This is a genomic window from Polaromonas sp. P1_H6 (assembly GCF_056405195.1).
Window position 1 is genome coordinate 1 of record NZ_JBFUCN010000018.1, and the last position, 82371, is coordinate 82371.

The 82371-nt window shown below is 65.4% G+C and carries 89 protein-coding genes; 32 read left to right on the top strand and 57 right to left on the bottom strand.

Features of this window, described 5'->3' with window-relative positions; translation table 11 throughout:
• The 10 genes from AC1D1F_RS16415 to AC1D1F_RS16460 form a co-directional block, all read right to left on the bottom strand.
• Positions 1–144 (bottom strand): GTP-binding protein (locus AC1D1F_RS16415; protein ID WP_477664961.1); only part of this gene is annotated, 144 nt, incomplete at its 3' end.
• Positions 145–290: 146 nt separating this feature from the next.
• Positions 291–2393, bottom strand: coding sequence for an elongation factor G (gene fusA, locus AC1D1F_RS16420; RefSeq protein WP_411880788.1), 2103 nt, complete (start codon positions 2391–2393; stop codon positions 291–293).
• Positions 2394–2615: 222 nt separating this feature from the next.
• Positions 2616–3089: a 30S ribosomal protein S7 gene (gene rpsG / locus AC1D1F_RS16425; protein ID WP_011481226.1), complete on the bottom strand. Its 474-nt coding sequence runs from the start codon at positions 3087–3089 to the stop codon at positions 2616–2618.
• Positions 3090–3313: 224 nt separating this feature from the next.
• Entirely contained in the window at positions 3314–3691 is a 378-nt protein-coding gene (gene rpsL / locus AC1D1F_RS16430) for a 30S ribosomal protein S12 (RefSeq protein ID WP_092130055.1), read from the bottom strand.
• Positions 3692–3941: 250 nt separating this feature from the next.
• Positions 3942–5159, bottom strand: a complete 1218-nt coding sequence (locus AC1D1F_RS16435; protein ID WP_477674937.1) for a D-alanyl-D-alanine carboxypeptidase family protein — start codon at positions 5157–5159, stop codon at positions 3942–3944.
• A gap of 51 nt (positions 5160–5210) precedes the next feature.
• Positions 5211–5852 (bottom strand): alpha/beta hydrolase, encoded by a 642-nt coding sequence (locus AC1D1F_RS16440; RefSeq protein ID WP_477674938.1) that lies wholly within the window; start codon positions 5850–5852, stop codon positions 5211–5213.
• Positions 5853–5875: 23 nt separating this feature from the next.
• Complete coding sequence (locus AC1D1F_RS16445) at positions 5876–6214, bottom strand: (2Fe-2S) ferredoxin domain-containing protein (RefSeq protein ID WP_477654288.1); 339 nt, start codon at positions 6212–6214, stop codon at positions 5876–5878.
• Between the two features lie 43 nt (positions 6215–6257).
• Entirely contained in the window at positions 6258–6530 is a 273-nt protein-coding gene (locus tag AC1D1F_RS16450; protein WP_477674939.1) for a DUF2798 domain-containing protein, read from the bottom strand.
• Positions 6531–6704: 174 nt separating this feature from the next.
• Positions 6705–7817 (bottom strand): VanZ family protein, encoded by a 1113-nt coding sequence (locus tag AC1D1F_RS16455; protein ID WP_477674940.1) that lies wholly within the window; start codon positions 7815–7817, stop codon positions 6705–6707.
• A gap of 143 nt (positions 7818–7960) precedes the next feature.
• Positions 7961–8389 (bottom strand): CopD family protein, encoded by a 429-nt coding sequence (locus tag AC1D1F_RS16460; protein ID WP_477674941.1) that lies wholly within the window; start codon positions 8387–8389, stop codon positions 7961–7963.
• 526 nt (positions 8390–8915) lie between these two features.
• Between AC1D1F_RS16460 and hemB the strand changes: the two genes are divergently transcribed.
• Genes hemB through AC1D1F_RS16485 form a run of 5 tightly spaced genes read left to right on the top strand, consistent with a single transcriptional unit; the run spans position 8916 to position 13055 of the window.
• Positions 8916–9932 carry a porphobilinogen synthase gene (hemB, locus tag AC1D1F_RS16465; RefSeq protein ID WP_477674942.1) on the top strand — a complete coding sequence of 339 codons (1017 nt, stop codon included), beginning with the start codon at positions 8916–8918 and terminating at the stop codon, positions 9930–9932.
• Between the two features lie 3 nt (positions 9933–9935).
• Positions 9936–11054 carry a magnesium transporter CorA family protein gene (locus AC1D1F_RS16470; protein ID WP_477674943.1) on the top strand — a complete coding sequence of 373 codons (1119 nt, stop codon included), beginning with the start codon at positions 9936–9938 and terminating at the stop codon, positions 11052–11054.
• 40 nt (positions 11055–11094) lie between these two features.
• Positions 11095–11703 carry a DUF2799 domain-containing protein gene (locus tag AC1D1F_RS16475; RefSeq protein ID WP_477674944.1) on the top strand — a complete coding sequence of 203 codons (609 nt, stop codon included), beginning with the start codon at positions 11095–11097 and terminating at the stop codon, positions 11701–11703.
• 14 nt (positions 11704–11717) lie between these two features.
• A complete protein-coding gene (locus AC1D1F_RS16480) occupies positions 11718–12476 on the top strand; it encodes a DUF72 domain-containing protein (RefSeq protein ID WP_477700778.1) in 759 nt (252 codons plus the stop codon).
• Positions 12477–12512: 36 nt separating this feature from the next.
• Positions 12513–13055 carry a DUF1003 domain-containing protein gene (locus AC1D1F_RS16485; protein WP_477674946.1) on the top strand — a complete coding sequence of 181 codons (543 nt, stop codon included), beginning with the start codon at positions 12513–12515 and terminating at the stop codon, positions 13053–13055.
• 130 nt (positions 13056–13185) lie between these two features.
• Here the strand turns inward: AC1D1F_RS16485 and AC1D1F_RS16490 are convergent, their stop codons facing one another.
• The 4 genes from AC1D1F_RS16490 to AC1D1F_RS16505 form a co-directional block, all read right to left on the bottom strand.
• Positions 13186–13848 (bottom strand): glutathione S-transferase family protein, encoded by a 663-nt coding sequence (locus AC1D1F_RS16490; RefSeq protein WP_477675008.1) that lies wholly within the window; start codon positions 13846–13848, stop codon positions 13186–13188.
• 105 nt (positions 13849–13953) lie between these two features.
• Positions 13954–14655, bottom strand: a complete 702-nt coding sequence (locus AC1D1F_RS16495; protein WP_477674947.1) for an SDR family oxidoreductase — start codon at positions 14653–14655, stop codon at positions 13954–13956.
• A gap of 93 nt (positions 14656–14748) precedes the next feature.
• On the bottom strand, positions 14749–15438 hold the full coding sequence (locus AC1D1F_RS16500) for a dienelactone hydrolase family protein (RefSeq protein WP_477674948.1): 690 nt from the start codon (positions 15436–15438) through the stop codon (positions 14749–14751).
• Between the two features lie 64 nt (positions 15439–15502).
• Entirely contained in the window at positions 15503–16111 is a 609-nt protein-coding gene (locus AC1D1F_RS16505; RefSeq protein WP_477674949.1) for a DsbA family protein, read from the bottom strand.
• 147 nt (positions 16112–16258) lie between these two features.
• Here AC1D1F_RS16505 and AC1D1F_RS16510 point away from each other — a divergent pair, with 147 nt between their 5' ends.
• From AC1D1F_RS16510 to creC, 4 genes are read left to right on the top strand one after another with little or no spacing between them, the layout of a single operon-like run.
• The gene (locus AC1D1F_RS16510) at positions 16259–17005 is read left to right on the top strand and encodes an SDR family oxidoreductase (RefSeq protein ID WP_477674950.1); all 747 of its coding nucleotides are present in this window, start codon (positions 16259–16261) and stop codon (positions 17003–17005) included.
• A 47-nt stretch (positions 17006–17052) separates the two neighbouring features.
• Positions 17053–17685: a MarC family protein gene (locus AC1D1F_RS16515; protein ID WP_436155785.1), complete on the top strand. Its 633-nt coding sequence runs from the start codon at positions 17053–17055 to the stop codon at positions 17683–17685.
• A 14-nt stretch (positions 17686–17699) separates the two neighbouring features.
• The gene (gene creB, locus AC1D1F_RS16520; RefSeq protein WP_477696989.1) at positions 17700–18398 is read left to right on the top strand and encodes a two-component system response regulator CreB; all 699 of its coding nucleotides are present in this window, start codon (positions 17700–17702) and stop codon (positions 18396–18398) included.
• A 1-nt stretch (position 18399) separates the two neighbouring features.
• Complete coding sequence (gene creC, locus AC1D1F_RS16525) at positions 18400–19791, top strand: two-component system sensor histidine kinase CreC (protein WP_477696984.1); 1392 nt, start codon at positions 18400–18402, stop codon at positions 19789–19791.
• Positions 19792–19805: 14 nt separating this feature from the next.
• On the opposite strand, the gene creD is transcribed toward creC, so the two are convergent.
• From creD to AC1D1F_RS16555, 6 genes are all read right to left on the bottom strand, one after another.
• Positions 19806–21182 (bottom strand): cell envelope integrity protein CreD, encoded by a 1377-nt coding sequence (gene creD, locus AC1D1F_RS16530; RefSeq protein WP_477674953.1) that lies wholly within the window; start codon positions 21180–21182, stop codon positions 19806–19808.
• Positions 21183–21290: 108 nt separating this feature from the next.
• Positions 21291–21893, bottom strand: coding sequence for a Crp/Fnr family transcriptional regulator (locus tag AC1D1F_RS16535; RefSeq protein ID WP_477674954.1), 603 nt, complete (start codon positions 21891–21893; stop codon positions 21291–21293).
• Between the two features lie 13 nt (positions 21894–21906).
• Entirely contained in the window at positions 21907–22590 is a 684-nt protein-coding gene (locus tag AC1D1F_RS16540; RefSeq protein WP_477675010.1) for an ABC-type transport auxiliary lipoprotein family protein, read from the bottom strand.
• Positions 22590–23522, bottom strand: a complete 933-nt coding sequence (locus tag AC1D1F_RS16545; protein WP_477696983.1) for an MlaD family protein — start codon at positions 23520–23522, stop codon at positions 22590–22592. The genes AC1D1F_RS16540 and AC1D1F_RS16545 overlap by 1 nt, the downstream gene beginning before the upstream one ends.
• A 34-nt stretch (positions 23523–23556) precedes the next feature.
• A complete protein-coding gene (locus AC1D1F_RS16550; protein WP_477674956.1) occupies positions 23557–24345 on the bottom strand; it encodes an ABC transporter ATP-binding protein in 789 nt (262 codons plus the stop codon).
• Entirely contained in the window at positions 24342–25478 is a 1137-nt protein-coding gene (locus tag AC1D1F_RS16555; RefSeq protein ID WP_477674957.1) for an MlaE family ABC transporter permease, read from the bottom strand. The genes AC1D1F_RS16550 and AC1D1F_RS16555 overlap by 4 nt, the downstream gene beginning before the upstream one ends.
• Positions 25479–25937: 459 nt before the next feature.
• Here AC1D1F_RS16555 and AC1D1F_RS16560 point away from each other — a divergent pair, with 459 nt between their 5' ends.
• On the top strand, positions 25938–27671 hold the full coding sequence (locus AC1D1F_RS16560; protein ID WP_477674958.1) for a GMC family oxidoreductase: 1734 nt from the start codon (positions 25938–25940) through the stop codon (positions 27669–27671).
• Between the two features lie 28 nt (positions 27672–27699).
• Here AC1D1F_RS16560 and AC1D1F_RS16565 read toward each other — a convergent pair whose 3' ends face one another.
• The 8 genes from AC1D1F_RS16565 to AC1D1F_RS16600 all read right to left on the bottom strand — a co-directional run bounded on the left by AC1D1F_RS16565 (position 27700) and on the right by AC1D1F_RS16600 (position 35680).
• On the bottom strand, positions 27700–28158 hold the full coding sequence (locus AC1D1F_RS16565; protein WP_477696724.1) for a MarR family winged helix-turn-helix transcriptional regulator: 459 nt from the start codon (positions 28156–28158) through the stop codon (positions 27700–27702).
• 109 nt (positions 28159–28267) lie between these two features.
• The gene (locus AC1D1F_RS16570; RefSeq protein WP_477674960.1) at positions 28268–29254 is read right to left on the bottom strand and encodes a Bug family tripartite tricarboxylate transporter substrate binding protein; all 987 of its coding nucleotides are present in this window, start codon (positions 29252–29254) and stop codon (positions 28268–28270) included.
• 96 nt (positions 29255–29350) lie between these two features.
• Entirely contained in the window at positions 29351–29770 is a 420-nt protein-coding gene (locus AC1D1F_RS16575) for an acyl-CoA thioesterase (RefSeq protein WP_477674961.1), read from the bottom strand.
• Positions 29771–29775: 5 nt separating this feature from the next.
• Positions 29776–30561 (bottom strand): SDR family NAD(P)-dependent oxidoreductase, encoded by a 786-nt coding sequence (locus tag AC1D1F_RS16580; protein WP_477674962.1) that lies wholly within the window; start codon positions 30559–30561, stop codon positions 29776–29778.
• Positions 30562–30591: 30 nt separating this feature from the next.
• Positions 30592–31842 (bottom strand): thiolase family protein, encoded by a 1251-nt coding sequence (locus AC1D1F_RS16585; protein ID WP_477674963.1) that lies wholly within the window; start codon positions 31840–31842, stop codon positions 30592–30594.
• Positions 31843–31876: 34 nt separating this feature from the next.
• Positions 31877–33736, bottom strand: a complete 1860-nt coding sequence (locus AC1D1F_RS16590; RefSeq protein ID WP_477674964.1) for a feruloyl-CoA synthase — start codon at positions 33734–33736, stop codon at positions 31877–31879.
• A 93-nt stretch (positions 33737–33829) separates the two neighbouring features.
• Positions 33830–34603 carry a crotonase/enoyl-CoA hydratase family protein gene (locus AC1D1F_RS16595; RefSeq protein WP_477674965.1) on the bottom strand — a complete coding sequence of 258 codons (774 nt, stop codon included), beginning with the start codon at positions 34601–34603 and terminating at the stop codon, positions 33830–33832.
• Between the two features lie 228 nt (positions 34604–34831).
• Positions 34832–35680 carry a phosphate/phosphite/phosphonate ABC transporter substrate-binding protein gene (locus tag AC1D1F_RS16600; RefSeq protein WP_477700779.1) on the bottom strand — a complete coding sequence of 283 codons (849 nt, stop codon included), beginning with the start codon at positions 35678–35680 and terminating at the stop codon, positions 34832–34834.
• Positions 35681–35824: 144 nt separating this feature from the next.
• Here AC1D1F_RS16600 and AC1D1F_RS16605 point away from each other — a divergent pair, with 144 nt between their 5' ends.
• The gene (locus AC1D1F_RS16605; RefSeq protein WP_477674967.1) at positions 35825–36217 is read left to right on the top strand and encodes a hypothetical protein; all 393 of its coding nucleotides are present in this window, start codon (positions 35825–35827) and stop codon (positions 36215–36217) included.
• 10 nt (positions 36218–36227) lie between these two features.
• Here AC1D1F_RS16605 and AC1D1F_RS16610 read toward each other — a convergent pair whose 3' ends face one another.
• The 6 genes from AC1D1F_RS16610 to AC1D1F_RS16635 all read right to left on the bottom strand — a co-directional run bounded on the left by AC1D1F_RS16610 (position 36228) and on the right by AC1D1F_RS16635 (position 43430).
• The gene (locus AC1D1F_RS16610) at positions 36228–36686 is read right to left on the bottom strand and encodes a hypothetical protein (protein WP_477674968.1); all 459 of its coding nucleotides are present in this window, start codon (positions 36684–36686) and stop codon (positions 36228–36230) included.
• Positions 36687–36718: 32 nt separating this feature from the next.
• A complete protein-coding gene (locus AC1D1F_RS16615; protein ID WP_477674969.1) occupies positions 36719–38212 on the bottom strand; it encodes an ammonium transporter in 1494 nt (497 codons plus the stop codon).
• Between the two features lie 417 nt (positions 38213–38629).
• Positions 38630–40696 (bottom strand): penicillin-binding protein 2, encoded by a 2067-nt coding sequence (gene mrdA / locus AC1D1F_RS16620; RefSeq protein WP_477696719.1) that lies wholly within the window; start codon positions 40694–40696, stop codon positions 38630–38632.
• Positions 40697–40886: 190 nt separating this feature from the next.
• Positions 40887–41405 carry a rod shape-determining protein MreD gene (mreD, locus tag AC1D1F_RS16625; protein WP_436155764.1) on the bottom strand — a complete coding sequence of 173 codons (519 nt, stop codon included), beginning with the start codon at positions 41403–41405 and terminating at the stop codon, positions 40887–40889.
• Entirely contained in the window at positions 41402–42325 is a 924-nt protein-coding gene (gene mreC, locus AC1D1F_RS16630; protein WP_477654324.1) for a rod shape-determining protein MreC, read from the bottom strand. The genes mreD and mreC overlap by 4 nt, the downstream gene beginning before the upstream one ends.
• Before the next feature lie 61 nt (positions 42326–42386).
• Complete coding sequence (locus tag AC1D1F_RS16635; RefSeq protein WP_007872262.1) at positions 42387–43430, bottom strand: rod shape-determining protein; 1044 nt, start codon at positions 43428–43430, stop codon at positions 42387–42389.
• Positions 43431–43713: 283 nt separating this feature from the next.
• Here AC1D1F_RS16635 and gatC point away from each other — a divergent pair, with 283 nt between their 5' ends.
• The 3 genes from gatC to gatB are packed head-to-tail and all read left to right on the top strand — an operon-like array spanning position 43714 to position 47031.
• A complete protein-coding gene (gene gatC / locus AC1D1F_RS16640; protein WP_477674971.1) occupies positions 43714–44013 on the top strand; it encodes an Asp-tRNA(Asn)/Glu-tRNA(Gln) amidotransferase subunit GatC in 300 nt (99 codons plus the stop codon).
• Complete coding sequence (gene gatA, locus AC1D1F_RS16645; RefSeq protein WP_477696718.1) at positions 44010–45521, top strand: Asp-tRNA(Asn)/Glu-tRNA(Gln) amidotransferase subunit GatA; 1512 nt, start codon at positions 44010–44012, stop codon at positions 45519–45521. The genes gatC and gatA overlap by 4 nt, the downstream gene beginning before the upstream one ends.
• A 49-nt stretch (positions 45522–45570) precedes the next feature.
• Complete coding sequence (gene gatB, locus AC1D1F_RS16650) at positions 45571–47031, top strand: Asp-tRNA(Asn)/Glu-tRNA(Gln) amidotransferase subunit GatB (protein WP_477696726.1); 1461 nt, start codon at positions 45571–45573, stop codon at positions 47029–47031.
• Positions 47032–47067: 36 nt separating this feature from the next.
• Here gatB and AC1D1F_RS16655 read toward each other — a convergent pair whose 3' ends face one another.
• Both AC1D1F_RS16655 and pyrE read right to left on the bottom strand, forming a co-directional pair.
• Positions 47068–47691, bottom strand: a complete 624-nt coding sequence (locus AC1D1F_RS16655; protein WP_477675012.1) for a DUF4124 domain-containing protein — start codon at positions 47689–47691, stop codon at positions 47068–47070.
• A gap of 42 nt (positions 47692–47733) precedes the next feature.
• Positions 47734–48486: an orotate phosphoribosyltransferase gene (pyrE, locus tag AC1D1F_RS16660; RefSeq protein WP_477696717.1), complete on the bottom strand. Its 753-nt coding sequence runs from the start codon at positions 48484–48486 to the stop codon at positions 47734–47736.
• 10 nt (positions 48487–48496) lie between these two features.
• On the opposite strand from pyrE, the gene AC1D1F_RS16665 reads away from it, so the two are divergent.
• Positions 48497–49363: an exodeoxyribonuclease III gene (locus AC1D1F_RS16665; protein ID WP_477696716.1), complete on the top strand. Its 867-nt coding sequence runs from the start codon at positions 48497–48499 to the stop codon at positions 49361–49363.
• A 247-nt stretch (positions 49364–49610) separates the two neighbouring features.
• On the opposite strand, the gene AC1D1F_RS16670 is transcribed toward AC1D1F_RS16665, so the two are convergent.
• The 5 genes from AC1D1F_RS16670 to AC1D1F_RS16690 form a co-directional block, all read right to left on the bottom strand.
• Entirely contained in the window at positions 49611–49994 is a 384-nt protein-coding gene (locus AC1D1F_RS16670; protein WP_477654330.1) for a response regulator, read from the bottom strand.
• Positions 49995–50000: 6 nt separating this feature from the next.
• On the bottom strand, positions 50001–52898 hold the full coding sequence (locus AC1D1F_RS16675; RefSeq protein WP_477696715.1) for a PAS domain S-box protein: 2898 nt from the start codon (positions 52896–52898) through the stop codon (positions 50001–50003).
• A gap of 21 nt (positions 52899–52919) precedes the next feature.
• Positions 52920–53261 carry an Hpt domain-containing protein gene (locus AC1D1F_RS16680; protein ID WP_477696714.1) on the bottom strand — a complete coding sequence of 114 codons (342 nt, stop codon included), beginning with the start codon at positions 53259–53261 and terminating at the stop codon, positions 52920–52922.
• A 302-nt stretch (positions 53262–53563) separates the two neighbouring features.
• Positions 53564–54721 carry an HPP family protein gene (locus tag AC1D1F_RS16685; protein ID WP_477675013.1) on the bottom strand — a complete coding sequence of 386 codons (1158 nt, stop codon included), beginning with the start codon at positions 54719–54721 and terminating at the stop codon, positions 53564–53566.
• 27 nt (positions 54722–54748) lie between these two features.
• Entirely contained in the window at positions 54749–55591 is an 843-nt protein-coding gene (locus AC1D1F_RS16690) for a M48 family metallopeptidase (protein ID WP_477696713.1), read from the bottom strand.
• A 25-nt stretch (positions 55592–55616) separates the two neighbouring features.
• Between AC1D1F_RS16690 and AC1D1F_RS16695 the strand changes: the two genes are divergently transcribed.
• The 4 genes from AC1D1F_RS16695 to AC1D1F_RS16710 all read left to right on the top strand — a co-directional run bounded on the left by AC1D1F_RS16695 (position 55617) and on the right by AC1D1F_RS16710 (position 60315).
• Entirely contained in the window at positions 55617–57236 is a 1620-nt protein-coding gene (locus AC1D1F_RS16695; RefSeq protein ID WP_477674978.1) for an AmpG family muropeptide MFS transporter, read from the top strand.
• 196 nt (positions 57237–57432) lie between these two features.
• Positions 57433–58149, top strand: a complete 717-nt coding sequence (locus tag AC1D1F_RS16700; protein ID WP_436155751.1) for a response regulator — start codon at positions 57433–57435, stop codon at positions 58147–58149.
• Between the two features lie 6 nt (positions 58150–58155).
• Complete coding sequence (locus AC1D1F_RS16705; protein WP_477674979.1) at positions 58156–59397, top strand: ATP-binding protein; 1242 nt, start codon at positions 58156–58158, stop codon at positions 59395–59397.
• Between the two features lie 300 nt (positions 59398–59697).
• Positions 59698–60315 carry a carboxymuconolactone decarboxylase family protein gene (locus tag AC1D1F_RS16710; protein WP_477674980.1) on the top strand — a complete coding sequence of 206 codons (618 nt, stop codon included), beginning with the start codon at positions 59698–59700 and terminating at the stop codon, positions 60313–60315.
• On the opposite strand, the gene waaF is transcribed toward AC1D1F_RS16710, so the two are convergent.
• The 6 genes from waaF to radA all read right to left on the bottom strand — a co-directional run bounded on the left by waaF (position 60312) and on the right by radA (position 65245).
• The gene (waaF, locus tag AC1D1F_RS16715; RefSeq protein WP_477674981.1) at positions 60312–61328 is read right to left on the bottom strand and encodes a lipopolysaccharide heptosyltransferase II; all 1017 of its coding nucleotides are present in this window, start codon (positions 61326–61328) and stop codon (positions 60312–60314) included. The two genes, AC1D1F_RS16710 and waaF, sit on opposite strands and share 4 nt — an antisense overlap.
• The gene (locus AC1D1F_RS16720; protein ID WP_477674982.1) at positions 61315–61530 is read right to left on the bottom strand and encodes a zinc-finger domain-containing protein; all 216 of its coding nucleotides are present in this window, start codon (positions 61528–61530) and stop codon (positions 61315–61317) included. The genes waaF and AC1D1F_RS16720 overlap by 14 nt, the downstream gene beginning before the upstream one ends.
• A 9-nt stretch (positions 61531–61539) precedes the next feature.
• Positions 61540–62478: a branched-chain amino acid transaminase gene (locus AC1D1F_RS16725; RefSeq protein ID WP_436155747.1), complete on the bottom strand. Its 939-nt coding sequence runs from the start codon at positions 62476–62478 to the stop codon at positions 61540–61542.
• Positions 62479–62561: 83 nt separating this feature from the next.
• The gene (locus AC1D1F_RS16730) at positions 62562–62975 is read right to left on the bottom strand and encodes a glycerate kinase (protein WP_477696712.1); all 414 of its coding nucleotides are present in this window, start codon (positions 62973–62975) and stop codon (positions 62562–62564) included.
• A 69-nt stretch (positions 62976–63044) separates the two neighbouring features.
• Positions 63045–63842 (bottom strand): metallophosphoesterase family protein, encoded by a 798-nt coding sequence (locus AC1D1F_RS16735; protein ID WP_477674984.1) that lies wholly within the window; start codon positions 63840–63842, stop codon positions 63045–63047.
• Between the two features lie 23 nt (positions 63843–63865).
• A complete protein-coding gene (gene radA / locus AC1D1F_RS16740) occupies positions 63866–65245 on the bottom strand; it encodes a DNA repair protein RadA (RefSeq protein WP_477696711.1) in 1380 nt (459 codons plus the stop codon).
• 87 nt (positions 65246–65332) lie between these two features.
• Between radA and AC1D1F_RS16745 the strand changes: the two genes are divergently transcribed.
• The 4 genes from AC1D1F_RS16745 to AC1D1F_RS16760 all read left to right on the top strand — a co-directional run bounded on the left by AC1D1F_RS16745 (position 65333) and on the right by AC1D1F_RS16760 (position 68823).
• A complete protein-coding gene (locus tag AC1D1F_RS16745) occupies positions 65333–65734 on the top strand; it encodes a 5-carboxymethyl-2-hydroxymuconate isomerase (RefSeq protein WP_477674986.1) in 402 nt (133 codons plus the stop codon).
• Between the two features lie 90 nt (positions 65735–65824).
• Positions 65825–66811: a Bug family tripartite tricarboxylate transporter substrate binding protein gene (locus AC1D1F_RS16750; RefSeq protein ID WP_477674987.1), complete on the top strand. Its 987-nt coding sequence runs from the start codon at positions 65825–65827 to the stop codon at positions 66809–66811.
• An 82-nt stretch (positions 66812–66893) separates the two neighbouring features.
• Complete coding sequence (locus tag AC1D1F_RS16755; protein WP_477675014.1) at positions 66894–67868, top strand: 2-dehydropantoate 2-reductase; 975 nt, start codon at positions 66894–66896, stop codon at positions 67866–67868.
• 61 nt (positions 67869–67929) lie between these two features.
• A complete protein-coding gene (locus AC1D1F_RS16760) occupies positions 67930–68823 on the top strand; it encodes an NAD(P)-dependent oxidoreductase (RefSeq protein ID WP_477674988.1) in 894 nt (297 codons plus the stop codon).
• Between the two features lie 6 nt (positions 68824–68829).
• Here the strand turns inward: AC1D1F_RS16760 and AC1D1F_RS16765 are convergent, their stop codons facing one another.
• From AC1D1F_RS16765 to alr, 3 genes are all read right to left on the bottom strand, one after another.
• On the bottom strand, positions 68830–69243 hold the full coding sequence (locus AC1D1F_RS16765; protein WP_477674989.1) for a Cif family virulence factor: 414 nt from the start codon (positions 69241–69243) through the stop codon (positions 68830–68832).
• Between the two features lie 179 nt (positions 69244–69422).
• Positions 69423–69890, bottom strand: a complete 468-nt coding sequence (locus tag AC1D1F_RS16770; protein ID WP_477674990.1) for an N-acetyltransferase family protein — start codon at positions 69888–69890, stop codon at positions 69423–69425.
• 70 nt (positions 69891–69960) lie between these two features.
• Positions 69961–71055, bottom strand: a complete 1095-nt coding sequence (gene alr, locus AC1D1F_RS16775) for an alanine racemase (RefSeq protein WP_477674991.1) — start codon at positions 71053–71055, stop codon at positions 69961–69963.
• Between the two features lie 177 nt (positions 71056–71232).
• Here alr and lplT point away from each other — a divergent pair, with 177 nt between their 5' ends.
• The 3 genes from lplT to AC1D1F_RS16790 all read left to right on the top strand — a co-directional run bounded on the left by lplT (position 71233) and on the right by AC1D1F_RS16790 (position 74066).
• Entirely contained in the window at positions 71233–72513 is a 1281-nt protein-coding gene (gene lplT, locus AC1D1F_RS16780; protein ID WP_477696710.1) for a lysophospholipid transporter LplT, read from the top strand.
• The gene (locus AC1D1F_RS16785) at positions 72513–73448 is read left to right on the top strand and encodes a DMT family transporter (RefSeq protein WP_477696709.1); all 936 of its coding nucleotides are present in this window, start codon (positions 72513–72515) and stop codon (positions 73446–73448) included. The genes lplT and AC1D1F_RS16785 overlap by 1 nt, the downstream gene beginning before the upstream one ends.
• Positions 73449–73571: 123 nt before the next feature.
• Positions 73572–74066 carry a glutathione peroxidase gene (locus AC1D1F_RS16790; protein ID WP_477674994.1) on the top strand — a complete coding sequence of 165 codons (495 nt, stop codon included), beginning with the start codon at positions 73572–73574 and terminating at the stop codon, positions 74064–74066.
• A 3-nt stretch (positions 74067–74069) separates the two neighbouring features.
• Here AC1D1F_RS16790 and AC1D1F_RS16795 read toward each other — a convergent pair whose 3' ends face one another.
• Positions 74070–74765, bottom strand: coding sequence for a helix-turn-helix transcriptional regulator (locus AC1D1F_RS16795; RefSeq protein ID WP_477696707.1), 696 nt, complete (start codon positions 74763–74765; stop codon positions 74070–74072).
• A gap of 133 nt (positions 74766–74898) precedes the next feature.
• Here AC1D1F_RS16795 and AC1D1F_RS16800 point away from each other — a divergent pair, with 133 nt between their 5' ends.
• From AC1D1F_RS16800 to AC1D1F_RS16820, 5 genes are all read left to right on the top strand, one after another.
• Positions 74899–75192 (top strand): hypothetical protein, encoded by a 294-nt coding sequence (locus AC1D1F_RS16800; protein WP_477674996.1) that lies wholly within the window; start codon positions 74899–74901, stop codon positions 75190–75192.
• Between the two features lie 9 nt (positions 75193–75201).
• Positions 75202–75534, top strand: coding sequence for a hypothetical protein (locus AC1D1F_RS16805; protein WP_477674997.1), 333 nt, complete (start codon positions 75202–75204; stop codon positions 75532–75534).
• Between the two features lie 122 nt (positions 75535–75656).
• Positions 75657–75872, top strand: coding sequence for a hypothetical protein (locus AC1D1F_RS16810; protein ID WP_477674998.1), 216 nt, complete (start codon positions 75657–75659; stop codon positions 75870–75872).
• A gap of 49 nt (positions 75873–75921) precedes the next feature.
• A complete protein-coding gene (locus AC1D1F_RS16815; RefSeq protein ID WP_477674999.1) occupies positions 75922–76506 on the top strand; it encodes a helix-turn-helix domain-containing protein in 585 nt (194 codons plus the stop codon).
• A gap of 8 nt (positions 76507–76514) precedes the next feature.
• Entirely contained in the window at positions 76515–77051 is a 537-nt protein-coding gene (locus tag AC1D1F_RS16820; RefSeq protein WP_477675000.1) for an N-acetyltransferase family protein, read from the top strand.
• Here AC1D1F_RS16820 and AC1D1F_RS16825 read toward each other — a convergent pair.
• Positions 77048–77740, bottom strand: a complete 693-nt coding sequence (locus AC1D1F_RS16825) for a winged helix-turn-helix transcriptional regulator (RefSeq protein ID WP_477675001.1) — start codon at positions 77738–77740, stop codon at positions 77048–77050. The two genes, AC1D1F_RS16820 and AC1D1F_RS16825, sit on opposite strands and share 4 nt — an antisense overlap.
• Positions 77741–77931: 191 nt before the next feature.
• On the opposite strand from AC1D1F_RS16825, the gene AC1D1F_RS16830 reads away from it, so the two are divergent.
• The gene (locus AC1D1F_RS16830; protein ID WP_477675002.1) at positions 77932–78258 is read left to right on the top strand and encodes a DUF1330 domain-containing protein; all 327 of its coding nucleotides are present in this window, start codon (positions 77932–77934) and stop codon (positions 78256–78258) included.
• Positions 78259–78308: 50 nt separating this feature from the next.
• Here the strand turns inward: AC1D1F_RS16830 and AC1D1F_RS16835 are convergent, their stop codons facing one another.
• From AC1D1F_RS16835 to glcE, 5 genes are all read right to left on the bottom strand, one after another.
• The gene (locus tag AC1D1F_RS16835) at positions 78309–78818 is read right to left on the bottom strand and encodes an EVE domain-containing protein (RefSeq protein WP_477675003.1); all 510 of its coding nucleotides are present in this window, start codon (positions 78816–78818) and stop codon (positions 78309–78311) included.
• A 6-nt stretch (positions 78819–78824) separates the two neighbouring features.
• Complete coding sequence (locus AC1D1F_RS16840; protein WP_477675004.1) at positions 78825–79199, bottom strand: VOC family protein; 375 nt, start codon at positions 79197–79199, stop codon at positions 78825–78827.
• Between the two features lie 82 nt (positions 79200–79281).
• Positions 79282–80508: a glycolate oxidase subunit GlcF gene (glcF, locus tag AC1D1F_RS16845; protein ID WP_477675005.1), complete on the bottom strand. Its 1227-nt coding sequence runs from the start codon at positions 80506–80508 to the stop codon at positions 79282–79284.
• 4 nt (positions 80509–80512) lie between these two features.
• Positions 80513–81286: a YoaK family protein gene (locus AC1D1F_RS16850; protein ID WP_477675006.1), complete on the bottom strand. Its 774-nt coding sequence runs from the start codon at positions 81284–81286 to the stop codon at positions 80513–80515.
• Positions 81287–81294: 8 nt separating this feature from the next.
• On the bottom strand, positions 81295–82371 hold a 1077-nt coding region (gene glcE, locus AC1D1F_RS16855), incomplete at its 5' end, for a glycolate oxidase subunit GlcE (RefSeq protein WP_477700780.1).

An 82371-nucleotide genomic window follows, 5' to 3' on the forward strand; every position in this document is an offset into this window, starting at 1 on the left:
GTCATAGCCCTTGGCTTCGCCGCCGAACTTGGACGCCAGAACGGTCGTGATCGCCGCCGTCAGCGTCGTCTTGCCATGGTCCACGTGGCCAATCGTGCCTACGTTGACGTGCGGCTTGGTCCGCTCAAATTTGCCTTTTGCCATTTTTCTCTCCAGATAAAGAACATGCCCGTGTACGGTTTAACGTCTGCACTGTGTTGCTGATTCACTTCGCACGGGTACAAAGTGGCACACAATCGCAGACAAGGAAAAAAGCTGCCAGCCCCACAAGGGACCGGCAGCTGACGTTTTTACTTGGCGCGCGAAGCCATGATGGCTTCCGACACGTTGCGCGGGGCTTCAGAGTAGTGCTTGAACTCCATGGAGTACGTTGCACGGCCCTGCGACATCGAACGCAGCGTCGTCGAATAACCGAACATTTCGGACAGGGGCACTTCTGCCTTGATGGCCTTGCCGCCACCGACCATGTCTTCCATGCCCTGCACCATGCCGCGGCGTGAGGACAGATCGCCCATCACGTTGCCGGCGTAGTCTTCAGGCGTTTCCACCTCAACGGCCATCATGGGCTCCAGGATCACGGGGCTGGCCTTGCGGCAGCCTTCCTTGAAACCGAAGATGGCCGCCATCTTGAACGCGAGTTCGTTCGAGTCCACATCGTGGTACGAACCGAAGTGCAGCGTGACCTTGACGTCGACCACCGGGTAGCCGGCCAGCACGCCGGACGTGACGGCTTCGTTGATGCCCTTTTCCACCGCGGGGATGTATTCACGAGGAACCACACCGCCCTTGATGGCGTCGACAAATTCAATACCCTTGCCGGCTTCGTTGGGTTCAATCTTCAGCACGACGTGGCCGTACTGGCCCTTGCCGCCGGACTGGCGCACAAACTTGCCCTCGGCGTCTTCCACAGTCTTGCGGATGGTTTCGCGGTAAGCCACTTGCGGCTTGCCCACGTTGGCTTCCACGCCGAATTCGCGCTTCATGCGGTCGACAATAATTTCCAGATGCAGCTCGCCCATACCGGCGATCAGGGTCTGGCCGGACTCTTCGTCGGTCTTGACGCGGAAAGAAGGATCTTCCTGTGCCAGACGTTGCAGCGCAATGCCCATTTTTTCCTGGTCGGCCTTGGTCTTGGGTTCCACGGCCTGGGTAATCACAGGCTCAGGGAACACCATGCGCTCGAGCATGACGATGGCATCGGGATCGCACAGGGTTTCGCCGGTGGTCACATCTTTGAGGCCCACGCAGGCCGCAATGTCGCCGGCGCGGATTTCGCTGACTTCTTCACGGTTGTTGGCGTGCATCTGCACGATACGGCCGATACGCTCTTTCTTGCCCTTGATCGGGTTGTAGACGCTGTCGCCCTTTTTCAGGACGCCGGAGTAAACGCGCACGAAGGTCAACTGACCGACAAACGGGTCGGTCATCAGCTTGAAAGCGAGCGCAGAGAACTTCTCTTCGTCGTCAGCCTTGCGGGTAACGGGCGCTTCGTCTTCGTCCATGCCCTTGACGGGTGGAATGTCGATCGGCGACGGCATAAATTCAATCACGGCGTCCAGCATGCGCTGCACGCCCTTGTTCTTGAACGCAGAACCACAGTACATCGGCTGGATTTCGCTGGCGATGGTACGCGTACGGATGCCCAGCTTGATTTCAGCTTCGGTCAGGTCGCCTTCTTCAAGGTACTTGTTCATGAGCTCTTCGGACGACTCGGCGGCGGCTTCGACCATCTTCTCGCGCCACTCCTTGGCCAGCTCGACGAGCTCGGCGGGGATGTCGCTGTAGGTGAACTTCATGCCTTGCGAAGCTTCGTCCCAGATGATGGCCTTCATTTTCAGCAGGTCGACCACGCCGGTGAAGTTTTCTTCGGCGCCGATGGGGATGACCATGGGCACGGGGCTGGCCTTCAGGCGCAGCTTCATCTGTTCGACGACCTTGAAGAAGTTCGCACCGGTGCGGTCCATCTTGTTGACGAACGCGAGGCGGGGAACCTTGTACTTGTTGGCCTGGCGCCAGACGGTTTCAGACTGGGGCTGAACGCCGCCCACGGCGCAGTACACCATGCAGGCGCCGTCGAGCACGCGCATGGAACGCTCCACCTCGATGGTGAAGTCCACGTGGCCCGGGGTGTCGATGATGTTGATGCGGTGCTCGGGCAGGGACGTGTCCATGCCTTTCCAGAAGCAGGTCGTGGCGGCGGAGGTAATCGTGATGCCGCGCTCCTGCTCTTGCTCCATCCAGTCCATGGTGGCCGCGCCGTCGTGAACTTCACCAATCTTGTGGTTCACGCCGGTGTAAAAAAGGATCCGCTCGGTGGTGGTGGTCTTGCCGGCATCAATGTGCGCGGAAATGCCGATGTTGCGGTATTGTGAAATGGGGGTAGCGCGGGACATAAATTACTTTCAGTTCGGGGTTACGAACAAAGACTCGTTGAAAGACTGCCCGGCACCCGGGCAGTCTTTCATTTTTTCTACGCGTCTGCCGGCCGGAAGTGATGTTGTGCACGACACCCGGCTGGCAGAAATTGGGGTTGAACCGCCGGCAATCAAGGTGACATCACCTTGAAACCGCCCGGCAACCCGTCAATTCAGCGCAGCAAATACTGCAATCGAAAATTAGAAGCGGAAGTGGCTGAATGCCTTGTTGGCTTCTGCCATGCGGTGAACTTCGTCACGCTTTTTCATGGCACCGCCGCGGCCTTCGGTCGCTTCCATCAGCTCGTTGGCCAGGCGCAGGGACATGGACTTCTCGCCACGCTTCTTGGCGGCTTCCTTCAACCAGCGCATGGCCAGGGCCATACGGCGGACGGGACGCACTTCAACCGGCACCTGGTAGTTGGCGCCGCCGACGCGGCGGGACTTCACTTCAACCATGGGCTTGATGTTGCCGATGGCCATATGGAAGGCCTCGAGCGGATCTTTGCCGGGGTTCTTTTTCTCGATAAAGTCGAGCGCGCCATAAATGATGCGCTCTGCGACGGCCTTTTTGCCGCCTTGCATGATCACGTTCATGAACTTGGCGAGATCAACATCACCAAATTTCGGATCAGGAAGAATTTCACGTTTAGGGACTTCGCGACGACGTGGCATTTTTTCACCTCTTTGCTTCAGTTGGCATTGCCTTTGGCAACACCGCGAGAGTTATCAAAACCCTCACTTACTCGACCGGCACAACTATTTGCGCTTGGGTCACTTCGTTTCAAACACCTGCCAGGGCGAGTGAAACACCTGTTTTTGAAGAACTATCACAGACTTCCGTGACAACTTCTTCTGGCGCGAGCTCTCAGTGAAGAGAAAACCCGAGCCGGTTTGGCTTATTTGGCCTTTGGCTTCTTCGCACCGTACTTGGAGCGCGACTGCTTGCGGTCTTTCACGCCTTGCAAGTCGAGCGAACCACGGACGATGTGGTAACGCACACCGGGCAAGTCCTTGACACGACCGCCGCGAACCAGCACCACGCTGTGTTCCTGCAGGTTGTGGCCTTCGCCGCCGATGTAGGAAATGATTTCAAAACCGTTGGTCAGGCGCACTTTGGCGACCTTACGCAGAGCGGAATTGGGCTTTTTAGGCGTCGTGGTGTACACACGGGTGCACACACCGCGGCGCTGTGGAGAATTCTCCATCGCAGGGCTCTTGGACTTGATCTTTTCGACCTCGCGCCCCTGACGGACTAACTGATTAATGGTTGGCATTGATAACGTCCCTAAACGTCTGAAAACTGATTTACCGTGTTGATACGGCCACAAATATTTCCCGCCGTGAAAGCGGAAAAGCCTTCTAGTATAAACCGGTTAGGGAAAACGCTCAAGCAAAAGGCGACGGGCGCCAAGCCTGTTCGCAGGCAGGCCCTCGCAAACCCAACGCTTTTCCCGGGTTTTGCAGCCCTTACGAGCTCAATCCAGAAGAATGTTAGCGCCCACTCCGATCAAGTTGCCGCAGAAGCTATTTAATCCAGAGCCGGATAGCATCCCAGGCGCGGCCCAGAATGCCGGCCTCTTCCACCGTTTCCAGCGCGACCAGCGGCACTTCGGCCACCGGCGCCGGGTTGTCGCCCAGCATCACCTTGAGTGTGCCGAGTGCCTGCCCTTTGGTGAAAGGCGCCACCAGTGGGTCGGGCCGGGCCACCTGGGTTTTGACCTTGGGCGCGCTGCCGGCGGCGACCGCTACCACGATGGCTTGGGGGCGGCCCAGCTTCACGGTGGACGACTTGCCCTTCCAGACGGACGGCGTAACTACGGCCTGGCCAGCGTCAAACAGCTTCACGGCTTCGTAGGCGGTGTAGCCCCAGTTCAGCAGTTTCTGCGACTCATTGGCGCGGGCGCTGTCGCTGGATGTGCCCAGCACGATGGCCAGCAGGCGCCGCCCGCCCGGCGCGCCGGCAGCGCCCAGGTTGGGAAAGTCGCGCTTGGCCGTGGCGATCATGCAGTAGCCGGCGGCGTCGGTATGGCCGGTTTTGAGGCCGTCCACGGTCGGGTCGCGGAACAGCAGGGTATTGCGGTTGGTGTCATTGGCCACCGGCGTGCCGGGATAGCGGTATTTCTTGATAGCCGAATAGCCGATGTAATCGGGGAAATCCGTCATCAGGCGCGTGGCCAGGATGCTCAAGTCGCGCGCCGTGGTGGTGTGGCCGGGTTCTGTCAGGCCTTCGGGGTTCTTGTAGGAAGTCGATTTCATGCCCAGGGCCTTGGCCTGCTCGTTCATGAGCTGCACGAAATGCTCGGCTGTGCCGCCCACGCCTTCAGCCAGCGCCATGGTGGCGTCATTGCCCGACTGCACCACCATGCCCTTGATGAGGTCCTCGACGGGCACCTGCATTTTCGGGTCGATGAACATGCGCGAGCCCGGCATTTTCCAGGCGCGTTCGCTGACACCGAAGGTCTGCTTGAGGTTGATCTTCTTGGACTTGAGCGCGTCGAACACCAGGTATTCGGTCATCAGCTTGGTCAGCGAAGCCGGTTCGACCGGGGAGTCGATGTCCTTTGCGGCCAGGATCTGGTTGGCCGTGACATCCAGCAGCAAATAGGAGCGCGCGGCGATTTCCGGCGCTTGCGGCACCTGGGCGTGCGCCAGCGGCAGCACCGCGGAGAGAACCAGGAAAACGGCGGTGGTGAAGGCGCGCGGGCCCTGGATGGGTCGGGGAGCCTTGAGGGAAGCTTGCATTGGGGGTATCGCTGAAAAGTAGGAATTGAACGAAAGGACTGGCGGCGCGGGTCAGGCTGGGGGCGAAGACAGGTGGCGAACCACGAGATTTTTCAACAGGGGCAATTGTCCATGAAAGAAATGGCCGCCCCCGGGGACAACCGTAACAGGCAGCGCCTGCGGGCGCGCCCAGTCGAGCACGGCGGAGAGCAGAACGGTGTCGTCCTGCTCTCCATGCACGACCAAGGTCTTGAGGTGCGCAGCCTCGTCGATCGGCGCGGCCGGCGCACGGGTCACGCTGGTACCGACCAGCACCAGCTTTTCGATGTCGCGGCTGGCGGCCAGGCGCTGGAATGCATGGGTGGTGACGAAAGCGCCGAAGGAAAATCCGGCAAGCGCCAGCGGCTGCGCGGCGCTTGCCGGCGCGGCGTGCTCCACCACCGCCAGCAGATCCTCGAGCTCGCCCCGCCCTTCGTCGTGGTTGCCGGCGCTGCCGCCCACACCTCGAAAGTTAAAGCGCACCGCCGTCCATCCGCAGTGCACAAAGGCTCGCGCCAGCGTCTGCACCACCTTGTTGTCCATGGTGCCGGCAAACAGCGGATGCGGATGCGCGATGACCGCCACGCCACGCGAAGCGCCGGCGGGAAGGTCCAGCGCGACTTCAAGCGCGCCCGCCGGGCCTTCGATGAAGGATTTTTGGGTTTGGGAGTTCACGGAAACACTTTCAATCGAGGGGCCTAGCGCCCCAGGTGCGCGGGTGTGAGCAGGCGCTCAACCACCTTGCCGTTCTTGAGATGCGACTCGACGATTTCGTCGATGTCGCTGGCGTCCACATAGGTGTACCAGACTGCTTCCGGGTAGACGACGGCCACCGGGCCGGCGGCGCAGCGGTCCAGGCAGCCGGCCTTGTTGACCCGCACCTTGCCCGGCCCGGCCAGCCCGGCGGCCTTGACCTGCGACTTGCAGCGATCAAAGCCTTCCTGCGCGCGGTGGTCGGCGCAGCAGTCTTCGCCGTTGGCACGCTGGTTCAGGCAAAAGAAGATATGGCGTTCGTAATAGGAATTTTGTTCAGGCATGCAGTGACTTTAGAGGATGTTGTGTTCGATATGTTCCGCAGGCTCAGGCGGCCTCGACGACGAAGGCCGTCGCCTTCCTCACCAGCGGGAGAAGCAGCAGCAAAGTCGGGAAGGCAATGACCCAGGAAATGGCCCAGGCGCCCAGCCAGGTGCGCAGGACGCCGGGCGTGATCCCCACGCCCTTGAGCGTGCTGATGAGGGAGACGATGCAAGTCATGAAAAGCGACAGCAGCAAGGGTGTGACCCAGCGCGCGCTGCGTGCGGGGAGTTTGGAAAAACCGAAAAGGGTACGCGATGAAGATTTCGAAGAGTTCATACATGTTTCCATAAGCCGTCCAGTCAAGGCGCCTTTCCCGCGGCCGGAAGGCCAAAGGGAAAACACACGCCCGGCATGGCCGGCGGTGGTAGGCGCATTGATTGACGTAAACGCTTACGGCAACTCTTGAGGGAGATCGCGCTGCGATAGTAGCAGAAGACGGCGATTGCGGCATCAGGCCCGCGGTTCGCGGCCCGACAGCCGCACCAGCACGTAAAGCAAAGCCGCATACGGCCAGAGCCAGCCCAGCCATTGCACCACCCCGTGAAAACGGATGAAGCGGCCCTGCTCCCAGGTCTGCAGCGTCTGCGCGAAGTAGGGGTCCGCGGGCGCCTGGTTGAGCAGCCCCAGATGGATGGCCAGCGCCAGCAACGTAAGTGCCGCAGCGGCGCGGCGCGGCACTGCCAGCAGCAGCAACGCCAACACGGCCGCCAGGCCAATGCCCGCCTGCACCGGGATGTCCAGCCAGGCCCAGGCGTGGTCAGGCCCGTAACTCAGGGCGGCGGACAGCGCCGACGCGCCAATACCCGCCGCGATCGCCGCCGCCGAGAACGCCGTCCGTTGCCAGAGCGTGCGAATCACGCAATAGCCGAGCAGGCAGGGAATCAGCGCACCCAGCGCCACGCAGATCAGCTCCGCGATGGGCACCAGGGGCTGCAGCTCCACATCGCGCACCGGCATCCACTGCAGGAAAGGCGTGTCCGTCAGAACATCGGCCAGGGCCGCCTCCAGCCGCTCGAACACCTGCCCCAGGCCCATAGGCACGGACGCCGGAAACAGCAGGGCCATCGGCCAGAGCAGCAGCAGCACCAGCGCACCCCGCGCGTCCTGGGCAAACCAGCGCGCCCGAAAGCGGCCCCAGCGGTCCACCACGCCGGTCTTTTCCAGGGCCCAGGCAAAGCACGCGCCCAGCCACGCACCCAGCGTATTGAGCAGCAGGTCGACATTGGAGGGGATACGCGACGGCAGGTAGCTTTGCAGTGTCTCCATCGCCAGCGACAGCAGGCCGCAGGCCAGCACCGCCACCGTCACAGCCCAGGAGACACGCCGGCTGCGCAAGGCCGACAGCGCCAGTAAAAAACCCAGCGGCGCGTAACCCAGCAGGTTGGCGCCCACGTCAAAACCCGTCCAGTACTGCGGCAGCGGCGCCGTCAGGAAGCGAAAGGGAGAAATGCCCTGGTCGCGCCAGTCCGCGAAGGGATAAAGGCTGGCGTAAACAATCAGGCAGATGGCGGCCAGCGCGAGCGGCCAGGCAGTGGTCTTGTGAACACCCCCTGGATGTGGCACACCCCTATCGTTCTCACTGCGCTTCGCTTCGTGTAGTGCCTTTTCCCCTTGCAGGTGACGACGCGAGGCGCCCGGCGAAGCCGGTTCGCCCGCGTCTGCTGGTTTGGGAGGGGCCTTCTTCACTGTTTTGCCCGGTTGTGATCCTAGAAAGGCTTGACCACCACCAGAATGACCGCCGCTAATAACAACAGCACCGGCACTTCATTGAACCAGCGAAACCACTTGTGGCTGCGTGTATTGCGGTTGGCGACGAGCTTTGCCAGCAGGCGGCCGCAGGCGTGGTGGTAGCCGATCACCAGCGCCACCACGGCCAGCTTGGCATGCATCCAGCCGTTGCCCGGCCCGCGGCCTATGCCGTAACCCAGGTACAGCCATAGGCCAAAAGCCAGCGCCGGCACGGCCAGGATGGTCGTGAACCGCATCAGCTTGCGCGCCATCAGGACCAGGCGCTCACGCTCCGCCACACTTTCCGGCGGCACCATCGCCAGGTTCACAAAAATGCGCGGCAAATAAAACAGCCCGGCAAACCAGCTGGCGATAAAAACGATGTGGAGTGATTTGACCCAGAGCATGAGGTAGTTTAGTCCGCAGCTCGTCATCCTCAGTTCCGACGCATCGGAAGTTGAAGCGCAATGTCCGCGCGTTCAGAAATCCGTTTACCGGGATGAAGCGCAAGGCGCCCGGAGCGCAGGACACCGGAATGCACTCCAGTGCATGAGGATTCCGAGCACCGCGCAACGCAGCGATTCGCCCGGCAAACGGATTTATGAATGCGCGGGGGCAAAAAAATGCCCGGGGCGCTGGGCCACCGGGCTGGCAAGCCTTTTTGCTGTCACACGCAAAGGCCCCGCTCAGGGAGGAAAAGCGGGATGTAGCTGCCAAATTGGTAACCACACGTATTAATTCTAACCACCGCCGTCGGCCCTTGGCAATGATTTAATAAGCAACCTAAGAAACTTTCATGTAAAGCTGGGCAAGCGCAACCAAGCAGGGACCGCGCGCCAGGTACTTCATGGCGTTCGTGAAAGCCCTTCCCGGTTTTCACCGGGCCGCGTTTAAACAGTGAACAGCTTGCTAAAGCTTTGGCACAATTTGCCCATGACTTTCCACGCCTCCAACTTCGCCCCCTTTCCGGCGGGCCGCCCCCGTCGCCTGCGTCGCGATGCCTTCACCCGCAATCTGGTGCGCGAGCACACACTTACTCCAAGCGACCTGATTTATCCGGTATTTGTGGTGGACGGCAAACAGCAGCGCCAGCCGGTTGCCTCCATGCCCGGAGTTGAACGCTTGAGCCTGGACTTGCTGCTGCCGGTGGCCGAAGAGTGCGTGAAGCTGGGCATTCCGGTCATGGCGCTGTTTCCGGTGGTGGATGCCTCGCTCAAGACCTATGACGGCAAGGAAGCCACCAACCCGGACGGCTTGATTCCACGCGTGGTGCGCGAACTCAAGAAGAATTTCCCCGGCCTGGGCGTGATGACCGATGTCGCACTGGACCCTTTCACCACGCACGGCCAGGACGGCCTGCCGGACGAAAACGGTTACATCCTGAATGAAGAGACGGTGGCGATGCTGGTCAGGCAGGCGATGTGCCAGGCCGAGGCCGGCGTCGACATGGTCGCGCCCAGCGACATGATGGACGGCCGCATAGGCGCCATTCGCCAGGCACTGGAAGCGAAAAAGCTGATCCACACCCGCATCATGGCCTACAGCGCCAAATACGCGAGCGCCTTCTACGGCCCCTTTCGCGATGCGGTCGGCTCGGCCGGCAACCTCGGCAAGGCCGACAAAAAGGTCTACCAGATGGACCCGGGCAACAGCGACGAAGCCTTGCGCGAGGTGGCCATGGACATCGCCGAAGGCGCCGACATGGTGATGGTCAAGCCCGGCATGCCCTACCTGGACATCGTGCGCCGCGTGAAGGACGAGTTCAAGGTGCCCACCTTCGCCTACCAGGTCAGCGGCGAATACGCCATGATGAAAGCCGCCGCGCAGAACGGCTGGCTGGACCACGACGCCGTCATGATGGAAAGCCTGCTGGCTTTCAAGCGCGCCGGCGCCGACGGCGTGCTGACCTATTTCGCCATCGACGCCGCCCGCAAGCTGCGGCAAGGCTGAGCGGTGCGCGTTTTCACCATCAGCGCCGGCGGCAGCTCGGGGGTCACCGAAACCGACGCCCTGCCGGCCCAGCTGCCCGCCCAGGGCTTTGTCTGGATCGCATGCGCCCGCCGCGAGTTCGAGGTGCTGCAGGCCCAGATCCAGGCCAGCCTGCAACTGCTGTGCGGCACCCAACTGGTGGACCTGCATGTCTCCGACCTGCTGAACAACCAGTTGCCCTCGCACTACGACTACACCTCGCAGTACGACATCCTGGTGTTCCGCCGCCTGGCGGCCGGCCAGACCGAGACCGACCCCAGCCGGCCCGGTGAACCGCTGCAGGAGCGCATGAAACGCGGCGGGCCACCGGTGCTCAAGCGCATAGACACCAGTCCGGTCGGCTTCGCCGTGTTCGACAAGTTGCTGCTGACCGTGCATCCCGCCGATTGCGCGGTGCGCGATGCCTACGCGTCACGGCTGCTGAACGCCACCACGGCCGAGTCCCGCTCCAGCGGCGTCAAGCTGCCCGCCAGCCCCGCCGACATGATGCTGCGCATCGTCAACCAGATCGTGGACGGCTACCTGGAACTCAGGCGCGAACTCACGCGCCAGCTCGACCACTGGCAGTCCGAACTGCTCCGGCCCGGCACGCGCTTTACCAACTGGAGCTCGGTGCTCGACGCGCGGCTGGCCATGCACCAGCTGGACGAAATCTGCGAGGACCAGCGCTCGGCCGTGCAAGACTGGATCGACTCCGTGGAAACCTGGCCCGAGGGTGTGACGCCCGCCGCGGTGCGCGAACGCGAACTGCTCAAGGTGCGCTCGCGCGACGTTCTGGAGCATATCGAGCGCGTGGTCCACCACGTGCGCCGCATGGAGCAGAGCGCCGAGACCGCCGTGCAGATGCATTTTTCGGCGCAAAGCAACCGCACCAACGACATCATGCGCACGCTCACGGCGCTGACCGCCATCTTCCTGCCGCTGAACCTGATCACCGGCTTCTTCGGCATGAATTTCGAATTCATGCCCTTTCTCCACACCAGCAAGGGCTTCTGGTGGACCTTCGGCTTCATGGTCCTGATCGTCGCCGTGGTCGGGACGGTGTTCTGGCGCAAGCAATACATAGCCCGCACCCGCGGCTAGCCGCGCCGCAATCCCCAGTCCATTCGCAGGAGACACCGCCATGCCCGCTGCCTTCATCCGCCTCGTCTTCGCTGGCGCTTCCCTGCCGCGAGCGACCTGGCCGGTCATGCTGGCGGTCTCGGCCCTGCTGGCCGGCTGCGAAAGCCTGAGCCCCGCCGAATGCGCCACCGCCGACTGGCGCCAGCTCGGCGTGCAGGACGGCAGCCGCGGCCGCACCGATCGCGCCGCCGACTACTACGAATCCTGCAGCAAGGCCGGCGTGCCCGTGAATGTGGCGGTCTACCGCGCGGGCCGCACCCAGGGCCTGCAAAGCTACTGCCAGCTGGCCAACGCCCTCAACGAAGGCCTGGCCGGCAACAGTTACGAGGGCGTGTGCCCCGCGCCCATGGACCAGAACTTCCGCAACATCCACGGCATCGCCTGGCGCGACCAGGAGGCCCGGAAAAACCTGGCGCGGCTGCAGCGCGAACAGGACCAGATGGAGGCGGAGCTGCGCGACAGCAAAACCGCCGATGACCGCAAGCGCACGCTGCGCGAGCAGCTCTCACGCTCGGACCGCCGCATTGAAGAAGCCCGCTACGCGGTGCGCGACGCCGGCTACCAACTCGACCGCCTGCGCAGCGACATGCGCCAGCGCGGCCAGTACTGACGCAAGAGTCCCCCATGCAGCCCGGCACCCGGCCCAGCGCAATCGCGGGCGTGCGGGTGGGCTGCGCGGGCTGGAGCCTGCCGCGCGAAACCTGGCCGGAATTTCCCGAACACGGCAGCCACCTGGAGCGCTATGCCGCGCGCTTTAACGCGGTGGAGATCAACTCCTCCTTTTACCGCCCGCACCAGCCGGCCACCTACGCGCGCTGGGCCGGCAGCGTTCCCGCGGATTTCCGCTTTTCCGTCAAGTTGCCCAAGACCCTCACCCATGAAAAACGCCTGCACGGCGGCGAAAGCCTGCTGGATGCCTTCCTCGAGCAGGCCAATTGCCTTGGCGAAAAGCTCGGCTGCCTGCTGGTGCAACTGCCGCCCAGCCTGGCTTTCGACGCAGCCTCGGCCGGCGATTTTCTGGCCGGGCTGCGCCGGCGCCACGCTGGCAACGTCGCGCTGGAGCCGCGCCACGAGAGCTGGTTCACGGCGCCGGTCGACGGTTTGCTGAAAGAACTGAAAATCGCCCGCGTACTGGCCGACCCGGTGCTGTTCGACGCGGGCCGCGCGCCCGGCGGCGACCCGGCCCTGGTCTATGTGCGCTTGCACGGCTCACCGCGCATGTATTACTCGGCCTATGCGCCGGACGTGCTCGATGCGCTGCTTGTCCGGCTCAAACGCGCGGCGGCGTCTGACGCCTCGGCCTGGTGCGTCTTCGACAATACAGCCAGCGGCGCCGCGGTGCCTGACGCCCTGTACCTCGCACGGGGACTGGCGCGGCGCTGATTCCGCCGGCCCGCGCCGCCTGCGAAAGGAGGACACATGAAAAACCGCTTCAGCGGGAAGACCCCGCCCAAGGTCTGCGCGGACGACCTCACCCGCGAAAACGTTCAGTCCATGCGGCGCGTGGAAGAAATGGCGATGGCCAACCGCAGCCGCGCCGACCGCATGGCCGCCTTCATCGCCGGCTTCTGCGGCTCCATGCCTTTTGTCTGGCTGCATGTGGCCGCCTTCGCATGCTGGATTGCCTTCAACACGTGGCCGGGGCTGGGACATTGGGACCCCTACCCCTTCACCTTCCTCACGCTGGTGGTGTCGCTCGAAGCGATTTTCCTGTCGTCCTTCATCCTGATCAGCCAGAACTACGAACTGCGCGTCAGCGACAGGCGCAACCAGCTCGATTTGCAGATCAACTTGCTGACCGAGCAGGAAAACACCAAGATGATCCAGATGCTGGAGCGCATCGCCAAAAAAGTGGGCGCCGACGCCCCCGATCCGGACGTTCGCATCCTCAAGGAAGACACCGACCCGGAAAAGCTGGTGGCCCAGATCGAGCAGGCGCAGAACGAGAACCCGCCGAAGTAGACTCCCCACTCCTAAGAGCCGCTTACAAAATCCAGCGAAGCGGTCCTGGCTAGGCGCGTCGCCGCAGACAGTACACCAGTACGGCAAGGCGGCGCAACAACGCCAGGAGGGTTTTGTGAGTGGCTCCGCCTCAGACCCAGGGCTGGGCCAGCCCTTCGGCCTCGAAGGCCTTGATCACCGCGGGGCGTGCCAGCGCACGCTTCAAATAGGCACCCAGGTGCGTGCGGTCACGCGCCGGCTTGGATGCGAAGTTGCGCGTCCAGCGGCACAAGGTCAGCGTATAGATGTCCACCGCCGAATAGTTCGCGCCTAGCAGCCAGGGCTGGTCCTGCATTTTTTCCAGCCGGGCGAGCTCCGCGTCCAGCTGGTCCAGCATCAGGCCGACCTTGGCCTCGGCATGAGACTTCAGTTCGGCCACGCCCGCGCTGTTGCCCGCATCCATCCAGCGGTCGGTGTAGAAATAAATGATCAAGGTGGATTGCACGGTGTTGGTCAGCCAGACCAGCCACTTGTAGAAATGCGCGCGCTCCGCCGTGCCCAGCGCCGGGGCCAGGCCGGCCTCGGGATGCCTGTCGCACAGGTGCAGGCAGATCGCCGCGGTTTCGTAGAGCACCAGATCGCCATCGACCAGCGTCGGGATCAGGCCATTGGGATTGAGTTTGCGGTAGGCCTCCGAGCGGTGGGCGCCCGTGCTGGTGTCGACCAGGACTTTTTCAAACGGAACGCCCAGTTCCTGAAGCAGGATGTGGGGCGCCATGGCCGCGGAACTTGGAGAGAAGTGGAGTTGGTACATAAACATATTGTGCCCCTAGGGTCGCTCACTTCGTGCAGCGCCCCACCCCCGAGGGGTCGCCCGCCCGCGGCCCGGCCGCCCCCCGGCCCCGCTTGGCTGGAGCCCTCAGGAGCTCTTTAATTTCCAGCCGCCGTCGCAGTCGAGGATGGTGCCGGTGATGAAAGTGTTGGTGGTCAACAGCATTAGCGCTGCCGCCAGGTCTTCGGGCTTGCCGACTCGGCCGGCGGGCACCTTGCTGGCCAGCTCTTCAAACAGTTTGGCTCGTGCGGCCTCCGGCACCCGCGACCACCAGGGGGTATCGACTACGCCAGGCACCAGGGCATTGACACGCAAGGGCCTGAGCTCGGAGGCGAGCACCGGCACCATTGCTTCCAACGCCGCATTGATCGCTGCCAGGCCCGAAGTGCCAGGCTGCAAGGCGCGCGAAGAAATGGCGCCAACGAAGGTGATGGATCCATCCGCTTTCAGGGTCGGCAGGGCAGCCTGGGCGCACTGCAGCTGCGGCCAGAATTTGCCTTCAAAGCCCTTGCGCAACTCGGACAGGTTCAACTCACGGAACAAGCCCGCGCCTGAGGAGCCGGAGACGCTCAGCACCAGATGGTCAAAACCGCCTTCTGCCTTGAAGAACACAGCGCAGGCTGCCGCATCACCGGCATCAAGTTGCCGCGCCTGGACACCCAAGGCCTGCGCGGCGGAAAATTTGGCCGGGTCGCGCCCAGCCACCACCACCTCATGACCGGCGTCCAGCGCCAGCTTCGCGGTCGCCAGGCCGATGCCCGAAGTACCGCCTACAACGATGTATTTCATTCCACTCTCCCTGCGGGCTAGCGCAGCAGTTCGTTGCCGCGCATATTTCCATGAAATTTACAGGCAGCCCAACCACGCCGATAAACCGCCTCTTCAGCCCAGCTTCGCGGCGAAAAAGGCCAGCGAACGCTCACGCGCCAGCTTGGCCGCCGCCTCGTTGTAGGAGCCGCGCTGGTCGCAGTTAAAGCCGTGGTTGGCCGGGTAAACATGCACCTCGACCTCCGGATGCGCCTTGGTGAAAGCCTCAATGCCTTCCATGGGAATCCAGTGGTCCTGGTCACCGAAGTGGGCCATGACGGGGCACTTGGGCTGACGCTCGATTTCTTCCTCGGCCGTGATGCCGCCACCGTAATAGGGGATCGCTGCGGAGAGCCCGTCCAGCAGGCAGGCCGCGCGCCAGGTCAGCAGGCCGCCCCAGCAAAAGCCGATGATGCCGACCTTGCCGCCGCTGGCCTTGGCCGCATGGTCTATCGCCGCCTGCAGGTCTTGCAGCACGCCGGCGCCGGGCAAGGCGCTGACGGCGGTTTTGAGTTCAAAGCCGGCTTTCATGTCTTCTTCGCTGTAGCCCATGTCGACGCCGGGCTTGACGCGTTCAAAGGTGGCGGGCGCCACCGCCAGGTAACCCTGTTCCGCGAAACGGTCGGTGACGGCGCGGATGTGCGAATTGACGCCGAAGATTTCCTGCACCACCACAACACCGCCGCGCGGCTTGCCTTCGGGTTTGGCGACATAGGCCGGCACGGAAAAACCGTCGGCCGCGGTGAGTTGGATGAATTGGCCCATGGCGTGATGCTCCTTCAAGAATGGATGTGCGATAGATGGATGAATCAATCAGCCGGCGAAGCGCCTACGCGCCCGCCATCAGTTTGCGTTCGACGAAATCAAGCCGGTCCTGGCCCCAGAACAGCTCCCCGTCCACGACATAGCTGGGCGCGCCGAACACGCCGGCGTCAATCGCCTGCTGGGTGTTGGCCTCATAGCGCTCCTGTACCGCCTGGCTGAAGGACTGCTCCAGCCGCTCGGCGGGCATGCCGCATTCGGCGAGCAGCTCGGCCAGCACCTTTTCGTCGGCGATGTGGCGTTCACGCACCCAGACGGCGCTGAAGATCGCGCCGCCAATTTTCATCGCGGCCTCGCTGCCGTCATGCATGTCCACCGCGATGATGAGGCGTGAGGCATCGTCGCCGGAGACCGGGAAGTACTTGGGCTTGAGGTTCAGCGGCGCATGCAGGTAGTCCGAATAGCGCTGCAGCTCCAGCAGCCGGTAGGCCTGGCGCTGCGGCGCGCGCTGGCCCAGCGGCAACCCGCCGGAGATCGGGAACACCTTGCCGCCCAGGTCTATGGGCAACACCCGCACGGTGGCGCCCGCCGCGCGGGCAATTTGCGCAAAGCGCTCGTGGCCCAGGTAGGTCCAGGGGCTTTGCGGGGTGAAATAGTAATCAATAGTGGTGCTCAAGTTTGTCTCCGTCAGGGTCTCTGGATGGGGCTCCGCGCCGCCGGGCGGCCGGGCGGCCGGGCGTTGCACAAGGTACGGCTTAGGGTACATTGATCCGCCAAGCCCCTGTTTTTAACCGGGATTGCCATTTTTTGCTGGAGGTGTGGTTTGTCAAAAGTTGTTCTGATCACGGGCGGCTCGCGCGGCATAGGCGCGGCGTCGGCCCTGCTGGCGGCGCGCCAGGGCTGGGCGGTGGCTGTCAACTACGCCAGCAATTCGCTGGCGGCCGATGAAGTGGTGCGGCAGATCCGCCAGGCCGGCGGCCAGGCCATCACGGTCCAGGCCGACGTCGCCGATGAGGCGCAGGTGCTGGCCATGTTCGAGAAAGTGGATGCCAAGCTCGGCCGGCTGGACGGCCTGGTCAACAACGCCGGCGTGGTGGACCGCACCACCCGCGTCGACGCCATGACCCTGGCGCGGCTGCGGCGCATGTTCGAGATCAATGTGTTTGGCTCTTTCCTCTGCGCGCGCGAGGCCGTCAAGCGCATGAGCACCCGCCACGGCGGCGCGGGCGGCTCCATCGTCAACGTCTCCAGCGCGGCGGCGCGGCTGGGCGCCCCGGGCCAGTATGTGGACTACGCGTCCGCCAAGGGGGCCATCGACACCTTCACCGTTGGACTGGCCAAGGAAGTCGCCACCGAGGGCATACGCGTGAACGCCGTGCGCCCCGGCATCATTGACACCGACATCCACGCCTCGGGCGGCCTGCCCGACCGCGCCCGCGAGCTGGCGCCCCAGGTGCCCATGCAGCGGCCGGGTACCGCCGACGAGGTAGCGGAGTCCATTGTCTGGTTGCTCGGCGACAATGCAAGCTATACAACAGGCGCCCTGCTAGACGTAGCAGGGGGCAGGTAGGGATGGCCCCACCGCGCTTGCCACTGAGTTGTCATTAAGGAAGAACGATGGATTTCAAACCGCTTGTCACGCTGCTGGCCATCGTCAACCCGCTGGCCATCGTGCCCTTTTTCATCCACTACACGCAGGATTTTTCCGACGAGCAGCGCCGCCGCACCGTGTTGGTGGCCTCTTTCACGGCCTTTGTCGTGATTGCGATCAGCGCGCTGCTGGGCTTGCAGATCCTCGACTTCTTCAGCATCTCGCTGGCGAGTTTCCAGGTGGGCGGCGGCATGCTGCTGCTGATCAGCTCCATGAACATGCTGAACGCCCAGCCGGCCGAAGCCAAGCCCCAGACCAACGAAATGGAAGACGGCGCGGCCAAGGCGGCGCGCGGTGCCAGCATCGCCGTGGTGCCGCTGACGATCCCGCTGCTGACCGGTCCAGCCACCATGTCCACGGTCGTGATCTATGCCGAAAAAGCCAAGACCGCCCTGCAGCTATCCATGCTGGTCGGCTACGGCATCGTGATCGCCCTGGCCACCGCGATCTGCTTTTCGCTGGCAGAGCCGATTGCCCGCGTGCTGGGCAAGACTGGTATCAACGTGATGACGCGTTTGATGGGCCTGATCCTGGCCGCGCTGTCCGTCGAGGTGATGGCCGACGGCCTCGGGAAGCTGTTCCCAATCCTGCGCTCTTGAACGGCCTCACGCAGATGGCTGGCGCGCGCATCCTGCTGGTCGAAGACGACCCGGCGATTGCCCGCTCCATCATCTACACGCTGGAGCGCGACGGCCTCAGCGTCACCCACAGCCTGCTGCTTAGCGATGCCCGCGCTCAAATCAGCCGGCAGCCGCCCGACGCCGTGATCCTCGACGTGGGCCTGCCCGACGGCAGCGGCCTGGATTTTTGCCGCGAGCTGCGCGCCGCCGGCAGCCTGCCGGTGCTGATGCTCAGCGCCCAGGGCGAAGAGATTGACCGCGTCCTGGGGCTGGAGCTGGGCGCCGACGACTACGTGAGCAAGCCCTTCAGCCCGCGCGAATTGCTGGCGCGCGTGCGTAGCCTGCTGCGGCGCACGCGCATGCCGGCCCCCGCGCCGGCGCTTGCGGGCAACCCTTTCGAAATCGACCTCGCGGGCCAGCGCGTGAGCCTGCACGGCCGCCCGCTCAACCTGACGCGCCGCGAGTTCGGCCTGCTGGCCGACCTGCTGCGGCATCGTGGCCGCATCCGCTCACGCGATGACTTGCTGGGCGCGGTCTGGGGAACGGACTCGGACAGCACGGACCGCACAGTGGACACCCACATCAAGACCCTGCGGGCCAAACTGCAGGAAATAGCGCCGGGGCATGACTGCATCACAACGCATCGCGGTATGGGCTATTCCTTGGACATAGACCGCGCCAAAGGGAATTGAGATGCGCCTGGGCATACGCCTGCTGTTCGGTTTTTTCCTGGTCACCGGGCTGGCGGCGGTTTTCACGCTGCGCGTCTTTGTGGCTGAAGTGAAACCCAGCGTCCGCGAAGTCATGGAAGACATGATGGTGGACACCGCCAACATCCTGGCCGAGCTGGCCGGCGACGACCTGGCGGCCGGCGCCATTGCCGAAGGCCGCTTTGCCGGCCATGTGCGCAACTACGCCAGGCGGCCGATCGACGCGCAGATCTGGGGCCTGGCCAAGCAGTCGCTGGATTTCCGTGTTTACATCACCGACGCGGGCGGCAAGGTGGTGTTCGATTCCGAGAACGTGGCGACCGGCCAGGATTATTCGCGCTGGCGCGACGTGGCCCTGACCCTGCGCGGCGAATACGGCGCGCGCGCCACCCGCGAGGTGCAGCAGGACGACCGCACCTCGGTGATGTACGTGGCCGCACCGGTGCAGCGGGACGGAAAGATCATCGGCGTGCTGACCGTCGCCAAGCCGATGTCCACCATCCAGGCCTTCATAGACCGGGCCGAGCGGAAAATCCTGCTAAGCGGCGCGCTGCTGCTGGTGCTGTCGCTGGCCATCGGCGTGGCCGTGACGCTGTGGGTGGTGTGGAGCATTCGCAAGCTGCGCCGCTATGCCAACGCCGTCGGCCAGGGCGGCAAACCCGCGGTTCCGCAGATATCGGGCGAGCTTGGCGAGCTGGCCATGGCAGTCGATGCCATGCGCCTGAAGCTCGAGGGCCACGAGTACATAGAAGATTACGTGCGCGCGCTGACGCACGAGCTCAAGAGCCCGATCGCCGCGATCCGCGGCGCGGGCGAGCTGCTGCAGGACGAGCTTCCCGAAGACGCGCGCCGCGAGTTTTCGGGGCAGGTACTGGCCCAGTCCGCCCGCATGCAGGCGCTGGTGGACCGCATGCTCGAGTTGACGAAGCTGGAGCAGCGCCATGCACAGGTAGAGCGCGAGCGCCTTTTGTGGGCCGGCGTCCTCAAGCCCTTTGAGGCGGCGGGCGGCCGGGCCCAGCATGTCGTCAAAATCGTAATCAGCCCGGAACATGCCGGCGTGCATGCGGAGCCCGGCCTGCTGGGCCTGGCGCTGAGCAACCTGCTCGAAAACGCGCGCTCGTTCGCGCCCCAGGGCTCGACCATCACGCTGGAGGCCGGGCCGGATCGCATCGCCGTACAGGACAGCGGCCCCGGCGTGGCCGACTACGCCCTGCCCCGGCTGGGCGAACGCTTCTTTTCGACGGTACGCCCCGACGGCCACACCAAGGGCTCGGGCCTGGGGCTGGCCATCGTGCGGCAGATCATGCAGCTGCATGGCGGCCGCATGGTAGTGCGCAACACCCGGCCCGGCCTGCGGGTCGAGCTGTACTTCTAGCCTGGCCGCGCCCATCACCCTGCCACCTTCGCAGGCCCAGGTTTGGCCGGTTCGGCCTGCTTGAAGCGTGCATACCAGTCCACGCGGCGCGTCAGCATCATGATGGCGGCGAGCACGGCGAACAAGGCCACGGCGCCCAGCAGCAAGGCGGTTTGCTCCATCCGCAGCAAGACAAACAGCATGCCGTACAGCGTGGCGATGCCCAGGCCGAAGGGCAGGCCGCGCGACCAGCGGCCTAGCATGTGGCTGGCGTAAAAGGTGAGCAGCAGCACGCAGGCCGTCGAAGCAATGGCGTAGGCGGTTTCAAAAGGCATGTGCTCCGAGAGGCTCACCAGCAGCAGGAAAAACATGCTCATCGCGGCGCCGACCAGCAGGTACTGGATCGGATGCACGCGCAGCGATTTCATGAACTCGAACAGCCCCACCGCTAAAAAGGTGAGGCCGATGAACAACAGGCCGTACTTGGTGGCCCGGTCACTGAGCGCATAGGTGTTGGAAGGATCGACAAAGGTCACGTTGAAAGCCTCGACGCAACCGCTGGGGACCGAGCCGTCGCTGTAGGACGGGCAAACGGCCTTGCGCTTGCCCGCATCCACTTGCGTCACGTCCTGCTGCGCGGTGCTGGCCAGGGAACTGACGCGCCAACTGGCCTCAAAGCCGTCGTCCGTGATCTTGCGGTCCACCGGCAAAAACTGCCCGCCGAAACTCGGGTGCGGCCAGTTGGAGGTGATCTGCACCCGGGTGTCACCGCCCAGCGGCACGACTGAAATGCTTTCGGTGCCCACCAACTCCAGCGTCAGCTGTGCCTGCAGCGGCGCCGCGCCCACCATGGTGATGGGCAATGGCGCGTGCACGCCGCGCGGGTAGCTGCCGTAAAAAGTACCGGGTTTGAGCACCAACACCTGCTCACCGATTTTCACGCTGGCATGCCGGATGCCGCGCGAGTCGGACACAGCCATCATCAACAGCGGCTGGCCGCAATTCATGCGCGAACCGGCATGCTCGGACACGGGCTTGAGCACTTCGGTGTCGGTCCATTCAGCCACGATGTCGGCTTTGAGGTTAAACACCTGCGTCGCATGCAGGCCGCGGGCGCGCGCCTCGAGCTTGCTGCCGCCCTTGAGCGTGAGGGAGGCCGGTGCCGCCACCAGCAGGAATTCACGGCGCTCGGTCTGCACCTTCTTGCCCTCATACTTGACGTCCCATTCCTCGGTACAAGCCCGATGGATCAGCGGGCCCGTCAAAGTCTGCGGGCCGGCCAGGCTCTGCGCCACGCTCTGGATAGCAATCTGCCGGTAGGTCTGGCGGTCGTGCACCACTCCGCTGATCTGGAACAAGGCGAGGACCAGCAAGACCAGCACCAGTGCCAGCGCGAGGAGTTTTTGTTTCATGGCTTCCTTTCGTTTGAACAACGAGAGGAAGTGTGCAAACCCTGTGTGAGGCCAGGATGAGATCCGGGCCGCCTCTGTGAAGCGAGAGTGAAGAAGCCGGGGAAAGCGTCAGTGCGGGTGCACCTGCTCCGGCGCCTGGGCGGCCGCTTGACGGCGTATCAATTTGACCAGCTGGTTGCTGGTGTTGCGCAGGCGCTGCGCCATCATCTGCGTAATCTTGACCAGCAGCTTGGCGCCCACGCCGGGATGGTCGCGGATCAGCAAGGCGATTTCGTGGCGGCCCCAGACGCCGGCCTCGACCGCCTCGATGGCGGTGCAGGTGGCGTAGCGCGGCTCGCTGTCGAGCATGGACATATCGCCGATCGCCGCGCCGCCGCGCACCACCGCCACGCGCGACACCGCCGCTTCGGCGCCGCCATCAGCCTCGGCCTGGGCTGCATCGGCCGGCGACTCCAGGCGCTTGGTGACGTCGACCGTGCCCTTGAGGATCAGCATCATCCAGTCGCCGGCCTCACCCTCGCGGATCATCACCTGGCCCGGCTCGGCGCGTACCAGCAGCATGGACGCACCCAGGATGTCGGCCTCCGCGGGCGTGAAATCCTGCAGCAGCTGCGAGGTCTGCAGCAGGTCGGGGCCGTAGGCGCTCAGGCGTTCGCAGCAGCCGAAGACGTGCAACCCGGCGGCGTCCAGTTGTTCTTCCAGCGTTTTCATGGCGCAGGGCGCGTCAGCGCGCGGGGGTTTGCTGCAGCCACTGGTCGATCTCCTCGATGGCCGCGTCGGTGGCCGCCGTCAGGGCCTGGACGCCGCCGGGCGCGTCGCTGCTGGGTGCGGGCCGCTGCACGATGACGTTGCGCTGGCCGACCAGCTTGTCGCCGGCCGGCGTGACTTCCACCAGCGTGGCGCGCAGCCGGATCAGGCCGACGCTGGTATTGGGCGCGGTGAACAGGTGGCTGAATTCCTCGAGGTCCAGGCGCAGCAGCAGCGGCAGCACCGCGTTCTGGCTGCGGTTCAGCGCCACACTGGCCCCGGCGTCGAACACGGCGCGGCGCTGGCCCAGTTGCAGGCGCACGCGCTGGCGCACCAGTTGCGCGGGCGGCATGCTCCAGCGCGCCTGCGAATAGGGGCGCAGCTGCTGCGCGTCGGCATAGCTCAGGCGGTATAGCACGGCCATGTTGTCCAGCACGCCGCCCGGGGTCGAGACGTCGTCCAGGGCCAGCGCGGGCAACGGCGCCTGGCGCGTCGTGGGCGGTGTCGCGAGCGGGCCCGGCCCGAAGTCGTACATGGTGGCGCGCGTCGGCTTGTCGGGCAGGCCCGAGCAGGCGCCCAGCGCCAGGGCGGCCAGCAGCGCGCACACCAGGCCGGCGGCCCGCGATGATAGTTTGGAAGACGGTTGAGGAAAAGCGCGCATCATTTTTTCACTCCAGAGGCGGAAAAGCCGGGTTCGCCCGGCCCGGGCACAGGCGGGCCGTTGCCGAAGATCAGCGACTGCGGGTTGTCGTCGACCGCGCTCACGGTGCGGCGCAGCTGGCGCATGGCGCGCGCGGTTTCGTCGGCGACCTCCCCGAGCTTGGGCAGCGTGCCGGCGCTGAAGGTTTCCACGCCCGCGGCCAGCGCGGTCCCTCCTTCGGACAGCTTGTCGAGCGGCCCGCCTTTTTCATTGAGGCGCGTGGCGGTCACACTGATGTCGTCCGCGGCGGTCTTGACGGAGTTCAGCGTGGCCGTGGTGTTGCGGGACAGGGCCGGCAAGGAGGCCACCGTCGGCTCCAGGCCTTTGGCGACACGGTCTATGCTGCCGGCGGCATCGCCGAGCTGCTTGACGGCCGCCGTCAGGGCCTGCTGGTTGTCGTCGGACAGCAGCTTGTTCAACCGCGTGCTGGCTTCCTCAACCTGGTTGAAGATCACCTCGCTTTGCTTGAGCAGCTTGTCCAGGCCGCCGGGCTTGAGCGGGATACGCGGCGGATCGTCATCGTTGACGGCCAGGCGTTCGGCCGACTTGCCGTCGTCGTCGAGCTGGATGAAACCCAGCCCGGTGACGCCCTGCGAGGCCACGGTGGCGAAAGTGGACTTGGTGACGGGCGCGCTGCGGTCTATGGACACGCGGATCAGCACATTGCCCTTGACCTTGGTATCGAAGCCTATGAGCTCGACCTTGCCCACCGGCACGCCGCGAAAACGCACCGCCGCCTGCGGCTGCAGGCCGGAGACGGTTTCGCCGGTGCTCATGTCGTAGAGGTCGCGCTGGGTGTTGTCGCGCGTGAGCCAGATCGCCAGCAGGGCCAGCAGGGCGGTGACCACCAGTACAAATGCACCGGCGGCCATGGCATGGGCTTTGTTTTCCATGGTCAATGCCTCTCTTCAAATTGAGGATGTGTGCTCATACAGTAAAGGGATACTCGCGCAGTAACTCCATCGCGCGCTGCCCCCTTTCGCCGAGGAAAAATTCGTGGATGAAGGGGTGCGGAAAAGCCACCACCTCCTTGGGCACATCGTTGACGATGACCTTCTGCTCGGCGAGCACCGCGATGCGGGTGCTGAGCTCGAACAGCGTGTCCAGGTCGTGCGTCACCATCACCACCGTGAGTTCCATGTCGCGGTGCAGTGAGCGCAGCAGCGAGACGAAGCTGTCGGAGCTTTCCGGGTCCAGCCCGGCGGTGGGCTCGTCGAGCAGCAGCAGCGGCGGGTCCATGATCAGGGCGCGTGCCAGCGCCACCCGCTTGACCATGCCGCCCGAGAGGTCGCTGGGCATCTTGTCGGCCGCGTCGGGGCCCAAGCCCACCATCTGCAGCTTGACCATGGCCGCCTCATGGACCAGCGCGCGCGGCAAAGTCTTGAGTTCGCGCAGCGGAAAGGCGATGTTCTCCAGCACGGTGAAGGCCGAGAACAGCGCCCCCTGCTGAAACAGCATGCCGACGCGGCTGGCCGCGCCCTGCTTGCCGAGCTCGGCCGCCGGCCGGCCCAGCACGGTGATCTCGCCCTGCGTCGGCTTCTCCAGGCCCAGCATCTGGCGCAGCAGCACTGTCTTGCCGGTACCCGAACCGCCGACCAGGGACAGCACCTCGCCGCGCTGCACGCTGAGGTCCAGGTCCTTGTGCACCACGGCTTTTTTCTCGCCGTTGGGGAACACGGTCCAAAGTTTTTTGATGTCGACGATGGCTTCACTCATATACCGACACTTTTAAAGAGAACGGCGAACAGAGCATCGACCAGGATCACGACGGTGATGGAGGTCACCACCGAGGCCGTCGTCCCCTGCCCCAGGCTTTCGGTGTTGGGCTTGACGCGCAGGCCGTAGTGGCAGCCGATCAGCGCGATCAGCACGCCGAACACCACCGACTTGGCTGTGGCCAGCGAGAGGTTGGCCACGTCGACCGCGGCCGGCAGCGAATTGATGAAGTAGGCCGGTGTGACATCCATCGAAATGTCGGCCGCCAGCATGCCGCCCAGCAAGGCGGCGATGGTGGTCCAGACGCTGATCAGCGGCATCACCACCGCCAATGCCAGCGCGCGTGGCATGACCAGGCGAAAGCCGCGCGGGATGCCCATGACGCGCATGGCATCGAGTTCCTCGGTGACGCGCATCACGCCGATCTGCGCGGTAATGGCCGAGCCGCTGCGCCCGGCGATCAGGATGGCGGCCAGCACCGGACCGAGTTCGCGGATCAGCGAGATGCCCAGGATGTTGACGATGAAGGCGTCGGCGCCAAACTGGCGCAGCTGCTGCGAGATCAGGTAGGCCAGCACCACACCGATCAGGAAGCCCACCAGCGCGGTGATCGGCAGCGCGGTGGCGCCGATATGAAACAAGTGGCCCGAGAGGTCGCGCCAGGGACCTTCATGCGGACGCCGTACCAGGCGGATGATGTCCAGCAACAGCTGCCCGATCAGGCGCACCAGGCCCTTGAGGTGGTCCAGCAACCGCAGCACGCGGGTGCCCAGCAGGATGAAGGGTTCGCTCCAGTCGGTCTTTCGGGGTTTGGGCGGGTCGGTGCTGAATTTGGCGACGGTTTCCAGCACCGCGCGCTGGCTGGGCTCGGCCTGCAGCTGCGCCGGCCAGTTACGGCCCCAGTGGTTCCACAGCACCTGCGCGCCCAGGTGGTCGAGTTTGCCGACCTGTTCAAGATTCCAGCCAGCCTGAGAAGAGGAGGCGCCGCCGAATCCCTGGAGCTGCACGGTCAGCGCTTCCCACACGGCCTCACCGGTGAGGCCGGCGGCCGTCCACGCACCTTGCACGACAAACAGCCGGCCTTGCGGCGTGTCCTGCTGTTCGATGCGGGGCGTGGAGTCTTCCATAAGCATTCAGTCAAGCCAGGCGCGAACCGGCAGTTTGCAATGTACGAAACACAAAGTTGCATGGTAACTGCTGAAAACACCATTGCCGACCGTGCGCCAACCGCTGTCGCCTTGGTCCTACACCAGGACTCGGCCCTCATCTGCGCGGCGCTCTTGGTCCCTCCCCCACTGGGGGAGGGCGGGGTGGGGGCTGGCGGCTTCAAAACACCTCCGGCGCGATATCAAGCGCCGCCGGCCCCCATCCCAACCTTCCCCCAGCGGGGGAAGGAGCGACCTGGAAGGCGGCCCGCAGCGGGTAATCCCCTCCGCGCCGCTGCCCGGCTTTTGCCACAATCGGCCATGCTGCGGCGGTCAGCCCCGCGTTAGGCTGGGCTGGCAGGATGGGGCCACGCAGCGTGTTTCGGCCGCTGCCGCCAACCCGGCTTCCGCGAAAAACACCGCCTAGAACAAAGAGACAAGACACCCATGCAAGACGAAAGCCAGGTTTTTGACTACATCATCATCGGCGCCGGCACGGCGGGCTGCCTGCTGGCCAACCGCCTGAGTGCCGACGCGTCCAAGCGGGTGCTGCTGATCGAGGCAGGCCGCAAGGACGACTACCACTGGATTCACATCCCGGTGGGCTACCTGTACTGCATAGGCAACCCGCGCACCGACTGGCTTTACAACACCGAGCCCGACGCCGGCCTCAACGGCCGGGCGCTGCGCTACCCGCGCGGCAAGACCCTGGGCGGCTGCTCCAGCATCAACGGCATGATCTACATGCGCGGCCAGGCGCGCGACTACGACCAGTGGGCGCAGCTGACCGGAGACATGGCCTGGCGCTGGGAAAACTCCCTGCCGCATTTCAAGCTGCACGAAGACCACCACAAGGGCGCCGACGCGATGCACGGCGCGCGCGGAACGGCGCCCGAGCTGATGCAGGACAAGAGCCAGCCCTACCAGAAGCTGCTGCGCCATCACAACTCCGGCGGCGAGTGGCGCGTGGAAAAGCAGCGCCTGCGCTGGGACATCCTGGACGCATTCGCCGAAGCCGCGCAGCAGGCCGGCATACCGGCCACCAGCGACTTCAACCGCGGCGACAACGAAGGCGTGGGCTACTTTGAAGTCAACCAGAAGAACGGCTGGCGCTGGAACACCGCCAAAGCCTTTTTGCGGCCCGCCTGTTATGCACGCCCCAACTTTGAACTCTGGAACAACGCCCAGGTCTGCAAGCTGGTGGTCACGCCGCAGCCGGACGGCAGCCAGCGCTGCACAGGCGTTGAAGTGTGGGCGGGCGATGAGCGCGTAACCGCGCATTCGACGCGCGACTCAGGGCACATGGGTGAGGTCATCCTCTGCGCGGGCAGCATAGGGTCGCCGCAAATCCTGCAGCTCTCGGGCATAGGCCCGGCGGCCCTGCTGCAACAGCACGGCATCCCGGTGCTGCAAGACCTGCCCGGCGTGGGCGCCAACCTGCAGGACCACCTGCAGATCCGCTCGGTCTACAAGGTGCAGGGGGACAAGCGCTGGGGCCTGTCGCTCAACACCATGGCCAACACGCTCTGGGGCAAGGCCCGCATCGGGCTGGAATACGCACTGCGCCAGACCGGGCCTATGAGCATGGCGCCCTCGCAGCTGGGCGCGTTCACGCGCAGCTCACCCGACCAGCCCTATCCCAACATCGAGTACCACGTGCAGCCGCTGTCGCTCGAGGCTTTCGGCGAGCCGCTGCACGGTTTCAACGCCTTCACCGCCAGTGTCTGCAACCTCAACCCGACCAGCCGGGGCACGGTGCACATCAAGAGCGGCCGCTTCGAGGATGCGCCGGCGATTGCGCCCAACTACCTGAGCACGGCGGAAGACCGCAAGGTGGCGGCCGATTCGCTGCGCGTGACGCGCAACATCGTGGGCCAGAGCGCGCTAGCCAAATACCAGCCCGAGGAGTACAAACCCGGCGTGCAGTTCCAGACCGACGAGGAACTCACGCGGCTGGCCGGCGATATCGCCACCACCATCTTCCACCCGGTGGGCACGACGAAGATGGGCAAAGAGGACGACCCGATGGCGGTGGTGGATTCGCACCTCAAGGTGCGCGGCATTCGCGGCCTGCGCGTGGTCGATGCCGGCGTAATGCCGCTGATCACCAGCGGCAACACCAACTCGCCGACGCTGATGATCGCGGAAAAAGCGGCGGCCTGGATCCAGGCCGGAATCTGAGCAAGGGCCGCCGGGGGCCCGATGTGCTTCAGCGGTAGATTTTTTGCAGAAGGCGCATCAGCGTCTTCTTTTCCGTCGGGCTCAGGCGCTGGGTCGCTTCTGTTTCAAGGCTGACGGCGGTGCCTTCCGCTTCGCGCATCAAGGCCTGGCCCGCATCGGTCAGGTAAAGCCCCACGGCACGGCCGTCCTGCGGGTGCGGCCTGCGGTGCACTAGCTCGCGCTTTTCCAGCGCGACGATTTTCCCGACGAGATTGGGCGGCAGGATGCTCAGCGCGCCGCACAGCTGGCGCGAGGTGATGCCGGGGTTGTGCGTGATCAAGGACAGGATCGAAAAATCCACATGCCGGAGGTCGTAGACCGCCATGCGCTTGCTGAACAATTCAATGACCTTGAGGGAGGCGCGCGTGGCGTTGTAGCCCATCAAGGTTTCGAGATAGGAGGTATCAACCTCCTCTACCGCCGGAGCGGGTTTGGGCGACGCGGGCATAAGGGATCAGGGCGCTTTCGTTATCTGGCAACGCTGCTGCACAGGCATGATGCCAGGCTAGCCCCGATTATGCCAATGCCGCCCGGACCGGCCCGCCAGGGCCGGGGTATCAGGATTCCGCGGTGAAGCCGACTTTTTTGATCAGCGGGCCCCAGCGATCAAACTCGCGCTTCTGGCTGAACGCCATGTCGTCCGCGGTGCCGCCGTAGGGAATCAGCCCGACCACCGTGAGCGAATCGATGACGGATTTGTCGCGGATGGCGGCATTGATGGCGGCGTTGGCCGCGGCCACCATGTCGGCGGGCGTTTTCGCGGGTGCGTAGAAACCGAACCACTCCTCCACCGTCAGGTCGGCAAAACCCTGCTCGGCGAAGGTTGGCACTTCAGGCACGAAGGGCGAGCGCTGCTTTCCCGAGGTGGCCAGGATGCGCAGCTTGCCGGCCTTGTGGTTGGGGATGAAATCGCCGTGAGGCGTGACCATCGCGGCGAGCTGGCCGCCGACCACATCCGTCACGCCGGGCACCGAGCCGCGGTAGGGCACGTGCTTGAGCTCCACCTGGTTGTTCAGGCCCAGCAAGGCGCCGATGAAGTGCGGGGTCGACCCGGCGGCGGGCGAGCCGTAGCTGGCATCCTTCGGGTTGGCCCGGGCCCAGCCGAGAAAGTCATGCACGGTCTTGACCGAGGCCGGCACCAGCGGCCCGACGGCCAGCCCATGGTGGATCATGGAGGCGGTCCCCACCGCGACGAAATCCGAGGGGTCGTAGGACAGCTTTTTGTAGATGTGCGGGTACAGCGACAGGCAGGAGAACGGCGTCATCGCCAGCACGGAGCCGTCCGCCGGCGCCGTCTTGAGCAACTCCAGCGCGATACGCCCGCCGGCGCCGGTCTTGGTTTCGACGATGCCGTTATTTTTGGAATAGGCGGTGCCGCCGAAACGGTCGCCCACACGGCGCGCGCAGATGTCGCCCGCGCTGCCGGCCGGAAAGCCGTAGAGGATCTTGACCTGTTCGAGCGCCCGCGCCAGCGCCGGGAAAGGCGCGAGGGCGGCCGCCGAGAGCGCCGCGGCGCCCTGTACGAAATGACGACGTGTTTGCATGAGATGTCTCCTTGTAGTAGTTAAGTCCACGGGTCGAAAAGCAAAATCCAAGAAGCACCAGGGGCCGTGCACCCCGGGCGCGTCAGCTGCGCCCGCTCAACTGCATTGGCCGCGGATGTCGGGGGGCACGGCTATTGCCTTCATACGGTCCGGTTTGTCGGGATGGCGTATGCAGAAGGCGCGGGTTTCCAAGCCCTCGCAGATCAGGTCCTCACCGCGCCGGATCACGTGTTTCTGGATAAACACCTTGTCCCGCCACTCCTGCACGCTGGTGTGGATGCTCAGCGTTTCGCCGTAGGTGGCGGGCTGGCTGAAGCGGGTGTTGATCTCCAGCAGGGGCGTGCCGACGATGCCGGTGGTCTTGACCAGCTCCCGCCAGGGCGGCACGCCGCATGCGGCGAAAAAATTCAGCGAGGCGGCGTCCATCCAGCGTGAGAAGTTGGGGAAAAACACGATCCCCGCGGGATCGCAGTCGCCGAACGCGACCTTCACTTCATAGACCACGGTTTTTTCCATGGGGCTCACCTTGGCGCCATGCGCAGCGCACCGTCCAGGCGGATCACTTCGCCGTTCAGGTGGTCGTTGTTGACAATATGCACGGCCAGTTGCGCGAACTCTTCGGGCTTGCCCAGGCGCGGCGGAAAGGGAATGCTGGCGGCCAGCGAAGCCTGGACGGCTTCGGGCAATTGCGCCATCAGGGGCGTGGCGAACAGGCCGGGCGCCACCGTGCAGACGCGGATGCCGTGCTGCGCGAGGTCGCGCGCCATGGGCAGCGTCATGCCGGCCAGCCCGGCCTTGGAGGCGCTATAAGCCTGCTGCCCGACCTGGCCGTCGAAGGCGGCGACCGACGCGGTGAACATCATGACGCCACGCTGGCCGTCCTCCAGCGGGAGCAGTTTGGCGCAGGCTGCTGCAAACAGGCGGCTCGCGTTGTAGGTGCCCACCAGGTTGATGGTGATGACCTTGGCAAAGTCCTCCAGCGGCGCAGGGCTGCCGTCTTTGGCCACCACACGTTTTGCCGAACCGATGCCGGCGATGTTCATCAGGATGCGCGCCGGGCCGTGCGCGGCGGCAGCCTTGTCCAGCGCGGCCTGCATGCTGGCGCTGTCGGTGATGTCGCAGTGGCAAGCCAGTGCGGCGTCGGCGCCATGGGCCGCGCGTATGCTTTCGGCGACCTTTTCCGCATTGGCCAAGTTGATGTCCAGCACGGCGACCTTGCCGCCCAGGCGCGCGAGTTCCCGGGCGGTAGCTTCGCCCAGCCCCGAGCCGCCGCCCGTCACCAATGCCGCGAGTCCTTGAATGTTCATGTCAGTGTTCCGGAATCTGTTGGGGCAGGCTCACGCCGCCTCGGGGTTTTCAAGCAGCAGCGCGATGCCCTGGCCGCCGCCCACACAGGCGGAGGCAATGCCGTAGCGCACGCCCGCCCGCCGCATTTCCCGCGCAACGGTGATGGTGAGGCGCACACCGGTGACCGCCAGCGGATGGCCCATGGCGATGGCGCCGCCGTTGACATTGAGCTTGCCCAGGTCCAGTTCCAGCTCGCGGGCCACCGCCAGCGTCTGCGCGCCCTGGGCTTCGTTGATTTCAAAACGGCCGACCTGGTCCAGCGTCAGGCCGCAGCGCTCCAGCAGCAGGCGGATCGCGGGGGCCGGGCCTATGCCCATGATCTCGGGCGGCACACCGACCACCGCGGCGGCCACCACGCGCGCGAGGGGTTTGCCGCCCTGCGCTTTCACGTAGGCGCCGGAGGCCACCACGGCGGCCGCGGCCGCGTCCACCAGCGCAGCGCTGTTGCCGCCGGTCTGCACCCCGCCGGCATGGACCGCCCTGAGTTTGGCCAGCACCTCGACGGGGGACAGCCGCGCGTGGGTGTCCTGCGCGACTTCCGTGGCCTTGCCCTGCAGGCGTATGCCGCGCGCGGCATAGCCGGGAAGCTCAAACGCCTCGGTGACCACCGGCACGATTTCACCGGCGTGAAACCCCGCCTCCCGCGCCGCCACCGCTTTCGCAAACGAGCTGGAGGCAAATTCATCGACCGCCTCACGCGTGATGCCGTATTTCTTCGCAAGGTTTTCCGCGGTCTGGATCATGTCGATGCCGGCGGCCGAATCCTTGAGAGCCTCCCACATGAAGTCCTTGAAGCCGACCGGCGCGCCCAGCTTGAAGCCGGTTCGGTGCTCGAAGGCGGCGATCGGGTTGCGCGTCATGCTTTCGGCGCCGACCACCAGCGCCACATTCGCCGCGCCGCTCTGGATCTGCTCGCCGGCCTGCCGGAACAGCTCGAAGCCTGTGCCGCAGATGCGCTGCACCATGATGGCCGGCACTTCCACGGGCACCCCGGCATACAGGCCGATGTGGCGCGGCAGCATGAATTGTTCGAAGTCGCCCGGGGCCATGTTGCCGGCGATCACCGAGTCGATGTGGCCGGCGCTGACGCCCGAGCGCTGCAGCACGGCGCGCGCGGCCTTGATGCCGAGGTCGGTGGGCGACACGTGGCCGATGGCGCCGCAATAGTCGACCATGGGCGTTCTTACGCCGTCGAGCATCCAGACGTCCTGGAAGGCAGAGAAAAATCCTTTGTGCTGCATGCAAATCCTGCTGTGTCTATATGTATGTCGGGTGTCAGCGCGCGCGTGGTTTCAGGACGGGATGGGCGGTGTCGCCGTGCAAGGCTTCCACCAGCGCCGCGCGCTGCGTGAGGACGGCGCGCTGGTTGATGGAACCTTTGTCGGTGACCTCGCCCTTGTCGAAAGAGGGCGGCTCATGCATCAGGTGCAGGCGCGCGATGCAGCTGGCACTGCCGGTGGCACAGAGGGCGAGCTGGTCCAGCACCTCCTGGAAATGCGCCAGCACCGGCGCGCTGTCGAGCACCTGGCGCCAAGGCGCATCCGGCGGCAGCCCGGCCAGCGCGCGCACGGCCTGTGTCGGGAACACCAGCGCGCCCACCTCCTTGAGGTTGATGCCGGTGAGCACCGCGTCCTGCACATAGGGCGTACCGGCGGCGACGATCTTCGCGCGCAGGGGCCCGACGCTGACAAAGGTTCCGGTGGCGAGCTTGAAGTCCTCGGCGATGCGGCCGTCGAACTTCAGGCCCCGGTGGATGTCCGCGTCATCTATCCACTTCACGGCGTCGCCGGTGCAGAGGAAGCCGTCTTCATCGAAGGCCTGCGCCGTGTCCTGCGGCGCGCGCCAGTAGCCGGGGGAAACGTTGGGGCCCTTGTAGCGCACCTCGGTCTTGCCCTGCATGTCGACCAGCTTGAGCTCCATGCCGGGCGTGGGCACGCCCAGGTCACCGGACTTCACCTCGGGGCTGGTCACGAAGATGGCAAAGGGCGCGGACTCGGTCATGCCCAGGCCGGTCACCATGACAATGCGCTCCCCGATTTCCTTTTCCTGCGACTCGTAGAGGCTGTCCCAGACGGACTGGGCCAGCGCGGCGCCCGCGTAGAAAAACATCTTCACGCGCGACAGCAGCTGGCGCCGCAGCTGCGCGTCCGTCTTCATGGCATGGGCGATGGCCTCAAAGCCGGTCGGCACGTTGAAGTACACCGTGGGAGCGATCTCGCGCAGGTTGCGCAGCGTCTCGTGCATCAGCGCCGGCGTGGGCTTGCCGTCGTCGATGTAAAGCGTTCCGCCGTGGAACAGCACCATGCCGAAGTTGTGGTTGCCGCCGAAGGTGTGGTTCCACGGCAGCCAGTCGACCAGCACCAGCGGCTCCTCCTGCAGCACCGGCATGGACTGCGCCATCTGCTGCTGGTTGGCGCACCACATGCGCTGGGTGTTGATCACCGCCTTGGGCATCTTGGTCGATCCGCTGGTGAACAGGAACTTCACGATGGTGTCCGGCCCGGTGGCCTGCATGGCGCGCTCCACCGCGGCTGTCGCCGGTGTCGCGGCCAGGTCCGCAAAGCGCGTGCTGGCGCGCCCCTCCATCTGCCCGGCGGCCAGCACCACCTCGACGCCGGGCTCCACCGCGGCCTGGATGGCCTTGGCATAACGCTCGGCATCGGCAGCAAACACCAGGCCCGGCGTCACGGTCTTGAGCACATGGCGCAGCTTGTCGTAATCCTGGCTGACCAGCGAATACGGCGGCGACACCGGCACAAAGGGCACGCCGGCCATGAGGCAGCCCAACGCCAGCTGCGCGTGCTCCAGGCCGTTTTCGGAAAGTATCACCACGGGCCGCTCGGCGCTCAGGCCGCGGTCCAGCAATCCCTGGGCGATGCTGCGGGCCGCCGCCCAGGCCTGGGCGTAGCTGAGGTGGCACCAATCGCCCGTCGTGCCGTCCGCGAGTTTTTCGCGCCGCGCCATGAAGCTGCGTTCGGGTGCGGCCTGCGCCCAATGCCGCAGCCGGTCGGTGATGCGGGCGGGGTAATCTTTCAGGTCCTGGTCGGCACGCAGGTAGCCGACGCCGGGTGCGCCTTCGCGCAGGACGGCACGGGTCACGCCAAAGCGCAGGGGGCGGAATTTGAGGGCGCTCATGATGGTGTTGTCTCTTCTGTCTCTTTGTCTTTTCGGCTCTTTGGCTTTTCGTCTCTTTCCCGCCGGACCCTCACGCGGGCCCACCGGTGCCGCTCAGTCTTTTTTCACCTTGGCGGCCTTGCCGTCCAGGAAGTCCCTCACGCGGCCCTTGGCCTCGGGCGCGCTTTGCGCGATCGCCGCCATTAATGCTTCGGTAAAGAAGCCTTGGTCCGCGGGCTGTTCCGCGATGCGCGGCAAGGCATGCATCAGGGCATAGTTGGTCAAGGGCGCATTGGTCGCCACGCGGGTCGCCAGTTCGAGCGCCTTGTCGAACGCCTGCCCCTGCGGCACCAGGTACTGCGCCAGGCCTACACGTTCGCCGTCCTGGGCGTTGTAGACGCGGCCGGTCAGCATCATGTCGGTCATGCGCGCCGCGCCTATCAGCCGGGGAATGCGCACCGCGCCGCCGCCACCGACAAAGATGCCGCGCGAGCCTTCGGGCAGCGCGTAAAAAGTGCTCTCGTCGGCCACCCGGATGTGGCAGGCGCTCGCCAGCTCCAGGCCGCCGCCGACCACGGCGCCGTGCAGCGCGGCAATCACCGGCACGGGCCCGTACTGCAGGCGGTCCAGCGCGGCATGCCACATGCGCGAGTGGTGCAGGCCCTGGCTGGCGTCGCGCTCCTGGAGTTCACCCAGGTCGAGCCCCGCGCAGAAGTGGTCTCCTTCGCCGTGCAGCACGGCGGCGCGGGCGCCGGCGGGCAGGTTTTCAAACAGGTCGCGCAGGGCCAGCACCTGGGCGTCGCCCAGCGCATTGCGTTTGGCGGGGCGCGCCAGGCGGATCACGGCAACGTCGCCGCGCATTTCGAGTTGGAGGTGTTTTTGGGTCATTTGGAGATTTTCAGTGAGGTCGATTATGGTTATGAATGATAACTAATGCAACGAAGCGAGGCCGCTTTTTTTCAGTGAAAACCCTAGGGTTTGAGCGGGCTCGGCCAGCGGCACGGCTGACGCCGGCGCGCGGTGCAGGGTGTTGACGAGGGAAGGCGGCGGCCCGTGCCGGGCCAGGAAGACAGCAGCGGCAGCTGGGTGCCGCGCCGGAAACTGGACCTGGCTAGGCTAAATGTTCAGCCACTTGAGCAGCTCGCGCATGCGGGCTTCCGACGTGGTGTCGAACTGTTCGACGCCGATGCGTTTGAGCACGTCCTTGCCGGCATCGCTGCCGGGCAGGGCCAGCAGCTCCTCCTGGATGGCCTTGAGCTGCTCGGGCTTGATGCGCTTATGGGCCACCATCGGGAAGTAAGGCTGCGCCACGCTCTTGTGGATGATGCGGCCGCCGTCTTTTTCCCATTTCTTGGCGATGCCCGAATAAGAGGCCACGCCGCCCACGTCGGCGAACTTGTTGTCCAGGTAGAAACCGACGGCGGCCTGTTCGCGCACGAACTGCACGTTTTCCTTGTCCACCAGGATGCCCTTGTCACGCAGTTCGGCGGCGCAAAAGCGGGACATGTAGGCGATCTGCTCGGGCAGGGCGATGCGCTTGCCCTTGACGTCGTTGATGGTCTTCAGCTCGGATCCCTTGGGGGCGATGATGAAGCACTGCCCGTCGGGCTTGGTGCTGGCGATGTAGCTGTAGCCGTAGTCGCGCATGCCGCGCGCCGGGTAGTCGCTGGGGCGGGCCATCACCAGGTCGAAACGGCCGGTCTGCATGCCTTCTTCAAGCTGCTTGAATTCGCGCGCGAACACCACGCTGACCTTGGCTTTCATGGCCCGGCCTATCACCTCGGCCAGGCCCTGGTATTTGGCAATCACTTGGGCATGGTCCAGGCCGCCCGAAGTGCCTTCGCTGATGCCCAGCACCAGCTGCTGGGCCGGAGCCGGGGCCTGGGCTAGCGCGGGACCGGATCCCAGCAGGCTTGCCGCCAAGGCCAAGGTCAATGCCGTGGATGTCATTGCAGTGCGCGCCATAAGCTCCCCCTTGGTTATTGAGTTGCATGCTAAGGCTTGCGTTTGCAGCAGGCCAGTTGTGCTTACCCTTAATCGATTTTCCTTACATCCTTGCTGCGTGGCACCTGCCGCCTGGGTTCATGCGCCGATGACACAATGCGGCGCATGAAGCCGCTTCCCTCATCCTTTCCGCTGATCACCGCCCTGCTCCTGGCCCTGCCCGCCTGCAGCTCGGCGCCCAGGGCCAGCCATGACCCGCTGTCGATCGCCCGCGCGCCAGTGGCAGCCGCCATCAACGACTACCAGCGCTGCGCGGACAAGGCCCTGCTGCCGCTGAAGGACGATGCGGCCCGGTCCGTCTTTGTGCTCGCTGACACGGCTCTGGCCGCCTGCGACACCGGCCTGGAGCAGGTGCGGCGCAGCATCCTGGCGGACAACGCCGGCCACCCCTATGTGGCGGCCTTCGCGGACGAGGCCAGCGCCAATATCCGCGCGCGCACCCGCAACATGCTGGCGCACAGCCTGAACCGCGCACGGGAAGCTCGGCCGGCGCAATAAGCCGACAGATTCAGCGCAGCCCCTTCACATAGCGCGGCGCGTTCGGGTCGCGGTGCCTGCGCTCGCGCTGACCCTCTTCGCCGAAGATCGCGCCAAAGGTGGATTCGATAAAACCGGACTCCGGGTAGACCTCTTCCTCGGTGTCTATCGAGCGCGCGCTCTGGCGGTCCGGCTGGGGCGGCGGCGCCATGGCGGGTGCGGCGCGCTCCTTCACCGCCTCCGACACCAGCTGGACCAGCGGCAGGCGCGGCTTGGGGTCGGGCACGGCCATGATTTCCTCGAGCCTGTCGGCCCAGACGGCCAGGTCGGGGTGCCCCTCTTCGGCCGCCTTCTCGCGCGCAAAGCGCGCGATCTCGGCCGCGTACTCAAGGTTGCCGGCCATCCACTCGGTGTCGGTCACCCGGCCGGTCTTGCGGCGCAGCAACACGTGGAGATGGGCGGCGATGGCGATTTTTTCGCTGGAAGGCATGGTGTGTGTCCTTCAAAGTGAATGCCGGCACATCAGGTGCCAAGGCGTTCGGCATGCTGGGTGATGTCCAGGCCGTCGCTCTCCGAGGCCTCGCTGACGCGCAGGCTGACGACCAGCGAGGTGACCCACAAAGCCAGCGCCGTCATGAACAGGCTGTACAGCATGACCGCGCCCGCGCCTATGGCCTGCGTCAGCACACTGCCTTCCGCGCCCGAAATCGCCTTGCTGGCGAACACGCCCGTGAGCAGTGAGCCGACGATACCGCCCACCCCGTGCACGCCGAACACGTCCAGCGAGTCGTCGGCGTTGAGCAGGCGCTTCAGGCCGGTGGCGCCCCAGTAGCAGGCCAGCCCCGCGGCCACGCCGAACACCAGCGCCGCGCGCGGCGAGACAAAACCGGCCGCCGGCGTGATCGCGACCAGGCCGGCCACCAGGCCCGAGCACAGGCCCAGCAGCGAGGGCCGGCCGCGCACCGCCCACTCGGCCGCCATCCACGACAGCGCGCCGGCCGCGGCCGCGATGTGCGTGACCGCCATGGCCAGGCCCGCCCGGCCGTCGGAAGCCACCGCGGAACCGGCGTTGAAGCCGAACCAGCCCACCCACAGCATGCCGGCGCCGGCCATGGTCAGGCCCAGGTTGAAGGGTGTGAAGGGCTCGCGGCCGTAGCCGTGGCGCGGCCCGAGCACGTAGGCGCAGACCAGCCCGGCGATGCCGGCATTGATGTGCACCACGGAGCCGCCGGCGAAATCCAGCGCGCCCATGCGGGCCAGCCAGCCGTTGGGCTCCCAGACCCAGTGGGCGATGGGGGCATACACAGCGACCGTCCACAGCGACATGAAGATCAGCATGGCGGAAAAGCGCATGCGTTCGACGAAGGAACCGACCACCAGCGCCGCCGTGATGATGGCGAAGGTCAGCTGGAACATCGCATAGACCGATTCCGGGATGTTGGGCGCGACGTGGCTGACCGCGACCTTCTGCGCGTCCTTCACGTAATCCAGCCCGGCGAACCAGAAGCGCTCGGTGCCGCCGAAGTAGTGGCCCCAGGCACTGCTGCCGGGGGTGAAAGCGATCGAATACCCCACGGCGAACCACAGGAGGCTTACCACCGCACAAATGGCGACAACGCAGGCCATGACGTTGAGCACGCTCTTTTTGCGCACCATGCCGCCGTAAAAAAGGGCGATGCCCGGCAGCGTCATGAGCAGCACCAGTGCGGTAGAGGTCATCATCCAGGCGGTGTCGGCGCCGCTGAGGGTCTCCGCCCCCACCAGGCCCGGGCGGGTCAGGGGCGCGGGCGGCGGGGCGGATGCCGGTGCGGCGGGAACCGAAACCGCAGCCGCTGCCGCGAGAGCCGCCGGCGGTGGCGCGGGAGCGGCAACGGGCACCGGAACTTCGGTAACCACGCCGGAAGCCGCCACCGAGGGAGCGGCAGCCGGCGCGGCAGGCGCCTGCGCCATGGCCTGCTGGCAGGCTATGCCCATCCAGATCGACAAGCCCCACGCCATAACACTCTTCAGGTGCATACATGCCCGCCTTTCTTGCAGCCAGCCAACAATTGGTAACAGTCAGAAGGCAGCAGGCATAACTCATGCCAGCACTTAATAGGGAAGATTTGGGCGGTTTTCAGTGCAAATGCGTATACGCGGTGCACGCCGGGCGCCATGCTATGGCACGCCGCACCAGGGACCGTAGCCGCCCATCCGCAAAATCCCGGGGGCGGGAAACCCCCAATGCACTATGTCAGTGCGCGGGCTACATTGGACGACTTGCTGACGAGCCTTGCTGCTCGCAACGCGAGGAGCCGAGGAGACACGAGAGAGCCATTAGAAGTACACACAGGCAACAAGGCATTCCACAAGATGCCCTGCTGCAAAAAGCGCTGGTAACCCCAGCGCTTTTTTTATGCCTGTCGTTTTCCGGGGTGCCCGGCAGCCGGGAGTTCAGTCGGGATTGATGCCGGCCGCAGCCATGGGCGGGACCAGCTTGCTGAGCGCTTCGGCGATGGCCGCTGCCTTGGCCTTGGCGGCCGCCGCTGCGGCGGCGGTGGTGGGCCCGGAGGTCGGGGCTGAAAGCAGGCTGGCCATCTCGGCCGCCTGGCGCGGCTTGCCGACGGGAGCGGCGGCCAGGCCTTTTTGCACCGCCACCATGTCTTCTTCGCTGGGGTACTGGCCCAGCAGCACGTAGTCAAATACCCGGCGCGCGATGGGCGCTGCCACGCCGGCGCCCCAGCCGGCGTTTTCCACGATCACGGCTAGCGCGATCTTCGGGTCCTCGGCCGGCGCGAAGGCCATGTACACCGCGTGGTCGCGCTGGTGCTCTTCCATCTTGGCGCTGTTGTACTTGTCTTTCTGGCCTATGGTCACGGCCTGGGCGGTGCCGGTCTTGCCGCCCGAGAGGTAACCCGCGCCGGCAAACACCCGCGCCGAGGTGCCCTCCTGCGTGACGCCGACCAGCGCCTTGCGCACGATGGCCACGTTCTCCGGCTTGTAGCCCAGGTCCTCGGGCGGGCTGGCCTGCAGCGGGTGCATCACCCGCGTGACCGGGTCCTGCGTGCCGATGACCAGGCGCGGCTTGTGCTTGACGCCGCCGTTGGCCAGCGCCGCCGTGGCCTGCGCCAGCTGCAGCATGGTGAAGGTGTTGTAGCCCTGGCCTATGCCCAGGGAAATCGTTTCACCGGGATACCACCTTTGCTGCTCGGGCCGCTTGTAGGCCTTGCGCTTCCATTCCTGGCTGGGCAGCACGCCGCGCACCTCGCCGTTGATGTCGATACCCGTGATCTGGCCGAAACCCAGCGGCTTCATGAAGTCGTGCATGGCGTCCACGCCGAGCTCATTGGCCAGCGAGTAGTAATACACATTGCTGGACTTGACGATGGACCGGTACATGTCGACCGCGCCCAACGCGATGTCGCCGTGGCTGCGGAAGGTGTGGCCGCCGAAAGTCCAGGAGGCGTTGTCGTTGACGATGAAGGTCGGCGAGCGCTTGCCGGTCTGCAGCGCGGCCATGGCCATGAAAGGTTTGTAGGTCGAGCCCGGCGGGTAGGTGCCGCGCAGCGCGCGGTTGAGCAGCGGCTTGTCGATGGACTCGTTGAGCGCCTGCCAGCTCTCGGTGTCTATGCCGTCGACGAAGAGGTTGGGATCGAAGGTCGGCTTGCTCACAAAAGCCAGGACGTCGCCGGTTTTCGGGTCCAGCGCCACCAGCGCGCCGCGCCGGTCGCCGAACATGTCTTCCACCAGCTTCTGCAGGCGGATATCGAGCGACAGCATCACCGTGTTGCCTGGCGTGGCCGGGTTGCTGGCCAGCTTGCGCACCGCGCGCCCGCCGGCCGAGGTCTCCACCTGTTCGACGCCGGTGGTGCCGTGCAGCTGCTGCTCGAAGCTTTGCTCGACACCGAGCTTGCCGATGTAGTCGGTGCCGCGGTAGTTGCCCTCGTCGTCGCTGCCCTCGATGTTTTCCTTCTCGGCCTGATTGATGCGGCCTATGTAGCCGACCACATGGCTGCCGAGTTCGCCGTAGGGATAGCTGCGGAACAGCCTGGCCTTGATGTCGACGCCAGGAAAGCGAAAGCGCTGCGCCGCGAAACGCGCCACTTCCTCGTCCGTCAGCCGGGTGCGTATGGGCAGTGACTCGAAATTCTTGGACTCCTCGCGCAGGCGCTTGAAGCGCCGCTTGTCGCGCAGCTGGATATCGACCACCTTTTCCAGCGCGGCAATGGTTTCCTCGAGGTTCGCGACCTTGGACGGCGTGATCTCCAGCGTGTAGGCCGAATAGTTGGTCGCCAGCACGATGCCGTTGCGGTCCAGGATCAGGCCGCGATTCGGCACGATGGGCACGATGGCCGTGCGGTTGCTCTCGGCCTGTTCGTTCAGGTCGGCATGGCGGTACACCTGCAGGTACACCAGCCGCGCCGCCAGCAAGGCAAACGCGCACAACACCACCAGGCTGGCCACCAGCACCCGCGCGCGAAAGCGCGACAGGTCGGCTTCAACGTTGCGCAACTCAGTCATGGTGGTCCGACTCTACAACCGCCACAAAGTGCCCGCAAGACGCGCGGTTACCCCCGGAAAAGCAAAGGCGATGCGAAGCGAGCCGCCCAGGCCAACAGGGGCCGCGGGACTGGCTTTGCCAGACCGCAGGCGCAGCGGCCCCCTCGGGGGGCAGCGCATTACACGAAGTGAAAAGCGTGGGGGCCCACATCTACAGCGGTCTGTTCTGATCAGGGTCAGGCGCTCGCCGCTGCGGCACCAGCAGCAGCACGCTCACGACGGGCCACAGCAGCGCCTCGATCAAGGGCGCCAGCAGCATGACCCATCCGGGGAAAATTCCGCCGCCTATCATGCGGATCACGAGCTCCACGCCGTGTGCCATGGCGAACAGCGGCAGCACCTGCAGGGCTTGCGAAGGCACGGTGAACCAGAGCAGCCGGCGGTGGATCATGGTGGCGAAAAAGCTCAGTGCCGTATACGACAGCGCGTGCTGGCCCAGCAGCGAGGACTGGTGCACATCCATGCCCAGGCCGAACATGAAGGCCACGCCTATGCCCACGCGCAGCGGCTGGTGCACGTTCCAGAACACCAGCACCAGCGCCAGGAAGTCGGGCATCCAGGGCACGCGGCCCAGGGGCAGCATGTCCAGCAGCAGCGCCGCGATCAGGCTGCACCAGATGAACACCGGGTTGGCGGGCAGCAGCAGCTGCTGGCCGGAGCGCATGATCATTTAGCGGCCCCTTTCTTCTTGGGCGCGGCTTCAGGCGCGTCGGGCTCGGGCCGCGGCGGGATCAGGCCCGTGCCGGGCTTGACCACCATGACGTGCCGCGCGCCGGTCACCAGCGCTTGCGGCGTGCAGAAAATCTTGGCGAAAGCCGACTCGGCGCGCCGCTCGATGCGGCTGATCTTGGCCACCGGCAGGCCGGCCGGGTAGACGCCGTCCACGCCGCTGGTGGTCAGCAGGTCGCCCTGCTGCACGTCCGAGTTGCTGCCCATGAAACGCAACTCCAGGCCGCTGCCGGAGACGGTGGGGTCGCCATAGGCCACGCTGCGCGCGCCGGTGCGCACGTTGAGTACGGGAATGGCCAGGTCGCGGTCCACCAGCAGGGTGACTTCGCTGACCAGGGGGTGCACGCGCGTGACCTGCCCCAGCACGCCGGACTCGTCCAGCACCGGCGAGCCCAGGTCCACACCCTGCGCCATACCCTTGTCGATGATCACTTTTCGGGTGTAAGGGTCGGCCGCGTCATACAGCACCTCGGCGGCCATGACCGGTGTGTTGAGCTGCTCGCGCAGGCCCAGCAGCTTGCGCAAGCGGTTGTTTTCCTGGAGGAGCTGCTCTACCTGGCCGGCGCGAAGCGACTGAAGCGCCAGCTTCTTGCCGGCTTCGTCGCTGGCGGTTTTGGCCTGGTTCAGGGTGGTGAAGTACTCGCCGCTGCCGCGGACGGCGCGCACCGGCTGCAGCGCCAGCCATTGCACCGGGTACAGCGCGGTGGCCAGCACGGCGCGCACCGGCTGGGTGATGCGAAAACGGGTGTCAGCGACCATCAGGAACAACGACAAGGCGCTGAAGAACATCAGCTTGGACAGCGCCGACGGCCCCTGCTTGAAAAAGGGCGGCGGGGATCTGTCAAGGGTTCCTAAGGGCATGGTTCGCTGTCAAGCTGGCCCCGCTCCATGCCGGCGCGCGGCATGAGATACGGCGTTGCGCTTATTCCGAAGTGAAGATGGAACCCAGGCGATCCATGCGCTCCAGCGCGATCCCGCAACCGCGCACGACGCAGGTCAGCGGGTCTTCGGCCACCAGCACAGGCAGGCCGGTTTCCTCGGCCAGCAGGCGGTCCAGGTCGCGCAGCAAGGCGCCGCCGCCGGTCAGCATCATGCCGCGCTCGGCGATGTCCGCGCCCAGTTCGGGAGGGGTCTGCTCCAGCGCGTTCTTCACGGCGCTGACGATGTTGTTAAGCGGGTCGGTCAGGGCTTCGAGGATTTCGTTGCTGGAGATCGTGAAGCTGCGCGGCACGCCTTCGGAGAGGTTGCGGCCCTTGACTTCCATTTCCTTGACTTCGGAGCCGGGGAAGGCCGAGCCGATGCTTTTCTTGATGGCCTCGGCCGTCGGCTCGCCGATCAGCATGCCGTAGTTGCGGCGGATGTAGTTGATGATGGCTTCGTCGAAGCGGTCACCGCCGACGCGCACGCTGCCCTTGTAGACCATGCCGCCCAGCGAGATCACGCCGACTTCGGTGGTGCCGCCGCCGATGTCGACGACCATGGAGCCGCTGGCTTCCGACACCGGCAGGCCGGCGCCGATGGCCGCGGCCATGGGTTCTTCAATCAGGTAGACGTCGCTGGCGCCGGCGCCCAAGGCGCTTTCGCGAATCGCGCGGCGCTCGACCTGGGTGGAGCCGCAGGGCACGCAGATGATGATGCGCGGGCTGGGCTTGAGCAGGCTGCGCGGGTGCACCATCTTGATGAACTGCTTGAGCATCTGCTCGGTCACGGTGAAGTCGGCGATCACGCCGTCCTTCATCGGCCGGATGGCTTCGATGTTGCCGGGCACCTTGCCGAGCATGGCCTTGGCTTCATGGCCGACAGCCTGGATGGTCTTCTTGCCTTGGGGGCCGCCTTCGTGGCGGATGGCGACGACGGAGGGCTCATCGAGCACAATGCCTCGGTCGCGTACGAAAATCAGGGTGTTGGCGGTGCCAAGGTCAATGGCCAGGTCGGTGGAAAAATACCGACGGAATGCTTCAAACATATGCAGGGGTCCAGTTGGGGCATGAGCGAACTTCGTTGCTCCATCGCCTTTTTATTGATCAGCAATTATGGGGAAGTTGGGCCAGAGGCGCTCTGAAATCTGCTTCTGGCACCTAAAAAGCACCTAAAGCCCGCATCCAACCCTGATTTCACACCAAAGGCGGGATAATAACGCATCCCCTATAGATCAATAGCTTTAGCAAGCCCGTTTTTTGAGCTTTACACCTCGTTTCAGCCCCTGTTTTCTGGTTTATTTTCTCCCGTATTTCCTTCATCTCTACCCCATGGCATTGACACCCCAAGACATCGCCCGCGTCGCCAACCTGGCGCGGCTGGAATTGCGTCCCGACGAAACCGAGCACACCCTGGCCCAACTCAACGGCTTTTTCGCCCTGGTTGAGCAGATGAACGCCATCAATACCGACGGGGTGGAGCCATTGGCCCATCCAGCCGCCGTGATCGGCGAAGTCGCCCTGCGCCTGCGCGAGGACATCGCCAGCGAACCCAACCAGCGCGAGGCCAGCCAGGTGAGCGCGCCCGCCGTGGAAATGGGCCTGTTCCTCGTGCCCAAGGTGATCGAATGAGCAGCCCCCTGAAAAACACCGCCCTGCACGACCTGAGCGTCGCGCAGCTGGCCGCGAAACTGGCCGCGCGCGAAGTCTCCAGCGTTGAAGCCACGCAGCACTTCCTGGCTCGCGTCCAGCACGAAAACCTGGGCGCCTTCCTGGCCACCGACGCGGACGTCTCGCTGGCGCAGGCCAGGGCCGCCGATGCGCGCCTGGCCGCCGGCGAACGCACGCCGCTGCTGGGCGTGCCGCTGGCGCACAAGGACGTGTTCGTCACGCGCGATTTCCCGACGACGGCCGGCTCGAAAATCCTGGAAAACTACCGCAGCCCGTTTGACGCCACGGTGGTGGGCAAGCTGGGGCCGCAGGGCGCCGGCATGGTCACACTGGGCAAGCTCAACTGCGACGAATTCGCCATGGGTTCGGGCAATGACAACAGCGCCTACAAGCCGGTGAAAAACCCCTGGGACACGAGCCGCATTCCCGGCGGCTCCTCGGGCGGCTCGGCCGCCGCTGTCGCCGCGCGCCTGGTGCCCACCGCCACCGGCACCGACACCGGCGGCTCGATACGCCAGCCGGCCTCGTTGACCGGCATCACCGGCATCAAACCCACTTACGGCCGCTGCTCGCGCTACGGCATGGTGGCCTTCGCCTCCAGCCTGGACCAGGCCGGCCCGATGGCGCGCAGCGCGCTTGATTGCGCGCTGCTGCTGTCGGCCATGGCCGGGCCAGACCCGGACCGCGATTCGACCTCGCTGGACCTGCCCGCCGCCGACTACGCGGCGGACCTGCTCGCCGCGCGCCCCGCCGCCGCCGGCGACAAGCCGCTCAAGGGCCTGCGCATAGGCCTGCCCACGCAGTTCTTCGGCGCCGGCTGCGCACCCGACGTGCTGGCCGCCGTGCGCGGCGCGCTGGCCGAGTATGAAAAGCTGGGCGCCACGCTGGTGGACGTGAGCCTGCCGCTGACCGAGCTGTCGATCCCGGTGTACTACGTCATCGCGCCGGCCGAGGCCAGCAGCAACCTGAGCCGCTTTGACGGCGTGCGCTACGGACACCGCGCAGCGCACTACACCAACCTCGACGACATGTACAAAAAGTCGCGCAGCGAAGGCTTCGGCGACGAGGCCACGCGCCGCATCATGATCGGCACCTATGTGCTGTCGCACGGCTACTACGACGCCTACTACCTCAAGGCGCAGAAAATTCGCCGCCTGATCGCGCAGGATTTCCAGACCGCCTTCACGCAGTGCGACATCATCGCCGGCCCGGTGTCCCCCACCGTCGCCTGGAAGATCGGTGAAAAATCCGACGACCCGGTGGCCAACTACCTGGCCGACATCTACACCCTGTCGTCCAGCCTCGCCGGCCTGCCCGGCATGAGCGTGCCGGCGGGATTCGGCGCCGGCGGCATGCCCGTGGGCCTGCAGTTGATCGGCAACTACTTCAAGGAAGCGCAGCTGCTGGGCGCGGCCCACCAGTTCCAGCTCGCGACCGACTGGCACCTGCGCCAGCCCCCAAGCCTTTAAGTGATTTGACATGAGCCAGACCCAACCCACCGTCAACCCCTTCGCCGAAATGCAGGCCGGCCGCCCCACCGGGCCGCTGGTGCAGGGCTACGAAGTCATCATCGGCTTTGAGACCCACACGCAGCTCACCACACAATCGAAAATCTTCAGCCGCGCCTCCACCGCCTTCGGCGCCGAGCCGAACACGCAGGCCTCCGCCGTGGACTTCGCCCTGCCCGGCGCGCTGCCGGTGATGAACAAGGGCGCGGTGCAGCGCGCCATCGAGTTCGGCCTGGCTGTCAACGCGCACATCGCCGAACACAGCGTGTTCGCGCGCAAGAACTACTTCTACCCCGACCTGCCCAAGGGCTACCAGATCAGCCAGTTTGAAATCCCCGTGGTGCAAGGCGGTGTCGTCGAGTTTTTCCTCGACGGCGAAAAACGCTCGGTGCGCCTGGTGCGCGCCCACCTCGAGGAAGACGCCGGCAAGTCGCTGCACGAGGACTTCATCGGCATGAGCGGCATAGACCTGAACCGCGCCGGCACGCCGCTGCTGGAGATCGTGACCGAGCCCGACATGCGCTCCACGGCCGAGGCCGTGGCCTATGCCAAAGAACTGCACAAGATCGTCACCTGGATCGGTATTTGCGACGGCAACATGCAGGAAGGCAGCTTCCGCTGCGACGCCAACGTCTCGGTGCGCAAGCCGGGCGAGCCACTGGGCACGCGCCGCGAAATCAAGAACCTGAACAGCTTTCGCTTCATGCAGCAGGCCATCGACTACGAGGTACGCTGGCAGATCGCGCAGTTGGAGGACGGCCACGCCATCCAGCAGGCCACCGTGCTGTTCGACCCGGATACCGGCGAAACGCGCAGCATGCGCACCAAGGAAGACGCGGCCGACTACCGCTATTTCCCCGACCCCGATTTGCCGCCGCTGGTGATCGCGCGCGACTGGGTGGAAAAAACACGTTCGGAAATGTCCGAGCTGCCGCGCGTGATGGCGGCGCGTTTCGTCAAGGACTACGGGCTGTCCGAATACGACGCCGGCCAGCTCACGCAAAGCAAGGCGACCGCCGCATTTTTTGAAGCCGTGGCCGAGGCCAGCCAGCAAGCCAAGCTGGCCAGCAACTGGGTCATGGGCGAGCTGTCGCGGCGCCTGAACATCGAGGAAAAATCGATCGAGGCGTCGACCGTCAGCGCTGGTCAGTTGGCCGCACTGATAGGCCGCATCGCCGACGGCACGATCTCCAACAACGCTGCGAAGCAGGTGTTCGACGCACTGTGGACGGGCGAAGGCACGGACGTAGACGCCGTCATCGAGGCCAAGGGCCTCAAGCAGATGAGCGACACCGGCGAGCTTGAGAAGATCATCGACGACGTGCTGGCCGCCAACGCCAAAAACGTCGAAGAGGTGCGCGGCGGCAATACCAAGGCCATGAACGCGCTGGTCGGCCAGGCCATGAAAGCCACCAAGGGCAAGGCCAACCCGGCGCAGGTCAACGAGTTGCTGAAGAAAAAACTGGGCTGATGGTTTGAGATAAAGCCGGGCGGCCCGCCCGGCCGCTCAGTTTTTGGCTGTGGGCGCCGAGCCCGTAGGGGCTTCTCTCATGGCCCACACCTGCTTGAGCTTGACCAGTTCTTCGTCAAAGCGCTGGTTCACGCGCTTTTTTTCCTGTTCCTGGTCCTGAATGAATTTTTTCTGGACAGCCGAGCTGTGGTCGTTTTCCTCGAGCTTGCGCTTGAGCGAAGGCGGGGCCTTGCCGGGGTCTTTTGCGTAGAACTCGAATTCGGCCTGGATGGCTTTGCGCTGCTCGGCCAGTTCCGCCGTCCGCTTGTTGGAAGCCTTGATGACTTCGTCGACCTGGGCCAGCGCGGTGACGCGCTCCTGGTCGTGCACGGCACGAGTGGGGTAACGCAGCAGCAGGGCGCGGTCCCGGCGCTTGTCCTCGGCCTCGCGGGCCCGCGCTTCGGCGGCGAGCTTGTCCTTTTCTTCCTGCACCGCGCGTTCCTGCGCGGTCAGCGAAGGGCCCACCACGCGCCTGACCGTACCTGAGCGGTTCAGTTCCTGCTGGGTGCGGTCCGTGCACTCGGCGATGGGACGGTCGGCCGTGAGCTTGCGTCCTTTGCCGTCGACACAGGTGTAGATGTTCTGGGCCGCGGCATGGTTCGCCGCGAACGCGGCCGACATCGCAATGACCGTAAGTGCTGTTCGCAAGAGCAAATCGACTCCTTAACCCACGCCGTAGCGGTCCCGATAGGCCAGCACGGCTTGGTAGTGCGTTTTCAGCGACATCGCATCGGCCCCGTTGGCCCCCGGCGTGTCGCCTTGTGTGGAGAGATATTGCAGCAAGTCGGTCAGCCGCGCAATCGCGCAAACCTGCAAGCCCAGATGTTTCGTAACATATTGCACGGCACTATGGCTCACATCCACGCCGTTTTCCGTGGCCTTCTCCTGGCGGTCCAGGGCCAGCGCCACCGCGTGGGGAACGGCGCCCGCGGCCTGGATGATGGCGATCGACTCGCGCGCCGCCGTGCCTGCGGACATCACGTCGTCAATGATGAGCACGCGGCCCTTGACGGGCGCGCCGACCAGCGTACCGCCTTCGCCGTGGTCCTTGGCTTCCTTGCGGTTGTAGGCGAACGGGTAGTTGCGCCCCAGCCGCGCGAGTTCGATGGCCACCGCCGCGGCCAGTGGAATGCCCTTGTAGGCCGGCCCGAAAATCATGTCGAAAGCCAGGCCCGTGCGCTTTTCCTCGGCCAGCAGGTGGCGCGCATAGAATTGCGCCAGCCGTCCCAGCTTGGCGCCGTCGTCGAACAGGCCGGCGTTGAAAAAATACGGGCTCATGCGCCCGGCCTTGGTCTTGAATTGCCCGAAGCGCAGCACCCCCGCCTCCACGGCGAACTGCACGAATTCCTGTGCCAGCGCGCCGTCCGCGGAAACTGCCCCGTCCCTGTTGTCCTGTTGTTGCCCTGCCGTGCTCATTGGAAGTCCCATGTTTAAATTGACCAGCCTCAACCTCAACGGTATCCGCTCCGCGGCCAGCAAAGGCCTGCAGGACTGGGTTTTGCAGTCCATGCCGGATTGTATTTGCGTGCAGGAGCTCAAGGCCCAGGCAGCCGACATGAGCGGGCGCTTCGAGGAAATCGCCGGCCTCAAGGGGCACTTTCATTTCGCCGAGAAAAAAGGCTACTCCGGCGTGGGCGTCTATACGCGCCATGAACCCAGCGACGTGATCGTGGGCTACGGCTCGACCGAATTCGACGCCGAAGGGCGCTACGTGGAGCTGCGCTTCGACCGGCCCGGGCGCAAGCAAAGCCCCAAGCTCTCCATCATCAGCTGCTACTTTCCCAGCGGCTCCTCGGGCGAGGAGCGCCAGGCCGCCAAGTTCCGCTTCCTGGCCGAGTTCTACCCGCGCCTGCTGGCCCTGAAGGAAACGCGCGACTTCGTGCTGTGCGGCGACGTCAACATCGCGCACCAGGAAATCGACCTCAAAAATTTCAAGGGCAACCGGAAGAACAGCGGCTTCCTGCCCGAAGAGCGGGCCTGGATGACCGAATTGCTGCGCGACGCGGAACTCGCCAATGAAGCGGCCGATGAGCTGACGGAACGCACCGGACCCTCGGTCAGAGGCGGCGGCATGGTCGACGTCTACCGCAAGCTGCAGCCCACGGCGACCGACGCGGCCTACACCTGGTGGAGCAACCGCGGCCAGGCCTACGCAAAGAACGTGGGCTGGCGCCTGGACTACCACCTGGCCACCCCGGCCTTCGCGGCACTGGCCCGCAGCGAACACATCTACAAAGACCAGCGCTTTTCCGACCACGCGCCCATGAGCGTGGACTACGAATTCAAGCTCTGACCCCCGTTCAGACTCACTGCGTGTAGTCTGCTCCCCCCTTCTAGGGGGCGGCGCCTGCGGTCTGGCAAAGCCAGTCCCGCGGCCCCTGCTGGTGGAAAGCCTCCGTCGCTAGTCCCACCCACAGAATTCTTCAAGCCAGCATGAGCCGTGGAACCGGCTTTGCCGGGCCACAGGCGGGCGGCCCCCTCGGGGGGCAGGAAGCGACACGAAGTGCGCGACCGTGGGGGCCACATCCAGCGTGGGGGCTTTATCTCTGTGCCCAGATCCGCTGGATCTGCGTGGACAACTCCATCGGGTCGAAGGGCTTGGGAATCACTTCCAGCGCGCCCAGCCCCTTGTACACCGCCACCTCGGCGGCCTGCACCTTGGCGGTCATGAAGATCACCGGGGTGTCGGCGGTGGCCGGCAGCTGGCGCAGGCCCTTGAGCGTTGTCGGCCCGTCCATGCCGGGCATCATGACGTCCAGCAGCAGCAGGTCGGCGCCGGCGCCCGGCGCGGCGTCCAGCGCTTCCTGGCCGGAGGCGCAGGCAATCACGGTGAAGCCGCCCACGGCTTGCAGCGCCATCTGCGCCACCATGCGGATATCGGGCTCGTCTTCAACATAGAGGATGCGGTTCAGTGGTGTGGTCATGATGGTTCAGTTCAAGGTTTGGGAACGGACGGGGCCCGGGTCGCCGGGAATCTGCAGGACTCGCTGGATTGTATTGAGCAGTTCGGTGTTTGAGGTATGGGCCTTGACCAGGACCGCGTCGGCCTGCCTGCCGTCCGCCGGGTCCACGTCGCCGGCCGAGAACACGATCACCGGCGGGCGCGGGTCCAGCGCGTCGATGTCCTCGAACAGGTCCCAGCCCGAATGGCTGCCCAGCGCCAGGTCCAGCAGCACCAGGTCAAAGGGGTGCTCGCGCAGGCGGTCGCGGGCTTCGTCCAGCGTGGCAGCGAATTCAAAGCTTGCGAAGTCCTGGGCGATGGCGGCGGTGATGCGCTGGATGTCCAGGTCGTCCTCCACATGCAGGATGCGCGGTTTGCCGGAGTCCAGGCTGGCGACGGCCCGGCGCAGGCTGTGCACCAGCAGGTTTTCGTCGATGGGTTTCTTGAGCCAGTCAGACACCGTGTGCGGCTTGCGGTTGAACTGCAGCTGGCCCTGCTCGGCCATGGCCGAGATCACCACGACGGGCAGGTTGCGCGTCCCCTCGTCCTCGCGCAGCTGGCCGATGAAGGACACGCCGTTCTGGCCGGGGAGCTTGAGGTCCACCGTCACCGCATCGTAGGTATTGGAGGCCAGGCAGGCCAGCGCCTGCTCGGCGCTGAAGGTCATGTCGGAATCAAAGCCGGCCTTGCCCAGCATCATGCTGATCAGCTTGGCCACGTCGGGGTCGCCTTCGCAGATCAGGATGCGCGGGCGCGAGGAAATCGCGGGCGGCCTCAGCGGCTTGAGCAGCGGCACCGGGTTGGTCCATTCGGGCATTTCAAAAAAGAAGGTCGTGCCCGCGCCGAGCTTGCTGGAGAAGCCGATGGTGCCGCCCATTTTTTCGACCAGGGCACGGGAAATATTCAAGCCCAGGCCGGTTCCGCCTTTCTGGCGGGTGTCGGACGAATCGGCCTGCGAGAACTTCTGGAAGATGCGGCTACTGAACTCCTCCGGAATGCCGGGGCCGACGTCGACCACCTCGGTCCGTACCTTTTGCCCGGTGCGCGAGAGCCTGACTTCCACCGGGCTGCCCTTGGGCGAAAACTTCACGGCGTTGGACAGCAGGTTGGTCAGCACCTGGGTCATGCGGTCGCTGTCGATGCGCACGTGCAGCGCCGTGTCGGGCGCCCGCATCACCAGGCTCACGCCGTGCTGACTGGCAAAGCCCTCATTGGAGACCAGCGCCTGCTGCACCAGCTGCTTGAGGTCCACCACCTGCAGGTCCAGGCGCAGCTTGCCGGATTCGATTTTTTCGCTGTCCAGGATGTCGTTGATCAGCCGGATCAGGCGCTCGCAGTTGTTTTGCGCAATGCCCACCAGGCTCTTGACGGCTTCGGGCAACTGGCCGGCCACGCCGCCCGAGATCAGGCCCAGAGAACCACGTATCGACGTCAGCGGCGTGCGCAGCTCGTGGCTGACGGTGGAGACGAACTCGGTCTTCATGCGGTCTATGCGCTTGAGTTCGGTGATGTCGGTGCCCAGCGAGAAAAAGCCGATCACCTTGTCCGCGCTGGTGCCTTCGCCGTAACGCGGGAAGTACTGCATCGCGTAGTGCCTGCGCTCGCCCTGGGGCGTGATCTGCGTCCGCTCATAACGCACCATATGCCCGCTCAGGACCTCATCCACCTTTTCCCGCACCGTCTCATAGACCTGCGGGCCCAGCACGTCGGCCAGCGGCTTCCCGTCGATCTGCTCGTAGCTCAGGCCGAAGTTGTCCTCATAGGCCCGGTTGTGGAAGCGAAAGCGCTGGTCGGTGTCCAGGTAGGCGATCAGGGCCGGCACGGTGTCGGTGACCTGGCGCAGTTGCGACTCGCTGGCTCGCAAGGCTTCGGTGGTGCGTTTGCTTTCGGTGATGTCATGCATCACGGCGGTGAACAGGCGCCTGCCGCCCACCTCCACGTCGCCGAAGGACACGCTGACCAGGAATTCGCTGCCGTCCCTGCGCAGGGCGCGCACCTCGCGCCCGGCGATCCGGAAGGCTTCAGGCCGCGCGCGCATCATGCCGGTGAATTCCTTGTACTGGCGGCGCAGGCGTTCCGGCACCAGTTCCGAAACATCGCGCCCCACCAGTTCGTCGCGCGCATAGCCAAAGAGTTGCAGGGCGGCGGCATTGGCCTCCAGGACGATGTCATCGGCGCTGGTGGTGATCACGGCCTCCACCATGCCTTCGGTGATGCTGCGGCTCATGGCCTCGCTGTCGCGCAACTGGGCTTCGCCGCGTTTTCGCACCTGCTCGTAATGCTTGACCACATAGCCCACCCAGCCCAGCATGGCAAAAAACAGCATGCTGCCGGCGATGATGAAGCCCTGCGCCCACTGGGCGCTGCGTTCGGCCACGGCCTGCGCGTCGCGCCACCTGTAGACCTCGCGGTTGCGCGCGTTTTCCAGCAGGCCGTTGGTGCGCAGCCGCAACTGCCGGCTGGCATCGCTGCCGAGAACGGCGGCCGCCGCTTCGGGGCCGGCCGCCTTGCGCGCCGCGATGGACTGGTTGGCGATCAGGGCACGCTGGTTGATCAATTCATCAAACTCCGCCGCCTCCTGCAGCACGTTGGCGCTGCGCGTGCGGGCCCTGATGGTGCGCAGCTCAACCCTGGCAGCCTGGAAGGCTTCCAGATCGTCGGCGTTGCCGCTCAGCAGGTACTGCCGCAGCGCCGATTCGGTCGACCGCAGGCTGGAATCCACGCGCTCCAGCATGACCAGCGTGTCTTCGGTGCGCACGCGGGACTGGGCTGTTTCAAGCAGGCGGCTGATGGTCAGGTAGGACGCCGCGCCCACCACCGTCATCAGCACCACGCCGGCCGCCACCGCGAGTTTGATCTTGGACAGGAAGGCGGCGGAGGCAGGCATGGGCAATCCGTTCGGGCGGTGTCAGCTTGCGCCGTGAAAGCGCTGCTGCAGTTCTTCGACGGCCTTGCCGAGCTCGGCACGGGCCTCGGGCGCCAGCGCCTGATCCTTGCCGACATGGGGTTCCAGGGCCAGCTCCAGCGCCTGCGCGGCCAGCCCGAGGTCCGCCCAGCCGAAAGTGGCCGCGGAACCCGCCAGGCTGTGCGCGTGGCGCTCCAGCGTCGGCAGGGCCTGGGCCAGGTCCTCGCCCCTCAGGATCTGCTGCCAGAGCAAGCCGACCTGTTCCAGGCGACGCGGCAGGGAACGGGTGTAATCGGCGCGCTGCTCCTCCAGGAATGCGAGCAGGGCCGGGTCGGTGCTCTTCATGGCTTGGGGATGGAGGGCACCCGCCCTGGACCCATGCCCCGCAGCGGCGGGGAAAAGGCAGTTAATCCTGGAGCATGGGGAGAGCTCATGCGGACCATCTTAAGGCGCAAGTATCAAAAAGCAGCGTAGGACAAGTACGAGTAGTCACCGCACGGCACGCTGATTCGGCATGCGCCACCAGATGGGAAATCCGCCTCCGCCTTGCCTGCTAGGTCTTATGGCTTTATTCGCAACGAAGGATGCGAAAAATCCGCTCGCACATGAGTACCTTCGACCTCATGCTTGAAGCATCCCGCCGCGTGTCAGGCGGCCGGGTCGGCGGCGCGTCCCAGTGCGGCGACCAGATCCGACTGGGTAATAATTCCGACCAGCCGTTCGCCCTCCCCGATGATGGGAATGTGGTGGTGGCCCGTGCTGCCGAACAGCGGCACCAGCTCCACCAGCCGGCGTTGCCGGCCGGCCACGCGCACATTGCGGGTCATGATCTGCCCCACGACCTCCGGCTTTTCCGAATACACGCTGCGCGTGCTGCGCACCAGCTGCCTGAGCTTGGCGTCAAAGCCGTCGTACAGGTCCAGGTCTGCGGCCCGCATGAAATCCGCGACCGTGATGATGCCCGCGATGCGAAAGCCGCGGTCGACCACCGGCAGCGCCTTGATGCGGCGCTCCCTCAGCAAGGCCCAGGCGTCCTCCAGCGGCGTGCCGAACTCCACCGTCACCACGTCGCGCGACATGATGTCTTCACAGCGCACCTCGGCCAGCTTTCGGTCGTAGGCGCGCAGCCGCGTTTCCGCCAGCAGGACCTTGAGGTCGTCGCGGCTCACGTCCAGCACCTGGTTGTAGCGTGCCAGCACCGCGTCCAGGTCGGCGTCGAGCTGCCGGTCTTCGGCCGAGGGCGCTGCGCCCGGTGGCGGCAGCTGCGTGTGCGGGTAGGCCCGGCGCGTCGCGTTGTTGTAAAGGATGCCCACGGCCACCAGCAGCACCGAGTTGAGCATCACAGGATAAAAAGCGAACACCGGGCTGGAAATGCCGCCCAGCACCATCATGAGCGCCGTGGCGCCACCAGGCGGGTGCAGGCAACGCAAAGCCAGCATCAGCGCGATGGCGGTGGCCACCGCCAGGGCCGCGGCCAGTTCGGGGGAACCCAGCAGGTGCACGCCGTGCACCCCGGCGATGCCGGCCAGTGCCGACAGCGTGTTGCCGCCCACCACCGGCCAGGGCTGCGCCATGGGGCTCGCCGGTACGGCAAAGACCAGCACCGCGCTGGCCCCCAGCGGCGCCACCAGCCAGGGCAGGCCGGGCACGACCCGGCCTGCCAGGTGGCACAACAAACCCGTCAGAAAAATTCCCAGCAGCGAGCCCGCCACCAGGCGCAGGCGTTCGCGCGTGTTGATGCGGGTGCGCGCGGGGCGAAAGGACCGCCACCACGCGCGCGAGAAGAATGCAGCGCGCTGCGTCAAACCGGTCACCAGGGGCGGCCTGCCAGCTTAGCCGCGGGCGCGTTGGTATAGGCCCTGGACCTTGGGCACGTTGGCTTGCAATTGCTGGATGCGCTCGGGGCCGGAAGGGTGAGTCGAAAGAAAGCTAGGGCCACCGGCACCGCCGCCGGCCTGTCCCATTTTTTCCCAGAGGCTGACGGACGCCTGCGGGTTGTAGCCGCCGCGCGCGGCCAGTTCCAGGCCCACCAGGTCGGCGTCGGTTTCGTCCTCACGGCTGAAGCGCAGCGTCAGCAGCTGCGTGCCTATGCTGGCGGCCAGGTCGCCCATCTGGCCCCAGCCCAGCAGTTGGGCGCCCAGCGACAGCAGGGTGCCGGTGCCCTGGCTTTTGGCGATGCGCGCGCGGGCGTGTTCGCGCAGCGCGTGGGCCATCTCATGGCCCATGATCATGGCCGCCTCGTCGTCGGTCAGCTTGAGCTGGTCGAGGATGCCGGTATAGAAGGCGATCTTGCCGCCCGGCATGCAGAACGCATTGATCTCCTTGCTGCCCAGCAGGTTGACTTCCCAGCGCCACTGCTTGGCGCGGTCGTTCCATTGGGCGGTCTGCGGCACCAGCTTTGCGGCAATGGTGCGCAGCCGTTGCAGTTGCGGGTGGCCTTGCGGCGCCAGTGAGCCCTTGGCGCGGGCCTCGGCAAGCAGCTTGCTGTATTCCTGGGTGGCGGCGGTTTCAATCTCGTCGGCGGGTACGAGGTTGCGCAGCTGGGATGAGGGCCCGACATCCACCTGCGCGCGCAGCGGCAGGGTGGCAGCCGTCGCCGCGGTGCCGGCGGCGGCCAGCAGGAATGCCCGGCGGCCGGGCCAGGCGGAATGTTTTGCGTCGCATAAAAAGCACATGGGTGAATAATAGTCACAAATCGAAATGGCCATGTCAGACAAAACCCCCTCATCCGCCCTGGCACCGGGCGCCTCCTCCTCCCTCCCCGAATCCACCAGCACCGCACCGGTATCGTGGGCCAGCGTCTGGCGCGTGTACGCCGAGCGCGCCACCCTGCGCATGCTGCTGCTCGGATTCTCGGCGGGCCTGCCGCTGTTGCTGGTTTTCGGCACGCTGAGCTTCTGGCTGCGCGAAGCGGGCATCGACCGCACCACCATCGGATTTCTGAGCTGGATCGGCCTGGCCTACGGCTTCAAATGGGTGTGGGCGCCGCTGGTGGATCGCCTGCCGATACCGGTGCTCACACGCCTGCTGGGGCGCCGCCGCAGCTGGTTGCTGCTGGCGCAGTTCACCATCATCGGCGCGTTGTGCGGCATGGCGCTGAACGACCCCAAGTTGTCCCTGCAGCCCATGGTGTGGTGCGCGCTGGCCGTGGCGTTTGCGTCAGCCACGCAGGATATCGCGCTCGATGCCTTTCGCATCGAGTCCGCGGATGCCAAACGCCAGGCGGCGCTGGCGGCGGCCTACCAGACCGGCTACCGCATCGCAATGATCTGGGCCGGTGCCGGCGTGCTGTGGATCGCCGCGCGCGCCGAAGTCCCCAACGCCGCGGCTTACCAGCCTGGAGCGTGGCAAGCCGCCTACCTGGTGATGGCCTTCTCCATGCTGCCGGGAATCATCACCGTGCTGTTTTCATCGGAGCCTGCCGAGCGCGCCCGCGCCGAAAGCGACGCTGAAACCGCGGCGACCCGCGCACGCTTTGCCGCCACCGGCATTCCCCTGTATGGCGCAGTGCTGTTCGCGACGCTCGCGCTCCTTGTGCTGTTGCTGCTGATCGCACCCGGCATGGTCTTGCTGGGCTACTACCTGGCCCTCAGCGCCTACCTGTTGCCAGCGCTCATCTACGTGCTGGCCGTCATCGGCCTGGCCAAAACAGGTATTCGCGTCGCGCTGCCGGTGCGGCTGGTGCCGGCAGCCGTCTGGTTCGACCATGCTTTTTACCTGCCGTTCGCCGAGTTCCTCAAGCGCTACGGCAAGCAGGCCATCGTGATCCTCGCGCTGATCGCCATCTACCGCATCAGCGACGTTGTCATGGGCATCATGGCCAACCCGTTTTACGTGGACATGGGCTACACCAAGGACGAGGTCGCCGCCGTCACCAAGATCTACGGCGTCATCATGACGCTGGTGGGCGCCTTCATCGGCGGTGCCATGGCCATGCGCCTGGGCGTGATGCGCGTGCTGATGCTGGGCGCCGTGCTGAGCGCCGGCAGCAACCTGCTGTTCGCCTGGCTGGGCACGCGCGGCCATGACGTCAACGCGCTGGTCTTCGTGATCTCGGCCGACAATCTCTCCAGCGGCATCGCCTCGGCGGCTTTCATCGCCTACCTGTCCAGCCTGACCAACGTCAACTATTCGGCCACCCAGTACGCGCTTTTCAGCTCCATGATGCTGCTGCTGCCCAAGTTCCTGGCCGGCTATTCGGGCAAATACGTGGATGCCTTCGGTTACAGCCAGTTCTTCACCGCGACCGCTTTGCTGGGCCTGCCGGTACTGGTACTGGTCGCCCTGGCCTCGCGGATGCAGGCCCCGAAATCCCAATAGGGGCAGCAACCTTACGCTATCAAATCGATAGCTCTAAAACAGCTACCAGATGCCCGCGCGGCGGAGTATGCTGGCAGGTTGCCGCCCGGTTTACCGTAACTTTACGATGGCTTCAAGTGCGATTGTTGCGTGCGGCGCAGCATAAACCCATTGTGATCCACCCCGGGGGACACGCCCTGCAACCGAGGACCCATCCATGACCCAACAACTCCTGATGATCGAAGACGACGCCCGCCTGGCCAACATGGTGGGCGAATATCTACGCCAGTCGGGCTATGGCTTCACCCACGCGGCCGACGGCGCGAGTGGGCTGGCCGCACTGGAAGGCAACACGCCCGACCTGGTCATCCTGGACCTGATGCTGCCCGACATGGACGGCCTGGAAGTGTGCCGGCGCATCAAGGGCCAGGGCAGCGAAACCGCCAACACCGCCGTGCTGATGCTCACCGCCAAGGGCGACCCCATGGACCGCATCGTCGGCCTGGAAATCGGCGCCGACGACTACCTGCCCAAGCCCTTCGAGCCGCGCGAACTGCTGGCGCGCATACGCGCCGTGCTGCGCCGCGGCGGCGAAACCGGCAACGCCGCGGCCAACGGCGGCCACAAGGTCATGCGCTTCGGCTCGCTGGAAATCGATCGCGATGCGCGCACCGTCTCGGTGTCGGGCACCCCCTGCGAACTCACCTCCTACCAGTTCGACCTGCTGGTGGCGCTGGCCGAGCGCGCCGGCCGCGTGCTGAGCCGCGACCAGATCATGGAAGCCGTGCGCGGCCGCGAGCTGGAGGCCTTCGACCGCTCCATCGACGTGCACATGGGCCGCATCCGCAGCGCCATCGAGGCCGACGCCAAGGACCCCAAACGCATACTCACCGTGCGCGGTGTGGGTTATGTGTTCGCCAAGCAGCAGGACTAGATTTTTATGTGGAGCCGTTTCACTTCACATCTGTACGTACGAATATGGCTCGCGGTGGTCGCCACCGTGGTCGTATTGACCTTCCTGGTCGGCGCGGCCTGGCGCCTGAGCGCCGACCCGCCGCAGCTACCGATACGCGAAGTGCTGGTGCACAACGACAAGGGCGAAGTCATAGGCACGGCGCAGACCCGTCCCGACCGCAAGCTCGGCGACGACCTTGAGTTCGACGTCACGACCAAGGACGGCCAGACGCTGAACCTGCTGCTGCCCCGGCCCAAGCGCCCGCCCGGCAATCCCTGGATGCGCCCGCCTTTCGGCTTCGGCTTCGGCTGGATGCTGGGCCTGGTCGGCCTGGCCGTGGCGCTGGGGGCCTATCCCGTCATGCGCCGGCTGACGCAGCGGCTTGAAGCCCTGCAGCGCGGCGTGGAACGCTGGGGCGCGGGCGACCTGTCGGCCCGCGTCAATGCCGAAGGCACGGACGAAGTGGCCTTCCTGGCCCGGCGCTTCAACCACGCGGCCGAGCGCATCGAGACCCTGATGGAGTCGCACAAGTCGCTGCTGGCCAATGCCTCGCATGAACTGCGCTCGCCGCTGGCACGCATCCGCATGGGGCTGGAGCTCATGGGCACCGACGCCGCCTCGCCGCAGCGCAAGGAGATCTCGCGCAGCATCACCGAACTCGACCAGCTGATCGACGAAATCCTGCTGGCCAGCCGCCTGGACGCCAAGCAGGCCGACGCCGAGCCCTTTGAAACCCTGGACCTCACGGGCCTGGCGGCCGAGGAATGCGCGCGCGTCAATGCCGAGCTGAGCGCCGAACCCGGCAACCAGGCCGGCGCCGGCCTGGGGCTGGACGCCACCAGCCACGGCCTGACCGTGCAGGGCTCGCCACGCCTGTTGCGCCGGCTCATCCGCAACCTGCTGGAAAACGCCAGGCGCTACGGCACCGGCGAGATCGACCTGGAACTCGCGCAGACCCGCGTCGGCGCCAGGCAGCTGGCCGTGGTCAAGGTGCACGACCGCGGCCCGGGCGTCCCTGCCGGCCAGCGCGAGCGCATCTTCGAGCCCTTTTACCGCCTGCCCGGCGCCAGCGAGCGCGAAGGCGGCGTGGGCCTGGGCCTGGCGCTGGTCAAGTCCATCAGCCAGCGGCATGGCGGCAGCGTGCGCTGCGAGGCACGGCCCGGCGGCGGCGCGTCCTTCATCGTGGAACTGCCGGTGGCCCATGCGATGGCCCAGCCGGCAGCGTGAAATAAATCACGAAATCCCGGCCGATTCAGCAAAAATCCCACGTCCTCCTCTATTTGGAGAATGGTCAAAGCGCGTGCAATCGGCGACAGTTCCCGGCGTTGCTGTCACAACACCCGCAATTGAGGGAAACAGGGAAATAAAACAGACGTCGGTGAAGCATTTATTGATCTCCCAACGACGTTCTCCCACCCAGGAGAACCTTCAAAAGGCCACCGCGAGGTGGCCTTTTTTTTGTCCCGGCACCGGGCAGCGCGGGCTTTGATACCCTAGGGAATCTCTCCCACCACAGGACGCCAAGCCATGAGCACCTCCCCCCAGCCTGCCAACATTCCCCAGGGCTTTTTTTCGTCCACCGCGGACCGCATGCCGCTGATGCCGCGCGAAGCCATGTCGCCGGCGCAGCGCGAAGCCGCCGACGCCATCATCGCCGGGCCGCGCAAGGCCGTGTTCGGCCCCTTCATCCCCCTGCTGCGCAGCCCGCAACTCATGGGCCGCGTCGGCGACGTGGGGGCGTACCTGCGCTTTGAGAGCATGCTGGACGCGCGCATCCGCGAACTCGCGACCTGCGTCGCCGCGCGCCATACCGCCAACCAGTTCGAGTGGCTGATGCACGCGCCGCTGGCGGTGGCTGCGGGCGTGGCCCAGGCCACCGTGGACGCCATCGCCGACGGCAGGCAGCCCACGGGCATGGCCGCCGACGAAGCGGTTGCGCTGGACCTGGTGTTTGAGGTGCTCAGGCAGCATGGCTGCTGCGACGCCACCTATGCCGCGGCCGTCAAGACCTTTGGCGAACAGGGCGTGGTCGAGCTCGTGAGCCTGGTCGGTTACTTCGTGATGGTGTGCTGGGTGATGAACGTGGCGCGCACGCCGACGCAGGGCAAGCCGGGCGTTGAGCCCCTGTCACCCTTCCCCGCTTAGGGCTTTGGCGCCAGCGCCGCCAGCACGCGCTCAGGCGCGATGTCGTTCAGGCAGCGCGTATGGCCCAGCGGGCATTCGCGTTCAAAGCAGGGCGCGCAGTCCAGCGGCGGCTGATAGTCCGCGTCAGCCTTGAGCCAAAGCACTGCCGCCTTGTCGCTCAACGGTGGCGTGTGCAGCGGGCTGGACGAGCCGAAAATCGCGACCTGCGGAACACCGAAGGCCGCAGCCACATGCATCAGGCCCGAATCGTTGCTGATGGTGGATTTGCAGGCGGCAATCAGGCACAGGGCCTGCACCAGCGAGGTCTTGCCCGCGAAGTTCAGGCATTTTCCGGGCTGCACCGCGTTCACCGGCGCGGCGATCTCTTCGCACAGCGCCGCCTCCTTGCCCGAACCCAGCAGCACCACCGGTAAATCCAGCCGGTCGGCCAGTTCCGAGAAATGGCGGGCCGGCCAGCGCTTGGCGGGACCGTATTCGGCGCCGGGCGCGAACACGTGAAAGCCGCCGCGCTGCAAGCCGAGTTCGGCCAGCGCCTGGTCGATGTCAGCGGGCGCCATCTGCAACTGCGGCCGGTCTTTCTCCAGGTCGGCACCACCGCTCAGCGCTGAATAAAACGCCACCATGGGCGGTTTGTTCTTGGGGTTCTTGAGCCGGTGCGTGAGCAGGCCCACGCGCGCCTCGCCGAAATAGCCAATGCGCTCGGGAATGCTGGCCAGGAAGGGCAGCAGCGCGCTTTTCAGCGAATTCGGCAGCACATAGGCCTTGTCGAACCGGCCTTCAATGCGTTTGGCGATCGCGCGACGTTCGCGGAACTGCAGGCCGCCGTGCGCAAAAGGGAATTCGATGACCTCGGCCACCTGCGGCATGGCGCGATACACCGGCGCCACCCAGGGCAAGGCCCCGACCGTGAGGCGCTCGCCGCGCGCCTCCAAGCGGCGCAACAACGGCTCCGTCATCACCGCGTCGCCTATCCACTGCGGCGCAATGACGAGGGCGTTTTTAGTGGCTTCCACCGAAGTGTTCGCCGGCCTTCAGCGCGTAAACGGTGCCGCAGTAAGGGCACTTGGCACTCCCGGTGCGTGCCACGTCCAGGTAGACCTTGGGATGGCTGTTCCAGATTTTCATGTCGGCCTTGGGGCTGGGGCAGTAGACGCCGCCTTGCGCATTGAGGTCCGAAGCCAGCAGTTCAACGGAAGAAGAGGTAGTGGTGGTCATGGTGCGGACTCAAACCTTGGCGAGCCAGTGGGCGTATTTCGGATTGCGGCCGTTGACGATGTCAAAGAAGGCGCTCTGGATTTTTTCGGTGATGGGGCCGCGCGAGCCGGCGCCGATTTCGATGCGGTCGAGTTCGCGGATAGGCGTGACTTCGGCGGCCGTGCCGGTGAAAAAAGCCTCGTCGGAGATATACACCTCGTCGCGCGTGATGCGCTTTTGCACCAGTTCCAGGCCCAGGTCCTTGCAGATGTGCAGGATGGTGTTGCGCGTGATGCCGTTGAGCGCGCCGGCCGACAGGTCGGGCGTGTAGACCACGCCGCCCTTGACCACAAAGATGTTCTCGCCCGCGCCTTCGCTGACGAAGCCCGAGGCGTCCAGCAGCAGGGCCTCGTCGTAGCCGTCGTCCAGCGCTTCCATATTGGCCAGGATGGAATTGGTGTAGTTGCTGACCGCCTTGGCCTGCGTCATCGTGATGTTGACGTGGTGGCGCGTGTAGCTGGAGGTCTTGACGCGGATGCCGCGCTTCATGCCCTCTTCACCGAGGTAGGCGCCCCAGGGCCATGCCGCGACCATCAGGTGGATCTGGTTGCCCTTGGGGCTGACGCCGAGTTTTTGCGAGCCTATCCAGGTCAGCGGGCGGATGTAGCAGGACTCCAGCTTGTTCTCGCGCACCACGGCTTTCGTGGCCTCGTTGACTTCAGCCTGGGTAAAGGGAATCTTCATGCGCAGGATCTTGGCGCTGTTGAAGAGGCGCTCGGTGTGCTCTTCGAGCCGGAAAATCGCCGTGCCGCCGGTAGCGTTGTAGGCGCGCACGCCCTCAAAAGCGCCGCAGCCGTAGTGCAGGGTGTGGCTCAGCACGTGGATCTTGGCATCGCGCCAGTCGACCATCTGGCCGTCCATCCAGATTTTGCCGTCGCGGTCTGCCATGGAGGGTGCTACTGGGGACATGATGGGATCCTTGTTCTGAGTGGGGTGATGCGGGGCCCCGGGTGCACCGCGGGGGCGCGCCCGGAAAACCTGAAATACGGATTTTACGGGGCGGGTGGCGCCGCGTCCTGCGCGGGCCTGAAAAGCTCGTGGTCCGCCAGTTTGCCGCCCACAAAGGTGCAGGTGACCTTCGACTCGCCGGCGTCGGTCCAGCGGAAGATCTCGGGCTGCGCGTCCTCGGCGGAAACCCGCTCGCCCAGGGCCCGCGTCATGGCCACGACATGCAGCAGCGTCATGCCGGGCTTGAGCTTGGCATTGAGCATGACCGCGCTGTCAACATAGCCGATGGGGCGATTGGCCGCGCGTTTCAGGACCTGCATCATGCGCGTGAAATGCAGCAGCACCCACATGACCGCGCCGCCGGCGACCGCGGCCACACCGGCCCAGCCGTAAAAGCGATAGCCCAGCACAACAGCCGCGACGCCGGCCACGGGAACAAGGATTTTCTGGAAGTTCATGGCGCTATTTTCGCAGCCCCGGCGGGCCACCGGACTGCGGGGAGTGCGTAGGCCACTGAAACCCGCTTTTCAGGCCGCCCGCGCGGCCCAGCCCGTGGCCAGCGCATGCGCCCAGTCGGCGCGTCCGCGGCCCGCCGCCACCCGCGATTGCGCCTCGTGGCCGTAGGGCACGGCGCGCAAATCGACCCGCCAGCCCGCAGCGGTTTTTTCGGCGATGGCGTAGCGCGCGTGCGGCGCGCCGTTTTCCACCACGTGCGGGTGCGGGTGTTCGTCGTCATAGGCCGGCAGGCCGACACTGCCGGGGTTCACGATGAGCACCTTGCCGCACTGCACCAGGCGCGGCACATGGGTGTGGCCGCACAGGACCAGCGAATGCCCGCCCTGCGCCGCAGTGCCAAGGCGTTCCCGCACTTCATCCTCCGTGGCCGGCCGTATGCCGGTGGCGTGGCCCGCACCTCCACGGCCGAACCCCGGAACCGTGGTTTCCAGCCAGTAGACCAGGTCGCTGCCCGGCGTGCCGTGGCACAGCAGGATGTCACCGCCGGCAAGTTCCAGGCTTTCGGGCAGCCCGCGTATCCAGGCCACATGCGCCGCCGTCAACTGGGCGGCCGTGTAGCCGTCGGTGCCCAGCGGGTCCAGGTACTGGCCCTGGTCGATGAGTTCCAGCACCTGCCGCTCGTGGTTGCCGCGAATCGTGGTGAAGCCGCGCGCCATCAACAGGTCGGCGGTTTCGGCCGGCTGCAGCGGCCCGCTCAGGATGTCGCCGAGGTTCACGATCTGGTCCACACCCTGCTGTTCGATGTCGGCCAGCACGGCCTCAAGCGCCGGCAGGTTGCCGTGGATGTCGGAGATGGCGGCGAGTTTCATGGGTTTGTCCTTCGAGTCGATTTTTAACTCAGGCTACGCACCACTTCCATGGCCTCTTCCACCCGCTCGACGGCGTGGATGGCCAGGCCCTCGATGGGCTTTTTGGGCGCATTGGCCTTGGGCACCACGGCCACGCTGAAACCCAGCTTGGCCGCTTCCTTGAGGCGCTCCTGGCCGCGCGGCGCCGGGCGCACCTCGCCGGCCAGGCCGACCTCGCCAAAGGCGATAAAACCCTTGGGCAGCGGCTTGCCGCGCAAGGACGAGGTAATGGCCAGCATCACGGCCAGGTCGGCCGCCGGCTCGCTGATGCGCACACCGCCCACGGCGTTGACGAACACGTCCTGGTCCATGCAGGCCACGCCCGCATGGCGGTGCAGCACGGCCAGCAGCATGGCCAGGCGGTCGCGGTCCAGGCCCACCGACAGGCGCCGCGGGCTGGGCCCGCCGTTGTCGACCAGCGCCTGGATTTCCACCAGCATGGGCCGCGTGCCTTCCAGCGTCACCAGCACGCAGCTGCCGGGCACCGGCTCACTGTGCTGGCTCAAAAAGATGGCGCTCGGATTTGCGACGCCCTTGAGGCCTTTTTCCGTCATCGCGAACACACCGATTTCGTTGACTGCGCCGAAGCGGTTCTTGATGGCGCGCACCAGGCGAAAGCTCGAATGTGTGTCGCCTTCAAAATAAAGCACGGTGTCCACCATGTGTTCCAGCACGCGCGGGCCGGCCAGCGCGCCCTCTTTGGTCACGTGGCCTACCAGCACGATGCACACACCGCTGGACTTGGCCGCGCGCGTGAGGTGGGCCGCGCACTCGCGCACCTGCGCCACCGAGCCTGGCGCCGAGGTGAGCTGGTCGGAATACACGGTCTGGATGGAATCGATGACCGCGATTGCCGGTTGGGTGGCTTCCAGCGTGGCAAGAATTTTTTCAAGCTGGATCTCGGCCAACACCTTGACCTGCGAGCCGTCCAGCCCCAGCCGGCGCGAGCGCAGCGCAACTTGGGCGCCGCTTTCTTCACCGGTGACGTAGAGGGTGTTGAGCCCGGCGCGCTGCAGCGAATCGAGCGCCTGCAGCAGCAAGGTCGATTTGCCGATGCCGGGATCGCCGCCTATCAGCACCACGCCGCCCTCGACGATGCCGCCGCCCAGTACGCGGTCCAGTTCCTCATGGCCGGTGGGCGTGCGTTCCATGTCGGTGGCTTCGATGTCGGACAGCGCAGTGACTTCTGAAGCCTTGGCCAGCGACTGGAACTGGCTGCTGTAGCGGTTCTTGGCCGGCGCGTTGCTCTCGGCGGCCGATTCGATCAGCGTGTTCCAGGCATTGCAGTGCGGGCACTTGCCCAGCCACTTGGGGCTGGTGCCGCCGCATTCGGTGCAGGTGTAAATCGTTTTGTCTTTGGCCATGCGCGATGTTACTGTACAAATAACCAGGCTTTGCGTTTTGGTCATGATGCGGGAATTCCGCCATCCCCGCATTCCCCGTACCTTGCCATGCCGCACCTGAACATTCAATACACCGCCAACCTCGACGCCCTCACCGACATGGGCCAGCTCTGCAACACCCTGGCCGCCACCCTGGTGGCGCTGCGCGCTGAAGACGGCGTGGCGCCGCTGTTCCCGGTCGCCGGCACGCGGGTCATGGCCTGGCCGGCGCCGCACTTCGCGGTGGCCGACGGCCAGCCCGGCCGCGCTTTTATCTATATGAACCTGCTGATCACGCCGGGCCGCAGCGAGGCGCTCAAAAAGCGCGCCGGCGATGCCCTGCTGGCCGCCGCAAGCGCGCACCTCGACCCGGTGTTCGCCCAGCACGCCGTCGGCCTGACGCTGCATATCGACGAGGCCGCGCCAGCCTATGAAGGCAAGCGCAACAACCTCGCCGCGCATCTGAGCTGAACCCCGCCATCGTGCACGGCAGCGCGCTTTTACAGACAATAGCTTTTCCGCACTCCGACCGACTCCCCCCAGCCCTCCTGAGGACACACCATGAATATCTCGCGCCGCCAGCTCATCCAGTCTTCCAGCGCCGCCGCCCTGCTGGCTGGCATCGGCCGGCAAGCCTGGGCCCAGGCCCTTGACAGCACCAAGGTCATCGCCGGCTTCGCGCCCGGCGGCACCGCCGACATCGTCTCGCGCCGCGTGGCCGACAAGCTGCACCCTGGCTATGCCAAAAGCGCGGTGGTCGAGAACAAGACCGGCGCGGGCGGCCAGATCGCCGTGCAGTTCGTCAAGACGGCCGCGCCCGATGGCGCGACCGTGCTGCTCACACCCATGTCCATGCTGGGCATCTATCCCCACACCTACAAAAAACTGCCCTACGACCCGGTGGCCGACCTGACTCCGGTGTCGGCCGCGGCGATTTTTGACTACGGCTTTGCCGTCGGCCCCATGGTGCCGGCCAGCGTGAAGAACGTGCCCGACTTCCTCGCCTGGTGCAAGGCCAACCCCGGCCAAGCCAACTTCGGCTCGCCGGCGGCCGGCTCCTCGCCGCACTTCATAGGCGCGCTGCTGGGCCGCGCCGGCAATGTGGACCTGCGCCACGTCGCTTTCCGCGGCACCCAGCCTGCGGTGCTGGACATGGTGGGCGGCCAGATCGCCGCCGTGTCCGGCCCCACCGGCGAATTCACCCAGCATGTGGCGGCCGGCAAATGCCGTTTGCTGTCCACCAGCGGCCCCAAACGCAGCCGCTTCACGCCCAACACGCCCACCCTCGTGGAGCAGGGCTTCAAGGACATGGCCTTTACCGAATGGTTCGGCTTCTTCCTGCCCGCCAAGGCGCCGCAGGACGTGGTGCAGCGCCTGAACGCCGGCATCCGCTCCGCCCTGGCCTCGCAAGAGGTGATCGACGGGCTGGCCGTGTCCTTCCTGGAGCCGGCGCCCACCTCGCCGGCCCAGCTGGCCGCTATGCTCAAGGCTGATACCGAGCTGTGGGGTCCCTTGGTCAAGGCCGTGGGCTTTACCCCCGAAGGCTAAGCCTTTACCCCCGTTGGTGAGCAAGCGCCGCCCTTTACGCCGGGCGGCCGGTGTTGTGATTAAGAAAACCATGGGCAACAGCATGAAGGTATGTATTTACGGCGCCGGCGCCATAGGCGGCTGGATCGGTATGGGACTGGCGCGCGCCGGCTGCAGCGTCAGCGTGGTGGCGCGCGGCGCCACGCTGCAGGCCCTGCAGCTGCACGGCCTTCGCCTGAACCAGGGCGGCCAGATCACGTCGCAGGCCGTGGCCTCCAGCGCCGTGCCGGCCGAACTCGGCGTGCAGGACCTCGTGGTGCTGGCCGTCAAGGCGCCCTCGCTGCCCGAAGTCGCGCGCCACATCGCCCCGCTGCTGGGCCCCGACACCCTGGTGCTGACCGCCATGAACGGCGTGCCCTGGTGGTTTTTGCAGGGCTTTGGCGGCGCGCTGGCCGGCACGCGCCTGAGTTCGGTGGACCCAACGGGCGAGATCTCTCAGGCCATCCCGGCCCGCCACATCGTCGGCTGCGTGGTGCATGCGAGCTGCTCGCTCGACGAACCCGGCCAGGTGCACCACCATTTCGGCAACAAACTCATCATCGGCGAGCCTTCGGGTGACAAGACGGCCCGCGTGCTGCAGTTTGCCGCATTGCTCGAAAAAGCCGGCTTCGAGGCCCCGGTGTCCGACCAGATCCAGAAAGACATCTGGTTCAAGCTCTGGGGCAATATGACCGCCAACCCCATCAGCGCGCTGACCGGCGCGACCATGGACCGCGTCCTCGACGATGAACTGGTAACCGCCTTTACCCACAGCATCATGCTGGAAGCCAAGGAAATCGGCGCGCGCATCGGCATCCCCATCAACCAGACTCCCGAAGAGCGCCACGTCATCACGCGCAAGCTGGGCGCCTTCAAGACCTCCATGCTGCAGGACGTGGAGGCCGGCAAACCGGTGGAGCTCGATGCGCTGGTCACGGCTGTGCGCGAACTGGGCCAGCTGACAGGCGTGCCCACGCCCTGCACCGACGCCTTGCTGGGCCTGGCGCGGCTGCAGGCGCGGGTCAAGGGCCTGTACTGAATCCCCGCCTCTCTATTCCTCTCTACTCAATTCTTTCACCACCATTTTTCCAGGAGACAGCATGAAACACATAGGCGTCATAGGCGCATCGGGCCTGATGGGCCACGGCATCGCGCGCAACCTGCTGGCCAAGGGCTTTACGCTCAGCCTCACCGTTCACCGCAATACCGAGCGCGTAGCCGACCTGCTGGCCGCCGGCGCGAAACAGGCCGCCAGCCCCGCCGAACTTGGGGCCTGCGACGCCGTGGTGATCTGCGTGACCGGCTCGCCGCAGGTCGAGGAAACCCTGCTGGGTGCGAACGGTGTGCTCTCCAAAGCCAAAGCCGGCCTCATCGTGATCGACACCTCGACCAGTGAGCCCGAATCCACGCGCCGCCTGGCCACCTTATGCGCCGAGCGCGGCGCCACGCTGGTCGACGCGCCGCTGGCGCGCACGCCGGTGGAGGCCGAACTCGGCAAACTCAACACCATGGTGGGCGCCGAGCAGGCGGTGTTCGACAAGATCCGCCCCGTGCTGGCGGCCTATTGCGAAAACATCTTCCACGTCGGCGGCCCCAGCGCCGGCCACGTCGTCAAGCTGCTCAACAACTTCATAGGCCAGGCCGTCTGCACGGCAACGGCCGAAGCTTTCGCCGTGGGCGCGCTGGCCGGCATTGAACCGCAAAAGCTGGTCGACGTGGTGTCCGCCGGCGCGGTCAACTCCGGCCTGTTCCAGGCCATGGCCAAGACCCTGGGCGGCGACTTCGCCGGCATCAAGTTCGAACTCGACAACGCGCGCAAGGACTTGCGCTACTACACCCACCTGGCCGAGATGGTGAAAGTGCCGTCCTTCGTCGGCGAAGCCGTGCACCAGAGCCTGGTGACGGCCAGCGCGCTGGGCCATGGCAAGGAATTCGTTCCGGCGCTCGTGAAGGCGCAGGAAAAACTCACGGGTGCAAAGATCGCGCCGCAATAAATCCGCTCAGCCCTTTTTGAATCCCATCATGACGACGACGTTAATCCTTGGCCGGCCGTCGTCGCCGACACGCATGACATAGGTCGAGGCCTCCGACTCCGGCCGCGCCTGGCCCTTGGCATCGAGGTAAGGCCAGCGCACATGGACGGAGGCCAGCTTGTCCGTCAGCCAGGTGACGGACTGGACTTCGGGCCGCGTGTCGGTAATGCCCATGTCCTTGTACTGTTTGGCGGCGCCGCCGTAGAAATCTTCGACCTCCCGCAGCGTGGCGACGGCCTTGGTGCCCTGGTCCGCGACGATCAGTGCGGGGACTTCCCAGCAGGTCGCAGCGGTCTTGCCGTCGCCGCGGGTAAAAGCTTTGGCGAATGTTTCGAGCACGGACCGCAAGTCCAGCTCTTTTTTGGTCTCAGACTGGCTCATGGACACTCCTTGACGCCGGCATCCCGAACGGCTGCAAGGCTTCACCGGCATGGCATCACAGCGGGCGACGCGTGGGTTTCGAGCGGCCCCAATTAAAAATTAGCCGGTCGCGGCAAGGGCTGGCGTCCGCCAAAACCTACACTGCGTGTGGGCCGGCGCGAAGGGCGCGACAGCGGGGGCTACAGCGCCTTGGCGTAAACCACAAAACCGGATTTCTCCGCCACCTGGTCGTACAGCCGCATCGCCGTGGCATTGGTTTCGTGGGTTTGCCAATACACCCGGTCGCATCCCGCCGCCCGGGCTTGTTCATAGACGGCCTCGATCAGCGCCTTGCCGACACCGCGGCCGCGCACCGATTCGGCCGTGAACAAATCCTGCAGGTAACAGACGGGCACTATGCGCGTCGTGCTGCGGTGAAACAGGTAGTGCGTGAGGCCCACGAGTTCGCCGCCGGCTTCGGCAACCAGCGCGTGCACCGGCTCATAGGAATCAAAGAAGCGCGACCAGGTCATGGCGGTGACCTCGTCCGCCAGCGCCGTGGGGCCGGAGCGGCCGTAAAAGCGGTTGTAGCCGGCCCAAAGCGGAAGCCAGGCGGCGAGGTCCGATTTCTGGATGGGGCGGACGGTGAGGGAAGAAGTATTCGTCATGAAGATGAGATCTCAGGCAGTAAATTCCACGGGCCGGGTGGTGCCGGATTTTTTGCGCACCACAACGGCTCTATTCCACCGCGACCGGCACGCGCTGCGCCAGTGCGCACATCAGCTCATAGCCCACGGTGCCGCCGGCCTGCGCCACTTCGTCAATCGGCAGCTCCGCGCCCTTGGCGGCGCGGCCCCACAAGATCACCTCGCTGCCCATGCCGGCGCCGGGCACGGGCGTGAGGTCGACCGTGATCATGTCCATGCTGACGCGGCCCACCATGCGGGTGCGCACGCCGTCCACCAGCATGGGCGTGCCGGTGCTGCAGTGGCGCGGGTAACCGTCGGCATAACCGCAGGCCACGATGCCTATGCGCAGCGGGCCGTCGGCCGTGAAGCTGGAGCCGTAGCCCACGGTGTCGCCGGCCTTGAGTTCCTGCACGCCAATGATTCTGGACGACAGCGTCATCGTCGGCTGCAAGCCCCAGCCGGCGGCCGTGTGTTCGGGAAAATCGGGCGCGCTGCCGTAGACCAGGATGCCCGGCCGCACCCAGTCGGAACGCCCGGCCAGCGCATCGCCGTGGCGCAGCGTGGCGGCGCTGTTGCTCAAGGTGCGCTCGCCGGGCAGGTCGTGCGTGACGGCGTCGAAGGCCTGCAGCGCTGCGGCTATGCCTTTGGGGCCGTCGGCGTCGGAGAAGTGCGTCATCAACGTGATCTCCTCGACCTGCGGCAGCGCGTTCAGGCGCGTCCAGGCCGCGCGGAAGCGCTCGGGCGGAAAGCCCAGGCGGTTCATGCCCGAGTTCATCTTGAGGAACACGCGGTGCGGCAGCTGCGTCTTGTGGGCGGCCAGCATGTCGACCTGCTCGTTGCAATGGATGGCATGCCACAGCCCCAGGCGCGAGCACAGCTCCAGGTCGCGCGCGTCAAAACAGCCCTCCAGCAGCAGGATGGGGCCGCGCCAGTCGAGCGCGCGCAGGCGCTGCGCCTCGGCCAGGTCCAGCAGCGCAAAGCCGTCGGCGCTGCGCAGCGCGTCAAAAACACGCTCGATGCCGTGGCCGTAGGCATTGGCCTTGACGATGGCCCAGACCTTGGCGTCGGGCGCGGCTTCGCGCGCGCGGCCCAGGTTGTGGGCCAGTGCGGCGGTATGGATGGTGGCAAGAATGGGGCGTGGCATGGCGCGGTGATGTGGTTGGTGTGGGATAGCGGGGTCGGCAGGCCGGAACGTATTCGAGGGCTTTTCTCATTCTGGCACCGCCCCCCATGCTATAAACCGGAATCGTCTGGAGACATTCACCCTTATCTTGCAGCATCAGATCGGCTGATGCAGTGCCGCAATGACCACAACAGTTTAATGAAGCGCGGTTTTTACACCATCATGGCGGCCCAGTTTTTCAGCTCACTGGCTGATAACGCGCTATTTGTGGCCGCCGTGGAGCTGCTCAAGACCAGCGGGGCGCCCAAGTGGCAGCCGGCGGCGCTGGTTCCCATGTTTGCCCTGTTTTACGTCGTGCTGGCCCCTTTTGTGGGCGCTTTCGCCGATGCGCGACCCAAGGGCAACGTCATGTTCGTGAGCAACGCGATCAAGGTGATCGGCTGCCTCATGATGCTGTTCGGCTCGCATCCGCTGCTGGCCTACGCCATCGTCGGCCTGGGCGCCGCGGCCTATTCGCCCGCCAAATACGGCATCCTGACCGAACTGCTGCCGGCTTCGCAGCTGGTCAAAGCCAACGGCTGGATCGAAGGGCTGACGATTTCCTCCATCATCCTGGGCGTGCTGCTGGGCGGCCAGCTGGTCGGCCACACCGTGTCCAACCTGCTGCTGTCCTTTGACTTCCCGGTTTTCGACACCGGCATAGACACCGCGCCCGAAGCGGCGATCTCCGTGCTGATCCTGCTGTACATCATCGCGGCCTGGTTCAACACGCGCATCCCCGACACCGGCGTCGAGATGCGGCCCATGCCGCGCAACAAGCTCGAGCTGCTGCCCGACTTCTGGAACTGCAACTCGGCGCTGTGGCGCGACAAGCTGGGCCAGATCTCCCTATCCACCACCACCCTGTTCTGGGGCGTGTCGGGCAACCTGCGCTACATCGTGCTGGCCTGGAGCGCCGCGGCCCTGGGTTACAGCACCTCGCAGGCCTCCTCGCTGGTCGGTGTGGTGGCCATAGGCACGGCCGTCGGCGCCGTGCTAGCCTCCATGCGCATGCGCTTGGACCAGGCCACCAGCGTCATGCCGCTGGGCATCGCCATGGGCCTGCTGGTCATCCTGATGAACTTCATCGGCAACGTCTGGGTGGCCGCGCCCTTCCTGATCCTGCTGGGCGGCCTGGGCGGCTTCCTGGTGGTGCCCATGAACGCGCTGCTGCAGCACCGCGGCCACAACCTCATGGGCGCGGGACGCTCCATCGCGGTGCAGAATTTCAACGAGCAGGCCTGCATCCTGAGCCTGGGCGCCTTCTACAGCCTGTCTACCGGCCTGGGCCTGTCGGCCTTCGGCGCCATCACCGCCTTCGGCGTGGTGGTGGCCGGCTTCATGTGGCTGATCCAGCGCTGGCACAAAAGCAACACCGTCAAATACAAAGAGCAGGTCGACCACCTGCTGAGCATCGCCCGCAGCGATAAATCGCACTGATGCAAGTTGACGCAACACGCGCCGCCGTGCCTGGCGGTACGTCCAAAGCCGTTCTGGCACTCACACTCAACGCCTTCATCTGGGGCGTTTCATGGTGGCCGCTGCGCCAGCTGCAGGGCCACGGCCTGCACCCGCTGTGGACCACGGCCCTGGTCTACGCGGTCGTGGTCACCGGCCTGCTGACCCTGCGCCCGCAAGCCTGGCGCGGCTTCCTGGCCCATCCCCAGCTGTGGTTCCTGGCGGCCGCCTCCGGCCTGACCAACGTCGGCTTCAACTGGGCCGTGACCGTGGGCGACGTGGTGCGCGTGGTGCTGCTGTTTTACATGATGCCGGCCTGGTCGGTGCTGGTGGCCTGGGTCATGCTGGGCGAAAAACCCACGCCGGCCTCGCTGCTGCGCCTGCTGCTGGCCATGGCCGGCGTGCTCATCGTGCTCAAGACGCCCGAATCTCCCTGGCCCGTGCCGCACAGCGGCGCCGACTGGCTGGCCATCATGGGCGGCTTCAGCTTCGCGGTGACCAATGCCGTGCTGCGCAAATACAAACACACGCCCAGCGAATCGCGCATGCTGGCCATGTTCGGCGGCAGCGGGCTGATGGCAGCCTGCGCCGCGCTGGCCGGCATGTCGCAGGCCCTGGTGCCCGCGCCGGCACTGGCGCCGGCCGGCATCCCGGTGGTGCTGGGGCTGGCGCTGGCCTTCATGGCCAGCAATGCCGGCCTGCAGTATGGCGCGGCGCGCCTGGCCGCCGGCACCACGGCCATCGTGATGCTGACCGAAATCCTGTTCGCCAGCCTGTCCTCGGCCGCGCTGGGCGCCGCCGATCTCACGCCGCGCGTGCTGCTGGGCGGCAGCCTGATCGTGCTGGCCGCCGTGCTGGCAGCCATGGCCCCATCGGCGACACCCCAAACCGCGCCCGGCGGTGCAGAATCGCACTAGAGCAATAGCCCCCACGCTTTTCGCTAGCGCGTAATGCGCTGCCCCCCGTGGGGGCTAATTTCCCTTGGGGCGGCCCGGCGGGAAATTGCATCATTTCGATGGCAGTTCACACAGGAGACAACCATGGGCGCAGCAAAAACGGTTTACGACTTCCAGGCCAAGGACATCACCGGCAAAGACGTGCCGCTGGAGGCTTTCAAGGGCAAGGTCATGCTCATCGTCAACACCGCCAGCAAATGCGGCTTCACGCCGCAGTTCGCCGGGCTGGAAGAGCTGTACAAACAATATGCCGGCAAGGGCCTGGCGGTCCTGGGCTTTCCCAGCAACCAGTTTCTCTCGCAAGACCCCGGCAGCGACGACCAGATCGCCGAGTTCTGCCAGGTCAACTACGGCGTGAGTTTCCCCATGATGTCCAAGATCGACGTCAACGGCCCCGCCGCCCATCCGCTGTACCAATGGCTGTCGGCCGAGGCGCCCGGCCTGCTCGGCATCAAGGCCATCAAATGGAATTTCACCAAGTTCCTGGTCGGCAAGGACGGGAAGGTCATAAGGCGTTATGCGCCATCCGACAAGCCGGCGGATCTCGGCAAGGATATTGAAGCGGCGCTCGCCGCCTGACCTTCAGGCCGGCTTGGTGTTGGCCTTCTTCACCGAGCGCAAGTAATCCGCCAAGGTGCGGCCGGCTTCATGGCCCACGCGCTCGTCAAGCACGTCGACCTCAGCCATGCGGTCCACGCGAAAGCTGCGAAAGTCCTGCCGGGCTTCGCACCAGGCGCCCAGCGTCCAGACACTGCCCCAATAAAAGCAGCCCAGCGGCCAGAGCACGCGCCGGCTTTCCCGCCCTGCCCCATCAAGGTAGCGCACCTCCACCTTGCACCGCGCATGCACCGCCTCGCGCAAACGCTGCAGGCTGCGCTGCGTGGCCTCATCGGGATTGATCACCACCGCATACAGCGGCACACCTTCGGCCGCCGTACGCGCCGCGGGCGGCAAGACCGAAAAAATCTTGCCCCAGGCGGCCTCGGCATCGCCCGCCATGGCCGGGTCCAGCCAGGCCTGGGCCAGGCGCACCGAAGCGGCCAGCGCATTGGCTTCCTTTTGCGTAAACATCAAGGGCGGCAAGTCAAAGCCCGCACCCAGCCGGTAACCCACGCCGGCCTCCCCCTCGATAGGCACACCCTGATGCTGCAGGTCGGCCACGTCGCGATAGATGGTGCGCTCCGACACCTCGAGCCGCTTGGCGAGGAAATCCGCCGTGCTCAGGCGGCGGCCGCGGATCAGCTGGACGAGATGAAAGAGGCGGTCAGCGCGGCGCATGATGAGTTAAGGGATTGAAAAGATTGGAGCTTACCGCGTGGGGCCCAATTGCTGAGCGCGGCTATAGTTCCTCCAGACTGGATTGCAACCGCCAAGTTAGACGCCCGCAAACCAACCCACCCAATAAATAAATATGCCCTCCATTCATAACGGCTCCGGCACCATGTACTACGGCAAGCGAGATGTCGATATCGGCGGATCGTACGTTACGACCGAGTGGATCGTGTTTTTCTGGCTTCCAATACTGCCCCTCAGTTCCTGGCGCGTCTTCCCACTTACGGACGAACTTGTGACCAGCTATGGAACCCGACAAGCCTATCAAGCAAGACCCGTCTCTCTAAACTGGGCCCAGGTGCTGAATGTCTACCTTCTCACGGCCGGCTGCCTTGCTGGCGCCTGGTACGTCTTTAGTCACTACATCTTTTGAGGAAAGCACATGCCCTTCACAATGAGCGGAACCGGAACACGCTACTACGGGGAGCGAGAACACAACATCGGCGGGCAGTACATCACCACGCTGTGGGTGGTGATCATCGGAGTGCCCCTCTTGCCACTGTCGTCATGGCGGGTCTACCCGCTCAGCGATGAACAATTTGTCGACCACTCATATCTTCATGGCAGAGAAGTGCATCACACGGAGCAAACCTTCCAGGCCAAGCGTGTGCCACTGAACTGGAAGCAGGTGCTGAACATCTATGCCGTCACCGCCGTGGGTGTCGGGCTGGTGCTATGGGCGCTGCACCGTGCATTCGGGGGACGGGGCGCCTAACCCTTTGCCGGAACATGAACAGGAGTGGCCCTTGACACAATCAGTTTCTGAAAGCGTACGGCAGGTTAACCCGTCTATTGCGTCAATGAAAAACTCCCTGAAGCAGGCCGGGTCTAACGCCAGTGAAGACAAAAAAGGCACTGTTAGAAAACCTCATTATTGAAGGAGAGAGGTTTATAGAAGTGTCTAAGCAGTTTCCCGTGATCAACAGGGAAGCCGCTCCGTCCAAACTCTCGCTGCAAACAAGTGGCAAGCGTATCGGCGGAATTCTGAAGAAACTGGGGATTGGCGTAGTGATCTCCCTGCTTATCGCTATCGCCTGGAAGTTCCTTTCGTAGGCTCCAGCACTGGACATAACTTCCAACATGGTGGAAAATAAATTCCACCATGACAGAACCCTCCTCCGACCTCAACCAGCGCATTGCCGAGCGCGTGCGCGAGCTGCGCGCCGCCAAAAGCCTGTCGCTCGACGCGCTGGCCGCCAAAAGCGGCGTGAGCCGCTCCATGATTTCGCTGATCGAGCGCGGCGAAAGCAGCCCCACCGCTGTGGTGCTGGAGCGGCTGGCCACCGGCCTGGGCGTGATGCTGGCTTCGCTGTTTGACGCGCCCGCCGCCCAGGCGCCCGCCAGCCCGGTGGCGCGCCACGCGGACCAGTTGCAGTGGCAAGACCCGGCTTCGGGTTACCTTCGGCGCAACATCTCACCGCCCGGCGTGCCGCAGCCCATGCAGATCGTGGAAGTGCACTTCCCCCCGGGCGGGCGGGTGGCCTTTGAAACCGGCGCGCGCGATGCGCGTGTGCACCAGCAGGTCTGGGTGCTCGAAGGCGCCATCGACATCACGCTGGGCGACGCACGCCACGCGCTGCGCGAGGGCGACTGCCTGGCCATGCAGCTGGATCGCCCCACGATGTTCCACAACCCCACGCGAAAGCCCGCACGCTATGCGGTGGTGATCGCCACCGAACCGGCTTGAACTTCGTGATGAACACCGCACCCTGGTCGCTGCGGCGCCTGCCCGCCGTCACCGACGAACAGATTCTCGAACTCGCCGACGTGCTCATCGATTGCGTCGAAGGCGACGCCTCGGTGAGTTTTATGCACCCGCTGTCGCGCGAACGCGCCACGGCCTTCTGGCGCGGTGTGGCGCAGGGCGTGGCTGCGGGCGAGCGCGCGCTGCTGGTCGCCGAAGACGCGCAAGGCATTTGCGGCACGGTGCAACTGGTGCTGGCCCAGCCCGAGAACCAGCCGCACCGCGCCGACCTGGCCAAGATGCTGGTGCACCGCCGCTGCCGGCGCCAGGGCCTGGGCGAGGCCTTGATGCGCGGCGCCGAAAGCATGGCGCGCGACTGCGACAAGACCTTGCTGGTGCTGGATACCGTGACCGGTGACAACGGTGAGCGCCTGTACCAGCGCCTGGGCTGGCAGCGCGTGGGCGTGATTCCCGGCTATGCGCTGTTGCCGCGCGGCGGACTGGTGGGCACCACGGTGTTTTACCGCGAGCTACCAACGGAAAACTAAGCCACCTGCTTTTTGACGACGGCAAACGGGCTCAGGCCCAGCCAGGACTGCATGGACTGGATGATGTCGCGGGGGCCTGAGAGCTTCAGTTTGGCGCGCTCGCTCTCGACCGAACTCAGCCCCATCCAGATGGAGGTCATGGTGCGCAGGTCGGTGGTCACAAATAAATTGATTTCAAAGCCCGGGTCGGACCAGCACAGGTCGACCTCGCCTCTGGGCTCCACCACCAGCCACCAGTGGCTTTGCGACGAAGGCAGGTCGGCGTAGAGAAACTGGATCACGGTGCGCTTGCGCGGCAGCGGCTCGGGATTGAGGTTGCGCCGCATGTCCCACATCAGCAAACCGGGGTCCAGGTGCCTCAGCGAGGCATCGCTTCCCACCCACTTCTGCCCCCAATTGCCCAGCGCATCGACAACGCCCGCCAGTTCGCGCCCGGCCTCGGTGAGGTGGTAGTCGAAAACATCTTTCTCCGAAGGCAGGCGCTTGCGTTCGATGACGCCTGCCGCCTCCAGCTCTTTCAGGCGCTGGGACAGCAGCGTGGGCGACATCTTGGGAACGCCGCGCCGCAAATCATTGAAGCGCGTGGAGCCGGCGATGAACTCGCGGACCAGCACCAGCGTCCAGCGGGTGCACAGCACCTCGGTCGCCATGGCGAGGGGGCAAAACTGTTTGTAGCTGGCTTGGGTCACGGCGGGTCCTTTGGTTGGCGCCGGCAAGCTTGGAAGCCCACGGGCGCAAAGACTAGTCACAAAACTGTACCGGCCCGTCCAGATTCGTGACTGGAGGCAAACCCGCCATCGCCGGATACTTTTCAAGGGACGGCAGAAGATGCCGCCCTGTTTCAACAACCTGACCAACCAAAGCAGACTGGAAAAGCGATATGAGCGTATTTTTAATTGCCGAAATCAAGATCACCAACGACGCCTGGGTGCCCGAGTATGCGGCGAATGTCCACAAGCTGGTCGCCAAACAGGGCGGCAAATACCTGTCCCGCAGCGGCAACATCACGCCGCTGGAAGGCGCGCACAAGGATTGCACGCTGGTTGCCGTGATGCAGTTCCCGGCCAAGGCCGCGCTGGAAGCCTTTGTCAATGATCCCGCCTACCAGCCCTATGTCAAGGCACGGCAGGCCGGCAGCACCAGCCAGTTCTACATGATTGACGATACTGACATCGCGGGTACCGTGCCTTACCTCAAGGCCGCGTAAGCCGGAGCCCCGTGAAGCGGTGCCTGCGGCTCATGCCGCAGGCATTGCGTTCACGGCAGGAGCGCCATCTGCCGGCCTGGAGGCCGGGCCGGGCTTTGGCTTGCATCGGTCTGCAGGTCCAGCGCCCCCAGGTCGGCCCGCATGGCCCTTGCGACCAGCCGCATGTCGTGGTCGCTGACCTCGAACAGGCCGAAGCGGAACTTGTAGCCCCAGTGCTGGCGGTTTTCCACAAACTCGAACTCGTCCAGCCAGGGCAGTATGGACACCTCGCGCGTGGCCACGTAAGCCACGTCGCGGCGGAAGGGCACAAAGCCGCCGCCCATGTCAAAGGCATAGGGCTCGCCGGCCTGCACCACGCCTATGGAGACAAAGCGCTGGAATTTATCTTTGCCGCCCATGGTCAGTGCGGGCGAATAGTAGGCTACCCGGTCTCCGGCAACCATACGCTTGAGCGGCGCGCATTTGCCGTGGCACACCTGCATGTAGCCGGTGCTTGGTGTCTCGCAGCCACGCCGCGCATGCTCGGCGCTCGCAACGGCGATCCAGTTCTTGCGGCCCATCGCCGTTCAGGCCAGCGCGTGCAGACCGACGCGGTTGCCGTCCAGGTCGGTGATGTGCGCAAAAAATCCCAGGCCGGGCGGCAGCGCCTGGCGTGGCAAGGCGACCTTGCCGCCGGCTTTGACGGCGCGTGCCAGGGCGGCATCGAGCGACGGCGAGGCATCGAGGTAAATCAGGGTGCCGCCGGACGCCGGTGCAGGCGCGGTGGGGCCGGCCAGGATCGCGCCGCCCACGCCCGTTTCTGCTTCATAGGGAAACACCGCGCCTTGGGACGGGCCCATGGGCTCGCGGCGCATCTTGCACTCGAGCACGGCTTCGTAAAAGGCTTGGGCCTTGTTCAAGTCGGTGCTGGGGATTTCAAACCAGGTGATGGCGTTTTTCATGAGAGGCTCCTTTGTTGAAGAAGCCTTGATGGTGCCGGGAGGCTACTGACAACGTAGTGTCAGTAGCGTGTTTCGGAAACGGTCAGAAAAGCGCGTCGTCCAGCACTTCCACCCAATGCCGCACCGGCGTCGCCGTGCCGCTTTGCAGGTGCGTAATGCAGCCGATATTGGCGGAGATGATGGTCTCGGGTGCCGATGCCTGAAGATTTCCGAGCTTGCGATCGCGCAGCTGGTAGGCGATGTCCGGATTGAGCACCGAGTAAGTGCCGGCCGAGCCGCAGCACAGGTGCGATTCGGCGGCGGCCACCGTCACCTGGAAACCCAGCGCGCCCATCAGCGTCTCGACCCCGCCGCGCAACTGCTGGCCGTGCTGCAAGGTGCACGGCGGGTGGAACACCAATGCGCCGGCCCGGGCCTTGACCTTGCCCTGCAGCTCGCCCACCAGTTCGGGCATCAGTTCGCTGAGGTCGCGCGTGAGTTCGCTGATGCGCGCGGCCTTGGCCGCATAGGCCGGATCGTCCTTGAGCATGTGGCCGTATTCCTTGACGGTGACGCCGCAGCCGGAGGCATTCATGACGATGGCTTCCACGCCGCCACCTTCCGGGATATGCGGCCACCAGGCGTCGATGTTGCGCCGCATCTGGTCCTTGCCGCCTTCGTGGTCGTTGAGGTGAAACTTCACCGCCCCGCAGCAGCCGGCTTTGGGCGCCAGCACGGTTTCTATGCCGGCCGCGTCCAGCACGCGCGCGGTGGCGGCGTTGATGTTGGGCATCATGGCCGGCTGCACGCAGCCTTCCAGCATCAGCATCTTGCGCGCATGCGTGCGCCGCGGCCAGGCGCCGGCGTCCTGCCTGGGCGGCACCTTGTTCTTGAGGGCCGCGGGCAGCAGGCCGCGCACGGCCTGGCCGGCCTTCATCGCGGGCGCGAACAGCGGTGAGGGCAGGCCTTCCTTCAGCACCCAGCGCAAGGCTTTCTCGCCGGCCGGGCGCGGCACGCGCTCGTCGACCAGCTTGCGGCCTATGTCGACCAGGTGGCCGTATTCGACGCCGCTGGGGCAGGTGCTTTCACAGTTACGGCAGGTGAGGCAGCGGTCCAGGTGCAGCTGGGTCTTGCGTGTGGGCGCTTCGCCTTCCAGCACCTGCTTGATCAGGTAGATGCGGCCGCGCGGGCCGTCGAGTTCGTCGCCCAGCAGCTGGTAGGTCGGGCAGGTGGCGGTGCAAAAGCCGCAGTGCACGCATTTGCGCAAAATAGCTTCGGCCTCGCGGCCTTCGGCGCTGTTCTTGAATTCGGGGGCGAGATGGGTTTGCATAAAGTCAGGGCGCCTCTTTCAGTGCCACGGCAAGGGCCTTGCGCCGGGCGCGCCGGAAATCCGCATACAGGGGCGGCAGCGACAGCGCCAGCAGCATGAGGGCAAGCGGCACAACCCAGACAAAGCCGACGTACTTGAACCCGGCCGCGCCGACCACGCCACCGGCGATGAACATCGCCAGCAAGGTGCCGAACAGCCGCAGCTTGATGCGGTTGGCGCGCACACGCGACTCGGGCGGGCTGCCGGTGCGGTTCCAGTAAAACATCTTGCCGAACTCGATGCCCAGGTCGGTGATCACGCCGGTCATGTGGGTGGTGCGGATCTGTGAGGACGAGATTTTGCTGACCAGGGCGTTCTGCAGGCCCATGGTGAAGGCCAGCACCAGCACGGTCAGCGGCACGGCAAACGGGGTCTGGCGGTTCAGTGTCGCGCCCAGCAGCCCGAACAACAGCATCAGCACGGCTTCCAGCAGCAGGGGCAAGGCGTATTCGCTGCGCAGATGATGCTGGCGCGCCCAGTTCACCAGCACGGCCGTCACGGCGGCGCCGGTGACAAAGGCCAGCAGTGCGCCTACGGCGCCCAGTGCCAATGTCATGTGGCCCAGGACAAGGTTGTCGGCCAGCAGGGAGGCGAATCCCGTCATGTGCGAGGTGTACATGCCGACCACCAGAAAACCACCCGCATTGATGGCGCCGGCGTTAAAGGCCAGCAAACCACCGAGCAGGCGATTGATGGAGGGTGTCCGGTGCTGCCCGGTCAGGTGGCGGAGGCGTCGCATGTCCTGCCTTACCAGTCCGCGTACAGGCGGCCGGGGTTGAAGACACCCGCCGGGTCGAACTGCTTCTTGAGTTCGCGGTGTATGCGGTCCAGCGGCGGTTTGAGCGCGGAGAACACCGGCGCGGATTTGCCGGCCGAGCGGAACAGCGTGGCGTGGCCATGGGCCTGGGCCGCCGCCTCGCGCACCAGTGCCGCGTCGCTGTCGGGCCGCTTGAGCCAGCGCTGTGCGCCGCCCCATTCCACCAGCGTCTCGCCCAGCTCGAGTGGCGGCGCTGTGTCGGGCACGCTGAGCCGCCACAGCGACTCATCAGCTTGCAAGGCGAAGAAGGGCTGGGCCTGCTCACGCAGCGCGGTCCAATGGTGGGCCGCATCGCTGTCCAGAACTTCCCCGCCCATGGAGGTTTGCGCGGCGGCGACAGCCGCTTTCGCCCCACGCAGGCGCACCCACAGCCGCCCGCTCCGCCAACAGGAAGCGTTCACGGGCAGCGGCATGGCGCCCCAGCGGTTGAGCTGTTGCAGGGCGGCGGCTTCATCCATGTCGAAGACCAGCGTGGCCTCCATGGGCGCAACAGGCAATACCTTGAGAGACACCTCGAGCAAGACGCCCAGCGTGCCGAGCGAACCGGCCATCAGGCGCGACACGTCGTAGCCGGCGACGTTCTTCATGACCTGGCCGCCGAAAACCAGGCGTTCGCCCTTGCCGTTGAGCAGCACCACGCCCAGCATGTAGTCGCGCACGGCGCCCGCACTGGCGCGGGCCGGGCCGCTCAGGCCGCTGGCAACCATGCCGCCCACGGTGGCTTTGGCTTGCGTGCCGTCGAAATGCGGCGGCTCAAAGGGCAGGCACTGGCCTTGCTCGGCCAGCAGCGCCTCGAGTTCGGCCAGCGAGGTCCCGGCGCGCGCAGTGACCACCAGCTCGCTGGGTTCATAACTGATGACGCCCTTGTGCGGCCGGATGTCAAGGATGTCGCCCGCAAGGGCCTGGCCGTAAAAATCCTTGCTGCCGCCGCCGCGCAGGCGCAGCGGCGTGCGCGCGGCGGCGGCCGCGCGCACGCGCTCGGCCAGCGCGGCGCTGATGTCGGTATC

Coding starts and splice junctions, on each gene's coding strand:
- AC1D1F_RS16760 (WP_477674988.1), top strand. CDS start 67,930: ATGAAACACATAGGCGTCATAGGCGCATCGGGCCTGATGGGCCACGGC.
- AC1D1F_RS16435 (WP_477674937.1), bottom strand. CDS start 5,159: ATGCAAGCTTCCCTCAAGGCTCCCCGACCCATCCAGGGCCCGCGCGCC.
- AC1D1F_RS16670 (WP_477654330.1), bottom strand. CDS start 49,994: ATGACCACACCACTGAACCGCATCCTCTATGTTGAAGACGAGCCCGAT.
- AC1D1F_RS16450 (WP_477674939.1), bottom strand. CDS start 6,530: ATGAACTCTTCGAAATCTTCATCGCGTACCCTTTTCGGTTTTTCCAAA.
- AC1D1F_RS16695 (WP_477674978.1), top strand. CDS start 55,617: ATGGCCATGTCAGACAAAACCCCCTCATCCGCCCTGGCACCGGGCGCC.
- AC1D1F_RS16590 (WP_477674964.1), bottom strand. CDS start 33,736: ATGAGCGCCCTCAAATTCCGCCCCCTGCGCTTTGGCGTGACCCGTGCC.
- lplT (WP_477696710.1), top strand. CDS start 71,233: ATGAAGCGCGGTTTTTACACCATCATGGCGGCCCAGTTTTTCAGCTCA.
- creC (WP_477696984.1), top strand. CDS start 18,400: ATGCGCCTGGGCATACGCCTGCTGTTCGGTTTTTTCCTGGTCACCGGG.
- radA (WP_477696711.1), bottom strand. CDS start 65,245: ATGGCCAAAGACAAAACGATTTACACCTGCACCGAATGCGGCGGCACC.
- AC1D1F_RS16570 (WP_477674960.1), bottom strand. CDS start 29,254: ATGCAAACACGTCGTCATTTCGTACAGGGCGCCGCGGCGCTCTCGGCG.
- AC1D1F_RS16535 (WP_477674954.1), bottom strand. CDS start 21,893: ATGAAAACGCTGGAAGAACAACTGGACGCCGCCGGGTTGCACGTCTTC.
- AC1D1F_RS16445 (WP_477654288.1), bottom strand. CDS start 6,214: ATGCCTGAACAAAATTCCTATTACGAACGCCATATCTTCTTTTGCCTG.
- AC1D1F_RS16815 (WP_477674999.1), top strand. CDS start 75,922: ATGACAGAACCCTCCTCCGACCTCAACCAGCGCATTGCCGAGCGCGTG.
- AC1D1F_RS16615 (WP_477674969.1), bottom strand. CDS start 38,212: ATGCACCTGAAGAGTGTTATGGCGTGGGGCTTGTCGATCTGGATGGGC.
- AC1D1F_RS16820 (WP_477675000.1), top strand. CDS start 76,515: ATGAACACCGCACCCTGGTCGCTGCGGCGCCTGCCCGCCGTCACCGAC.
- AC1D1F_RS16730 (WP_477696712.1), bottom strand. CDS start 62,975: ATGAACTTCCAGAAAATCCTTGTTCCCGTGGCCGGCGTCGCGGCTGTT.
- mrdA (WP_477696719.1), bottom strand. CDS start 40,696: ATGACTGAGTTGCGCAACGTTGAAGCCGACCTGTCGCGCTTTCGCGCG.
- AC1D1F_RS16850 (WP_477675006.1), bottom strand. CDS start 81,286: ATGCGACGCCTCCGCCACCTGACCGGGCAGCACCGGACACCCTCCATC.
- AC1D1F_RS16765 (WP_477674989.1), bottom strand. CDS start 69,243: ATGAGCCAGTCTGAGACCAAAAAAGAGCTGGACTTGCGGTCCGTGCTC.
- AC1D1F_RS16495 (WP_477674947.1), bottom strand. CDS start 14,655: ATGAAATACATCGTTGTAGGCGGTACTTCGGGCATCGGCCTGGCGACC.
- AC1D1F_RS16545 (WP_477696983.1), bottom strand. CDS start 23,522: ATGGAAAACAAAGCCCATGCCATGGCCGCCGGTGCATTTGTACTGGTG.
- AC1D1F_RS16580 (WP_477674962.1), bottom strand. CDS start 30,561: ATGAACATTCAAGGACTCGCGGCATTGGTGACGGGCGGCGGCTCGGGG.
- AC1D1F_RS16635 (WP_007872262.1), bottom strand. CDS start 43,430: ATGTTTGAAGCATTCCGTCGGTATTTTTCCACCGACCTGGCCATTGAC.
- AC1D1F_RS16555 (WP_477674957.1), bottom strand. CDS start 25,478: ATGCTTATGGAAGACTCCACGCCCCGCATCGAACAGCAGGACACGCCG.
- AC1D1F_RS16785 (WP_477696709.1), top strand. CDS start 72,513: ATGCAAGTTGACGCAACACGCGCCGCCGTGCCTGGCGGTACGTCCAAA.
- AC1D1F_RS16460 (WP_477674941.1), bottom strand. CDS start 8,389: ATGCTCTGGGTCAAATCACTCCACATCGTTTTTATCGCCAGCTGGTTT.
- AC1D1F_RS16585 (WP_477674963.1), bottom strand. CDS start 31,842: ATGCAGCACAAAGGATTTTTCTCTGCCTTCCAGGACGTCTGGATGCTC.
- mreC (WP_477654324.1), bottom strand. CDS start 42,325: ATGCCCTTAGGAACCCTTGACAGATCCCCGCCGCCCTTTTTCAAGCAG.
- AC1D1F_RS16750 (WP_477674987.1), top strand. CDS start 65,825: ATGAATATCTCGCGCCGCCAGCTCATCCAGTCTTCCAGCGCCGCCGCC.
- AC1D1F_RS16840 (WP_477675004.1), bottom strand. CDS start 79,199: ATGAAAAACGCCATCACCTGGTTTGAAATCCCCAGCACCGACTTGAAC.
- AC1D1F_RS16490 (WP_477675008.1), bottom strand. CDS start 13,848: ATGTACCAACTCCACTTCTCTCCAAGTTCCGCGGCCATGGCGCCCCAC.
- AC1D1F_RS16735 (WP_477674984.1), bottom strand. CDS start 63,842: ATGAAACTCGCCGCCATCTCCGACATCCACGGCAACCTGCCGGCGCTT.
- AC1D1F_RS16690 (WP_477696713.1), bottom strand. CDS start 55,591: ATGTGCTTTTTATGCGACGCAAAACATTCCGCCTGGCCCGGCCGCCGG.
- AC1D1F_RS16610 (WP_477674968.1), bottom strand. CDS start 36,686: ATGCCTTCCAGCGAAAAAATCGCCATCGCCGCCCATCTCCACGTGTTG.
- pyrE (WP_477696717.1), bottom strand. CDS start 48,486: ATGAGCACGGCAGGGCAACAACAGGACAACAGGGACGGGGCAGTTTCC.
- AC1D1F_RS16705 (WP_477674979.1), top strand. CDS start 58,156: ATGTGGAGCCGTTTCACTTCACATCTGTACGTACGAATATGGCTCGCG.
- AC1D1F_RS16745 (WP_477674986.1), top strand. CDS start 65,333: ATGCCGCACCTGAACATTCAATACACCGCCAACCTCGACGCCCTCACC.
- AC1D1F_RS16480 (WP_477700778.1), top strand. CDS start 11,718: ATGCAGCCCGGCACCCGGCCCAGCGCAATCGCGGGCGTGCGGGTGGGC.
- AC1D1F_RS16790 (WP_477674994.1), top strand. CDS start 73,572: ATGGGCGCAGCAAAAACGGTTTACGACTTCCAGGCCAAGGACATCACC.
- gatC (WP_477674971.1), top strand. CDS start 43,714: ATGGCATTGACACCCCAAGACATCGCCCGCGTCGCCAACCTGGCGCGG.
- AC1D1F_RS16700 (WP_436155751.1), top strand. CDS start 57,433: ATGACCCAACAACTCCTGATGATCGAAGACGACGCCCGCCTGGCCAAC.
- AC1D1F_RS16500 (WP_477674948.1), bottom strand. CDS start 15,438: ATGGGCCAATTCATCCAACTCACCGCGGCCGACGGTTTTTCCGTGCCG.
- AC1D1F_RS16575 (WP_477674961.1), bottom strand. CDS start 29,770: ATGGAAAAAACCGTGGTCTATGAAGTGAAGGTCGCGTTCGGCGACTGC.
- creD (WP_477674953.1), bottom strand. CDS start 21,182: ATGAAACAAAAACTCCTCGCGCTGGCACTGGTGCTGGTCTTGCTGGTC.
- AC1D1F_RS16595 (WP_477674965.1), bottom strand. CDS start 34,603: ATGACCCAAAAACACCTCCAACTCGAAATGCGCGGCGACGTTGCCGTG.
- AC1D1F_RS16515 (WP_436155785.1), top strand. CDS start 17,053: ATGGATTTCAAACCGCTTGTCACGCTGCTGGCCATCGTCAACCCGCTG.
- AC1D1F_RS16485 (WP_477674946.1), top strand. CDS start 12,513: ATGAAAAACCGCTTCAGCGGGAAGACCCCGCCCAAGGTCTGCGCGGAC.
- AC1D1F_RS16800 (WP_477674996.1), top strand. CDS start 74,899: ATGCCCTCCATTCATAACGGCTCCGGCACCATGTACTACGGCAAGCGA.
- AC1D1F_RS16600 (WP_477700779.1), bottom strand. CDS start 35,680: ATGGCGCGCACTGCAATGACATCCACGGCATTGACCTTGGCCTTGGCG.
- AC1D1F_RS16835 (WP_477675003.1), bottom strand. CDS start 78,818: ATGGGCCGCAAGAACTGGATCGCCGTTGCGAGCGCCGAGCATGCGCGG.
- AC1D1F_RS16710 (WP_477674980.1), top strand. CDS start 59,698: ATGAGCACCTCCCCCCAGCCTGCCAACATTCCCCAGGGCTTTTTTTCG.
- AC1D1F_RS16770 (WP_477674990.1), bottom strand. CDS start 69,890: ATGACGAATACTTCTTCCCTCACCGTCCGCCCCATCCAGAAATCGGAC.
- AC1D1F_RS16795 (WP_477696707.1), bottom strand. CDS start 74,765: ATGCGCCGCGCTGACCGCCTCTTTCATCTCGTCCAGCTGATCCGCGGC.
- AC1D1F_RS16720 (WP_477674982.1), bottom strand. CDS start 61,530: ATGACCACCACTACCTCTTCTTCCGTTGAACTGCTGGCTTCGGACCTC.
- mreD (WP_436155764.1), bottom strand. CDS start 41,405: ATGATCATGCGCTCCGGCCAGCAGCTGCTGCTGCCCGCCAACCCGGTG.
- AC1D1F_RS16475 (WP_477674944.1), top strand. CDS start 11,095: ATGCCCGCTGCCTTCATCCGCCTCGTCTTCGCTGGCGCTTCCCTGCCG.
- creB (WP_477696989.1), top strand. CDS start 17,700: ATGGCTGGCGCGCGCATCCTGCTGGTCGAAGACGACCCGGCGATTGCC.
- AC1D1F_RS16605 (WP_477674967.1), top strand. CDS start 35,825: ATGAAGCCGCTTCCCTCATCCTTTCCGCTGATCACCGCCCTGCTCCTG.
- rpsL (WP_092130055.1), bottom strand. CDS start 3,691: ATGCCAACCATTAATCAGTTAGTCCGTCAGGGGCGCGAGGTCGAAAAG.
- fusA (WP_411880788.1), bottom strand. CDS start 2,393: ATGTCCCGCGCTACCCCCATTTCACAATACCGCAACATCGGCATTTCC.
- gatA (WP_477696718.1), top strand. CDS start 44,010: ATGAGCAGCCCCCTGAAAAACACCGCCCTGCACGACCTGAGCGTCGCG.
- AC1D1F_RS16680 (WP_477696714.1), bottom strand. CDS start 53,261: ATGAAGAGCACCGACCCGGCCCTGCTCGCATTCCTGGAGGAGCAGCGC.
- alr (WP_477674991.1), bottom strand. CDS start 71,055: ATGCCACGCCCCATTCTTGCCACCATCCATACCGCCGCACTGGCCCAC.
- AC1D1F_RS16830 (WP_477675002.1), top strand. CDS start 77,932: ATGAGCGTATTTTTAATTGCCGAAATCAAGATCACCAACGACGCCTGG.
- AC1D1F_RS16675 (WP_477696715.1), bottom strand. CDS start 52,898: ATGCCTGCCTCCGCCGCCTTCCTGTCCAAGATCAAACTCGCGGTGGCG.
- AC1D1F_RS16665 (WP_477696716.1), top strand. CDS start 48,497: ATGTTTAAATTGACCAGCCTCAACCTCAACGGTATCCGCTCCGCGGCC.
- AC1D1F_RS16755 (WP_477675014.1), top strand. CDS start 66,894: ATGAAGGTATGTATTTACGGCGCCGGCGCCATAGGCGGCTGGATCGGT.
- AC1D1F_RS16560 (WP_477674958.1), top strand. CDS start 25,938: ATGCAAGACGAAAGCCAGGTTTTTGACTACATCATCATCGGCGCCGGC.
- AC1D1F_RS16725 (WP_436155747.1), bottom strand. CDS start 62,478: ATGTCCCCAGTAGCACCCTCCATGGCAGACCGCGACGGCAAAATCTGG.
- AC1D1F_RS16565 (WP_477696724.1), bottom strand. CDS start 28,158: ATGCCCGCGTCGCCCAAACCCGCTCCGGCGGTAGAGGAGGTTGATACC.
- hemB (WP_477674942.1), top strand. CDS start 8,916: ATGACTTTCCACGCCTCCAACTTCGCCCCCTTTCCGGCGGGCCGCCCC.
- AC1D1F_RS16805 (WP_477674997.1), top strand. CDS start 75,202: ATGCCCTTCACAATGAGCGGAACCGGAACACGCTACTACGGGGAGCGA.
- AC1D1F_RS16655 (WP_477675012.1), bottom strand. CDS start 47,691: ATGTCGGCCGCGTTCGCGGCGAACCATGCCGCGGCCCAGAACATCTAC.
- gatB (WP_477696726.1), top strand. CDS start 45,571: ATGCAGGCCGGCCGCCCCACCGGGCCGCTGGTGCAGGGCTACGAAGTC.
- rpsG (WP_011481226.1), bottom strand. CDS start 3,089: ATGCCACGTCGTCGCGAAGTCCCTAAACGTGAAATTCTTCCTGATCCG.
- glcF (WP_477675005.1), bottom strand. CDS start 80,508: ATGCAAACCCATCTCGCCCCCGAATTCAAGAACAGCGCCGAAGGCCGC.
- AC1D1F_RS16550 (WP_477674956.1), bottom strand. CDS start 24,345: ATGAGTGAAGCCATCGTCGACATCAAAAAACTTTGGACCGTGTTCCCC.
- AC1D1F_RS16540 (WP_477675010.1), bottom strand. CDS start 22,590: ATGCGCGCTTTTCCTCAACCGTCTTCCAAACTATCATCGCGGGCCGCC.